This window comes from bacterium, assembly GCA_016786595.1.
GTDB lineage: Bacteria > Bdellovibrionota_C > UBA2361 > SZUA-149 > JAEUWB01 > JAEUWB01.
The window spans coordinates 1-86,850 of the sequence record JAEUWB010000059.1 but is presented as its reverse complement, the minus strand read 5'-3'; the positions used below and the strand labels follow the sequence as shown (position 1 = coordinate 86,850).

Here is an 86,850-nt window from a genome sequence, read left to right as displayed (position 1 = left end):
CCCACACAACCCTCCCCTCCATCCTCCCCCTTCCCCTATAATAAAACTCCGCAACCCCCTGCCGCACCTCACCTCCACTCGGAACCCTTTTCACCGCCTTTGGTAAAAATTCATGCGAATTCGTCGTATAAATTCCGCGCTTGATAATTTGCTCTCTCGTCAGCTCACCCCTGTCAATCCGGTCATACTTCACAACCACCCCATAGTCCCACTGCGAATAGAAAAGGAACCCACACAAGCACAACATCGACAAATCACCAAAACGCCCAAATCTTTTTACAAAAAAATCCGGGAAATTTGCACAACTAAGCCCAAGGAAAAAAGACGTGGGCATTAGAAATCTCCACGGAAACTGAACCATCGCCAATGGAGCAATGTGCTGCCAAATCAATCCAGACTCAGCTGTCATCAGAAAAGTCGTCGACACTGTCGTCAATACACCCGCAAAAATAACGACTTGAGATTCAGATAATTTTTGAGCAGCCTTAGCATCAGCTTTCGCAGCCTGTAACAACGAGAGTAACCCAGCCACGACAATCCACGCACTCAGCGAAAAACTCATTGTATCAAACGGACCATCGGAACTTGCCCCACGCTCCCAGTAGCTACTAATCAACTGAAACCAATACACAAAATGATGCTGATAACTGTAGTAATCCTCCAATAAACCCGCCGCTCCACGCACTTCATCAAGATATAAAAGCGCTGGCAATAGAAACGGACTTGCAAAAATTAGCCCGCCAACTATCGCAACTGCAAAGCGATAGAATACCCTACCCCCACTGGCTAAGCTAAATATAGTAAACGGCACTAAGACTAGAATAATTGATGGTAAATGCGTCAATGCTACAGCAGCAATCGCTAGCCCTGCCCAGATAATTGCGTAACTTCGTTTAATTTCATCCGTTGTCAGCCCATAAAAAAGGAGCGGCAAATACAAAAATACCTGGGTCTCGCTTAGATTTGTCCGCACAAAAACATCGGTAAAGTGATACGGAGCAAGTAAATATAAAATACTCACCAGCAAAGCTGACTTATTACCAAAAATTTTACGTGTCGAAAAAAAACACAGTGGAGCAACGCTAACAAAGATCAAAATCCACGTACAAGCAAGCGCACGATTAACATCAACTCCTAAATTGTATAGTAACGCTGGAAATAGATAGGCCCCCGGCGCGGTAAATGTAAATAACGGATAGCCATAACCAAAGCCGAAATCTGCTACCCAACCGCCCAAGCTCAAACTACGTAGCGATCTGGCCAGTGCAACCGTTCTCCAAATATTGTAGTCCCAAGAATGCCCCGCGTTGGTCAACGCTGGTTCTTGAATTGCCCCGTAGAGCAAATCGCGACAACAGAGTAATCCAATTACAATTGTCGCTAAATAATATAAGCACGTGCGTAGTTTCATTAAATCAAGTGCATCCTCCTGCAAGTGATTTACTTTAGTTATGGAGATTCATTTTTAGCAATAAATATTTATCTCGCCGCAGACGAGGGCAAGCTACGACTTTGACAAATCGTGAAACGCTCTAAACTAGACAATCTGCGATGATTGCTCTTTGCGCTTACGCGCCGCTCGCTGGATACCAGTCTGTTCCGACACGCTGCTTTGAGCAGGAGCTTCTGACTGCGCTGATAGATTTTCTGCAGTCGTGCGCAGATCAAATGAAGTCAAATCAAGCAATGAATCGACAAAGTCCTGCGCTTTAAATTGGCGCAAATCTGCAAGCTTTTCACCAATGCCAATAAAGGTAATTGGCAAATTTAATTCGTGACTGATTCCAACTACAGCACCACCCTTAGCTGAACCATCCAGCTTTGTTACAACAACTCCACTCACAGGCACGATTGCCGAAAATTCACGCGCCTGCACTAAAGCATTGTTTCCTGTCGTCCCATCAACTACTAACAAGGTTTCATGCGGAGCCCCCGGCAACTCACGTTTAATGATTTCAGCTAGCGACTTTAACTCATTCATCAAATTCAGCCGATTTTGCAGGCGACCTGCCGTATCAATTAAGACAACATCAAAATTTTCATCAAGTCCCTGATGAATTGCCTGATAGGCAATTGTTGCAGGCTTAGCATTCTCAGCACCGTAAATTATTTCCACCTTTGAGCGTTCTGCCCAAACCGATAACTGCTCAGTAGCAGCAGCACGAAACGTGTCCCCAGCAGCAACTAAAACCCTGAGCCCCCGGTTCTGAAATTGATTTGCAAGCTTTCCAAGCGTAGTCGTCTTCCCTGCACCATTTACACCAACCAATAAAATTACCTTTAGTCCTGAGCGCGGCATAAATTTTGCGAAAAAATCACCCACTTCAGCCTTTGTCAGAATTTCAATTAATACAGTACGGACTGCCTGAAAAAAACTACTGCGATCGAGCTTTGAGTTTTGCGCTACCGCAGCAAGCACTAAATCTGTGGTTTTAACACCTAAGTCACCGGCCAATAGAGCTTCTTCAATCTGTGTTTTTGCACTTTCAAAATTTACACTTTGCGACGTAAATAAGTTTCTCAGACGTCCAAAAACATTTGTGCGCGTCTTTGCCATGAAGTCTTGCTTAGTCTCCAAAAGGACAGAAGCATCAGCAACGATTGGCGCGCTCAAGGCGCTAGTCTGAGTAGTTTGTGGGACAGTCGCTTGCTCAATATTTACAGCAACCTTGCCGCTCGATTTTGCAGTCGCTTGCGCTTGAGTTTGTTCTAGAGTGGACTCAATAACTTGACGTTTACGCGCAATTCGCACGTACATTAAAACTGCCAATAAAGTGGCAAGTAGTAGTAGCACTGCCACTAAAGTTTGACGATCACTGATCAATATGTCTGAAAGAATAATTAAGTCCATTTCCATTAATTTAATGCTTAGAGTTAAAAATTGTTGTTGCCTCTTGCTGAACGGTTAGACAGATTGCTTAAACTAGATCAGAAAAGAGCATATTTAATCACTCAGTCAAACCCTGCAACCACTAGTGCAGGGTTATGTTACATCATTTGGGCCTGCTCAAGAGTCTCTACTGCTTGATCGAGCGTGACTGAGAGTGCCTTAGTTACACCTTTTTCCTGCATGGTAATGCCAATTAAGCGATCCATCGCTGACATACTGGCATGGTTGTGCGTGATAATTAAAAAATTCGTACGATCAGAAATCTCTCGGATTAAGCGTAAAAATCTTTCCAGGTTTGCATCATCAAGCGGTGCATCAACTTCATCAAGCACACAGATTGGCGTTGGCCGGTGTAAAAACATTGCCAGTAGTAGTGCTGTCGCAGAAAGCGCCTTTTCACCCCCCGACATTAGTTCTAAACTGCGTAGCTTCTTCCCTGGAGGACGCACAGAAATCTGCACACCTTTAGAAAATAAATCTCCTTCTCCCACAAGCTCAATCGTTCCCGAACCGCCACCAAAAAGGCGCGGCACTAAATCTTCGAAATGCCCACGCACACTCTCGAAAGTTTCAATAAATCGATTACTTGAAATTTCACGTAATTCAGCGATCGTTTTTTCTAAGCTAGTCTTAGCTTCTTTTAAATCCGTGTATTGTAATTCGAGTTTTTCAAAGCGATCTTTTTCGAGTAAATACTGATCTGCAACTTCTGGATCGACGCCGCCTTCGCGCTCAAGTCGTCGCCCAATGTTCTGAATCTCTTCTTCTAAGCTTGTTTCATAATTTTCATTTGGCTCGATACCATCAAGCAAGCTCAATGCAGTCTCTAAACTAGGCAATTGATAATTACCCTCGTATTTCTGGAGCATGTTTTCCACTAAATACCGCCCCTGCACATCGAAGCGTTCAAGCGCAACACCTTCTTGGTTATGCGCAAAGTAAATTTCATCACGCTCACGACGCTGCTGGTCGAGAGCTAAGCGCAATCCAACAACATTTTCGCGGAGTGTTTGTCGCTTAGTTTCGAACTGCTCAAGATCTTGATGTAATTTGTCACGTTGAGAGTTTAATTCTTCAAGACTACGTTCGTGATCTGTATGTTGCATTTGTGGCGCAAGCAAGGCACTTAAATTGCCAATCGTACTAGAAATTTGAGCTAGGTCATTTTGTAACGAAGAAATTTCTAACCCAAGTTCACCGTTACGCTTAGTTTCAAAATTAGCAAGTCCTTCAAGTGAACCGATTTCAGAACTGAGACGATTTAATTCCTCAGTGTATGCCTGGTCGAGACGCTCTTCTTCGCGAGTAATTTCTTCACGCAGTCGTAATACTAATTGTGTTGTTTCAGAACGCTCAGCTTCCTTGGCAATCACAAGTTCCCCGAGCTTTGATCTTAACTGTTGCTTTTCATCCTGCAATCGTCTTAATGAAAGCAAGGCCTCGCGCCTGTCCGGTAACGACCATTCTGTTTCGGTAATACGCACGCCATCAGGAGTAACGCAAAATATTTGATAAATATTCTCTGCCCTAAACGTGGCAATTAAATCAAAGGCCTGATTTGTATCTTTCACAACAAAAGCATGTTCAAGTAGTGGTTTAATCGCTTCGCTATAACCAGTTTCGATCTTTACTATTTTCGATAACTGCACGACCCCGTGATACGCTTCAAGAACTCGGTCGATGCTATCTTGATCGGTAAATGTATTTGAAGACTTACCGACAAAGCCCACTTTAAGGTCGAGCATCTTTAGATTCTCGCCATGAGCCTTAGCAGTACGCTGCACATCATGAGTCACAAAATAAGTGGTTTTCTCTGCGAGGCACGCCGCAAGCGCCCTTTCATACTCGGCAGGAACAGTAATCAGTGCATAGACAGATTGCAACCCTTCAGCCTCGAGCACATGGCTGAGTAATTCTTTAGCCTTAGGATCGTCTGCCGAACGTGAAAGACCTTCGCGTAAGTGATTTTCAAAGGCCTGAATCTCGCCTTCACATTGAGCGATTTCGATTTTTAATGCTTCTAGTTGTTCAGTGAGACTGCGTTCCGTTCCTGAAAGATCCTGCAACTCAATCCGCAGCTTATCACTAACTTCAAAATCACGTTCCGCACGACGACTAAGTACTCGTTCACGCTCCGCCACTAAATTGGCTAGTTTAAGACTAGCTTCGGCTTTAACCTTCTCACGTGCATCGCGTTCATTACTGAGGGTTTGGATTTTCGCACCAATGCCCGCACTGCGCTCATGCATTGACTTAAGTTCAGCTTCAGCCTGGGCCAACTCGATTCTTCTAGCATGCTCATTTTCACGGCGGTTCTCAAGTTCAGAAACGATTGACTCGTACTCAAAACGAAGCACTTTTAAGCGATCTTCGAGTGCTGTAAGCTCTGCTTCCTGCGCTGTTAAGGTTTGGTTTGACTGATTTAATTCGGAGGTCTTCTTGTCGAGTTGATCTGTTAAGTCAGTCACACGCTCGCGGGCGGTTTTAGACTTGGAAACTAATGTCGCAGAGCGATAATTAAATAAGTCGTTCTCTTTACCAACTAATTCTTCTTGTAAGCGTTTGCGATTTTCCAAGCGCTTTGCTTGGCGACGCAGTGTGGCAACTTGCTTTTCAACTTCACGCAAGATGTCTTCAAGCCGTAAAATATTTTGCGCAGTAGTTCGTAATTCACGCTCAGAAACCTCAATTTTTGCACGAAATCCTGCAATCCCAGCCGTTTCTTCGATTAACTCACGCAACTCCTGAGGCTTACGTGAAATCACATCTCCAACTTGCCCCTGTTCAACAATGCTCAACGCCCGCGGCCCCAAACCAAGCACACGATAAAATTCAATAAAGTCTCGTAGTCGGCAGGGAATTTTATTGATTAAATATTCACTCTCTCCAGAGCGATAAAGTCTTCGCGTAAGTTCAATTTCAGCAGCTGAAAGGAGTTCCGGAAATGCCTCTTTAAAGCTTGAACTCAATTCAACGGAATTTGCAGTGCTTGCGCCGAGCTCCGCTGTAGCTTCTTGAAACTCCGGCTGTGAGTATTCGGGACGTAGTGGAACAACATTTGATTGGGTCTGTTGTGTATACGCGTGAGAGCTTAGAGCCGGCTCACTGTTTTTCAAAGTCAGTGAGACTTCAACCATCCCAAGTGGACGCCGCGTCTGTGTGCCGTTAAAAATTAAATCCTCTAAGGTGCTGCCACGTAGTTGCCTGGCGTTAGTTTCGCCTAGCACCCAGCGTAACGAATCAACAACGTTTGACTTACCGCAGCCATTTGGGCCGATGATGCCGATCATTGGTTGATCAAAAGTTAAGCTAAATCGCTCTAAGAACGATTTAAATCCAAATATCTCAATACGTTTAATGCGCATGTTTATTATCGGTTATTTACTTTAAATTTCCTGTAGTAACTAGCCTATCTAATAAGAAAAGGCCAGTGCTGATGTGTGATTTTTAAGAGAAAATTTCAAGAGAAAAAACTTAATAATATCTACCTAAAAAGGCCAGGTACTAGGCTAGATTAAGTCAGTCGCTCAGGCTAATTGACCTGTATTTGCATCCGTTGGATTAGATTATTTGCACCCTGAGCCGAGTTATGAGCGACAAGCTCTGCCACCCGCTCACCGTCACGTTCACGGAATGCTCGAATAATCCGGTCATGCACCTCAATACTTTCAAGAATTGCATCTGTGTGACTCACGGCAATACGAAAACGAATAAATTGCTTCACCAGCGAAGTAATCAGCCCCGTAAGCCTATCGTTTCCACAGGCACGCACAAAAATTTCATGAAATTCGTTATGGATTGCAATCATCTCAGTATAGCGCTGCTCTTCATACAGGCGCTTGAGTTCACGATTCAAACGCGACATGCGGTCAATGTCAGCATCAGTTAAACGCGTTACAGCCTGCTTGGCGGCATAAGATTCTAGCACACTCTTCAGTTCGTAAAACTCTCTTACATCTTTAGGCGTAACTTGAGTCACAAAAGCTCCGCGACGAGAGCGGATCTGCAAGAAACCTTCAGTCTCGAGCTGGCGAAAAGCCTCGCGCACTGGCGTGCGACTAGTGTTGTAAGCCACAGCAATATCAACTTCCTGTAACCTCGACCCGGGCCTTAATTCCCCCTTAATTATGGACTCACGTAACGCTTCAGCGATTCTTTCACGTAATGTTGAAGACAAGATTAATACCTCTATTGAACTTCCAGGGTTTATTATTACATTATCGTGAGCTAGATTGTAAACAGCCCGCCAATTTCGGTAGGTCTACAAAACCTTACGTTCGAGGAAAGTTGGATTTTAGCACTACAAAAAATACCGTAAAACAGCTGCGCTATGTTCACGCTGCCAGCGACTTTGATACACCACTACGCAAACTATATTTTTCGCTGGCGATCATAGTAGCCCTAATTCTAATGGGCACGTGCGGCTATATCGTAATTGAAGGCTGGGGTCCGCTTGACGCACTCTACATGACGTTTATTACCTTATCCACCGTAGGGTTTAGAGAAGTTCACGATTTATCACCCTATGGTAGAATTTTTACGATAACACTCATCGCTTCCGGCGTCAGCATGGCAGCCTATTCATTATCAGTTCTGACACGAGCTGTGATTGAAGGTGAAATTGGACAAATCAGGGAGTTACGCAAAACTATGAAAGCAATTCAATCACTGAATAATCATATTATCGTCTGCGGCTATGGCGGATTAGGGCAAAGTGTGGTGCGTGAGCTACAGAAAGCAAAGCAAGATTTCGTAGTTGTTGAAAAAGACTTGTTTGAAGTTGAAAAACTAAAGCAAGATAGCATTTTACATATCCACGGAGATGCCTCAGAGGATGCTGTTTTATTTGCAGCTGGTATCAATCGGGCCAAATCACTATTAAGCCTACTTTCTACTGATGCAGATAATGTTTATACGATTTTATGTGCACGCGAGTTAAACACAAATTTGCTGATCGTTGCCAGAAGCGAAGATGAAACCGGCGAAACCCGCTTGAAACGTGCCGGGGCAAACCGTATTCTTGCACCTTACCGCGTCGCTGGATCGCGTATTGCACAAAGTCTCACTCGGCCACATGTGAGTGATTTTTTAGATATTACTGCAGGTCGTGAAACAACTGGTGGCGGACTTGTGATTGAAGAGATTCAAGTTCCTGACAATTGCCCACTGGTCGGTCAAACCTTACAACAATCCAATCTGCGCACTCGCACCGGAGCAATTATCGCAGCATATATTTCTGCATCTGGAGATATGCATTTTAACCCGGAAGCTAATACTGCAATCGAGGCTGGAGCAACGATGATTGTGCTGGGATCGAAAGAGGCGCTGCAAAAACTTTCAGAGATCTTGAGTTAGAGCAACGCTTATACGCTGGGACTAAGCCCAGGTTCAAAAGACTCCGGATGAATGCTCAATTCACGAATTTTGTTATGTAGTTCAGGGTCGGCCTTAACAACACGGTGAACGATTTCGTTCTTGAAATTAAATAATCCTGCAGCCAGGTCATCAATCATTAAGTCAAAATATCCTCGCGTTTTAGCCTTGGAATGTAAATGCTTGGTCTTTAAGTAGTGCGCCGCCTGTTCTGACCCGCCCAAGGCTCCGACTAAAACTCCTAGCGTATAAATATAAGGCCAAACAGCTCGACTGTGTGACTCTGAGGCGCGTCGTGGATCTCGTCTTGGCATATGCGTATCAGCTGCATAGCTGTGTCCGCATGCTTCTAGCACTTTTGCCACATGCTTACGCGCCTCTTCTCCATCTAATCCCTTTAGTCCGTCAACTGCAATTGAAGGGCCTTCATCGGCAGAGATATCTACAATATAAGAATTTTTCTGCATGCCCTCCAGGTCTCTAAGATTACAAATCGAGGGCTGTTCGGGATCTTTATAAGCCGCGATAATCAGTGCTTGAGCGCCTTCTAAATCACGCCGCATCAGCGTATTTGCCGCGCGCCCTGTGAAGGTCACTCCCGGCTTAGCTAATGCTTTAATTCTAGCTAAAGCCTCAGGTCGAGCATCGAGCATATGGATTGTTAAGTTTTCAGCTTGGTTAGAATAAATCAAAGCCTTAATCGCTGCTTCTCCTGCTACTCCGCAGCCACAGACAACGACTTTTTTTGGCGCGTTTTTAACTTGCGATAAATGCATTGCTACGTCTTCTCCGCCAAGTGTTCCAGCGAAAGCCGACATACTTTGCCGAAGTGGAATTGGCGCGCCGCCACGAATTGTATAGGCGTAGCCGCCCATTTCCGAGCCATCAATAATACAAGCAGTCGAGCGATATAGATGCACATAAGCACTATGCTTAGAAACATCGCGGACATGGAGTGCGCCGATGCGCATAAATTTGCCCGGGATTTTTAATTCGTATGCGCTTGGCTCTTTTAATGCATGTACAATATCTGGAGACCAGGTAGTCGACCCGGTTAAGTCCGCTTCAGAGATAATCTGCGCTCCCGCACGCACATACTCGTTATTAGCAAACCCAGATTGCTCCCCTGCGCCTTCTACGACTTTGACTTCCGGATTCATCCCCGCCGCGCGCCAAGCCTCGATTAATGAAGCAATATCGTTAGGCACAATTGCCACACGTGTTTCACGATAATCTTTTTCTGCAGTGCTCAACTCCTCGCCGATGTGACGGTCAGTGCCCAGCAGAAAACGAACTGGAGCTGGAGTATGGCTGAGTAACTGATGAAAAATTGGATGGCGCATAAGCAATACTCCTCGGAAACAACGCTGCCTGAGACTTGCAGCCAAACTGGTATAACATCTTTCTAGGTCAAATACACCCTACGTAGTCGGATCATGTAATCGATGCCACTATAGACTGATAAAATCAAAGCAAGCCAAAGAATCAGCATTCCAGCTCGATAAAAATCAACTAAATACCCTAAAATAAAGTAACGATCGTGGACAAGTAATAAAATCAAGGCGCACATCAGAAACGCAGTTTTATGCTTAGCTGACTCCGATGCCGGCACAACCGTATGATTCAATGCAGCCAACGAACGTAAGCCCGAAATGATAAATTCACGGGAGAGAATCAAGACCACAATCCAGGCGGGAATACTCCGAGGATCTGGCGTCGCAGCAAGCATAACTAGAGCTGCTGTCGTAAGAATTTTGTCAGCGAGTGGATCGAGCAATGCGCCGAGCGAGCTTTCTACATGGTAAAGTCGCGCTAAATAGCCATCTAGCCAGTCGGTTAACGAGGCGATGATAAAAATTACAGTTGCAATTAAGCGCTCAGCAGGTGTCGGGTCAACGAGCAAAATCACAAAAAATGGCACGCACAAAATACGTGCAAAAGTCAATAAATTCGGGAGCTTTTTTGCGGCAGACTCTGTCGTCATAGGTTTAACTGCTCATTCATATAGCATATTTATCTACTAATCGAAGAAAATTATCTCAATCGAAAGACTTGCCTGTAAGTTATTATAAATTATAGATTCCTCCAGTGCTTGAACGCTAGCTTCAAGCTGCGCGATTCGTCAGGATGAAAGTTTCCCTGAAACAATCCTCAGCCCATGCTAGCAAGAATAACTAGGCGTATCAGTTGATAGATTCAAATGCCCGTAACACAGCAGTTAGAGTTCGAAACAATTATTAATTTAATCACTGAATTTCAAAATGGCAGAACGCCACAGGTGATTGGAACATCTCAGCCCAGAATCCATGCACTAAAACCACTAGAATCGGCAACTGCCGAAGATTTATCCTTCGTGCGTAGTTCCAGTTCGACGCGCTTGGGGCAGTCTTACCTGGAAAAAGCTGGAGATTCGCTGGCCGCCGCACTCGTCGTAGCAGCCCCAATACCTGCCCTGAAGACTACACAAATTATCGTCAACGACGTCATGCGCACAGTCGCCATGCTCGCCCAACAGTTTGCGCCACAGCTGCTTACGCATCGAGAAATTGATGCAACTGCGAAAATTCACCCGACTGCAAAGCTCGGCAAGAAAATTCATATCGGGGCGTTTAGTGTAATTTCTGAAAATGTCACAATCGAGGATGATGTCACAATTTTCCCCCATGTCGTGATTTACCCTGGTGCGCACATTGGCCAAGGCTCAATCCTGCATTCGGGTGTAGTAATCCGCGAATTTGTAATTTTAAAGGGTGATTCGATCATCCAAAATGGCGCAATCATCGGTGGCGATGGGTTTGGGTTAGTGCCCGACAGCTCGGGCAAACTACTGCGCATCCCACATATTGGCACAGTCGTGCTCGAGTCTGGCGCAGATGTTGGGGCAAATTCCACTGTCGACCGCGCAATGCTCGGCGAGACGCGCATTGGCGCCTCAAGTAAGATTGATAATCTCGTCATGGTCGGACACAATTGTGAACTTGGTAAGTCTGTTATTCTCTGTGGCCAGGTCGGTGTCTCAGGCAGTGTTAAAATTGGAGATGGAAGCGTCTTAGGTGGCCAGGCTGGAGTGGCCGATCATATCAACATCGGTGCTGGAGCAAGAATTGCTGCCGGTACAGGCGTGCATGGCAATGTCGAAGCTCAGGCTGAAATCGCAGGATATCCGTATATGGAAAGTAATTTATGGCGCAAAGTTTATGCTACACTAAAGACCCTACCGGAGCTCCGTAAACGTTTACGCCGCATTGAAGACAAACTTTTTGGTCCCACAAAAATATTACTTTGTGGTTTTCTCTGCGCCAGCCTTGGCTTGACTTCAGCTTGCTCTACTAAAGACAAAAGCCAGCCTGCAGAGCTCTTAAAGGCTCCTAGCCGCAGCGAAGATTCACTACTTTCTGATGCAACTAACTACTATGATCGTGGGCTCTTTAAAGTCTCTCGTGAGAACTGGAGTGAATTACGTGATAATTACCCCAAAGGCTATTATGCAGAACTTGCTGAAATTAAAATGGCCGATGCCTACTTCCAGTCGAGCGATTATTTAACCGCGCTACAGGCTTATGAAGAATTTTTAAAGCTGCATCCACAACATGAAGCCGTAGCTTACGCGCGCTATCAAATCGCACGTTGTTACGAAGAGCAGCACCAAGGAATTAAGCGTGACCGTTCTCCACTAGAAAATGCGCTGACACGTTATCAAGGTCTAATTAAAGATTTTCCTGATACAGAATACGCCGCGATTGCACAAACACGCACCCGCGGGATTCGTGAAAAGCTAGCACGCGCAGAAGCGATTGTTGCCGATTTTTACTTGCGCCAAAATCAAAATCAGGCTGCACGGGCACGCTATCAATATCTCGCTGAAAATTATCCTGACACCCAGATCGCTCAACTTGCCCTTGCCGATGCTGAGCAGCGCCTCGCCGACTTTAAACCACAATACGGCCTAGTTGAAAGTGACGCGCCGGCGATCCGACAGGCTGCAGCAACTGCAGAAAATGACCAACTCGCAGAACGCTTACGCTTACTTGCCCGAGAGCTGCCAACTGTTTCTAAGCTTTCGCAAAATAAAACTGCAAATAAAGTTAGCACCAGTAAAACTACAGCAAGTAAAAAAATTGCTGCTGCCGAGCAAACACAACTTGCACAAAATACATCTTCATCAGCAACAAGTGCCGTGAGTAATTTATCTTGCGCGCTACCAAACTCTAATCTTCCTGGATTCGTTGTCGACCTGACTGGAGCTACTGGAGCTGTAGAAGTAATCGAAGAGAGTACGCAAAAAATAACTTTAAGCACTGACTCTTCACGTCAAGATCAACGAGATTGCAAGCTAAATTCAAACTCAGTTAAAGTAACTGATACTGGCAGGGGTCGCATTGTGATTGAATCAAACCAGGCATTTGAGTGGCTTTTACTAGAAAAACCTCGCAGATTGGTTGGAATCATCAATTTATAGGCAGTTTTACAGCACAAAAATAATTACCCCAAAACGGTCAATTATAAATGTCAAGCAAGCTTCAATAGTTTTTTATTTTCAGTAATTTCAGATAGTTAAACAATTCTTTTTAAGCCTATTTGCTTTTTTATTTCGATTAGGGTTAGAACTCTCACGCTAATTCAAACTGACTAGGTTCATGTATGAAACAACCCTACTTGAATCTACTGAAAACACGCAAAAATGCATGTTTTACTTTGATGCAGCAAAAATACTTAGTGAAGAATTATTAACTTTTTCAACATTTATCGGAAGAGCTAACTATATGGCAGTAAAGCTTTCAAGAGAAGAACAATACGGAATCATGGCCTTGGTAGACTTGGCCTACAATTTGAATGGCGGTCCTGCTCAGGTTCGTCAAATTGCAAAACGTCAACGCATTCCTCAGCGTTTCTTAGAGCAAATTTTTGCTAAGCTACGCCAAGCAAACGTTGTTGTTGGCAAGCGCGGTCCTCGCGGTGGCTACTCATTAGCTAAGGAGCCAAATGAGATTAAGCTTGAAGAAGTCATGCGCGCACTACGCCCACGTCTTCAAGAGGATACCCGCACAGACGCACCAGCCTTGGCAAATTTGATTGACGTGGTCTGGTCCGAAATCGAAGGCTCTTTCCATTCAACACTTCGCGGCGTATCGCTTGCGAATCTTTGTGACCGCGCAAAGAATCTCGGCATTGCCGATGTTGATGTCAGCGAAATGACTCGTTTTACTTCTGCTGCTTTAAATTAGACTGAGTGCTAAAATAAATATCGTTTAAGCTGCCATCTAGGCACTCAGCCTAATTGTCCGGTAAACTGATTACTGGACAAAAAAATTCATACCTGTTGACGAAAGTTTCGTTAACCCAAAAACTTTTGGCGACAGGTATTAGATTGCCAAAAAGCATTAGAGTTAAAGGCTCATCCCCACCGGGGTGAGCCTTTTTCGTTTCTGCGCGAATGCTTAATTTTTGTGCTAATAACAATTACCAATGCAATCTCAATTAGCAAAAAATCAAATCGTCATTGTCGGTGCAGGTGGACTTGGCCACGGCTTTTTACACAGAGCACTTGCCAAACCAGACTTACTCAATAACTACAGATTGCATTTTATCGATGCCGACAAAGTTGAATACTCTAATTTAAATCGACAAATTTTTTATACTCAGGCCAACGTTGGCAGTCCAAAAATTAAGGTTTTAGAAGAGCGGCTAAGCGCACTTGCGCCCGAAATCGCCAGCCAAAGTGCCTTTTCTGAAGCCTACCTTGACGAGACAAATGCAGTTCGGCTCTTGCGAGCTGCTGCAATCGTTATCGATGCAACTGATGGAGTAGCAACTAAATTTTTTCTCAACGACTTTTGCACTAGCAAGCAAATCCCCCTAATTTATGCCGGCGTGGCTGGACATCAGGCCTTGGTAAAGATCGTTGCCCCGACTGGCAGTTGCCTGCGCTGCGCGTTTACGGACTTATCTGACAGTGCTGAAGAAAACTGTTTTACCTGTCAGGAATTTGGCATTCTCGGGGCTTTTGCCGGACTAATTAGTGCCGTGCAACTTGATTTATGTGACAAATATCTAGCTGGAAGCTGTAACAGAGAGTTACTCAATTCACTATTTTCATTCTCTACTGCTAGCGGCGAAATTAAAAAATATCTGTTTCAGCCAAACCCTGGCTGTCAATGTCAGCAGGTCTGAAGATGAGTAAAATGCCGATCTCAACTACAAGCCTCGAGAAGACTGAACTACAGAGATTCAGCCGACAGCTCGTTTTAGCTGACTGGAGTATTGCATTTCAAAAGCAACTAAATGCTTCCGCAATCTACGTTGATGCACCATTTTTCTGCACGCTACCTTATCTGGCTGCACTTGGGATTGAGAAAATTACACTCTTAAGTTCAGACCGGCCCACGCCGACTGACCTGAAACTGGCCGAGGATTTGGGTGCAAAAGTTTTCAGTTTAAACCATACAAGGTCTGAGCAAACTAATCACACTAGTATGAGAATTGCCCTTTTGAGTGAAAAAACTCTCATCTCAGATAATCTTTATCAATTCGTCTTAATAGTTAGAGAAAGCCCGAGCCTCCAGCTTCAAATTTTTTCTCGAGAAGCCGATGCAAATCTCCACTCGCTTTGGGTTAGTTCAAGTCATGACATAGAAATTCTTGATCAAATAACAGATTCTTCTAAAAGTATTACCCTATACGGGCTTAGTATTTTACTAAGAACCATGAGCCTGAAACTAAAGGCCGGCTGAGAGGCATTCGTAGATACTTAATTTTTGTTGCCCTCTTTGCTAAGCAGTTATATTTTGAAGTTATTTCTTCGACTTATCAATTTATGATTTGATTAATGCAGATACAGAATTACATCTCAGCACTACCCGCCAACTTGCCGACAGGATCGATTTCTGCCCGAACTGTTGTCTCTGTTTTGTCTAAGATCTTTGTCCTCGCAGCAATTGCTCTCGCCTACTATACAGGCATTTATTTAGCAGCTGCCGAAAAGGAATATCAACTTGGCAACATGCAGATCGATCCCCAACTAGGTAATCTCGCCGAAAAGCCAAAGCAACCCTTTGAGAGCTATAAAATCATTATTGATAAGAATATTTTTGCTGAAAAAATCGTGCAAGAAGTTAAGGCTCCTACAACAAGTCTTTCACAATTAAAATTGCGCCTGGTCGGGACAAACATCAATCCCAAATCTCCGTCGACAGCAATCATCGAAGATCAAGGAAAGCAAGCTCAAGATATTTTCGAAATTAATGAACTGGTTTTTAATCAAGCAAAACTAATCGAAGTCGCCGCAGAAAGCGTTAAGCTTGAATATAACGGAAGGATCGAAACTCTACTCCTTACCGAAGGTTCAAAAAGTGGCCCCGACGTAGCAAGCACGCCATCGGCAAGTGGAGATGATTCGCAAACAGACTTTTCTGTCGATGAAGCCGAATTAAATCAGCAACTTAACAACCTACCACTACTCCTATCTCAGGCTCGCGCCGTGCCTTATTTTCGTAACGGCGCAAGTGTCGGCTTTAGGTTATTTGCCATTCGCCAAGGCAGTCTTTACGAAAAGCTCGGACTAAAAAACGGCGACATCATTGAGTCGGTCAATGACAACAAAGTACAAGACCCCTCTCAAGCAATTAAATTATTTGAAACCTTACGCAGCGAGCGTTCAATTTCGGTAAAAGTTGAGCGCAATGGCGAAGGTAAAACATTACAGTATCAAATTCGGTAAGTTCTAATGATCCAAACAATGCGAAACAATTCTAGTCTATTCAATCTTTGGTTAAGTCTTGGTGCTGCTATTGTATTAAGCCTTGCCTTGCCCACCCCGGGCAAGGCTGCACCTGATTACGGTGCAGAAACAATTGCTCCAGAAAGAGAAAGTAAAAAATTAGCTGTACCAGTTGACCAAGTTGAAGAACCAATTACAGGCGCAACTCAGCCTGTCCCAGGCACAGAAAAGCAAGCCGAGAAACAAATCTCCAAGCACGCTAAAGCTGAAATCCCAGGCGCACAAGGCGAGATAGGCGAAAATCCTCAGTCAGATGACTCTGGAGAAGCTGCAAGTGCTACAGAAGACCCAGTCAATCTTCAAGAAACAACAACCCTACTTAACGTTAAAGACGCTGAAATCGAGACCCTTTTAAAGCTCTTTAGCAAATTAACTAAGCGTAATTACATCATCGACAGTAACGTCAAGGGCAAAATTACAATTTATTTAACGAATCCCGTCACGGTTGAAGAAGGCTTGAGAATCCTTGACTCAGTGCTCTTACTTAAAGGCTTCACCACTGTTCCGGTTGGCAATAACGTCTGGAAAGTCGTCCCTGCCAAGGATGCAAAGCAAACCACAATTCCAACAATCGACGGCAAGGCACTTAATTCTTCCGATCAACTCGTGACACATTTAGTACGCCTAAAATTCGTTAAAGCTTCGGACTTGCAACAGCTGTTGTCGCAGTTCGTTTCTAAAGACGGAATCATTAACTCCTTCTCCGGTACAAACTCTTTAATCTTGATTGACTCCCAGGCCAATATCACGCGCTTGAGGACATTAATTGAGGACCTCGACGTTTCGCCGCGCGATCAAGAAATCACAATTATTCCAATTCAACACGCTGAAGCAAAAAATATCGCCGAAACAGTCAAGGAAATACTTAGCGAGAAAGAAGATGGAGCAAGTTCGCGAAATTCCAACATGCGCGCAGCAATTAAACCAGCTTCCGCCACTAAAACTAGCGGACAAAGTGTTGAAGCTGGGCGTGCGCTACCTTTAAAGATCATCCCCGACGAGCGCACTAATGCACTGATTGTCGTTGCTGATAGCGATATGACGACTAAAGTTAAAGCCTTAGTGGAGCAACTCGATAGCGCACTGGATCTCTCCGGTGGACGCTTCTATGTCTATAAGCTTAAACATGCTGACGCAGAAAAACTCGCTGACGTTTTAAATGGTGTGATCTCAGGAGACGGCTCAAGTAGTTCAGGTGATTCTTCAGCAACCAATAGTAAAATTGGAAGTTCGCTCTCACGCATTAACCGGGAAAATCGCCAACTCGCTCAGACTTCTGCTGCTGAAAGAATTTCTCAAGCCTTACGCGCAAGAAGCAACACTGGAAGTTCAGGCGATGGCGATAAAAAGGGTCGCGTTAATTTCGAAGGTGAAGTTTCTGTAACAGCAGACACAGCCACAAACACTTTAATCATCAATGCCTCACGCACCGACTACAATCGCTTAAAAACATTGATTGATGAGCTTGATGTCAAGCGTCGTCAAGTCTTGGTTGAAGCGACAATTGTTGAAGTCTCATTGGATAAGGCAAAAGGTGCAGGCATTGAACTACAAGGCACCACAGCGCTCGCTGAAGGTGGCGCGTTTGCCAATACTAACTGGGGCGGCTTTGCCAACTTACTCAGTTCCGATCCAACGGCACTTACAGATTTAACGATTGCTGCAGCCGGCACAGGATCCTTAACCTTACCTGGAGGGCTGACTCTGCCGTCTCAGGCTGTCTTGGTTAAAGCGCTTTCACAAAATTCAAATGCTAACGTGCTTTCTGCTCCGACAATTTTGACAACCGACAACGAAGAAGCGCAAATCATTGTTGGTCAAAATGTACCGTTTGTGACAAGCACCTCAACCGACACAACAAATCTTGGAAATACTTTTAACCAAGTTGAACGCCAAGACGTAGGTATCAAACTTGTGATCACTCCACAAATCAGTGCTGGCGATTACGTATCACTGCGGATGTTTGTTGAAATTTCTAACATTCAGCCGGGCACAGCTAACGATGAGAAAGGCCCAACGACGACAATTCGCACAGCTGAAACCTCCGTTGAAGTCAAAAGCGATCAAATGATTGTAACTGGCGGTTTAATTTCTGATTCAATCAACAGTGCCTCGCGTGGAGTGCCCTACCTTGAGGATATTCCGGTGCTCGGAGCAATTTTCCGTCGCGATGACGATTCGCAGCGTCAAACGAACTTGGTTATTTTCTTAACCCCACGAATTATTCGTGACCAATACGAGGCCCGCGATAATACAATTAGAATGCGTGATGACTTAGAAGGTGCAATTAGTAAGTTAGGCGATGGGCCAAATCGCTCCGAAGTGTTGCGTAGCCAGAATATTGACAACGTCGTAGAAAGCCTTGCTGCACCGAAAGCTCTCCCCAGCACGATTACACCACCAAATACTTCAACTGCAGCAAATCTTCCACAGGAAGCGCGTGTCGCCCTGGATCGCACTAACGAGCGACTCAAGGTACTTTCTGGCACGACAGCAACAGTAGACGAGCCGGCCTCACACAAGCTTACCCTCAAGAATACTAACAGTAAAAGTCCTGACGAGGAGGTTATCGAGTTAAAAGTAAAACCTAAACTTCCAAGCTTACCTGGACCAAAGTCCTATGTGGTGCTGCGCACCCTGGGGCAGTCTTCGCGCACCGTTGGGGTAAAATTTTCTAGCTCAAAAAATATTTTCCAAGTCGGTGCTAAATACCGCTTAACGCAGAGTGGCACTGAGGAAATCATGGTCTGTCTTGGAATTTTTGCTAACCAAGCTGAGGCTTCACAAATTGCCGCTGACCTACTCACGGAGGACGCCTATCGTGAACTTTCACCTCAGGAATTAATTAATTTCGGCTCTGGACCCTGGTATCAGTCCTAAACGCAAGGGTAATAAACTTTAATGGAATCATCGACAGCTAAGCCAGTTAATGAAAGATCCGCGCGGGAAATCGCTGAGCTTTTAGGCATTGAATACCGTGAAACCTTAGGACAAATTAGCCCGCCAAAGACACTGGTGCGTGGTGAATTTTCGCGACTAATTGGTTCATGGGGAAAACAATACCGGGCTATCCCCGTTGAAGAAACTGACTCGGAAATTATTGTCGCAGTTGCTGATCCATTAAACCTAGAAGCGCTTGACGCGATGAAGTTTTGTTACACCAAGCCACTTCGCGTGATCGTCGTTCCTGAAGAAGAAATCTTGAGAAGCATTAACACTGTACGTAGTGACTTAATGAGCGAGCGCGACGCTGACCTAGATTCGGCTCAAGATGAATACACCGAAGATACAATCGGCAGTCCTTTAAAAATTGACGTGACTGACGCCGAGGATGACGATGCGCCGATTATTCGCTACGTCAATACTTTGATCTTTCGTGCGGCAAGTCAGCGCGCCAGTGACATCCACATTGAGCCTTATGAAGATGCTCTTCGCGTGCGCTTTCGTGTTGACGGCGTGCTCCACGATGTTGACACCGAGGACAAGCGTTTTCAGGCGGCAATTATCTCACGCGTCAAGGTCATGGCAAACCTCAACATCGCCGAAAAGCGCCTGCCGCAAGACGGCCGCATCGGCATTCGCATTGCTGGTCAGGAAGTCGATATCCGTGTTTCGACAGTCCCCACACGTTACGGGGAGCGCATTGTGATGCGTCTTTTAGATAAATCCAAAATGGAATTTGACCTTGATTCTGTAGGCTTAAGCGAGAGAAATATCCAAATTATTAAAAAAATTATCAAGAAAAGTCACGGGATTTTTCTTGTGACTGGACCAACAGGTTCCGGTAAAACAACTACACTCTACTCCTGCCTTAGTCAGATCAATTCTCCAGATAAAAATATTCTCACGATTGAGGATCCAATCGAATATGAAATCGGCGGCATTGGGCAAATGCAAGTCAATCCTGTGATCGATTTTACTTTCGCCTCAGGCTTACGTTCAATCTTACGTCAAGACCCGGACGTAATCATGGTCGGCGAAATCCGCGATCTAGATACCGTGACGATTGCAATCCAAGCTTCACTCACAGGTCACTTGGTATTTTCAACCCTACATACCAATGACGCTCCTGGTGCAATTACGCGCTTACTCGATATGGGCGTTGAACCCTTTCTGATTTCCTCGAGCTTACTTGCCGTGATGGCGCAAAGACTACTGCGCGTGCTCTGTCATGAATGTAAAGAGCCTGCGACGCTCAGCCGTGCCGAACTGCGAGAGCTCGGATTAAATGAAACAGAATTAATCGGAAAGAAAGTTTTTACTGCAAACGCAAAGGGCTGCCAGCATTGCCAATTTACGGGTTACCGAGGTCGTACAGGCATCCACGAGATGCTTTGGATTGATGATGCAGTGCGTAATTTGATTATGCAACGTGCAAACTCCAAAGACATTCGCTTGAATGCACGTGACTTGAAGAGTTTGCGCTTTGACGGGGCACAGAAAATTCTAGCTGGAATCACTTCCTTGGATGAAGTCTTACGCGTCACTCAAGAAGATGTCGTCGATGAAGCAATTGAACCTTAGGAAATAGTCTAGCTAACTAAATAAAACGATCATGGCAGTTTTCGAATACGTCGCGCTGAACAATAAAGGTAAACGCATCACTGGCGTAGTCGATGCTGATAGCGTTCGCGCTGCGCGACAAAAGCTAAAACTGCAGAATGTATTTCCAACCGATGTTCGAGAAAAAGATGCCGATGCATTGTCGGTTAACTCCGACGTTACGCGGTTCTTACGTGAACGCAAAGTAAACACTCAGCAACTCTCCCTAATTACCCGTCAGCTGGCAACGCTGGTCCGGGCGGGTATGCCCCTGGTTGAGTCCTTAAAAGCTCTTGGTGAGCAGGTTGACCATTCACGACTGCGTTCAATTATTGCCGACATTACCGACCGAGTAAATGAAGGTTCAACACTTGCCAATGCCCTCAAAGCACATCCTAACGTTTTCCCGCGCGTTTATCCGAACATGGTGGCCTCGGGTGAAGCTAGTGGAACGCTGGATTTGGTTTTAGAACGTTTGGCAGAACTACTCGAGGCGCAAACAGCCTTGAAGCGAAAACTTGTGGCAGCTCTGGCTTATCCTGTTTTAATGCTGGTGCTTTGTTTCGGCGTGATTATCTTACTTCTAACTTATGTCGTGCCGCAGCTGATGCTCGTCTTTAAAGATCGCAGCAAGCTCCCTACTCCAACATTAATTATTATTACACTAAGTGATTTTTTTAAATATTACTGGTGGCTACTAGCGATTGTTTTAATTGGTGGGCTTTTACTCTTTACGCGTTACCGCAACACTCCTCACGGTCGGCGTAGAACTGATGAACTCTTGTTACGCATTCCAATTCTGGGGAATCTTGTCTCGAAGGTGTCGGCTGCGCAATTTTCACACACACTTGGTTCGATGCTGGGTAGTGGAGTTGATCTCTTAACTTCTTTGGCGATTGTTAAAAACATCATTGGCAACGTCCCAATGCAAGATGCAATTGAGAGAGCTGCGATTGGGGTTGAGGAAGGAAGGAATCTTTCACGTGAACTTGAAACATCAAAGCTTTTCCCGCGGATGTTGATTCACATGGTAGCAATTGGTGAGCGCACTGGGCAACTTCCGCAGATGCTGATGCGTGCGGCGCAGAATTACGAAAGCGAGCTTCAAGCGATTATTGGCGCATTAACCTCGATTTTAAACCCGCTTTTAATTTTATTTCTAGCTGGAATTGTTGGCACAATTCTTGTGGCAGTGTTACTGCCGATGCTGGAAATGAGTTCGTTAGTTGGGTAGTTTGTAGCTTTTTTTCTGTCTGATCAGACAGAAGCAGAACCTCCTTGATGCTCATGACAACATTAATGAAATGTGCTAGCATGCTCCGCCTTAGGACATTTTTAAACTGTCACATCTTGCAGTAGTTCTTTTATATTTTATCTCGAGTAGACAACAATCAGCTGTTTCCCGCTGGACTCATTCAGTGGAAAACAGCTTGGAGAAAGAGGTTTTATCTGTCAGTGGATGCGTGCTGATGTTGCTACATTTTCACACATCCACTGACATCTTTCAGTTGGAGGACACACTCATGAGTAATTCATTAACTAGATACGCGAGCTTGCTCGCTGCTTCCGTCAACGTCCAACCTGGACAACTTGTCGTCGTTCGGTGCGAAACTGAGTATTACGATCTTGCCCTACTGGCCGCTGAAGCAGCTTACCAGAGAGGAGCCTCGATGGTAAGAATTCTCACCTCCGACCCACGCCAGACCGAACAAACTGTCCGCCATGCAAGCGAAGATGAAATTCGAAGGATGTTTGATACAGACATTGATGTATTCAACAGACTAGCAGATTGCCATGGCGCCCTAATCGGTGTTCGCGGCGAGCAGGACTTCAATCTTGGATCACGCTTACAGGCTGAAGTTCCAGACCGCTACCAGCTCTACATGAACACCCTAACAGCGGCCCGAGAACCCTACTCGCGCTTGATTGTCAACCGTGCTCAAGGACAGTGGCTTGTCGCTGGAGCAGCAACAGAGAGTTGGGCCAAGCAAATTGGCATCACAAAGGATGAACTTTGGGAGCGCATTTTCCGTGTCACATTTGCTGATCAGGAAAATTGTCTTGAGCTTAATGCTCAAAGCGATGCGGCTCTTCTGCACAGGCGAAACATCTTGAACGAGCTCGGTTATCGTCGTTTCCGTGTGACTGGTGGAGGATCGGACTTTACTGTTGGAATTCATCCGCTTGCACGTTGGATGGGCGGTGGCAGGGTTTCGCAACGTGGAGTTCCCTTCACGCCGAATAAGCCTACGTATGAAAACTTCATCACACCCGATTGGCGTACCGCAAACGGCACACTCAAAATGCACCGGCCGTTTATGGTCGAAGGTGTTCCTGTTATTGGTCTAGTCGTCACGTACAAGGACGGCGAAATCGTTGAGTGGGATGCCGAGTCAGGCAAAGAGGCCTTTGCTCAGTTGATCGCCCGTGAAGGAGCGGGACGAGGTGGAGAGTTCGCTCTTGCCGACAGGAATACTCCGGTCTATCTAGAGAACATGATCTGGTGGCATATTCTCTTTGACGAGAATGCTGCATGTCACTGGGCGTTTGGCAATGGCTATAGCGCTGCTTTCGAAGACGGAGCTTCTCTCACTGCCGCTGAATTGGCTGAACGCGGATTAGCTCAAGCAAAAACACATGTCGATGGCATGTGGGGATGCGATCAGACTTGTGTCTTTGGATTTGATGCAAGTGGCACTGAACATCCAATCATGCTCGACGGTGCTTGGGCTCCAGAACTGGCAAATCCTGCCGGAGCCTAGACTGCAAGACACTTATTCTGGGCGCTTTGTAGAGCACAAGGCGCCCAGAAAATCTTTTTTCTGATATTTTTCGTTTTTTTTATCTCCAAGCTTTCCTTTATCTTTAGATCTGTAAGAAAATCCTGAATTTTATAGTTCTATCAGCCCGTATTTTTACGCACTGGGTGCAGTGTTAGATTATTAAGTTAAGGATTATAAGGCCGTCATCTCGACCGAAGTCCTGAGTTTACTCAGGGCGAAGTGGAGAGATCTCCAATTGTATTTCTTGAAGAATTTGGAGATTTCTCGACTACACTTCGTTTCGCTCGAAATGACGAGGACTTACCTGCTTCCCTTAACTTAATGGCCGTGGGTACGGGGTTACTTTTCCAGCAACAGCGGTCCTTGTAAAAGCATTAAATCTAGATGAGATCTTCACTCTCGACTCAGATTTCAAAAAACTTCGATTGCGAGTAGCTCCTCATCTCTAGGATTAGGACATTTTTAATTGCTCAGTGTTATTTATCCCCTATACCCGTTCCGTTGCCAAAAGTTTTTTCGGTTAACGAAACTTTCGGCAACGGGTATATGTTTATTTTGTCCAGTAAAATCAGTTTACTGGACAGTTAGACTGAGTGCCGAAACTACAAGCTCAAACGACATTTATTTTAACAATCAGTCTAACTACCCTAGCTTAATCTCTGATCAACAACTTTCAATAATTCACTGAGACTCTTCTCTGCCTGAGCTGTTAGATCTTGCAATTCAGCAAGTGACTTAGTCACGTAAGCTTGGTCACTGATTTCTTTGAGATTAATTTTTACATTATAGCCTGCACCAATCAGTGCCGCTTTGGCCATCAGTCCCGCCACAGCAACATCACTCAGCGCTTGTTCAAGGCCATACTTGGCGATATCTCGGCCAATTTCCAATGCCTCAGCTGCCAAGCGCACTACACTAAAAGGCACATCAATTGCGCGTTGATAAGCAAGTTCTACTTTTCCTCGACCCTGGAGGTATTCAACCGAATCTTTCGCTACCCCCTTAGGCACAGCGCGCATTGCTGCAATCACAGCATTAAAGGCGCTGGTGTCATCATCAATTGCCTTCAAGGAGCGATCCTTAATGTGTTGTGCAATTAACCCCAGATCTAAATAGCGGGCATGTTGATCTGCCAATTTTGGTTTAGAGTGGCTCAGCGCACAAACCATTGCCGCTAAGGCTCCAGCTAAAGCACCAGCCAGCGCCGCTACACTACCGCCCCCTGGAGCAACAGAATCCGAAGCTAATTCATCGACAAACTGAGTGATTGTCATATCCGCTAAAGGTGTAGGCATTTTCAGCTTCTCCTCTAAAACTCGCTCACTAATGTTAAACGGCGCAAGCTCAGCTAAGCCCAGTGAACGCACCGCAAGTTGTAAAAGCGCACTCTCGCTTTGTGCCGTAAAAGCGCCTTGCTTGTTCGCATAATGGAGACCGGCCTCAAGTAGCGCTTGCTTGGGCACAAGCCCTACAAGCTCACTTCCAGTCACACGTAAGCCTTTAGCTCTAGCAAGCTCATCGCATGCGTCAAAAACATGTTGCATGTTAGTCACTTGATAGTTTGTGAGATTAATTGAAACCTGGGCACAACCAAAAGTTTCAATATACCAACCAACGGCGCGGCACTCCTTAAAGCGTCCCGGCTGCATTACTTTCTCGCCCTTACTGTCTTTGACGATTTCACCGTTTGCATCCCGCACTGGTTTTCCGATCTCGCGGATTTCCTGAGCAAGCTCAGTCGCTAACTTCTTATTTTTAGTATTTAAATTGATGTTGTAGGCAATTAAAAAAGGTCGCGCTCCAATTACACTAGCTCCGGCCTGGGCGTTGAAAATTGCCGGACCAAAATCAGGTTTCCAGAAAACGTCCCTAAGTTTTTCCTCCAATGCCTCATATTCACCTTTACGGATTTCAGCTAAACTCTTGCGCTCAGGCCGACTAGCAGCAGCTTCATAGAGATAAACTGGAATTTTAAGTTCTGACCCAACCCGTTCGCCCAATTTACGGGCAAGCTCGGCGCACTCTTCCATCGTCACTCCCGAGACTGGCACAAATGGGCAGACGTCAGTTGCTCCCATCCGCGGGTGCTCACCTTTGTGCTGACGCATGTCGATTAGACTTGCTGCTGATTTGATCAGTTCAAAGGCGCCGTCCAAGACCGCTTGTGGGCTGCCTGCAAAAGTAATCACGGTTCTATTTGTATCAGCACCAGAATCAACGTCGAGCATTGTCACTCCAGGCACACGCGCTGCAGCATCGACAATTGCCTTAATTTTCTCCTGATCACGACCTTCACTAATATTTGGGACACATTCGATAATTTTTCTCATAAACGCTCAAAATATCTACTCGTAGGACTTGAAAACTTTATAAAAACTATTATTTTAACACTTTTTCAACCTACGGATTGCGCTTGCATGAACACTTCGCATACGAGGCATGTTTCTGCAAATGCAATCAAAGAAATTGTGCATTTTAAAAATGAGTCATTCGATTAAAGCTCCAACTGGCACAACTCTAACCTGCAATGGTTGGCATCAAGAAGCAGCACTGTGCATGCTCATGAATAATCTTGATAGCGCCGTTGCCGAAGATCCACAAAATCTAGTCGTTTACGGTGCCGCAGGCAAGGCTGTCCGCAATTGGGATGCTTATCAGGACACAGTCAAAGCTCTGCAAAATCTCGAGGACGACCAAACGCTCTTAATGCAAAGCGGCAAGCCAGTCGGTATTTTTCGCACGCACGAAGAAGCTCCCCGTGTTTTAGACGAATGGCTCTATCAGATCACGGCAAATAGCTGCTTAATGACAATTAAGTCCGGTGAAATTATTCACCAAGCACCCTAAGGATGCTCTACTCTAACCCTGGATTTATTCCCGGCTATCTGAAAAATGTTTAAAATTGCCCAGAACTGGCGAATTGGAGTATAAATCAAGTTCTTAATTAAGGTATAAAACTATGAATTTTTTACATAAAACTTCGCCACGTTCTCTGACCAGTATCTACTCCTCCCGCGGGATGACACTTGTCGAAATCATGGTGGTCATCGTCTTAATTAGCTTAGTTTTTGGAATTGTGGCCAAGGGTGTTTTTGGCAAGAGCGATGCTGCAAAAGTAAAGCTCAACGCAACAAAAATGGAAAAACTCAAAAGCGATATCGAACTCTTTCGCACAGAGTACGGACGCTACCCTGGAAGCCTACAAGAGTTAATCAAGGGTTCAAGTGAAATCCAAAAATCAGGGAAAATTTTCGTTGCCTTAACAGATGAAGATTCACTGTTTGATGTTTACGGCACACCTTATCAATACGAAACGCAAAATAATAACCGCACCTTTAGATTAAAATCTCTTGGCGCGGATGGAGCTGAAGGTGGCGAAGGAACAAATCAAGATGCCACGGTTCAGCCATAAAGAAACTATACTCTAATTGCGCTAGCGCTACCGAGCTGCCAATGAAAATCAAGCAAGATGCTGACGGTGGTTTTACTTTATTAGAACTTCTGGCAGTCGTCACTTTAATCTTGGTGATCAGTGGCTTGGCGCTCTCACGCTTCGGGGTGATTAATTCTTGGCAACAAAAGAGCGATGCGCGCCGACTCGTTGATACCTGGCAATTGCTACTTAGCGAATCTAGTGCCCGGCAGGAGTCTTATCGTATTGCTTTCGATCTTGATCGTCAGTCTTACCGAGTCCTGAGAGAAGTTCCGCTACCTCCCGAAGAAATTCAGCAAGTTGATTTATTGCAGAACTTGCGCTTGGACTCAGAAAAAAAGCGTCGCAACCAAAAGCGCATACTTGCGGACAAGCAGTCATTCTCTGAAGAACTTGTGGCAGAGGAGAAACGTCAAGCAGGAGATTTAGAGGCCTTGTTTTATGCCTTTCGCTTTCGCGACCAAGAAACCGGTGTGAGACTCACGCCCCCATTAGAGTTTCCAAGCTTAGCCGAGGAGCGAGTCTTACCTGTGGGAGTAAAGGTTAAAGCAGTAGTGACACCCCATGACGAGAAAATGCGTGGCGAAGCATATATCCGCATTAGCGATCAAGGCACAAACGAAGCGACTGTGATCTATTTGACACTAAATGACCAGCCCTACTCTATTTTTCTTAGTCCCGCCAAGAGTAAGGTCGAATTAATTTCAGGACTACGATCGCCGGATGGCAAGAAGGTGATATTTTGAAATTAAGCAAGCACACCAGCGCGCAAAGCAGTTCCGGTTTCACGCTAGTGGAAATTGCTGTCTCTGTAGCTATTCTCGGTTTAGCGCTGATTACCTTGCTGGTGATGAACACAAATTACCTGCAAGCCTACGATCGTGAAGCTAAGCGCTTCAAAGCTAGTCTCTACGCAAAAAAAATTATGTCGATGATAGAAATCGACAAAGCCGCACCAGACCCCGGTCGTAAGGCCGGCAACCTGGTAGATCGCCTGCGCGAGCTAAAAATTCTTAATGACGCTACTAAATCTCAGGAAAAAGAACAACTTCGCGGATGGCGCTACGAGCTTGAAGTCCAAAAAATTCCTGTGGCAAAAAATGAGGACGCGCTGCGGCGTGTCGATTTATCGATTAGCTGGGGCACGCGTCCAGATGAACGCACTACACTAGTTTATTTTACAAAACCATGAGCAACAACAATCGCGGCTTTACACTTGTGGAAATCACCGTAGTTGCAGCACTGCTGATGATCATGGCCACAATCCTTTTTGGCACTCTGGGTGGACTTGTGCGCTCGCGTAACGCCATTGAAACTACCCGCTTTGCTTCGCTTTCGGGGGGCAATATCCTTACGCGCATCAATCGCGAATTACTCAGCCGCGTCGCCGAGAACTTGCGCCGTACGAAGAACACTAATGAGACGCGCATCAGTAACGCCAGCGCTGGTGCTACAGGAGAATTCAACGCCTTCAGTCAAACTAATCCTGCACAGGCAACCTCAGGATATCTACGGGGCGTTGATGAAAAAAACGGCGAGAATGACGCTGACTCAATTACCTTTGTCACCGATAGCTCGTTACTAGCAGGTCAGGGCTTTTCAAGTCGCGTTGAAGTTACGTATAAAGTCAGAAAAGAAGTTGGTAAATTTGGATCTGAGAAAAATAAGCATTTAATTCTCGAGCGTTTTGAATATCCCGTTGCGGTAAAGAACAAAAAAATCACTAATGAACTCTCTGCGCGGGAAATTATCTCCGATACAATTAAAAGCTTTAATGTCCGCTATTATCGCAATGAAAACTGGCTTGATAGCTGGAACGAGAAAAATTTCGGCTTTCCTGAAGCAGTGGAAATTACTATCGAATTATACGATGAGATCAATTCGCCACATAGTTACTCTACAATTGTTCCACTAGTGCAAAAAACCAGGTCAAATTCTAACTTCGCCCCGCTGGAGGGTAGATCTTCGAGTACTAAGGCCGATGACACCTAAGCACTTATTTTAATTGTAATTCTAATTGCGCTCAGGATTCTTGAATGCTAGCTGTATACCAGCATGAGTTTAGTAGGCCTAATCGAACATAACGCCAGCATCAATGGCAACGACAAGTTTTTGCACGTCTTTACCAAGACGGCAGAGACAATTGAGCTAGTCAAGTCGATAAATCTTTCTGCAGCATTATCTGAAGACGGCTTAGGTTCGCTCAAGCTACAAGATCAAGAAATTCGTAATCAAATCACTGAACTCGATGCTGTTGTTGCTACATTTAGCCCACAGACACTGCGCTATATTAATCTTACCCTACCCTTCAATAATCCACGCGCACTAGAACAAATACTACCTGGGCAACTACAAGAACGATTGCCCTTTGACCCGGATGATTTCGTTATTAATTTTAGCGTCTCTCCAAGCTCAAGCGACAACCTCTACGATATTGTGGTTGCACTGGCAGATAAAAACTTAATTGCTAATGTGCTTAATGGGCTTGAAGTTTTTGGGATTGACCCAAAAGTTTTAACTACGCGCGGGGCTTGCGTAGCTACTCTCGGGCAATTCACTGAGGCTACTAGCGAAGAAACTTACTGCATTTTCCAGTCAACGTTCGATCATACTGCCCTGGTCTTAATTCAAGCCGGTAAAATCAAGGCGATCCGCGAGATTGCACACTCCGCTTCTGCCTCAGGACATAATGATGAGGCGCTACTACGTGAAACGATCAGCCAAATCATTAAATTCCAGAAAGATTTTGCAGTTCCGCAATTTAAAATTTATTCGACCGAGGCGAATAAACTTAACGAAGCAATCGCCAAGCTTACGCGCTTAGAAGTAATTAGCCTAGATTTGCGCAGTCACTTTCAGAGTAACCTCTCTGCTGAGGACTTTGAAAATTTAACTTGGGCCACTGGAATATTACATGATTTGCTTGAGCGTAAGAAAGAGTCCGACGTACTCAACTATCGCATCGGACCATTTCAATATCGCGCGACACTAGCAAACATCATCAGCTCGGCGAAGGAGGAGTGGTTTGGCTTTTCACTCTTTAGCTTAATTGGCCTACTTTGCATCGTCGCGGTGATTGCCGTTAAGCCGCTGGCCTTACTGGGTATTGAATCAAAAATTACGACCGCGCTTAACTCCGGTCTACCTAATGAACTTCTTCCAAAACGCCGTGAGGTAAATGAGCTTGAAACAAAGATTCAAAACCTTGAAACCGAATTACAAAATCTAGGGTCGCTTTCCTCGATTTCACCTCTCGAATCGCTTAAAGAGCTTGCTCAAAGTCTAACTCCCGAGCTTGAAGTCAGCATTGAGAAGCTCAGTATTGGTTCGGAAGGCATGAGTATCAGTGGCACAGCCGCCAGCCGACTTGCCGTGGGCAGATTAAGTACTATCCTTGAAGAGAAAACGGATTTATTTACTAGCGTTCGGATTGAGTCTGGCGATAAAGTTCAAGGTTCAAACCGCATGCACTTTTCAGCAGAATTGGTATTTAAAACTTAAGATGCTCAGGCGCATTAATCAATTTTACGGAAATTTAAAACCCAGCGAACGCAGGCTGATTGCACTCACTTCGCTTGCGGGCTTGATCTTCATTGGCGTTATTTTCAAACAGTGGTCAGATACCTATCTTGAGCAGTCTTCAAGATTGATTGTGACACGTAAAGCTGACGCCGAGAAACTCCCGCAATTAATTGCCCGTTATCTCGAACTCTCCAAACGCTTAGAACATGCAAAAAAAACATTTGAGGCCTCGCAATTAACTTTCGAACAAGTCACAACAGAACTCGATCGAATTGTTAAGGAAAGTATTGGTTCGGACAATTATGATTTACAGCGTGGGCGCACAACCGAGGATTTAGGAATTGACTATGAAAAGCAGGAGTTCATTTTGAACGTCAAATCAATCACCCTCGAGCAACTTGTTAAGTTGCTCCACAAAATTACCTACGGGGACCGGCCACTGTTCTTAGGAAAGATCGATCTACTCAAAGGTTTCGAAGGTAAGGCCATCTCCGCCACAATTGAAATTGGAAGTGTGCGCAAAAAATCGTCACCTACTAATACCGAAGTTACAATCTAAGCATGATGCTGATGTTAAAGCGCACTATTATTTTCTTTGCATTCTCGACTTTATGCGCACTGCTTTTCCCCTACCAAATTTTTTCCAAGCAACTCGAGGCGCGTCTTAAATCCGCACTCGAACAAACCAATGGTGTCGTGCAAATCTCAGGCCTGAGCTTTAATGCGCCGTGGAACGTTGAGTTTGAGCAAATATCTATCATGCTTCCGGCTAAGCCACTGAATATCCCAATCGTCTTGACTGAAGTCCAAATTCAAACTTCCCTACTTGCTCTGGTGCGAGGGCTACATCAGATGAATTTTAGTGCCCAGGCCTATCAAGGGACAATTCGTCTTAGCTGTTCTCGAGGGGTGATGGCTTTAGGCAAACTCGAGTGCAGTGGAAATGCAAATTCAGTGAGCCTACAAGCACACCCACTACTGAGTCTAATCGGCCTTAGCGGCAAGGTCGACGTAACTTCAAATCTTATCGGAAACCTACAACGCCCAGGCTCTTGGGAAGTTCAGACGAATCTAAATCTTAACGACGGTTCAGTATATCAACCTGCTTATCTCAAACCTACCTTAGGAGTAGATCGCATCAGTGAAATTAAATTAGAAAGTAACTTAGATTATCTCGACTCCAAGCTTGAACTTTCTCAGGCTAAACTTTGGTCTTCAATCGGAAAAGCTGTGGCCAAAGGGTCAATCGTACCTAGTTCAAATATTAAAGGCATTTTTGAACCAGCTAACGAATACAGGTATAAACTCGATAGTTATCTTCGATTAGCAGCAAACTTACCTGTCGAAGATAGTGCAAAACCCTATAATCAATGGATTTTTTCTCTAATTTCGGACACTTTGGGTCGCGCCACCCTTGCTTTTTCTCCAAAAGATGAGTAAAAGCCTTGGCATATTACTGACTTATAAAACTATGAATATCGAGAAAAACTTTTTTACAAGAGTTGAGTATATTCTTTTGAATTATCTCAACAACAATTCTGCTCGCTGGGACACTGATATCACTTGCGATATTGCTCAGGTAGCACAAGCACTAGATGTGAGCTTTGATGAAATTCAACGTGCACTCTATCATCTTGAAGGTAAGATGTTGGCTGAGCCTGTGCCACCTGGAAACTTAACAAGTCGGCTCTGGCGCATTTCGTCATTAGGTGCAGACGCACTGGGTAAGCTCACTTACGAGACAGCTCAAGCAGTGAATTCTTAGAAAGAATCTGCTCAGCACTTTTACTGACTGATGCATCACTAGAACCCTGCAAGCGCTTAAGCTCATCGACGAGTTTACGATCTTGAGTACTCACAACAATTAACTTAAGAATTTCTAATAACTCCTGCATACGCTCAGCGCTCTGCTGTGGCGTTTTTAATAAGCTCAGCAAAATGCCTTTAAGTTCTGCACTAAACTCTGGGCGGAGGCTCATCACCCGTAAGGCCTGCTTTTGAGTTTTTAAATTCGTGCTGCGTGCTAGCGCCAAGAGTTTACTGCGCTCGGACTTATTCAGACTCGTCAGGTTAAGGAGGATTTCAAGATATAGCTCGTCATTTTTAGGGGCAATGTTTAGCTGCAATTTTCGAATCGATAGATCGTTAGCTTGCTTACGCATAAAAACCGTAACGAGCTCACTCAAGTCCTGACCAGATAATGCTGCAGCAAGTCGCATGATTTCTTTACTGCAAGTCTCAGAAATCGCACTCGCCCCTTCCCCTAAAAGTCGCCTTAATGCTGTAAGTGCTTCAGTTTTGATTTGCTGGTTAAGATTTACGCCAAGCTGCGCCAGACGTATGCAGATTAATTCACTTTCAACAGCGCGTTCAGACAATAGTTTTAAGGCAATCTGAACCCTGAGAGGGTCCTCGGTAAAACTTAATTTGAGTGCAGCTGAATTAAAATCAGTATGCGCTAGGTCGAGCACCTTGAGCAGTGAAAACAAATTTTCCAAATCTTCAGTTGGAGCTTTTTCAATGCGAGCTGCGATCAAGGGCAAGGCTAAAGAAGTTACACTGCGCAGCATGCTAATTCTTGCTTCAACGGGACCTGACAATTGTTGACTAATGAGACTTTCTACGACCTCACGGGCGACTTCAGGCGAGGTAGTGGAACTATGTTCTAGTAATTCGCGGGCCACGCGAATTGCCGACTCTTGCAACTTAGCCGGTAGACTCTGATCAGCAATCAAGGCTGAAATTGTTGGCACCAAGCGTAAAGCATTATTACTTTCATGCAGCGACCGGGCAATCTGTAGTGCACAGTCCTTCACCTCTAATTCATGGTCCGGATTATAAATTCTCCATAGTTCACCGCCCCCAGCATCTACGCGTGGCGGCTGTACGTTGGGGCCAGGTAAAGCCAAAACTTCGGTTAAAAAATCAATCGCTTCAGTTGTTTCACTGGCAGCAAGCTTTTGAGAGATTTCTAACGCCTTTGGGCAATCTTCAAAAATCGCGCGCTTCAAGGCAACATCAGCATGCGCAGATCTTGCTAATGATAAACAAAACATCAGCTGTAAGTATTTTTTCATTTTACCACAGCCCTCATCTTACTGCGTCCACCTGAAGTTATTTCTAAAACATGAGAGTGATAGGACTCAAGGTTCTGACGGTAACCAATACTAATATAATTCTCAACGATTTGCTGTAACAGTTCATAAACTTTTTTCTCGCTTTGTGGGTCTACTGCCGTTGTAGTTTCATCAAGGCAAGCAAAGCGGGGCTTAAATAATAAAAGCCGCCCGAAGCTAAGTTTTTGCCTTTCTCCAAGTGAAAGAAACGAATTCCAGTCGACTTCAGCATCAAGACCACCAACCCGGTCAAGCATCTCTTCTAGTCCAAGCAAGGAGATTACTTCCATGATTTCCCAGTCAGCGATCGCACGCCTGCGCGTCGTGTAGGTAAATTGGCTACGCAAATCACCAATTACGCAATAAGGACGCTGCGGCAAGAAAAAGACTGAAGGCCGGTGAATATGCCCCTCACCTGCAGACCAAATGCCAGAAAGGGCGCGGATGATCGAGCTTTTCCCGGCGCCACTTGGACCGGTAATTAATAGGCCCCCAGGATTAAGCTCTAAGTTTAAATTGCTAATTAATGCGCGCTTACGATCGGGAGTTAAAATTGTCACGTTTTCAAAGCGAATATTTTCTGCCGGACTAAGCTGAATCTGCGAACTCTTTGCATCTTTCACTGCGTTTTTCATCTCATCAACAAAAGATCCTAAACGTTCGACTACAGCAGCCAGTGAACTTAGGTTTCCAAAATTTGAAACAATAATTGAAAGCGCGCCAAGTACATGCCCAAAGGCAATCGTTGCCTGAGTGACGTCACCAAAAGTAATTTTCTTCTGTAGATAAAGGGGCGAAACAATGATCAGCGGAAGAATCGTAACTATATAGTTATAGCCGTGCGTGAAAAAATTGAGATTGCGATTCCAATTGATAATTCGGCGTAAATTTTCAACTGCACGCTTGACACGTTGGCGTGCCTTGAGTTTCTCCCGCACTTCCCCTTCGAGTAAAGCAATTGATTCAGAATTATCGCGCACATTAATGAGTTTATAGCGGATATCGGCTTCTTTCTTAAGTTGCTCATAGTTCAAGTCAATTAAGGGGCGCCCCAAATAGAACGAACAAACTGAACCAAAAACAGCATAAGCAAAAACAGCGAAAACTAAATTAATATCAATCGACCACAGCACATCAATAAATAAGAGTATGGCAATCAGGGAATTAAACATGATCAAGATGATCGAAAGCGTAATTGTCGTAAATGAACGCACATCCTCAACGATACGTTGGTCAGGGTTGTCAATCTCACGATTTCCAGTGAGGCGATAAAACGCTAAATGTGAGAAGTAATTCTCTAACATGTAATGCGTTAACCACTTACGCCACATCAACGCGAAACGCTCTTCCGTGTAGGTCTTAAAAACAGCAAGTAAAGTTGCCAAGGCAAAGCAACCAAGATATTTCAGCAGTTCATTGAGGAAACTTTCGCTATCACGCACAGTAAAAGCGTTCATAAAGTCGCGATTGACGAAACTCATGATCACTTGCACGCGATTAATCGCGTAGGAAAAACAAACCAATAAACACAACAGTAGTAACGCAACTTTGCGTTTTTCAGATTTAAAGAACGGCATGACCATCGTTCCAAATCGAGTAAATGTATGTGTGTTAAAGTGCTTCACCGTCTGACTAATGTCTCTCAACTAAATTTCTACCGCAAGAATTACATTACTTTACATCCCTGGCGAATTCACCTAATCTTACTAGGCTTTTTGTTCGAGTTTCTGTCCTCATGAAAGAATCATTTCTCGCCCTCATTCGTGGTGCCTGGCACGCTATTTCTAGTGAACGCCCCAGATTTTTTATCTTCGTAGTGCTATTTATTTTTGCCTATTCTCTGGACCTACTTGCCCCCTGGGCGATTGGTTACACGCTTGGAGTATTTGTCAAAGGCGGCTTCAATCAAGAGACTTACCTTGCTGGGGCCTACGGTATTCTTGCCTACACCGGGATCAAGCTCGCCCATGTCCTACTCCATCATACAGCACGCTACGTCCAAAATACCGTCACCTACAATGCGCGGATGAATACGCTTTCACGAATTTTCGGCCTACTCATGCGCTATCCACTGCGCTGGCATATTGAGACGCATTCTGGTGAGAATTTGAGCAAACTGCACCGCTCAGCTGGCGCGATTGATAGCGTGGTGGGCACTTACGTTTGGCAGGTGATTGAAGGTGGGGTCAAGGTATTTTTTGCCTCAGTCGCAATTTTTGCGCTCGATGCCTGGGTGGCTCTCTTAGTTTTAGCACTCTCGATTGTTACCATTCTGGCGATGATTTTCTTTAACCAGAAACTCACCAATCAATACCGTGAAAATAATGCCTTCGGTAATAAACTTAACCGTATTTGCGTGGATTATCTAGTTAATATCGTGACTGTCAAAACGCTCGGACTTGAAAAATCCGCGGAACGTCATCTGCAAACTCAGAAAAACGAAGGTCTGGGAATCAGCCAACGTATCTCGCTTTTTCAAGAACTCAAATGGGGATCAACTGGAATCGGCTATGCTTTTGTAATTGGAGCTTCACTAGCAATTTATTTTTACCGCCATCAAAGCGTAACCCAAGCTTTCGATGTCGCAGAAGTCTACGTATTACTTAATTATCTAGATCGAATTTTTCAAGCGATTGGCTCATTTACTGCATACTATGGCGGACTACTCGAAGCCTCAACTGCATATGAAGACGCAAGTAAAATCGAAAAAAGTCTATCAGATTATCAGGACATGAAATTGACTGATGTAAATAAGATTCATCCGCTCAATCCTGCTTGGACAAGAATCAGCATTAAAAATCTTAATTTTTCATACACGCATGCCGAGCGGCGCGGACTGAAAGATGTTGAACTAGCAATTAATCGCAAGGATAAAATCGCGCTGGTAGGGCCAAGTGGCGGCGGCAAATCAACACTTTTAAAAGTCATGGCAGGACTACTCTACCCCTCCTCATATTCAATTGCCACCGATGCTCAAGGCTCTGTGGCGATCGAAGATCTATCTGAAAGTTCTCTGCTCATTCCACAAGAACCAGAGATTTTCTCAGAAACAGTGCTCTATAACATGACCATGGGAGAAGATTTTGATTCTAAAGAATTACAATTCTTCGCTCAGCTTTGTCGCTTTGATTCAGTGATTAATAAATTGCCTTTACGTTGGGATAATAATCTAGCCGAAAAGGGATTAAACATTTCTGTCGGGGAAAAACAGCGGGGTGCTTTAGCTCGAGGGTTACTACGCGCTAGTCGCAAGGATATCTTACTACTGGATGAACCGACTTCAAGCCTCGATCCTAAAACTGAGAAGGAAATTTTTATCGGATTATTGTATCACTTTGCTGACCGCACGATTCTCACCGCTTGCCATCGTTTGAATCTAGTCGCACTATTCGACAAAATCATTTTCCTTGACGGCGGATCGGTTATAGAGATTGGCAGTTTTGACGAACTACTTAAAAGGCAGGGAGCCTTCTACAAAGCCTGGGAAGATTATCAAAATAAGTCCCGCACTGAACCGACAATCCAGCCACTTCCAGCTTAAAAGTCGCGAGCAGATTGAGCTTTACATTCCTCTACAGGCACGCAGCAGCGTAGCACTGAATAGCCTGAATAGGTAAATCGTGTAGTAAATTTTTCTCCTGCACACCCACTAAAGACCTTGTCAGTAGTTTGTGCGGATTGAAATGTTGCAGTGCCATTGGCTGGCGGCTGCGGGCCGAAGCAAAGACGACGCATTGCCTCTGGATCACCCTTTAATTGATCGCGAAATATTTTCCAGAATTTAGCTTCCGCATTTTTTTGCGTTGAATCGAAATCCGCAGCTTCTGCAAACTTGCAGTCATCCATGCTTTGATGATCGTGACCATCGGTAGCCGCACCTTCCGTATAAACCACCTTCATTATACAGCTCTCTTCAGCACGCGCACTAAAGACTGGCATAATTAAAGCTGAAAGTATTACAATTTTTCGATAAACCTGCTGCATATAACCTACTCCACACCGATCTCATTGACTTCACAAATTTCTGGCTTAACGTTTTCACAGCAAATCAAGGCTGTGATTCGACCATTTGCTTTTGTGACATATGTCGTTTGATATTCGCCATTAACCAAACTATTCATTTCCGCACAGACCCCAAAGGTTGAGAAATTATTTGTTTCTACTGTGCCTTTTCGATAATAAGCCCGTGGACAAGCTTCATTCACTAAGTCATTAGCAAGTCCTTCTAACTTAAGTTTGATGTAATTAATTATTTCTTGTTTACTGCCAGATTTTGCTTCGCAAACATTTTTTTGCTGAAAACTATAGTCAACTTTGATTGTGGCAGTTGGAACTTCCATATACGAGTATCCAGCGCGACAAGGATTAGAGCCTCCGCCTCCTGAGCCTCCTCCGCTGCCGATTCCGCCAGTGCCAGTTCCAATTGGGCCTGCCATACTACTGATTGGACAGGCTGAAATTAAGACCAAAGCTAAAACAAACCGATTCATACAGATAACCTTATTAAGAGGAGCAATTTCACTCATTAAACAATCAGTGTTTGTGGTAAATATGCTTCAGGTCTGCCGCAATTAAGTATGAGGAAAATTCTAAGTACTCGAAAGAGCTTCAAAAAACGAAATCACAGAGTATGGAATTCCTCTTAAAAGCTTCAGTGGTTTATTTCCTGCAAGCTGCGTCGGAATGACGATGGATGAACAATTTTAAGCTTGCAGAATTCTGTATATTAATATATACTATATTATATAAATCTTATACATGAGTATATATGAAAATATTAATTGATATCCCCGACCTGCAGATCAAACAGCTCAAACGTTACTGCAAGGAAAAAAACTTATCTCGCTCCGAAGTCATTCGCACAGCAATCCAAGAGTTTTTACCGAAAGTTTATAGCACGCTTAGAAACCACCCAGCTGTAGGCCTCTGGACTGATCACAAGGAAGATAGCGTAAAATATCAAAGACGCCTTAGAAATGAGTGGCGCTCGTAAAGAATACGGGTAACAACAATGCAGGCTGTATTAGACTCAAATATTATTATTGATGCTCTGAAAGGTATTTCTCAAGCACACGCGGAAATGGAGCAATATGATGTTTGTATCATCAGCATTATTAGCTGGATTGAAGTTATGGCAGGTGCAAACACCCCACAACAAAAGAAACTATTCAAAGACTTTCTGCGCTCATTTACTCTTTGCTCATTAGATCAAGAAATCGCCAGCCGAACAGTAGAAATAAGATCTACAAGGAAACATCGACTACCTGATGCAATTATTCTGGCCACTGCAGAAGTCAATAACTGTAAGTTAGTTACTAGAAACACCAAAGACTTTCCGAAGACTGATTCGCGAATACGAGTGCCGTATACTCTCTAGCGCTATATTTTCTTAAATTATGCCGAGACGATAGTTAGTTGTAAAACAGGCATCGCAAAACTTGGATTGCTCACCCTTAACGGCTCGATACATACCTTCAATGCTTAAATATTGAACTGTATCAGCCCCAATGAATTTACAAATATCCTCAAGCTTATGCGTTGCTGCAATTAGCTCATTCTTGGAAGGAGTATCAATGCCATAATGGCAGGGGCTCACCGTCTGCGGTGAACTGATCCGCATATGGACTTCTTTGGCGCCTGCAGCGCGAAGCATGGTAACAATCTTTTTACTGGTTGTTCCGCGCACAATTGAATCATCAACAACAATTACGCGCTTACCCCTTAGTAAATCCGCATTCGGATTAAGCTTTACCTTAACTCCAAAATCCCTGATTGATTGCTGCGGCTCAATAAAGGTCCGTCCCACATAGTGATTACGAATCAAACCAAATTCCATAGGGAGCTTGGTTGCTTGGCTGTAACCAATCGAAGCGGGAACGCCCGAATCTGGCACTGGAATTACGATATCGGCATCGGTATGACTTTCGCGAGCAAGTTCTGCGCCTAGTTTTTTACGCACATCATAAACATGCCTACCATCGATCACTGAATCTGGTCGCGCAAAGTAAATATACTCAAATACACAAAAGGCCTGTTCTTTCTGAACTAAGGTCTCGCTGGCGTGCAACCCACCATCAAGCGCACACTCAACTATTTCTCCAGGCTTGATGTCACGTTCAAATTTCGCGCCAAGTAAATCAAAAGCGCAGGTCTCTGAAGCAAGCACATATCCTTTGCCAAGCCGTGCAAGCGATAACGGACGGACTCCGTACGGATCACGCAGCCCATAAAGCTTATCTTGTGAACAGAGCACCAGCGAATAAGCTCCCTTAACTTGCTTGCAAGCGTGTTCAATACGTTTTAAAAGTGACCATTTAGCATCACTATGAGCAATCAGGTGCAAGAAAACCTCAGTATCAGAGGTTGTAGCAAAAATCGCACCATCTGCTTCGAGACTTTTTCTAAGCTCATCGGCATTGACGAGATTTCCGTTATGGGCGATCGAAATTGGACCAGTTCCAAGGTTTGCGACAAAAGGTTGAAGATTCGCCCGGTCCTTACTGCCAAAAGTTGCATAGCGATTATGCCCAATCGCAATTTGACCAGGGAGAGTTTTTAGAGTTTCTTCGTCGAAGATATCTGCAACGACTCCGGTATCTTTTACCGCGATTAAATCAGTACCGTTACTGGCAACGATTCCCGATCCTTCATGCCCGCGATGCTGCATGGCATAAAGCCCAAGGTAGCAATAGTTGGCCGCTTCAGGCGTGCCAATTACTCCAACAATCGCACATTCTTCTTTGAATTTATCGTCTACTGGAAACACTTAACTCTTTATTATTTTAGATGTCCTTCACTAGCATATCTAGGAAAAAGCCGCCAGCTGATACAGAAGAGCTCTAAATACTCCATGATTCACTCAAGCATGCTTTGTTTTCTTACAGCCACGACGCTAAGGCATGCGCTTAGGCTTGAACTTATACTTCCCCTTATCCTTTCTTGGCCACCCCTTGTCATGACGAAGCGTGAAGGTTAAGTATAAGTTCAAGCCTAAGCCTAACTAAGAAGGGATAAAGGTATCTCTCGAACTAATCGCTAACACCGATTCAGCGATCAGCCGCGCTGCGTTTTCCAAGTCGCGTAAATCTACAACCTCAACTTGGGTGTGCATATAACGATTCGGCAGTCCAATTAAGGCCGCAGCTACACCACAGCGCGAAATCTGAATTACGTTTGCATCAGTCCCCGTAGCGCTTGGCGCACCTAGTGGTTGATAAGGGATTTTTTTCTTTTTTGCAGTATTAACAAAAAGTTTTTCTAAAACCGGATTAATATTGGGGCCACGGGCAATTGTTGGCCCAGCCCCTAACTTCACAGTTCCAAACTCTTTAGGGTCTGCTCCAGGATTATCTGAGGCATGAGTTACATCAACTGCAATTCCAACTAGCGGATCAACGCTATACGTAGCAGTAGTTGCTCCGCGTAGCCCAATTTCTTCCTGAACGGTGCTCACGGCAAATAAGCTAAATGGTAGCTTCTTTTTAGTCCCGCCGCTTTTTCGAGCAAGCTGCGCGACAAGCCTTAGCGCTTCCATGACCACAAATACTCCGACCCGGTCATCGCACCCGGGAGCAGTAATTTGGTTACTGCCAAGCCGCTTAACTCCAGGTAGGTAAGTAACGACGTCACCAATCGCAACTTTTTTCTTTACTTCCTCGCCATTAGTCGCTCCGATATCAATCCAAAGCTTTTTGATTTCCATTTCCTTGCCGCGCTCAGCTTGAGTTAATAAATGCACTGGGCGCTTACCAATAATCCCATCAATTGGGCCTTGAGCTGCATGCACTACGACATTTGACCCGGGAAGGACTCCCGCATCAATTCCGCCAACTTGATTAAAATATATAAAGCCCTTGTCATCGATGTGCGTAACCATCATGCCAATCTGGTCACAGTGACCGGCAAGCATCACTCTGGTTTTTCCTTGTGGATTATAGGAGGCAATTAGATTGCCGTGAACGTCAACTTTCACTTCATCCGCGTAGTGAGCGACATAGCGCTTCACCACACGCTGAATTGCCTGTTCATGTCCAGAAACTGACGGTGTAGACAATAATTTTTCTAAAAATTCGTAGGATTCTTTTCTCATAAACTTATAATTACAATAAAATTCCAGGCCTCGCCACGCTTTTTCCTGCAAATTTTATCGCTCGAGAATGACAATCTATGGAGACTTTGCTATGTTTTTGAGCTTCGGGAAGACGCATGATTAATTAAGGTTCTAGCTGTTTTATTTTTTCTACTGCATTTTTTTATGTCAGTGACTGAAATATTGATAATTTCAGCAGTATTTCCGCCACTGGCATCCCGCCATGTAGAGAAAAGATCATGATCACAAGAGAAGAAATACTTGCACGCATCATCAAAGTCTCGGAATTCGAGCTAGGACTAAAGCCAATTGCAGAAATCGCAGCAACGGAGCAAAAGTCTGTCGAGGACCTGCACGTGAGCGATGATCTGGGAGCAGATTCGCTGGACAAAGTTGAGCTTTTACTAGCTCTCGACAAGGAGTTCGAAGTTGATACCCAGCCGCACGAGCACGAGCTCAAGGATATCAATACTATCGGAGGACTAGCTGATTTCTACCTAAAAAAAATCGCCCCCTGAGTCCGATCCTGAACCCGAACAAAATCTCGCTGAAGCGCATTCTGTTCCGAAACATAAATAGTTTTACTGCATGCGTCTTTACCGAGATTTCAAATCATCGCCCAATGCGCGATTGAACAATTTCATCTGGGTAGTAGAGGCCTTTAACAGAGGTTTTTGTAATTCTTTGTCCACGAAAATGAACTACCTAATTTAAAAGTGGAGTGTAAAAAATGAGCTTGTGTTTTCTGCCACCTACGGCAAACTTTTATCTTCGAAACGACTTAAACGGACAACGACCCGTCCTTGCGGTGGTCGCCCACCAAGACGACGTTGAAATCATGGGCGTCCCGCATACTTGCGATGGACGACCAATCGTAGCAGTGGTCCTAACTTCTGGCGCAAACTCTCCGAGAACCGGAGAATATGCAAATGTAACTCCTGAAGAAATGGCTCAAATCCGACTCGAAGAACAAAAGCGAGCTGCCGATCTGGGCAACTACGCTTGCGTCATTCAACTTGGATACGATAGTGCCGCTATCAAAGGACTTGCCCCAGAAGCTACTCACGTGGTTGAGCAAATCCTCAATTACTTCAACCCTGAAGTTCTGTGGACTCACCATCCGTTCGACAAACATCCAACTCACGTCGCCAGTTTTACGATGGTCCACCGCGCGATCCAATCTCTCACAAGTGCAAATCGTCCGCTGCCAACAAAATGGCTCGGCGGCGAAGTTTGGGGTGAAATTGGCAGCATTCATCCCGACTATTTGCAATTCAGAGAAATCTTGGACGGTGAACAGGCGCAACGTCGTCTGATCGAAGTCTTCGCTTCTCAAATTCAAGGTGGGAAAAACTACGTCGATGGAACTCTAGGTCGACGACGATCGGCAGCAACTTTTCGGGATTCTCATGGCGTTGACACGTGTAAGTTCGCCTTACTAGCTGTTATTCTTGACGAACTCCTAGTTGACCCCACGCTTGACCCTGCCCAATGGCTGTGCGGAGTCATGACTCACAGCGCCAACTTGATGGCCGCTCGAGTCCCTGTCTAAACCATAAGGAGTGTCAGAGGTTATGATTCGCATCAGGTTCCCATGGCCTCTCACCCTCCTTATAGATAGAATACGTCAAAAATCTCTATTTTATCCTGCAGTTTATCGATTAATCTACAGAGTTATTTAGGATTACTTTCCAGAGTTGACAGCAAACCCAAAAAAGTGTCCTTTTACTCGCTCCCATTAAATGGGAACTGACTCAATTACCCCTGAGCGGGCGTAGTTCAGTGGCTAGAATGCCTGCTTGCCAAGCAGGAGGTCGTGGGTTCGACCCCCATCGCCCGCTCCATTTTCGTTTTTTAAACGAAAATAAACGACGTAATTGTTTCCTACATCTCTGCCACTCCCTCCATGCTCGCAGGAGGTCGTGGGTTCACCCTATCCCCTCTCGGTTATCGCCCGCTCCATTTACCTTTTCTGACGATCTATTTGCGCCTCAACATCAGTGCAAGCTTGCGTAAGCAAGTTTGGCAATCTGTCTGCACACCACGTCATTGCGAAGGAGAACAAACGTGTTTGTTCGACTGCGGCAATCTGTTTAGGTTTTCGTGCATTGCGAGTCTGCGCAAGCAGTCGCATGTCCAGAGCCCGTTAGACTCGCTCCCCTCGGCGCGAGCATTTGGGTCGAAGGCAGAAGAACTCAGTCGAAGGATGGCAATCTGCTTGCCTCTCGCGTCATTGCGAACGAAGTGAAGCAATCTGTTCACCGGTAAACAACATTTTATCGTGCTAAGTGAACAGATTGCTTCGTCGCTTTCAGCTCCTCGCAATGACAGCTGAATAACTAAGTGAACGGATTGCTTCACTTCCTTCGCAATGAGGGTTAAATAACTAAGTGAATAGGCGCTTCGCAACCCTGCAATGACTGCTAATGAACTTCACTTCCTTCGCACTAACTACTAGCGCAGTCCAACAACAAAATTAAATACTTCCACCAAGATCTTTCCATCCTGGATTTTGCTTAACTATCAACTCGATTTTACGTGCCCGATTTCCAGCCTTAATTTTTTTCTCCGCAGCGATCGCAGCATATGCGCTGTCATAGACTTCAAAATATACCAATTCATGTAAACCATATTTCTTCACAAACTTAGAGCCAACTCCATTTTTATGCTCATAAAGTCTGCGATGAATATCATTCGTAACGCCTGCGTATAGAGTAGTTCTATTCTTATTTGTTAATATATAAACGTAGTACTGGCCATTCATGAGAGTTAAATTACCTCCCATAAATTATCGGCCGAATTTACCTAAATGTTACCATACTTAGTAAATATTATTCCGTTACCACCCACTACCCACCAAACCTCTGCTTCAAGGCCTCGGCGACGTGCGCTGGAACCATACTCGATACATCTCCCCGCAATTCCGCCACCTGCCGTACCATACTCGAACTGATATAAGAACAGTGATTCGAGGTCATTAAAAATACAGTTTCCAAATTTTCAGCAAGGCGCCGATTAATTAAAGCCATCTGCCATTCATATTCGTAATCAGAAACAGCCCGTAGCCCTCGCACAATTGCCGAAGCCTTTTTTTCACGCGCAAAATCAACCAATAGCCCTGAAAACTTCTCTACCGCAACATTCTTCGCACCCCGCGGCAAAGCCTCGGTAATTAACTTGACCCGCTCCTCCGCCGTAAATAAGGCCTGCTTCGGCGAACTCTCGGCAACCGCTATCACCAAGCGATCAAAAACCTTAAGTCCACGCTCAATCAAATCCAAATGCCCATTAGTCAAAGGATCAAAAGTGCCTGCATATATCCCAACACGTTCCATGACTTGCTCCAAATTATCCTAGAGATAGATCAATAAAATATCCGTATCTCCATAGTTTTTTACGTAATATTCACTGCACTGTCTAGCTTGCAAACTTGTAACGACGCGCTCTGAAATCCTATGCGGAAAACCCAGAACAATCACAGTCCCTTCAACCCAAAATCCTCCAGCCTCAAGCACGGAAAAAATCTCCCCTTCCGGATGCGCCGTATAAGGAGGATCGATCAAAAACAAACATTTCAACCCCCGCTCCAACCGCAAACGCCCAAGTGTCTCAGCGCTTACCTTGGCATTTAAAACTTGAACCTGATGACTAACAGCAAGACTTGTCACATTTTCCCGAATCACCGCCACATGCGTTCGCTCAAGTTCAATAAAGGCCGCGGCTAAACAACCCCGCGACAAAGCCTCAAAACCCATCGCCCCGCTACCCGCGTAACAATCAATTGCCAAATATTCCGCAAAATCTAGTTTTGATTGCAATGATGAAAAAATCCCGCCCCGCACCTTTTCCGTCGTTGGACGAATTAACTTAGTATCTGGCGTCTTGATCTTACGTCCCCCAAATTGTCCAGCAATAATTCGCATCTTGTATTTTTATACCTGATTAGCTAGCTACTACTCTTACTATGACTATGGATTTAGCTAAAGAAATCGTTCAACGCGAAAAGCGCCTGCAATACCTGGCCACTGAACTCTCAACTAAAAACTTAAGCGCCGATAAGCTTGAAGAGGCCCAAACCCATTTACAAACCTATGCCCTACTCTTATCAAGGCTCTCTAAATCCAGCTCGCCAGCAGACACTGAAGAGACTTTTGGCCGAATTCGTGACCTAGATCGTCAGTTAACTAGCATTGAAAATATGGCCCGCCTAGCCACGGCAAAAGCCTCTACTGAAGGCGTCTTGACAACTATCTCCTAAGACACGATATTGCTGCCCTCCCAGGGGCTGTGCCCTCTTTAGGTAATAATTTTCTGGGGCGTTAGCTCAGGGGTAGAGCAGTTGCCTTTTAAGCAACGGGTCAGTGGTTCAAATCCACTACGCCTCACTTACTTTTTCTTTACGAAAAGAAAAAGTAAGAAAAAAGAAACGGATTCCTTACTCAGTAGTGGATTTGAACACGTGACGCCGAAGGCGGCACTTCAAACACTGCATTCCACTACGCCTCACTTACGTCATTGCGAACGAAGTGAAGCAATCTGTTCACCGGTAAACAACATTTTACGTGCTAAGTGAACAGATTGCTTCGTCGCTTCCAGCTCCTCGCAATGACAGTTGAATAACTCAGTGAACAAGTAATTCACTATCCTCGCAATGACTGCTGATTAACTAACTGATCAGCAGACCATCAACCCAGCACTTAAGGGCTTTAATCCCAGAGGCGCTGACTTTATGTTTCACGGCGTCGGTGTGGTATTCGACTGCGCAGCCTAGGCCGATTAAAAAGTCGCGAGCTTGTTCAGCGCGCTTGATTGGCACCATCTGATCTTCTGTGCCGTGAAAGATAAAGTAATTGGGGCGTGGGGTTGTTGTCGTAGAGACGAAGGCATTACGTTGAACAACGACACGTGGGACGAAGCCGGCAAGGAGTGCAACGCCGGAGAATAGTTCTGGGCGCTTTAGTGACAGTGTCGAAATAATTCCTGCTCCTTGGCTAAAGCCCATAGCGATGATGTTCTTTGTTTTAATGCCGTAGAGTGCTGGCAGAGTGGAGATAAAGTGCTCGAGTTTTTCTAGGGCTGTATTGAGTTGTGCATGATTTTTAGTCATACGTTCTTCAGGGTCTTGAATAGATTCGTCTATGGGCCACCAGCTGAAGCCACCGATTGGGTCGGACAGCGGGGCTTGTGGGGCAATGACAATAGGATTTAAACCTTTAACAGTGGAAGAAAATGTCCACATTACGCGGTCGTTACCGGCTCGACCGTGAACGAGTAGGACTAGTGGGGTGTTGGTTGAAGTACCTTCGTGTGGGAGGTGCACGCTGTGGATTAGGCCGGAGAGTGAGATTGCTGAGTTGGAGGCTGGTCTTGGAGTAAGCATAAAGTGTAGTGAATAGCGCAAATTCGTGTGTTTAACGAGATGTCTTGACCGAAATGCTGTAATTCATTAGAAAGCGTAGGCTTTTTTGAGTGTAATTTATTACAGCTGAAAACTTTGGTCCCCATCGTCTAGGGGTCTAGGACACCGCCCTTTCACGGCGGGAACAGGGGTTCAAATCCCCTTGGGGACGCCAACGTTTTCATGAAGACATTTGTTAAGGGGATTTGAACATGTGACGCCGAAGGGCGGCACTTCAAATTCAGTAATCCCCTTGGGGACCTCTTGAGGGCCCCTTGGGGACGCCAACGTTTTCATGAAGACATTTGTTAAGGGGATTTGATTTTTTCTAGCCTGTGCGGCTGGGATAAGGCAAATCTTTACGCTTACGAGTCATTGCGATCGCAGCGAAGCAATCTGTTCACTTATTACGAAAACGCTGAGTAGCTGTTAGTTTTTAAGCGATGAGTCATTCCGAGGAACCAGAACTAAATCTAAGATTTTTTCGATGATGACAGCTTTGCAGACGACATCTTCGCAATCAATCATGAATGAAATTGCAACGCTATTGAACGCAGACATGCGCGAGGTTGAATCCCGCATCTCTTCCTGTTTATCCAGCGACGCCAAGCAAATCTCTGAAATTTCCACTTATTTACTTGCCCAGGGCGGCAAGCGCATTCGCCCACTTTTAGCGTTATTGAGTTCCAAGTTATCCGGGCTGAGTCAGCCCAATGCGGCGTTAATTGATATTGCGGCTGGAATTGAATTGATTCACATGGCAACGCTTTTGCATGATGACATCATCGATCAGAGCCCAGTGCGGCGGCATAAAAAGTCTGCCTATGCCGAATATGGCATGATGCCGAGTTTATTGACGGGCGATTTTTTATTAGTTCGAGCATTTGGGCTATGTGCAAAGCTTGACCCAGAAATTGTGCGGGCCACGGAACGAGCCTGTGTTGAGCTTACGGAGGGAGAGATTTTAGAGGGATTTTTAAATCCTGGCCGTGAAGTTAGCCTGGCTGAATATGTAGATATTGTTGCCAAAAAAACAGCATCGCTTTTTGCGCTGGCCTGTTTCTCAGGCTGTCACACTGCTGGCGGCTCCAAGGCAGACCAAGAGAATTTTAAAAAATTTGGGCATTATTCGGGAATTGCTTTTCAGATGGTGGACGATATTCTTGACGTAACCTCATCTGCAGATTTGCTGGGCAAACCTTCGGGAACAGATCTCAAGCAAAAGACTCCCTCGCTGGTGAATGTGCTTTGGCTTAAAAGTGGCGAAACAAAGGCGCGGGATTTTTTTGCTCAAGACGAAATCACAGAAGAACAGCGAATTGCAGTTGTAACCTATTTACGCGATTCAGAAATTATCGAGAAAGCAAAATCAATTGCCCAAGAGTATGCAGGCAAGGCGCTTGAGGCGCTGTCGGATATCAACTCGGGCAATCAGAAAGTTCGTTTATTATTGGAAAATTTACTTAACTTTACCTTGAATCGCGTGGCTTAATGCGTGGGCGTTAAAGATGCAAACTCCTCTTCGTATTCAGCGTCTGGCTCAAAATAATACCGGAACAGGTTTAGCAATAACGTGGAATGATGGATTAACGGCTGAATTTAGTAGTGGCGAGCTCAGAAGTGCTTGTCCCTGCGCGACTTGCCAGGAGCAACGCGGTGATACGAGTCACAGTCAACCTTTAGGCGGGGCGGCAGCGCGTCCAAGTTTTAAACTAAAAGTCTTGAAATCCAACTTGAGCGAAGAAACAGACTTGCAAGCGATATGGGCAATCGGCCAATATGCCTTAGGGATGCGTTGGGGTGACCAGCACGATTCCGGAATATATTCGTTTGCCTTACTGCGTGAGTTAAGTGAAACAAAAAATAAAAACAGGGATTGATGTTTTACGCGATGAAGCGTTTGCGCGCCTAGAGGGTGCGTCTCTGGCGGTTGTCACGAATCATGCTGCAGTGGATTCGAATTATCGACATTTGATTGACCTCCTGAGTGAGTCTGCATTTGTAAAATCAGGTTCAATTAAGATCAAGGCGCTCTTTGGCCCCGAGCACGGGCTTTTTGGTGGTCATCAAGACATGCAGGCAGTCGGCAATGCAAGTCATGCAAAATTAAAAATTCCGATTTACAGTCTCTATGGCAGTAGTTTTGAAAGTTTAATGCCAACTAAAGAGCAACTTGCAGGCATTGATACATTGGTGTTTGATCTCGTTGATATTGGCACGCGCTATTACACGTTTGCTCAGACACTATATTTTTGCATGCAACGCGCGGCGGAGTTAAAAATCCGTGTTGTTGTTTTAGATCGTCCAAACCCAATTGGCGGAAGTCAAATTGAAGGTTCTCCACTGACGACTGCTTGTCGTTCTTTTTGTGGAATTCATCCGATTGCAAACCGACACGGACTGACACTCGGTGAGCTAGCGAAACTGTTTCAGGCTGGTTTTTCCCTTGCAGGAGCAAGCTGTGAGCCTGTTGCTGTAGATTTAGAGATTGTGAATGTGCTGGGCTGGAAGCGTGAACAGTATCTCGATCAAACCACAGCGCCGTGGGTTTTTCCTTCACCAAACATGCCGACAGTTGATACTGCGGTTGTTTATCCGGGGGCCTGCTTATTTGAGGCGACCAATATTTCCGAAGGTCGTGGAACGACAAAGCCATTTGAATTAATTGGCGCTCCTTTTATTGACAGCGGCAAATGGATTGATGCAATTGCCCAGACTGGTTCAATTCAAGGTTGCATCTTACGCCCTGCTATCTTTATTCCGAAGTTTCATAAATTTTCTGGCCTGAACTGTTATGGGGTTGAAATTCACGTTACAGATCGAAGTACTTTTAAGCCCTATCGACTTGGATTAGCGATGATTCATGCAGCGAAGAAATGTTTTGCAAGTGACTTTTCGTGGCGTACTGATGCCTATGAATTCGTTAAAGAGGTGCCAGCGATTGATCTGCTTTTTGGCAGTAGTGCTTTTCGCGAGATTGTAGATTCTGGCAAAGCATCAGCGCAATGGCTTGAAATTATTAATAATTTTGAGGCAACCTACATCAAAGCAACAAATCAGCTAAAAACATATTAATTCCATAATTAAAAATCCGCGCCGTAGCGTTTTTTGTGAATAAGTAGTAATATAACGGCTCGAAATTAGTGTTCAGTTGCGGTGTTTGCGTGTGTAACCCGATTCAACTGACATTCAGGAGTTACTGCAGATGAATACGGGAATGGCAACTCAGAAAAATACATCTTTGTTTAACCTCAGATATGAAGAATTTCAGAAGGTTAGCAAGTCTTCACTAGCAGCATCACCAGTATCTCCATATGACGACCGTAGTATTTTCGAGGTCTTATTTGGCCGAGCCCCGTCAGATTACCTTGAGGCAACGACAACAGATACCCTCGAACGTATTGCTCAGGAAATGGCTGAACAATACAATCAATTTAAAACCACTGACAAAAGAGTACTGCTCAGCGTAGAAACAGCTAAGCCTGGAGACCCGCGTGCTCAGCATATTTTAATCAGGCTAACTTTAGCTGACCGTCCGTTTATCGTCGACTCACTGCTTGAACTTTTCCGTGCGCTTAAACTTGAGGTGCATTGTTTTCATCATCCGATGATTTTGGAAAAGTCGGATCAGTATGTGTCGATCAACTACGCCGAAGTCAGTCGTATTGACTTATCAATCGATCAGCTTGAAGCTCAATTGCAGGAATTACTCCCAGAACTTGTGCAAGTTACCGATGATTTTCCTGTAATGCTGCGCGAAACGAATGAAGCAGTACGCATGCTTGAAGGCGTAAGTTCTCCAGACTGGCCTGAGCTGTCTGAATTTCTTTTATGGCTCACAACTTCTGGAATGGTCTTGATGGGGGTACTCAGAGCATCTGGAGGCAGGCTCACTCGACTTGGATTATTCAGTGAAAACGTCAAGCGCGTTGCTTTTACTAAGCACTGCGTCGCTGTGGCTGAACGCGCGCGCGAACTCAAACAAAGCTGTATCGTATTACAAAGCCCCTCCTATAGTATCGTTCATAAACGTCAACCTATCGATGTAATTATCATTCCAATGCAAGATGGTAGCGTCTTTGCAGTAGCTGGCACTTTAACCTCACACGCAATCTCACTTGAAGTCTCGGGCATTCCATCATTCAAGAAAAAGCTGCAAGATTTATTAAAAACCGAGGGCGCGATTCCTAACGCGCATGACTACAAAGCAATTATTGCAATCGTAAATACGATCCCCAAAATTCAACTATTCCAAATGACTTTTAATGAGCTCAAAGATCACGTAGAGCTCCTACTTGCGCGTGAGCATCGTGAAGCAGTAACTGTGCAACTACGCACCGATGCAAGTGATACTTACACGACAATTATGATTGCGATGCCGCGTGTGCGTTTCACTGATCGCGCCCCGCATGTAGTAAAAAACTACATAGAACAAATTACTAATATCCCCCGAGAATCTTCGCATGTAGTATTAGCAATTACCGAAGAACAATTTGCGCGCATGTATGTTTCATTCCCCTATGCTCAGGCTCAGGCTCAAGCACTTGATATCCAGAAAATTGAAGCCGAACTTGGCCAACTTACTCAAACTTGGGAAGAGTCCGTGCTTGATGCTGCGAGTAAAGCCAAGATCACAGACGTTCCACGGCTTACGATCCGCCGCATTGCACAGCTCCTACCAGAGCAATACCGCTCTGCCGTTACGCCAATCGAGGCGGCCTTAGATGCTCGTGTAATTTCTACCCTGTCTCATAGTAATGCAATTCGTTGCGAAGTCAGACCAACAGCTCAAAGTGAACAGCTGATTCTTACTGTATACAAACTTGGTAAGCCTCTCAGCCTAAGCTCTGTAATTCCAGTGCTTGAGCATGTAAATTTGGAAGTACAAAGTGAGCTTGCAACTTCAAGCACTAAACCTGAGCAATTTGAATTTTCGATGTCGCGCTTTGTAGTAAATTTACGCTCAACTGAACAAACTGAAATCGAAGCATTACGCAGTATCTTTATTCCAGGACTCGAAGGAATCCTTAACGGCAAGGCCATCGATGATTCTCTTAATTCTCTCTTGATTAATCCTGGTCTGCACCTCAGCGACATTGCGCTGGTGCGAGCGATGCTTGGATATTTATGGCAGATTAAAATCGGTACGACCCGCGAGCAATTAATTGCTGCGGTAAATCGTTATCCACAGATCGTCAAAATGATTGTTGCGATGTTTTACCAACGTTTCAATCCCGCGCTTGATGCAACGGAACGAGCAACGCGCTTTGCGGAAATACTACGCAGCGCCAGCGAATTAGCAAGGTCTATCAAACTTGCTGCCGATGACAAAATCATCAAGGCAATGTTGAATCTGATTCAGTCAATCGTGCGAACAAATTTTTTCCGTAATGACACTTGTGAGAGAATTGCCTTCAAAATCGATTGTTCGAAAATTACAACAATGCCAACTCCACGCCCGCTATATGAAACATATGTAAACAGTCCAGCCGTTGAAGCCGTGCACCTGCGCTGTAGTAGAGTCTCTCGCGGGGGAATTCGCTGGAGTGACCGACCTGAGGATTTTCGGACTGAAGTACTTGGGCTCGTAAAAACACAAATGATCAAAAACACCATCATTGTCCCCTCTGGAGCCAAAGGTGGGTTTATCGCTAAACATCCGGCTGGAAAAGCAATTACTTCTGAGCATGTGGTTGAAGCCTATAAGCAATTTATCCGCAGCCTTTTAGAATTAGCTGACAACCGCTGTGATGGGAAAGTCGTTCATCCTGAGAAGACTGTGATTTATGATGAGGTTGATCCATATCTTGTTGTTGCCGCAGACAAGGGCACGGCAACTTTTAGCGATACCGCGAATGAACTGGCAGTAAAAGAATTTAACTTTTGGTTAGGTGATGCTTTTGCCTCTGGTGGTTCAAATGGCTATGACCACAAAAAAGTTGGAATCACAGCGCGTGGCACATGGGAGTCAGTTAAGCGCCACTTTACTGACCTCGGCCGAAATGTCGAGAAGGAAACTTATACAATGGCCGGAATTGGCGACATGTCGGGCGATGTCTTTGGTAACGGTTTGATTTTAGCTAAAAATGCAAAATTAATTGCAGCGTTTGATCATCGCCATATCTTTATCGATCCTTCACCAGATCCTGCAGTTTCCTACTCCGAACGTAAACGCTTATTTGAATTACCTAAATCATCTTGGAACGATTACAATAAATCTCTGATTAGCACTGGTGGTGGGGTTTGGAGCAGAGCTGATAAAGAAATTCAATTAAGTTCACAAGCGATGCAAGTACTTGCAACAGAGCAGAGTTCTTTCACGCCGATGGAACTAATGCATGTAATTCTCAAAGCACCTGTCGACCTCATCTGGAACGGCGGGATTGGAACTTATGTCAAAGCTTCAATTGAATCACATGAAGCAGCAGGCGATCGCGCCAACGATGATTGCCGTGTTAATGGCAAACAGCTTCGTGCCAAAATCTTTGCCGAGGGCGGAAATCTTGGTGCAACTCAAATTGGACGCGTTGAATTCGCACGTGACGTCCACGGAAGAATTAACACTGATGCCGTCGATAACTCCGGTGGAGTAGATCTCTCCGATCACGAAGTCAACATTAAAATCCTACTTGATACGCTTGTTCGACAAGGCACAATGCAAGTCCCTGCACGCAACGCACTATTGGCAAAGTTGACCAATGAAGTTGCAGAGTTAGTATTAGAGCGGAATCGCTTGCAAAACATCGTCATTTCGCTTGGAGAAAGAAGAAGCCAACGCAATCTGGATATCTATGCTGCAATGATCGATCGCCTCGCTAAAGTAGGAGTAGTTGACCGCGTTCGTGATGGATTTCCTGACGAGGAGATTATTACGCGCTACATCAAAGAAAAACGCGGCCTAACACGGCCTACTTTAGCTCTATTAATTGGCTATGCTAAATTAATACTCAGCGACCAAATCGTTAAAACCAAACTACCCGATGACATTTTTTTAGAAAAACTCTTGCTTGACTACTTCCCTGCAGAACTCGTGCAAACATATCCTGACGCAGTAAAAAATCATCCGCTCAGGCGCGAAATCATCACTAAGCAAGTTGTGAATATTACTGTTGAATTAATGGGATCAGCTTTCGTCAACCGCGTTGCTCAAGAAACAAGCTTAAATGACGTAGATGTAGTCAGTGCATTTCTGATTGGCACCGCAGTTGCAGATGCAAGGGAAATTTGGATGCAGCTAAGGATTCTCGATACCGCTGCAAGCGTTCATGAATTCTCACATGCAGCACTAAGCTTAAGTAACAGCCTTGACCGCATGACTCGCTGGTTTTTAGAACAGCGTTCTGACCGTGGCTCACTTGAACCAGAAATTGAGCACTATCGTGGCCGCTTCCGCGTCCTATCCTCGCAAATTAATAAAATTTTAGCCCCTAAGGAGCTCAAGCTCTTCCAGGCCTTCGTCGCTGAGCTTGAAAATGCAGGCCTAGCACGTAGCGTCGCTGAAAAAGTGCGTTCCCTTTCCTACGGCGCTATGTTCTTAGACATCATCGATGTCGCTGACAAGACCGGTCATGATTTAATTGAAGTGGCAAAAGTTGCTTTTATTTTATCAGAGCGCTTTACGATCCCAGAAATTCTGTCACAGGCAACACAACTGCCGGTCACAAATCGCTGGGACATGATTTCATTGCGTTCCCTTACTTCCGAGTTACGACAGGGCATAACCACCATCACCAAATCGATTATTTCTGAAACGGGACGAACCGATGCGGAAGCAATTGAAAAATATCTGCAAAAACGCAAAGAGACTGTCAATACTTTTACAGCAAATACTACGCATATGCTTAACGGCAGCCTACAGATTTCAAGCCTACATGTGATTTGCAGCCACTTACGCGCAATTGCTCGTAAGCGTCAAAATTAAGCATGCCGGAACGCATTATTCAGGCTGAAGAACTGGCAAGCTATGTGGTTTGCCCAGAATCTTGGCGCTTAAAAAACATCTCAGGTAAAAAGAGCTATCAAACTCAGCAGGACTCGCGCGAGAATGAGGTCCGCAATATTCGTTCTGAGTGGTTTAAAACTCAATCTCTCTCTGCAGAGTTAAGACGCTATGCAAAGGTAATTTACTATTTACTAGTAGCAGTAGTTGCTGTTTTAATGCTTTGGGACTCAATCCAATCGAACGCAAGCACGACTCAAAGCAGACAATTGCGTGATATTTTTTCAACTTTATTGCATTCTCGCCACTCCTTGATCTCAACTGAAATTTTATTAATTTTACTGATCGTTGGAGTGCTGATTTTCATTTGGGACCTAATCGATCGACGCAGATCTGTCCTACAAAAGAGTACAGGCCTAGACAAGCACCAGAATGTGCTCGAAATGAAAAATCATGAGGCTGTCTCAGGTATGCGCGAAGCAAAAACATATACCGACCTAGAGCGCGGCCTAAGTGGCAAACCTGATGCTTTAATTGAAGAACATGGCTATATTATTCCTGCAATTATTCGTCCGGTCAGCACGAAAGTGCGCGACCGCCATGCAATCTTACTCACCGCCTTGATGGCTTTAATTGAGTCTAGCGATAAAAAAACACCGCCCTATGGACTAATGCTTTTAGGTCGTGAGTTAAGGCCCGTAAAAATCAAAAATTCAGCCGAGAAAGTTCGTTGGCTCGATACGATTCTAGATGAGATGCGTAGCATTGAAGCAGGTGTGCCTGCGATGGCTACACCGCAATATCAGAAATGTAAGCACTGCGACGTAAATCAAGATTGTAAATTTAGCGCTTATAAAAAGACAGCTTGAGGTTTGTCACGAACAAACTTTGCGACTGCGACAATCTGCCGGCCGCTTGAGTCATCTTGCGAGCTTACTACTGCAAGCGTGGTAACCTGCTTGCATCTCAGGTCATTGCGAACGAAGTGAAGCAATCTGTTCACTGATCACGAGAGAAATATAATCTACCGGCTAACAGATTGCCGCGCTTGCTGTCGCAAGCTCGCAATCACAGCTAAATAATTACGTCAGCAGATTGCGGGGCTGGCACTGCCTTAGCGTCAAATTTAATCCGAGCTTCTCTAGACTACTTTACACCTATTCTTAAAATGTCAAATTAGCTTCGGCTAATCTTTCCGGCGTGCCGACGTCGCGCCAGTAACCCCCATAGGGATAGGCTTGGAGTTTTTGTCCAGAAGCAAGTGCCCGAACATAGGTGTCTTGGGTAATGCTAAATGCATTCTCTGCGGTAGGCATAGTTTTTAATAATTCACGATTCAAGACCTGCACACCAAGGTAAATATATTTCTCCGGGCCAGTCAGCGAGTCATACTCGACATTCAGAAAACGCCCGATCAAGCGCTCGCTAGTTAAACCTAAATCTGAATAATTGTCTTCGGCACCTGCAACGCGCACAGCTAGGGTTGCCACCGGCCGATGCTTGGACGTTTCATGCGCATCAATCAGTGCCTGCAGAGAAAAGTCCCGTCCGAGTAAGGCATCGCTATTGATAGTCAAAATTAGAGCTTGCGTAAATTTGTGCTCTAAATTCTTAATCGCACCTCCAGTATTAAGAATTTTAGGTTCGAACGAGTAATTGACTCTTAACCCCCACTTGCTGCCATCGCCAACATGCTGGCGAATTTTATCCGGAAGATAGTGTAAATTAATGTAAACCTGCTTAATACCAGCTGCCGCAATCAGATCTAAATTCCAGTCAATCAATGCCCGGCCTTTTACTTGCAATAAGGGCTTAGGTAATTCCCGCGTTAGCTCTTTTAAACGGCTGCCGAATCCAGCAGCAAGCAGCAAACAATCGACCTGCGGTGATGCTGCCAGCTTCATAGCTTGATTTGCTCCAGATGGTTACTAAAACTTTTAAGCTCTGTGAGCTTGAACTCTTCAGTGAGTAACTTTAAGGCTTGACGAATACGGCGGAAAGTCCCGGGCACCCAGCGCTGGTAAGTAGTGAGCCCCCGCTCCTCTGCAAATTTCTCAAAACGCCCAGCAACTTTCAAATCGCGCTGTAAGGCCGTAAGTGCGAACTCAAACTCGAATTGCTCTTTAGGGATCTGTAATGTCTCTCGCGCATAGGTCTTAAGCATCTGGTAGCGCTCAGTACCTAAGAGTGCATCAGTATCACGGTCATGTAAAAGACTAATTAAATCATACAAGCGCACTCCCATTAGGGCGTCTTGAAAGTCAATAATCCGCAACTGATCTTCTTGATCAATGATTAAATTCCAAGAATGATAATCCCGGTGCACTACGACCTTTGGCAACTCAGCCAGGCGAGTTGCAATCGCAACGAATGCTTCAGAGACTTGTTCTGTAGGAATAATCCCAGCTGGAACATGCGCTTTTAAAAAATAGACTTGAAATTCATCCATCTCCTTTAAGTAAAGGTCCTTGGAAAAGGATCGTGAGAATGGAATTTTATGGGGAATGCATTGTAGCGACTGTAGCCGTGGCAAAACTGAAATTGCCGATTTGTAATGTTCAATAATCGTAGGACAATGCTCAAATAAACTACCCAAAATATTATCGCCCAAATCCTCAAGCAAAAATATTCTTTGCCCAGGCTGGCCGGTCAGGAGCTCTGCCACGGGAATATTTGCGCGATAAAAAAGTTCGGCTAATTCGCAATAAGCTTGGTCCGCCAAATAAGTCTGCCCGCCCTCGGCTTCTGCAGCTTTAACTGAATCAAAAACCATGGCTACAATTGTTTTAGTCGGACCGGCACCGCTAAGCTCTAAGCGATAGTAACGACGTAATGATGCGTCAGGCGTAATTGTTTGAATCGACTGAAGCTCTGCTGCCTTATTCCAATTTTTGACCTGCTCGAGCAGTTCAACCTTGAGTGCTTGTTCTATTTCCATATTCGTTTGAAACTATAGCCAAACTGGGATAAGCATAACAAGATTAATAGATCTCCATGACTAACAGCTTGATAAATTCCACACCAGCAGGACTATATATTGTCGCCACCCCGATTGGCAATCTTGCCGATATCAGTGAGCGCGCGATCAATATTTTAAAAAGTGTCGACCTAATTCTTGCCGAAGATACTCGCCACTTCAAAACACTAGCTACAAGATATGCAATCAGCACCCCCGTGGAAAGCTATCATGATGCCGCTGAGCGCGGAAAATCTCCACGCTATATCGAAAAATTAAAAGCAGGCGCTACAATTGCCCTAGTCTCAGATGCAGGGACGCCCTTAATCAGCGACCCCGGTTTTATTTTGGTTCGCGCAGCACGTGCCAATCGAATTCCAGTTTTTCCTGTCCCTGGCGCCTCAGCTGCAATTGCCGCACTATCAGTCTCGGGCATGGAAAGTGATTCTTTTTTCTTTCAGGGATTTCTGCCGGAACGACCTGGCAAAAAAAAGTCCCGCTTAAAAGAAATTCTTGAATTCGGTACAACCGTCATTATCTACGAATCGCCTTATCGCATCATCAAGACTCTCGAACAAATTATCATACTGGCACCAACTGCTGAAGTATTTATCGCCAGAGAAATAACAAAGTTACATGAAGAGTATTTAAAAGGCGACGTTGCCACAATCTTGACTGAGCTCTCCTCACGTCAAGCGATCAAGGGGGAGATTGTCTTGATTGTCAACGCTAAAACAACTGTCAATTGATTAATTGACGAGGTAAAACAACAAATCAATTATTCACTACTTGATAATGAATATCTCTGCGCCAGGGCATAAACCCGGCCTCCTTGATATGTGCCTCAATCAAATCAGAAGTCATACAGAATGTCGTCCCTGCAGCAGAGACAACATTTTCTTCAAACATCACAGAACCAAAATCGTCAGCACCAAAGAAGAGCGCAATCTGCCCAATTGAGGGTCCTTGCGTGACCCAAGAACTCTGCAGGTGTGGAATATTGTCTAAAAACAACCGCGCTACTGCCTGAGTTTTTAAGTATTCTAAGGCCGTAGTATCACCACGTTTGAGTTTTGTATTTTCATCTTGGAAAGTCCAACAAATAAAAGCTGAAAATCCGTTGGTCTCATCTTGCAAATCACGTAGGCGCTGCAGATGGAGTATGCGATCTTCCCAAGTCTCTTGAACACCAAACATCATGGTGCATGTCGAGACTAAGCCGTGACGATGCGCAGCGCGATGAGCTTCAATCCATTCATGACTTGTCGTCTTTAAGCGTGCAATGCGCCGGCGCACGCGATCGACAAGAATTTCGGCACCTCCACCCGGGAAAGACCCTAAGCCGGCTTGGATCAAGCGCTGCATCACCTGATCTAAGTCCAAATTAGAAACTTTCGCGATATGCCAGACTTCGTCAGCAGATAATGCATGTAAATTGACTTGCGGAAACTCTCGTTTAATTACCTTAAAAAGTTGTTCATAATACTCAATGCCTAGCTCAGGGTGCAAACCTCCTTGGAGTAAAATTTGATTTCCCCCGTGCGGAAGAATTTCAGCAATTTTACTTAAAATTTCCTGATGCGTGAGTACATACCCGCCAGCCTTACCAGGTGCTCGGTAAAAAGCACAAAAACGACAATAAACATTGCAGACGTTGGTGTAATTAATATTACGGTCGACGATATAAGATATTGCACCAGTGGTGCTACGATCTTCCGTAAAACGATTGCGCAGATCGGCAGCGATACCAAGGTCACTTAACGCAGCATGCTCGACAAGGTGCAAGGCTTCATGCATTGCAATACGCTTTCCGGATGCGGCGCGATCCAAAATTTCAGCAGTGTTCAATTGAGAAATTCCATTTACCTGCATTCCCTGAGAGACAAGATTCTGAGCTTGGGCAGCTTGAAGGAAATGCTCAAGCCCTTGCATCTCGTCTGATCCAATGCGGTATCGAATTACTTCAGTTACATAGGAAAGTGCTTCCTGACGTGTCAGTGGCGCTTGCTTACCTGCACGTTCGACCCACTCAGTGGCATAAATATGGGCATGATCAAGACTGGTATTCAGCGCAGCAAGTAACTGCTCTTCACGCTCAACCCCAGGTTGACAGCTCGGCGCAAACGCCCAGACGGCAAAGACAAATGGCAAGCCAGTTGCTTCAAACCAGAGCTCTCCCAGGTCAAGCTTATAGCTGTAGTGATTTGCCAGCTTAAGTGCCTCATCGCCAATCACCAAGATCCCATCGCGCGAATCCTTTTCGAGAAAAATTGTCTGCGGATCTGCATAACTTAACTCGAGATGATCTCGACCAATGCGCTGTAACAAAGCTTTAAATAACAAAACCGAAGTGCGCGAACGAGAGTCAAGAATTACCCGGTCTAAGTTTTCAAATGGTTGCTCTGAAAGTAATAAAACGCTTTCGACTTTTCCACGGCAGGCAATCCCAAAGGGCAAGATCTTGAGTCTGCCATCTTTAAGAAATTCTGCTGTGGGGATTAAGGCCAGATCCGCTTCACCCTCAAAGAGCTTACGCGCGCACTCTGCCGGCAGTGCTTCACTGTAAACTACCTCGGGCACTTGCGCTAAACCACGAAAGGGAGCCCCGTTTAGGAAATTCACATTCACAATGCGTAAATGTTGGGCTTGATTGTTTGCTGTGATACTGCTCATTTTACACTTCAAAGCTAATACATTTCGGGTTGATTGATTTGCAACGTAGGCACTACGGTTTCATAAAGAGTTGTTCTTTCGACCGGGTGCTTGCCCACTGCACGAATTAAGTTTTCTAATTCTTCGACCGTCATCGCATCAGGCGTCTGTGCACCAGCCATGTGATAAATTTTCTCTTCAACTACTGTACCATCGAGATCATTTGCCCCAAAACATTGAGCAAGCTGCGCTGTTTTAATGCCCAACATAATCCAATACGCTTTAAGATGTGGGATATTATCCAGCATCAAACGACTGACTGCGATCATTCTTAAATCATCAGCACCAGTTGGTGCGCCAATCTTCCCGAGTCGGTTGTTTTCTGGATGATAAGCCAGCGGAATGAAGGCTTGAAATCCCCCAGTGCGGTCTTGCAATTCACGTAAGCGTATTAAGTGATCAATTCTCTCAGCATAAGTTTCAATCGTGCCGTAGAGCATGGTGCAATTACTCTTCAGGCCCAACTGATGCGCAGTTTCGTGAACCTTTAGCCACCCCGCAGCATCGACCTTGTCGCGGCAAAGCTTTTTTCGCGCACGCTCAGCAAAAATCTCAGCACCTCCTCCAGGCAGCGACCCTAGTCCAGCTTGGCGCAGTGCCTCGATTACGGCCTGGTAAGTCATTTGATATTTTTCAGCAAAATAGTGAATTTCCACAGCAGTAAAAGCCTTAATGTGTAAAGTTGGAAATTCGCTGCGAATGGCTTGGAGTAATTCCAAATAATAATTAAAATCTAAATTTGGATTAAGTCCATTGACGATATGAATCTCTGTCATCCCAGGTTGATAGCGCTGACGGATCCAATTTAAGGCCTGCAGCGGGCTCATCGTATAAGCCTCAGGCATGCCTTCCTCAAGTCTGGCAAATGAGCAGAAAATGCAATCTGCTTCGCAGACGTTGGTAGAATTTAAATGCAAGTTGCGATTGTAATAAGTGGCTTCTCCGTGCAAACGCGAGCGCGGAATATTAGCCAGTTGCCCAAGTGCAAGTAAATCGGGGTGTTCAAATAAGGCTAAGCCTTCTTCTGCAGTCAGGCGTTTTCCAGCCGCAACGCGTTCAGCTATTTTTACAAAACTAATGTCCATTGATTAACTTTAACGCTGCCCTTTTAACACTGCCATTGATAATTAAATTGTAAATTTTTTCCTTCAGCTACTTCCTTAGTCAATTGATCGCTAGGCTGAAAATCTGCAGCGATGCTTTCAATCACAAAATCAGTTGGCAAAAGTGAAAAACCCGAATAACTAAAAGCTGAAAGCACTTCACTTAAAGGTAAAAGTCCAAAGCGTTCAACACTTTCTCGATCATAGCCGACGTAACCTAAATCTTCAGCGCCATGGGCTAATGCAACATTTGCAGCTTTAATGCCAAAGTGTGAAATCGGCGCTCGCACAGTGGTCGGAGCTGGAAAAAGAAGACGTAAAAGCGCCACCGCCCGTAAAGTCATACAACCAAATGGACCGTCGTGGTCCAGCGTATCGAGCGGCCGCTCCGTGAATGGATAAACCGCAGCAAGCTGATATTTTCCTTGGCGCGTCGCAGCCAAAACATCAACAAGCACTTGGGTAAAATCACTCGGGTTTGTAAGGGGCAAACCGAGGCGAATCTTAAAATTACGATCACTTGCAATTTGTAGTAAATTTGCGTCGTAAGACATGTCAAGCTCAGACAAGCCTGCCTGCTTTAAGCAACTGAGCAGATCTGAAATTGTGATTTGATTATAATCAGCGATTTGCTTCATTTCATTACTTGAGGGGGCAATGATGTTTAACTGAGGGAATGCGACTTGAATTTGCCGTAAAGTTTCAATGATCAGTTCTAGCTTGATCTCTAACCCCCAGTAATCCAGTGCTCCGTAAAGCTCAGGCCGATTTGGGGATTGACCAAATCCCGCCACACGCTCACGGACTTCAGCTAAAATTTGAGCTAATGCTACTTGAGAATCAAGAGCACGACTTACCGGCAAAAGAATTACTGGGCGCAGCTTGAATTGAATCTTGTCACAATTCAATCCATAGCCATTGAACTCAAGGAGCTTCAGCAGTAACGGTAGCGGCGCTGTTGTCAGGAGTTTCGGAACTAAATTACTTAAATCCTCAAGCGCTGGTTGCTTAGTGGCTAGCGATTTCCACTCCCTTAAGCTTTCAAAACCCGTGCACTTTAAATAACGCTCAAACAAATCCATTGAAATTAAAATCCATTCTTAGCGGTCTGCGCACTAGCTTGTCCCCAGCGCGGTTTGAAATCGAAGTTATAGCCGAGCTGGTCGGTAATGCGCATTGCAAAATACTCCGCCAGGTCATCAATTGAAGTTGGTTGCTGATAAAAGCCAGGCATCGCCGGCATAATTACAGCGCCTGCTTGTCTGAGTTTTAACATATTTTCCAGGTTAATTGAGGTCAGTGGAGTCTCCCGTGGGACAACAATTAATTTACGATTTTCTTTGAGCGTAACTTCAGCGGCACGATGCACGAGGTGCATCACGACACCATTGGCAATGCAACCCAAAGTCGACATACTGCAAGGCACAATTACCATGCCACTTGAAGGATAAGATCCTGAAGCTATCGCTGCTCCCGTGTCGCGTGGGTTATGGAAAACAATCCGCGCACTGGTTAGACCGAAAAGCTCCTCACTGACCTTTTCAGCGCTACTGCCCAGACCGTGGCTTGTAGAAATATTGTCCTCTTCACGCAGCACCCGTAGCGCCCCATCTGAAATAACCAGATCGAGCATCGTCGCAGGGTCATGCTCAATCAAGATTTTCACGAGCTTGCGTGCATAGATTGTGCCTGAGGCCCCAGTCAGAGCAATGGTCCAACGCTTTTCCTTCATTAGCTTTGCCCCGCTTCAAATTTACTGTCCAAGTGTGCTGACTTCTGCCCGCAGTAAGCGTAGGCAACGCCTGTCATAAAGCTTTTCACGCGTATCGAGTGGAACCCGGCTTGGCGCATTAATTCAACAAATTTTTCTCCGTCAGGGAATGCCTTAGCAGTTTGCGGTAAATACTCGTAAGCGGCACGATTACCACTGAGCATTCCACCAATGCGCGGCATCAGGTGTTTTCCGTATAAATCATAAACTTGCGAAAAAACGGGGAGTTGCGGCTTACCGAATTCTAGAATCAGCACCTGCCCTGAATCTTTGAGCACGCGATGAAATTCACGTAAGCACTGTAACGGATCATCAACATTACGGATACCAAATGCACAGGTCACTGCTGCAAAAGATTCTGCTTGAACCGGCAAGCACATTGCATCTGCACAGCTGAAATGCACCGCACGAGCAGTCTGCTGCTTTTTTTGCTGCTGTTTAACTGCCGCGAGCTTGACCATTTTCCTTACAAAATCAAAGCCGTAAATTGTTGCTGAATTTTTAAAGTAAGTATTTAACTCGAAAGCGACGTCGCCTGTTCCCGTACAAATGTCGGCTATGCTGGCATTGTTGGGCAATTTAAGCATGGCGATAGCATTACGGCGCCACGAATTATGCACTCCAAGACTTAAGATCTGATTTGCTAAATCATAGCGCTCGGCAATGCTATGAAACATGTCATGAACAGCTTGACTCATTGATAATATTCGAAAATGAAGTTTCTTTTGCCCGATTTCGTCAAACTGGCTATATAACTAACTTTAAGCAAGAAGTGCCAGCAGTGCGATATCTTAAACGTATAAATTTGCTGTTTTTTACATCATTTACCCTATTTGGGCCAGCGCTAGCTTATTGTCAAGGCAATCGTCAAGAAAGTGCTCAAGAATTAAATGAAGCTGGAGTGGCGCTTGTGCTTGAAGGCAAGAAAGCCCAAGGCCTGGAGAAAATTGTTAAGGCCTGTGAGGCTGATCCCCAAAATACTACTGCACTCTATAACCAAGCTGGTATTTTAATGACCGAAGGCAAATTCAGTGAGGCCATACAAATCCTGAACCGCACAATTGAGATCGAACCTAAAGACCTTGCCTTTAAGAATCGGCTCGCTGAGGCCCATATCGGTATGGGCGATTTACCACAAGGCATCAAAGTTTATGAGCAAATCTTAGCACTGAACTCAAACTCAACAAAAGTCCTACAACGCCTCGGCACGCTGCATGCCTCGCAAGGCAATATGGAACGCGCCGAATATTTACTACGCTCAGCCTATGCTCAGGACCCAAGTGACTTAAGTACGATAAAAAATTTAGGCACTGTTTTATTCGCACGTAAAGATTATCAAGAGATGCTCAATTTTCTGACTACTGCAAAACAGCAAAGTTCTTCAGCAGATATTGAGATGCTGATTTCTGTTGCACACGATGCGCTGGGCAATCCAGATTCCGCAGTTGCCTCCTACCAGCAGGCAAAGAAGCTCGGTTTTACCCCGCCGCAAATAGAGATCACCCCGATCAATCAGTAAGTATCAAGTGAAAATTTTTAACTTAAAATTATTACTCGTTTTGCTACTACTGCCATTAGTTTATTACTTTTTCTTTTATAAACTAGATGCGATGTCGTTTAAGCATCATGATGAGACTAAGCATGCACTCGTCACTTGGACGATGTATCAAACTGGTGATTATTTTGTTCCCAAAGCCGGCAAGTCGCTCTATTTCAATAAGCCGCCTTTCAAATTTTGGTTAACGATCCCATTAATTCAAATTTTTGGTCCTGAAAATTGGGTTTTTCGTGTTGTCTCTGCTTGTGCAGCGACAGGCACGATCGTTATTTGCTTTGCCCTCGGGGTGCAGTTATTTCAGTCACTCACCGTCGGTTTTCTCGCTGCGCTTTTAATGTTCACAGCGAAAACTTTTATTTTTATCAAAGGCGCACGGGATGGCGCTGCTGATGGACTTTTGATTTTTCTTTGCAGCTTGAGTCTATATTTATTCTGGCAGCTCCGTGAAGAAATGCACCGGGACAGTCGAAACCCAAAGAAATGCTATTACCTGAGCGCTGCAATTGGCCTGATTATCGGCCTAGGCGTCCTGACCAAGCACATTGGCGGATTAATGCCTTACAGCGTGATCTTACCTTTCATGCTCTTTGAATTGTTTTTCAGCAAAACCGGCAAGGCTTGGCTGCTCACTGGCAAGAAATATTTTCTAACAATCGTGCTGCTTAGCATTACAGTCCCCGCACTTTATCTTGTGCCAATTTTTCTTGAATATACAAAAGCCATTCAAACAATGGTCAAGCACGAAATTTACAAACGTGCGGTGCAGGGGTTTCACCACAAAAACCAAGTCTGGTTCTATTTCCAGGATCTTTTCCTGAACAATTCAAGCATTCCGCCAATTTTGCTAGCTGCCGCTATATTGACTGCGCTCTATTTCGCGCTACGAAGACACGCTCCAAATTGGGCATTTTGTCTACTTTGGGCCACGCTACCTGTAATCGGCTATTCGCTCGGAAAATCTAAACTAGAATGGTATATCTCTCCGGCTTTCCCGGGGATGGCATTAATCGGAGCTGCAACGCTTAACGTTGCCTTGCGCAGCTTCAAAGAGGCAAAACATAAAAAGCATTTTTTCAAGCTAAGCTTCACCACTTGCTTTTTACTGGTGGCAACCTGGCAAACTTACAATCAACTTATTTATAACTACAGAAAGCTTACACCCACATTTAAGCAATCAATTGTCGAATATTATGCACGAAAAATTGTGGATTTACAGAAAAGTGGTGCTGGAACTCTTGCAACCTATGCATTCCCTAAGAAAAGTTTAACTGATCGTTTTTATTTCGCCTTACCAAAAAGAGTTGATTTGTCCGGCCTTAGACGCACAGAACTAATCCAGCGCCTCGCGGACGACAAATCAATTGACTTCTTAATTTTGCATTCTAAGATTTACAAGACATTAAAGCCTTATCTGCAAACAGCAAAAGTAATTGAGTTTCCGCCTAGTCCGCCACGTAGAATTAAGATGTACTTAATCGATCTACGCAGCGCCAACCGTCTTTAAACTATGCGTTAACTAATAGAAAAGCGTGCTTCACGGATTGTTGTTGTCTTGGCAGTCGATTCTTCCTCTGCATCAACATCAACATTTACGACTTTCTTGGTCGCAGCTTTCTTCGTCGCTTTTGTTGACGCCAAAGCAAGGTGGCCATTTGCAGTCGCAGCAGAATTATAAATTGGTGAAGCCGACATGACTAGCACTGCATTGCAAGCCAGCTCAATACTTAACAAATCTCTAGGTCCAAGCTTAATACGGCGGCGTTCCTCTTCGCTACGTCCTGAGACAATACGTAACCAACAGGTCTCTTCTCCAGAAAGCGCACCTTGCGCGCCCTTAGGCTTGTCGCGATAGAGTTTGACTAAAACTTCTGAGTCGCTCTCTTCCGCAGGACGAATGATAATGTTTAGATCAAGTGATTCAACACCATAAAGAAATGCACGAGTTGTCGCCCAGAGATTGCCGACATCTTCGATGTCGATTGCAATATCGCAAGCACCAATCGAATTCTCATTTAATTCCCCGTCTTCCATTGGCACATAACGCAGGCGCAATGACGATGAACTTGGATCAAGATAAAGCCGACCAAAGGACTTGGCAATTTCAAAACTCATGGAACGCATAGAATAAACCTCCGAATTAAACCCTTACTTAACTTATAATCCACTCAAACTTAGATAGACAAGTCGAGAAGTAAAACCAGCAGCAAGTAACGAATTTCATTTACTTCTTCCTCTCTGAGATTAGCTTTTTCGAAGCGTTTCCAGCTTGAGGAGTGGCACTCGTTACCGACTCACTACTAGTGTTATTACTTTCCGTTTCAGACTGTGCCTTTCGATCACGCACTATTGTAACCGCACGATGACGATTTCTAAACCCGCCCACCATATTCAGGCGAAACGGTCCTTTTTCCTCTTTATCTTCTACGGGTTGCGTGGCAGGCGTAGGGCTACTGTTGTTGGCTCCAAAGGGATGTTGGCTGCCGACAAAGCTCACTGAGCTACCTTGAATTTCAACATGTGATTCAAGTGCTTGCTCAGACTCTTCACGCTCAATCGAAAGAATATGCTCGTCAACCCATTCAGCCAAGCCAATTTCGTCGGCTTCAATGCTCTCATAACGTTGCAAATACTCACGCCCTTCCCAAGAGCGCGGTGCATCTGCATTAAACCACAAGGCACGCCCCTTGCGTAAGATTCCATCCCCAAGATCAAACCACGCTAGGCCTTTTTCCGCCGACATTTCGTGTTTTAATTCTTCTGGACTAACCAGGTCGTCCTCATCCAGAGACACGGCCACGCCATCGCGCATACCCTCAGCTGCACGTTTGTTTAATTCAACATGCTTAGTCCATTCACGCGAATTTAAGGCCGAAGATAAACCGGTAGTGTAAGTGCGTTTTTCACTGTGAATTTTACCAATCCACTCCGACATTTCAGTTGCAGTTTCATTATCCCCCAAACGCATAATTACTTTTAAATTCACGTTAGCAATTACACGTTGATAAAACTGCTCGCTCAAGCCCATCTGCTCATCCATTAAACCACTGACTGACTGCGCGCCGAAGAGCAAGGCAAAACGTCCCTTACGAGCAAGTTCAAACAGGTTTGCCCAAGTCGGACCAAAGGTTGAAGCGCCCTCATCGATAATCACCATGTGTGGGTCTTCGAGCCGATAGTTCCGATTTGAAGTGATTTCACCAATGGAAACTTCCAGGTCTTCACGAAAAACCTTAACCATTCTGGCTGCAGCCTCTGCTTCTTCAAGCCGTGGCAACATGTAGTAAATTAATTTACCGCGTAAAATCGCATCGGTGAGTGATAAGTCAGCTTTCGGTGCGCAAAACATTTCTCCAGCTTCAGAATTGGAAATCGAATGCAATTCCGAAGAAATACCGCGTAGGTTATCAGTTAAAGTTAAAGCATCGAGCTTGCCTTTTCCCGTGCGATAGCTACCAGCAAGGTGGCCAAGTTCGATCATCGCTTGCTTGGCGCCCTGCTCATGTAAAAGCGCGCGTAAACGCGGATAAGCAAAGTTAAATGCCGATAAGGCAACAGCGACATCGCGCACAGACCAGGCCAGCCCAAGGCTTTCCATCGCGCGCACGACGCGATACACGGCATCCGCAGCAAGGCGGTCATAGTGCTTAGTGGTGCTTTGATCAGAAGTTGGTGGTAACCCACAACGCAAAACCTTACGCGCTTTAACGTCAGCGCGTTGCGTCGTGAAAACAAAATTATAGGCACAAACCGGATCAAATGGATCAACCACAATTAAATCTTCGATACGCCCAGTAATAATGGCCATTAAAATAATATCGGCAAGCGTTCCCATGTCGCGCTTGGCATCGATAAAAGTAAATCCACTGGCACGCCCACGTGCCATTTGTTGAAACATCAGCGATTCTAACCAGAGCGTCTTACCTACTCCTGTTTTGGCAAAAACAGCCGCATGGGTGCAGATTTCATCGTCACTCACCCAAAGTGGTTTTCCTGAATCTAACTCAAAGCCTACAAGATAGCGGCCAATCATCGACTGCTTCTTCTTGCGTGTTTCCTCAAGTTCAGCTTCAATTGCGTTTCGCTGTGGTGGCAGGCCCAAGACAGGCTTTCCACCGCGACGCTCAGATTCTTGGACACGTTCTAACTCGATAATTTTACGCTGCGTGCGCACCGCAAAAATCGCAATCAATGACGCAAATGGCAAAACTCCGGCAATTAAAAACTCAGTAACTGCGCTGGGAGCCATAAAGATCTGCGAAAAGAGCACGACGAGAATCGCTGCAGTAGTCAAAGCTTTGGCAACGATAATTAAATTATCGCGGCGAACCTCAAGCTCCTCAAATGCATCGGTGCGTTTATATGCGCGTGCCATGGATTAGACATTCCCTCCAGCAGACACTAAGGCCAAGCGTGAGGCTTTTAATGAAATTAGGTTTCCACGTTTAGCTTGCTCAGCACGCTCAGTTAAGGTTTTCTTGAAATCTTCAATCACAGAAAAGACTTCGATATCATCTGGATGCGGCGAACCTAAGAAGAATCTGTTTTCCCAATCATCACCACATAGTTCTTTGTAGCGGCGCTGCCGTAATGGGACGAGTGCGTCAAAGCCTACGACATGCTGTTCTTCGTCACGTAAGAGGACGATGCCTTGCATTAAGCCGTCAGTCGGCACGGCATCATCTCCGACTCGAGTCGAAAGCCAATTATAACGTGTGAGCATGCGACGCACGACCAACCAACGATTGAGTAAATCTTGTTCCTGGGGTTCGACAGCGAGCAAGCTTGTTCTTCCGCCGCTTTCTGCGGCACTACGCTCGGCTTCCATCGCTTGGCGCTTAAAGCCAGGTAATCGTGCGGAGATACTTAGTGAGGAGATATCGTCACGAGTGCAAGCAATTAGTGTTTGGATGCGTTCTAAGCGTTGACTTGAAATATTTTGCAGGCTGATTTCAATCACGCCAGCAAGTGGTTGGAGAATGACGGATTTATAGACGACACCTTTCCACATTGGGTAGAGGCTTGATTTTTCTTTGGCTGCATCGATTTTTAAGCGTTCGACAATATTGCGCTTCCACATTTCATGAATTTCTTCAATATGCGTGTCGAGCTCCATTAACTCTCCCGCATCTTTGCGCTTCTCATCGACTGCATACAAAATTTCAAGCCAGCCACGCAAGGCACGGGTCGGAATTGACATGTCGATTGGCAATTGCGCACGTCCGAAGTCTCCGTGGCGCCTAGAGCAGATCACAGCTTGGCGAATAATTCTGCGTTCTTCGCCATTATACTCGGTGTGGAAGCTTAAAATTGACTGAATCACGGCGCGTGCTTGGAGGTGTGGATAGCGTGAAACTTGATGAAATAAATCCTTGGTGCGTTCGTAAGTAAAGCCTTTTCCTGCCTCAGTTGCTAAAAAAGCTGCCGCAACCAAATGGGTTGGTAATTTTGCCAGTGCCTGAGAGCGCCGTGGTGTTAGGCTTTGGATTAGTGTTTGCACTAGTTGACTTGTCTGCTTTGATTTTGACCCAACTGCTGACAAGTAGTCACCGAAAAGTGCCTCGAAGCGGTCTTCTGCTAAGGCATCGCCGACCTTGGCCCAAAGATCTTTAAGAATTTGATGTGCTTCAAGTAGTGCTTCTAAGCTGAGACAAGTGTCATGCTCGAGAGTATTATTTCCAGGGGCGACGAAACCTAGTTTTGCTGGGGCTGTATCGACTGACTGACTGTCTTCGGTTGCATCTGTATATTCTTCAGCCGCGCGTTCTTCTTCAACGAATCCAGGGTAATCACGATAGGCTAAAATAATTTGCACTAATTCTTGGGTCGTTCCATTCAGTGCTTGGGCACCGCGTAACATCATTGCAAGTTTATGTTTACTTGCTTCGGCCAGGGAAATTTTCTGTGGAGTGGCAAGTCCTGGAGCAGAAAAATCACTTGCACTAGCTCCACCATTAGGCACAAACGGGGCATAGATTCCCGAATAAAAGGGGCTCACGCCAGGGTCACACACCCCGAGGAAGTCTTTAGTTGGAGTTGGCTTCATGCGATATTTGGTCCAATAAATGCCCAGTGCAATTGCTAACAACCAAAACGGCAAAAAGCTAAATAAAATAAAACCCAAATCGAGGAAAAATATTGTGAGGAAGCGTTCGACGATTCCCGCGGGGCGGCGAATTGTTAAGCGATCTGTTGCGCCGCCGGTGCCGAGCACTGACTGGCAAAAGCGATAGTAGCGATTGGCGAATGATTGTCCGAATGGCAGATAAGTTAGGGTGGAGAATCTGCCTTCTAATTTTAGTTTTAAATTTTCTTCCCAATGCGAGTTAAGCGCGGTGATGTTGGTAGTTTCTTTACTGCTACCAGCGCCGAAAAAGCTTTTCACGCTATTAGTAATATCTTCGATACTGCGCTTGTGCTGACTTGAGGTTTCGGTCCCGATATTTACTGTTTGACGTTTGGGGAGGATGGCAACGCAGATCAGGAGGGCGATGATTGATAAAACTAAAGCCTTGCGTGGAGAGATTTCTCCTTCGCGCTTTTCAACCTCCTTTTGAATCGTGGAGAGACGTTTTGAATAATCAAAAGCCACGTTAATTCTTAACCTTCAGTTTCTACCTTGGTAGAAATCCTTAAACCTATCTTCTCGAACAAATATATTTCACAATTCCAATTAAGGAAATAATCACGCGCTTGCTCGCTGCGGCGAAATTCCTATCAATTGTTATTACGAAATCTTGATAATGTTGCTCTAGAATATTAATTCGTGCCTTAAAAAATTTCAAATTAATACTAAAAGAACTTTGAAAGCCACAAAATATATAATATTATCAATATGTTAAAGAACTATCGAGATATCTCCTAGGCCCCTCTTCAAAAGCCCCCCAAAAGAAGGGGGGCTACTTTCAAACCTTCAAGGCTCTCGCCTGTTTTTGCGAGGTGCAACGCGACGAAGCAATCTCCCGCAATGCAGGATCATGGCCATACCACTGACTTTTTTAGATAAAATATATATTTACTAATTCTCCCAGGGATGCATTTATTTACCGGTAATTTAATGATATTATCCCGACTTTCCTAGCGCTTTGCCTCTAACTAAGTCAAAGCTCTCACCACTAAGTATACGAGTAGAAGCTAACTGTTTTCCCTGAATTGATTTCATAACTCCAAATCGGCCCAGGGAAAGTCTGTAAGATTTTAAGGTTTTCTTGTTTCATTCAACCCAATTCTCTTGGGTACACTCTAGCCGATCATTTCGTCAGCTAAAGTGTACCTAAGGAGAGGTTAATCATGGAACAAAATCGAAAATACTACGAGATTCGCTTATTATTGAGCAATCGCAATATTTCTAAAGCCCTCGAAGCTGCCAAAGTTGAAGGTAGAGAAGCTCTCATCATCGTCATTACCGCCTGCCTTGAAAGTGGTGATATTGGCACAGCTCTAGCCGCTGCCAGAGCTGCAGGTGTCACTCTTGTTGAAGCTGCCGGCAAAGACACTCTCATCAATCACATCAAAGCCTACCTTGAAAATGGATGGCTTGACAAAGCTAAAGTAGCCGCCGAAGCCGCTAACCTCACTCTTGTTGAAGCTGTAGGCAAAATGGCTCTTATCGCTTGCATGAGAAACCACATTGAAAAGGGCCAGACTGGATTTGCCTTGAACGCCGCTAAAGCCGCAGGCAATGAAGCTCTTATCGCTTGCATGAACGCCCTCCTTAAAATGGGCGCGGTTGATGTAGCCTTGGAGGCCGCTAAAGCCGTAGGCAATGAAGCTCTCAGCACTTGCATGAAGGCCTGCCTTAAACAAGGCGCGGTTAATCAAGCCCTCGAGGCTGCTGAGGCCTCAGGTGTCACTCTTCTTGAGGCCGTCGGTGAAAACGCTCTCATTGCTCACGTCAACGTTTACCTTAGTAAGTGCTTGATTGATGAAGCCTTGAAAGCTGCTGAAGCCGTAGGCGTCACACTTCTTGAAGCCGCAGGCAATGAAGCTCTCATTACTTGCATGAAGGTCTGCCTTAAAAAAGGTGCGGTTAATCAAGCCCTAGAAGCTGCTGAAGCCGCAGGTGTCACCCTTCTTGAGGCCGTCGGTGAAGAGGATCTGATCGCTTACATGAACGCCTTCCTTAAAAAGGGCTGGATGAGTAAAGCTGTCAAAGTTGCTAAAGCAGCAGGCAAAGAGGCTCTTATCGCTTGTATCAACTTCTGCGTTAAAAAGGGCTGGATGAATGAAGCCTTGGAAGCTGCTGAGGCCGCAGGTGTCACTCTTCTTGAGGCCGTCGGTAAAGAGGATCTGATCGCTTACATGAACGCCCACCTTAAAAAGGACGCCGCTTATCAAGCTCTCAGCATTGCAACGGCCGCAGGCAAAGACGCTCTGATCATAGTCATGGAATACTGCCAACGCAGGGATCGTCCTGATTACGCCCTCAAAGCTGCAAAGTTACTCGACCAGATCGAAAGGCAAGAAGCTCTCGAAGCAGCTTAAGCCAACTGACCCATCTACGAAGAGGCTGCAAGCTAAAGGTTTTCAACCCAAATCTTGCAGCCTCTTCCCTGACTTTTTCCCCTTAACTTTTTCAATAGAATTTTGGGCCATAATTCTCCCAAAAAGTAGCCCCCCTACTTTTCGAAACTGGCTCATCAAAAAGTAACTCTGCACCCAAAACCTCCTCCTTCCATTCGCTATAAAGCCTCAATTAGAACATAACGCCCTGCAATCATTGGGTAAAATATAAATATTCAATAATTACAGTATGTTACCAGCTAGTTAGTGCAACTGAAGCAACTATTCATAAACTTCAGATAAGCGTTGGAGCACAATTTTATAAGTTGTTGCCATAACTTCTCTAGTAATGCGGTGAGGGTAGACAGAGTAAAGACTCACAAAAGGTTTAATATGAAGTCACGCAAGTTAAATGTTTTATCAAGTATCATTGGTTCATCAGCACTAGTCTTGTTCACACAAGCAGCTTTCGCTGAAACCAACTACGCAACACCAGAACGCAGAGAAGCCGCAGTTGGCCACTACGCCCGCGCCCGCACACTTCTTGTCGAAGCACTTCAAGAATTCGACCGCGGCCGCCGCGTCGCTCGTCCCGACCTTTTAGTTGATGTCGAAGAATGGCGCACATCTGTCATCACTCGCGCAGAAGAATTAAATCGCGTCCTCGACCCAAAACCACGCGTTTCACGATCCGGAGTTCGCTTCAAAGCTAATCCACTGCTAATTCGCGACGAACAAAAACAAAATACTTACGTTTCGCCAGACGGACCACAAGATTCAAATACCTACGGAGAAGAGCAGTTTGAGCGCGAATCTAAAGCAGCTCAGACAAGTCCCACTGTAGTTGCACCATTAAGCTCCGTAACTACTGATACGACAAGCACTAAAGCAGTTACTTCTACTGATTCAACCAGTCCAGCAGTAACCAGCGCAGAACCGGCCCCTGCTGAAACTGTAACAACACCTGAAATTCAGAAAGCACCAACAAGCACTGAAACAACAACAGCTTCAACACCCGATATCAAAGCTGAACTACCAGCTGCGGCACAAGCCCCTACAACCACAGAAGTAGCTGCGCCTACCACAACAACTGATAGTGATGTGGAAAAGGCAATTGCTGAAGCAGTTAAAGCAAGATTAGATAAATATAGCGAAGTTCAAGCGCCCGCAGCAGCGACCACAGAGTCACCAGCCGCAGGCTCAACCACAGCTACAAACTAGGAAACGACAAGCATGTTTGATGACGGTGAAGTAATACAAGGATTAGACGACCGCTGGTCATTTGGCGGAGCCAATGCAGTTGAATGGGCTGTTGGCGTTGTGGTTTTTGTGATCATCGGATCACTTGCACGCACGCCAGCAAGTGCTATGCCTTTAATGCTTTTCGGTTGGATTGGAACTACAGCTACACTAGCTTCAATTCGCAAAATGTTTCCCGATGAAGAACGCGGAGTAAGAAATGCAGCGCTCACAGCAATCGGCATTAGACCACAAGGTATCCCTGCTCCGGCTCGAATTCAGCCAGTCTGGAGCCCCTGTCCACTGCGCCGCGTGCATCCCTCATCAAAATTTTCACGCTTAGGTTTAGAATCAATTTTTCCAACGCTACAAGCTCAGCTTACAGAAGAAGAACAAAACGAAAAGGTTTATAACGGTTAATTTAGAGCATTATGGGAACTGTACAGAAAATAAAGCGAGAAGTACAAGACATTGAACGCATCGCAGGACGTGCAGGGGCTGACACAATTCGCCTCTGGGAGAGCTATCGCGACCAAGCTTACATGTGGCGCGCCCTGGCAATGATTCAAATCCCCACAACGTTTGTAGCCATTGCCGCTGCCTTAATCATGTATTTTTTTGCCGATACCGTAATCGAAGTCCCAGAGCGTCCACAGCCTGGTAACTACTCCGTGAAACAGCTCCCCGATAGTGAATTTACTAGTGTAGCAACAGAAGTTGTTAACTTAATTGGTTCGTATCAGCCAGCAACAGCGCGCCGACAGTTTTCTACTGCGCGCAAGTATCTTTGGGAACCAGCTTTAACTTTATTTGAAGAAAAAATGATGAAAGATGAACTCCGTACAGTTGAAGAAACTGGCCGCTCGCAAATCTTTTATGTCGACCCGAATCAAACAAAAATCACACGCTTCCCTGAGCAAGATAAAGTCGAAGTGCGCGTTCAAGGTAATCGCTTAAAATTAATTGGCGATAAACCACTACCTGCTGACTACCTAGCTTACTACATCACGATGACAACGATCCCGCGCAATGAACACAATGAATACGGGATTGTCGTAATCGATGTTAAGTTAAGAAAGCTTGAGCAAACTAACGAGCTCCAACTTGAAGATCGCAAACAAGCAGTTCAAGAGGTGAAAGCAGCTAAACAAGCTGATGAAGCTCGCCGGAAAGGTCAATAATGGATTTGAGGATGTTGTCTATGAAAAGAAGTAACCGTTTATCTTATGCTACTCTCAGCTGCCTGGCAGCGACAATCTTAGTAAGCTCATCAGCGCTAGCTCGCGATTTATATTACACTGGCAACGAGCAAACGATTTACGTAAAGCCAGGTGAGCCTACCCAAGTTAACTTCCCTGACGATATCGAAGGCGGCTTTAAGCGTAAGAATTCTTCACTCGCGCTAGAGCGCCAAAACAATTTTCTTGTGCTTTTTGCTCAACCAACTCTGCCGCCTGAAGGTGAAGGATTGATTGTCCATACCGAAGATCAGCGCAGTTATGCACTGCGCATTATTCCATCTTCGGACGAGCACCCACGTGATGATTTTGTAAAAATCACTGATGACAGACCAGCCGAACGTGAAGAAGTTTCTGAAGACGCATCACCAGAAACAACAAACCAACCAACTGGTTTTGCGCCACCGACTATTGTCAGCGGCCTTGTGCGCGAAATGATTCTGGTCTCAGAATTTGGCAAGAAAAAAGGCATTACCGGCTATCGCCGCTCTAACCGCTATACTGGAGAGACCGTGCTCCATGATGGTGCGATTAAAGCAACGATTGACGAGATTTTTATGGGTTCAGACCTATGGGGTTATGTCTTAAGCGTAGAAAATCTACTGGAAACCAACCAGAAGATTAACCCTGCAACATTTAGACTCGATGGCACGCGTGCAGTCTCTGCGCAAAACTGGGAATTAAGCCCGCGACCTGAAAATGCAGAGCAAGACTTAGCAGCGAAGCACAAGGGTAAAGTTTATATTGTAACTCGCGCAAAGCGTTAGAGGTTAGTTTATGAAGCAAAAAATTGAAGATTTAAAACTACTGTTACAAAATGACAAGCGACTTTGGGTTGCGTTTGGCATCATTGCTTTGATGATTATTTTTACACTGTTTTCCAACAACAGTTCGCTACGCATGCCTCGGCCCTCAACGGTGGCAAACAATACAGGTGGCAATCAGGGAGCAGATTCAAATGAAGCATACCGCGACCTGACAATGGCTTTTCGCCAAGATATTGAAACTTTGTCCAAGCAAAGTCAGCAAAATACTGAGGTCATGAATAAGCTCTCCAATGACCTTGCCGATCATAAAGCGCGCGCGACTGGAGTTTTTGAAAGCTTAACAAATAAGCTCGAAGAAGTTTCACGCGAAATGACCAAAGTTCAAGAGCGTTCAGCTTCAATTCCTGATACTTCTGGAAGTGGGAATGGCGGGTCGGGCGAAGCCGCACTTGGTGGCGAAGCCGATTCACTAGAAGCAATCGGATTTCAAAAGGCAACTGTGCCTCCTCCACCAGCGCCAGATAAGCCGCTAAGAATGTCTGTGATCTCTCCTGGCGACGTTGTTCCAGTAAAATTACTAACTGGCGTGAATGCACCAGTTGATGGAACTCCATACCCAGTGGTTTTTAAGCTCGACGGCCCGATTACTGGACCTGATGGCTCAAGCCTCGACATTGGTGAGGCGCGCTTAATTGCTGCGGCTCAAGGTTCAGAAGCCGATAGTCGTGCGCTCTTTCGTTTTACAAATCTGTCACTACGTCACAAAGACGGACGCCGTTCAAATGTTAAAGTTGACGGCTGGGTTGTAGGCGAAGATGGAGTGCGTGGAATGTCTGGCGAATTAATTGACAAGCTTGGACGTTTGATTGCTGCAACTGCCGGTGTAAGCTTTGCCGCTGCGCTCGGTGAGCGTGTCGAAAACGCTGGCAAAAAAACCATCATTCAACCCTTTGGCTATGGTTATGCCTACGAACAAACATATAGTGGAAAAGCACTCGACTTTGCCGGCGCATCAGCTGTCACTGACGCGGCAAATCGCCTTGGTCAAATTTTACTCGATCGCTATGAAAAACTCATTCCAGTAGTAGAAATTTTACCTGGACGTCAAGTCGTTGCGGTGTTTTCTTCTTCGACTGAAATTGAAATGATCGATGATGATAGTGAAGGTGAAGGAATTTACGCAGCCTCTTCGCGCATGGACTAGCGGCTGGTCACAATCAACTGAGTTAAAAGGATTTGCAGGATAGATTAAAATTTAAGTAAAGATGATGAAGGATGTATCGGTTATGAAAAAGTATCTTACAATCTTAGCAGCGCTTTTGTTTATCGCTGCAAGCACTGGATGCTCAAGCAAAAAATTTGAGGTGCTAAATCCTTACAACGATTCTTCAAGTTCTGAATACGGCGAACGCTCTACCAAAGCACTGATTGAAGAAACCGGCGGTGGTGGTGGCGCTGACAATGCTCGTCATGCTTTAAACGTGATGGGTCAATATCGTTCAGCACAAGCTCCAGAGCCTTATTACCCAGTGGTGCAACCTGCTGAAGTGCGCTTAATGTGGGTCCCTGACCATCTTACGAAGTCTGGCGACTTAGTGCCTGCACACTACTACTATTTACGTGTATTAAACGATCGCTGGGCGGTACAAGACGCATACGACCTCGAGCAACAACTGAATCAAGGCAGCTCTGCTTCAGGCGCTACACCGTGGATCTATAAAGATGGCAAGGGCGGCAAACGCTAAACAAGAGAATTTTTATTATGGACGTTAGATATTTGCTAGTTTGTCTGATTATCTTGACGAGTTGTACTTCCAGTACTTCGCGACCAATTGAAATCAAAGAACAATCTTATCCGTACGCATTCAGACAACTACCACCAGAACCAGTCTATAACCGCTTGCGCTGGAGCCAAACCCCGCAGCCAACTGAAGGCTATGCCGAGCACAAAGATTCTCCATATCTTCGGCCAGTTATCGCTGCTGACCTAAAAAAATCTAGTCTTTCTGAAGCAGTAGAGGCTATAGCTCAGACTTTAGGATATCGGGCCTTTTATCCGAACGACATTGCGAAACGTCGTGTCTCGATTAGGCAAGATGGCTCGATCGAAATGATTACCAGTGAAATCGAAAAACAAGCAAATGTGTCGATTGAACTGAGTCATAATGATAAAATAGTTCGGGTAGTTGACCGTGAGATCACCCCTCAGTTGCCGCCAGCCGCAAAATAAGAGCAGCAGGCAGCGAGGGCTAAACAAGAGGTTTTAATAAGACAGTAATAACTGTCTTATAGGATGATGTGCTATGAGCATCACAAGATTGACGAGAAAACGTTTATACGAAGATGAAGCGCTCTTTAATGAGCTCTTACCGTATGTAAAGTGGGACAGCGAGCAGCAGGTCTTTTTGCATTCTGACGCTTCGTTGTGGTCAATTTGGCAACTTCAACCTCTACTACTCACCTCAACTTCTCCAGAAACTGCTTATCAAACTTGCCAAACAATTCAAGAATTAATTGATTCACTCGATCATAAAATTTCAGTCCAGTTTTGCTGGGTCACTTCATTTGATGTACAAGACACGCTCGATCGTTGCATCAACGATTATCCAACCACTGGAGTCCCTGGTTGGATGGCACGACGCTGGATTCGCATGCTTAAATCTTCGGCTAACTCCGAGTACATTGAGCGTCGTGTCAGAAAAATCAAACTACTTGTTTGTTTTCGCAACGACCCACCGTGGATCATGCATTCATTTATCGATCAACTTAAGTCAACCGCCCGGTTACTTGTCCATGGCGTGCGTGACCCGCGCGAAGAAACTGATCGTCAAACCGAGTATCGACGCTTCTGCGAACAATTTCGTGGCGAAGTCGATGGCAAAATTGCACGCATGGTTGACCTTGGACTTTACGCTCAACGCCTCGATGGCCAAGCGCTAATTAATACACTCTATCCCTTACTTAATCGACGCAGCACTAAGGGTGGAAAATTTAAACGCGGGCGTTATAACGCAGTCCCGGTTCCGACGTATGATCACGACGATATTCTAGCCAATCAAATTTCAGACACGCCAGCTTATCACCCCGAAGATGGTTACTTGGTTAAGGATGGCCGCGTCTATCATACAGTCAGTATGGCTAAAGCTCCAAAGCAGTGCTTACCTCTCATGACTGTGCCGCTACAAAGTATTCCTGGAGAGTCGGTTTTCGCTGTGACTTTTTCACGCGATCCAAAAGAGACTCAACTTAAACGACTTGACCGTTTAGATTTCTTTCTAGGACTACGTGCCAGCTCTCCGATGGGCCGTAGCAATCAAAAAATCATCCACGATATTCGTAATATCCGCACCGCACGGGAAGAATTATATTCAAACCGTTCGCAAATTGTGCGAGTAGGCATGCACCACGTGCAAATCTCGGGCAACCTGGACGAGGCACGCCGATCTGCAAGCGAAGTTCAAGCCATGTTTCCGGCACTAAACGGTGCTCGTGGTATGTCGCATATGATTAGCGACTTGGGCGTGCTCTTAAATGCTTTACCCGGCGCCTATGACCCAACGACTGATGGACCAGGTTGGACCTGCTCGATGCAGTCTTCACGCGCAGCACGATTGATTCCGCTTTGGGGTAACTGGCGCGGTAGTAAAAACTCGCTTTTCGTCCTGCCTTCACTGTGGAATCGCGAATTAGTTAATTTTGATTTATTCGACTCGAATATCGCTCCAAACGTAATTATTAGTGGTGTTTCTGGTGCTGGTAAGAGTTATCTACTTTGTTTTTTAATTATCACCCTTGCCCGTGGACACTATTCGCAGCGCCCTGACGGCGCACGCGTGGAACGCCCACCAATTATTTTCGTCTTCGATAAGGGCATGCCGAATCAACCTTGTGGCTTTGAGCGCTTAGCTAGACTTTTTGGCGGACGTATTTATCAGGCAACACCATCACGCGCTCCAGCAATGAACTTCCTTGCGCGACTTGGAGAGCTAGATCCTGATCGCACTAACGAAGATTTTAAAGACCTCTTAGATGTCTGCGTGGATATTATCTGCGACATGGCCAGCGAGAAAAATACGACAGTATCTCGGGTGCAACGTAATGAAATCATTGAATCACTCACTGAAGCTCATTATCGCTACCGTCACGGCGCGCGCGATCGTGAGTTTCTCCTACGCGATATCCTAAAAGTGCTGAAAGAACCTCCGCGGCCAAATGAGACCGAAGACAATTTTAGAATGCGCCAGGAGCTTGCTGTCTTGATGCGCGAATACTATGGCGACGGAACATATGCACGATTCTTTGACCGTGCGGGAAGTCTCGAGCTCAAAGAGCGCTTTATCGTGTTTGACTTGAAAGGTTTAAGTCGCAATCCGGACTTACAACGCGTCTTCTTAAAAGTCGCCATGCTCTGGGCTGACACCGTAATGAACGACCCAACTGAGCTAGATACCCGTAAATTGCTGGTATTCGATGAAGCACATGACCTAGTCGGTAAGACCGCTGCGGGAGTTGTTGAGGCGGCATTCAGACTATATCGTAAGCGTAAGGGTATCGTCATTGCAGCTTCGCAGTCGGGAGAAGATTTCTACGTGGGTGAAGGCGGACAAGCAATCGTGCAGAATAGCTCGCACAAAATCTTCCTCAAGCAGGACCCTTCAAAATTTCATATGACAGCTAAAGCCTTTAACCTCAATAAAGAGCAGGCTGAAACTATTATGCGTCTCAATACTGTCAAAGGCATTGAATCGCAGTTTTTCTTACTCTCAGATATTGGCGAAGCTGCCTTAGTGCTCCCGCTTGAACCAGCATTTTATTGGGTTTCAACCAATAACGGTGACGACAACCAGCTCTTCTCGGCATTAATCGATGAACAAGAAGGTGATTTTGTGCGTGCCTTGCAACGCGCCGTAATGATCGCCCCGCATGGCGCAGAAGAATTTGCGCGCCGGCGCCGACATTATGAAGCAATGCGCCGCGAACAAGCCGCAACGCAAGGTCGACAACTACAATTAAAGGAAGGGAATGCGTCATGAAAAACACATTCAAATTAAATTCAGTAGCAATTCTACTGCTCAGTTTATCTACTACAACTATGCTCAGTGGCTGTGCACTTTTCAAAAAACGACCAATTGAGCCAGTGATTAAAGAGGTAGAAGGCCCAGCAGTGCCTGGAACAGTTCATGAGGTTTGGACTGAACCAATGCATGACACGGTTCGTGTTCCAGCAGGACTTGACCCCACGGGCACATATTATCGCCCCTCACATAATACAGTTGTAGAGATTCGCCCTGGACGAACACAAAAAGTTGAATATCCAGAAACTGATCAGGTAAAGGAGTAAATGTCCTTATGCAAAAAATAGTTTATCAAATCTCTACAATCCTAAGTCTTTGTGCCTTAGTAACTTTGTCTGGATGTAGTCGTACAGCATCCTGCCCTCCGGGCACACCTGGAGGACCAACTGTGATTACGGTCGTGAATGATGCTCCAATTCCTCCTGGCACCACCCAGTACTGCTGGGAAGAGCCAATCGTCGAGACAGAAGAAAACGGACCGGGACTCGATCAAGATGGATTTTATTATAAACCACGCCACACGGCAGTGCGCGAAGTGCGTCAAGGTAAATGGCGGCCCTGCGCACCGGGTGAAAAGCCCCAGAATGTTACTGTTAACTAATAACAGAGGATCTTATGGATAAGAAAAAAGTTGTTGATATCGTTTTAATGAAACCCGCATTTAGCATGCGTAACCTGACGTCGCTCTTGTTAGTTGCCTTCTTTTTTGGTGTCTATGCAATGGCGGGAGGGAAAGTCACTTCGATTCCGCGCGTTAAAACCGGTGGCGAATTTGGCACTGTGCGCTCAACTCCCAACCTTGATAGCGGCACTCAGGCAGTGGTGACTGATAATAAAAAGCCAGCTGATCGCGCACTTGTAATCGAAACATCTGCTCCAGGCAGTGCTGCAACTACTCAGCCCACAAGCACTCAAGACCCTGCCGGCATTCGCAAACCCGAGCCCGGTGATGCACTATCAGACATCGAAGCTAGATTAAATCGCATTCAACCTTCAGGTACTAATAGGTAGTCTATGAGTTCTAAAAAAGAACAAATTCGCAACCAGAATGTCTTTCTCGAAGAAGAACGAGATACTAGTGCAGCCGAGGACTTCGATGCGACTGCAATTGAGGTCGCTAGTCCAGGAAATCGCTACTATTTCTTTCCTGCCTGGCGCGCACAAATTTTCGAGTTGATTAGTTTTTTTGCGCTTTCTTATGTTTGTATTCAACTTACGAAGTATTTTGAAGGTAGTTCAATTTACTCTCTAGTCGTTGTGCCCGGTGAGTTATTCAGTTTTGGAGACAAAACTTACATGATGCACTTACCGCTCTTGACACTTATTCCAGGGTTTGTGCTCACCAAAATTTTGTATTTCATGTACAATGCAAAATATATTATCGACGAACGCGGAGTTGAAGCACAGATTGGCCTAGTTTCACTTAAACTCAGACAGCCGCGACTACGCTACGAAGACATTCGCGGTGTCGAACCAGTGCAGACAATCCTACAAAGAATTTTAGGAATCGGCGATGTACATATCGGTAGCGCCGCTCAACAAGAAGTTGAAATTATCATGGAGGGCATACCCGACCCGCGCAAGGTACAATTACTTGTACAAGGTGCACGCGACCGCCGCATTAGAAATTTACAAAAGAAGTCATTTGAATCCGAAGAACTAGTTTCCAGTGACTAAACGACGCAGAGGCGTCTGCAACTAAAAGGTTTTTTACGAGGTTGTTGTGGAAAAAAATATTTTTGAAACTGAAGCGGAAAGCGCTCATACTGAGGTGGCAAAACTGTCACCTCGAGTTCAACTCAGTCAAGCTAAATTGAAAGTCCTCGCGCTAGGACTAGTCACAGGCGCATTAATTTTTTTTACCCTGTTTTCAAAGTCAACAAACTCAGGCTCAGCAAGCAGTCAAAATGATCCCAATCTCGTTGTAGGTTTTACTGATTCTAGTCCGACAAATCCTGCTCCAACTACTGAGCCAGTAATTAAAGAGCTCGAAGCGCCAGTTGTAAATAATCTAAACTCGACAGATTCAGCTCCTAGCCCAACAAAGGCTCATCCCGAAAACTTAACGCCTCCGGACAATAGCAGCGAATTTATTCCAATTTACCAAGTATCTCTACTCCGTAAGGAACTTGAAAATGAAATTGCAAGCCTTAAGCAAGCCTTAAGTGCAAAGGATCAACAGCTTAACGCACTTAAAGCCACAACAATTGTTCCTGGTGACCCAGCAAGTGAAATTCGTCGACGTGAAGATGCATTACTCAACTTGAATACAAAATTTCAAGAATTAAAGAATAAGTACGACCTTGAAATGCAAAGCTCAAAGGCAATTAAACAAGCTCTGGCTGATATGCAAAGTGGTTCCGCGAATTATACTAAAGAAATCGCCCAATTGAAGACTGAGTTACGTAACTCTCGCGACGAAATTTCTCGGCTGCTTTTAGAAATTCGAGAAAAAGGCACTAGCGAAAAGGAACTCTCGCTCCATAAACAACAACTACTTGATGCGCATAAAGACATTCGCGACCTCAAAGCAAGCCTAGAAGCCAGCAAAACCTTAACTACAAATAATTCTTACTTACGCGCTGAGATTGCCAAGGCAGAAAAAGAACTTTCCGACTTACGCATCAAAAGCAGCGAATATGATAAATATAAACCAGTCCTCGAAACAGCTTTAGAACGCATCAAAACACTGTCAAAAGAAAACGCTGAATTTAATCTTAAAATCACCGAACTCTCAAAAAATTCTACAGAAAAATCGCATGCCTTAGAAACCACGACAAAAGAACTAGCTGACTTGAAAATTAAGGCGACTACCAGCGAAAAGAATCTGCAAGAGTTAATTGCCAAGAGTGATACAAGCAACACTGAACTTGAAAAGCTTAGAGCTGAATTAGCAACGCTTCGTCCACGCGCCGAACAAGCAGATAAACTCGAAAGCGACCTCGTCAACACTCGTAACGAATTACTACTCAAACAAACCGAACTAAGCGCATTAACAGAAACAGCCTCACCAAACCGCAAGTCAGACACAAGGGTCAATGCCCGCGCGCAAACAGCTGATGTTCAACCGCAAATTGTTGCCGCAGATGTGGCTCTCGTTGAAATCATCGCAGAAAAAGCAAACCTAAGAAGTGGCCCCGGCGAAGAACATTCACCTGTAATGCAACTACAAAAAGGAGCACGACTTACTGTCGAAGCAATTCAAGGCGAATGGATTCGAGTACTAACTCCTACCGGCGGCCGTGCATATGTTCGTAAAGATGTCACTCGCAACGTTGGCGCAAACTCTCCTACTCCAGCCGCACGCGGAATGCGCGGCGATGATAACTTCAACATCCTTGCAAACGAAGCCAAATCAGACTCTAACAACGACGACCCAGAAGTAGAAGATGCTTTCAAAACACTTAAAAATAGCTTCCAAAAAGATAATTAGTTTATACCTAATTATCGCTTACTGCGCTGCACCGCTGGCAATCGCAAGCCCGCTACGCACAGAGCTTGGAATGTTTGTTTTCCCGCTAATGGCAGCAAAGCTTTCTAGCAAGTATGGCACACGCAAGCATCCGGTCTACCGCTACGTCAGGCACCATAATGGCGTTGACCTCCAAGCACCCGAAGGCAGCCACGTCCGCGCTGTTAAAAACGGCCAAATCGTCTTTGCTGATAACTACGCAGGTTACGGTAAACTCGTCACAATCGACCACGGCAACGGCTACGCCTCACTTTACGGTCACCTTGATGAAATCTTAGTCAACCCCGGCACAATCGTTAAAGCAGGCACTCTGATCGGGCGAGTCGGTAGCACCGGCATCTCAAGCGGCCCTCACCTCCACTTCGAATGGCGCCAAAACGGTAAATCCATCGACCCACTAAAAGTTTTCCCTAACCTCACCAGCTCTGCCGCCGGCTAGCTTGCTTATCTGTAAAAGGTGAAATTAATGTTATTTATCGTCCCTAAAATTAAGTAATGACTATTGCAACTTTTACTAATTTTTCTTTCTGTTAATTCACTACCAAGCGCGTGCTACGCAGCTGCCATCTCCATTCTCTTCGCAGTTGCCCATCGCTCCGCCAGGACCATAATTACTATAATAAGTTGTAGTTTCGCCTTCTTCATTCGAAGAGACGTAGCATTTTGAACCACGCAGGTGGCCGAATGTCCCCTTCCAACTCCAGCGCGACAATACACCATGTCCATTATCAAATGGGTCAAGAGAATTATCATCTGGGTTCATGAGATTAATTCTGACCTGATCATTATTCCACGTAAAACCGTGATTGCGTAAATTTTCACATAAATAAGTATATTCGTGCTGCTCGGAATAATAACTTTCCTCAGCTAATCTTATTTTGTGAATGTGGCTTATTGCCATAGCATCATATGCCTTCTTTTTGTATTCAGCATACTGGGGAATTACAATTGAAGCTAAAATACCAAGGCAGACTAGGCACATTAAAAGTTCCACCAAAGTCATTCCCGCGTTGTTAATCCCAGCGCTATTAACTTTCACCACTACTCCTTCGCTATATTAGCTATGTTGTTAGCTATGTTATGTATCGACATCAATTGCCTCAGTCTAAATAAGAGAAACTCGCGTCTAGTACTAAGTAGTACTCGCATTTGATACCAATGGCCAAAAGTTTTTTCGGTTAATAAAACTTTCGTCAACGGGTATGTACTTTTTGTCCAGTAAAATCAGTTGCTGGACAGTTAGACTGATTGCCTAAACACAATTATCGGATTGCAGCTTAGACTGCCCGCCAAGGAAATACTCCCGCCTCACAAAAACAGAAAAACCCTGGTCGCGGTCTTCGTCATGATAAACACGACACCACTCTTGCCCAGCAAAAAGTATCGACGTTAAAGGATAACGTGTGGGCCAGATAATTGTCTGCGGATTAATTAAGTTGATGTATTCCCGCCAGCGATAATTCCCAGCCCAGGCCGATTGAAATGCCTTTAATACGCTCTGGTCACCCACATTCGTGCGACCATCAATTGACACTAAGCGGCGCGGTCTGGCCTGGGCATCCATATAACGATACATCAAATAGCCACCTTCATTAAAG

The 86,850-nt window shown here is 45.1% G+C and carries 77 protein-coding genes and 3 tRNA genes; 51 read left to right on the top strand and 29 right to left on the bottom strand.

Translation table 11 applies throughout. From position 1 onward, the window contains the following. From JNK13_10715 to JNK13_10700, 4 genes are all read right to left on the bottom strand, one after another. A partial coding sequence (locus tag JNK13_10715) for a hypothetical protein (GenBank protein ID MBL7663208.1) occupies positions 1–1,411 on the bottom strand: 1,411 nt, incomplete at its 3' end. Between the two features lie 126 nt (positions 1,412–1,537). Further along, positions 1,538–2,857 (bottom strand): signal recognition particle-docking protein FtsY, encoded by a 1,320-nt coding sequence (gene ftsY / locus JNK13_10710; protein ID MBL7663207.1) that lies wholly within the window; start codon positions 2,855–2,857, stop codon positions 1,538–1,540. Between the two features lie 131 nt (positions 2,858–2,988). Further along, positions 2,989–6,255 carry an AAA family ATPase gene (locus JNK13_10705; protein MBL7663206.1) on the bottom strand — a complete coding sequence of 1,089 codons (3,267 nt, stop codon included), beginning with the start codon at positions 6,253–6,255 and terminating at the stop codon, positions 2,989–2,991. A 167-nt stretch (positions 6,256–6,422) separates the two neighbouring features. Then, positions 6,423–7,067, bottom strand: a complete 645-nt coding sequence (locus tag JNK13_10700) for a GntR family transcriptional regulator (protein ID MBL7663205.1) — start codon at positions 7,065–7,067, stop codon at positions 6,423–6,425. Positions 7,068–7,177: 110 nt separating this feature from the next. Here JNK13_10700 and JNK13_10695 point away from each other — a divergent pair, with 110 nt between their 5' ends. Next, positions 7,178–8,245, top strand: a complete 1,068-nt coding sequence (locus tag JNK13_10695) for a potassium channel protein (protein MBL7663204.1) — start codon at positions 7,178–7,180, stop codon at positions 8,243–8,245. Between the two features lie 8 nt (positions 8,246–8,253). On the opposite strand, the gene JNK13_10690 is transcribed toward JNK13_10695, so the two are convergent. Both JNK13_10690 and pgsA read right to left on the bottom strand, forming a co-directional pair. Further along, positions 8,254–9,606, bottom strand: coding sequence for a hypothetical protein (locus tag JNK13_10690; GenBank protein ID MBL7663203.1), 1,353 nt, complete (start codon positions 9,604–9,606; stop codon positions 8,254–8,256). Between the two features lie 62 nt (positions 9,607–9,668). Further along, positions 9,669–10,247, bottom strand: coding sequence for a CDP-diacylglycerol--glycerol-3-phosphate 3-phosphatidyltransferase (pgsA, locus tag JNK13_10685; GenBank protein MBL7663202.1), 579 nt, complete (start codon positions 10,245–10,247; stop codon positions 9,669–9,671). Between the two features lie 216 nt (positions 10,248–10,463). On the opposite strand from pgsA, the gene lpxD reads away from it, so the two are divergent. From lpxD to JNK13_10640, 9 genes are all read left to right on the top strand, one after another. Further along, the gene (lpxD, locus tag JNK13_10680) at positions 10,464–12,722 is read left to right on the top strand and encodes a UDP-3-O-(3-hydroxymyristoyl)glucosamine N-acyltransferase (GenBank protein ID MBL7663201.1); all 2,259 of its coding nucleotides are present in this window, start codon (positions 10,464–10,466) and stop codon (positions 12,720–12,722) included. 178 nt (positions 12,723–12,900) lie between these two features. Further along, positions 12,901–13,488 (top strand): Rrf2 family transcriptional regulator, encoded by a 588-nt coding sequence (locus tag JNK13_10675; protein MBL7663200.1) that lies wholly within the window; start codon positions 12,901–12,903, stop codon positions 13,486–13,488. Positions 13,489–13,729: 241 nt separating this feature from the next. Next, positions 13,730–14,434 carry a ThiF family adenylyltransferase gene (locus tag JNK13_10670; protein MBL7663199.1) on the top strand — a complete coding sequence of 235 codons (705 nt, stop codon included), beginning with the start codon at positions 13,730–13,732 and terminating at the stop codon, positions 14,432–14,434. Between the two features lie 2 nt (positions 14,435–14,436). After that, the gene (locus JNK13_10665; protein MBL7663198.1) at positions 14,437–14,994 is read left to right on the top strand and encodes a hypothetical protein; all 558 of its coding nucleotides are present in this window, start codon (positions 14,437–14,439) and stop codon (positions 14,992–14,994) included. A 95-nt stretch (positions 14,995–15,089) separates the two neighbouring features. Further along, complete coding sequence (locus JNK13_10660) at positions 15,090–15,980, top strand: PDZ domain-containing protein (GenBank protein MBL7663197.1); 891 nt, start codon at positions 15,090–15,092, stop codon at positions 15,978–15,980. A gap of 6 nt (positions 15,981–15,986) precedes the next feature. After that, positions 15,987–18,920 (top strand): type II secretion system secretin GspD, encoded by a 2,934-nt coding sequence (gene gspD, locus JNK13_10655; GenBank protein MBL7663196.1) that lies wholly within the window; start codon positions 15,987–15,989, stop codon positions 18,918–18,920. Positions 18,921–18,941: 21 nt separating this feature from the next. Next, on the top strand, positions 18,942–20,564 hold the full coding sequence (gspE, locus tag JNK13_10650; GenBank protein MBL7663195.1) for a type II secretion system ATPase GspE: 1,623 nt from the start codon (positions 18,942–18,944) through the stop codon (positions 20,562–20,564). A 31-nt stretch (positions 20,565–20,595) separates the two neighbouring features. After that, positions 20,596–21,816, top strand: a complete 1,221-nt coding sequence (gspF, locus tag JNK13_10645; GenBank protein ID MBL7663194.1) for a type II secretion system inner membrane protein GspF — start codon at positions 20,596–20,598, stop codon at positions 21,814–21,816. A 289-nt stretch (positions 21,817–22,105) separates the two neighbouring features. Then, positions 22,106–23,344: an aminopeptidase gene (locus JNK13_10640; GenBank protein ID MBL7663193.1), complete on the top strand. Its 1,239-nt coding sequence runs from the start codon at positions 22,106–22,108 to the stop codon at positions 23,342–23,344. 668 nt (positions 23,345–24,012) lie between these two features. On the opposite strand, the gene ftcD is transcribed toward JNK13_10640, so the two are convergent. Next, positions 24,013–25,695 (bottom strand): glutamate formimidoyltransferase, encoded by a 1,683-nt coding sequence (ftcD, locus tag JNK13_10635; protein MBL7663192.1) that lies wholly within the window; start codon positions 25,693–25,695, stop codon positions 24,013–24,015. 151 nt (positions 25,696–25,846) lie between these two features. Between ftcD and JNK13_10630 the strand changes: the two genes are divergently transcribed. From JNK13_10630 to JNK13_10590, 9 genes are all read left to right on the top strand, one after another. Next, complete coding sequence (locus JNK13_10630; protein MBL7663191.1) at positions 25,847–26,212, top strand: hypothetical protein; 366 nt, start codon at positions 25,847–25,849, stop codon at positions 26,210–26,212. Between the two features lie 112 nt (positions 26,213–26,324). Further along, positions 26,325–26,777 (top strand): type II secretion system protein GspG, encoded by a 453-nt coding sequence (locus tag JNK13_10625; GenBank protein ID MBL7663190.1) that lies wholly within the window; start codon positions 26,325–26,327, stop codon positions 26,775–26,777. Positions 26,778–26,818: 41 nt separating this feature from the next. Then, complete coding sequence (locus JNK13_10620; GenBank protein ID MBL7663189.1) at positions 26,819–27,544, top strand: type II secretion system protein; 726 nt, start codon at positions 26,819–26,821, stop codon at positions 27,542–27,544. Then, on the top strand, positions 27,541–27,990 hold the full coding sequence (locus JNK13_10615) for a prepilin-type N-terminal cleavage/methylation domain-containing protein (protein MBL7663188.1): 450 nt from the start codon (positions 27,541–27,543) through the stop codon (positions 27,988–27,990). The genes JNK13_10620 and JNK13_10615 overlap by 4 nt, the downstream gene beginning before the upstream one ends. Then, positions 27,987–28,790 (top strand): prepilin-type N-terminal cleavage/methylation domain-containing protein, encoded by an 804-nt coding sequence (locus JNK13_10610; GenBank protein ID MBL7663187.1) that lies wholly within the window; start codon positions 27,987–27,989, stop codon positions 28,788–28,790. Before JNK13_10615 ends, JNK13_10610 begins: the two co-directional genes overlap by 4 nt. Positions 28,791–28,853: 63 nt before the next feature. Continuing rightward, positions 28,854–30,299, top strand: coding sequence for a hypothetical protein (locus JNK13_10605; protein ID MBL7663186.1), 1,446 nt, complete (start codon positions 28,854–28,856; stop codon positions 30,297–30,299). Between the two features lies 1 nt (position 30,300). Further along, positions 30,301–30,879, top strand: coding sequence for a hypothetical protein (locus tag JNK13_10600; GenBank protein MBL7663185.1), 579 nt, complete (start codon positions 30,301–30,303; stop codon positions 30,877–30,879). An 11-nt stretch (positions 30,880–30,890) separates the two neighbouring features. Next, positions 30,891–31,760, top strand: a complete 870-nt coding sequence (locus tag JNK13_10595; protein MBL7663184.1) for a hypothetical protein — start codon at positions 30,891–30,893, stop codon at positions 31,758–31,760. A 76-nt stretch (positions 31,761–31,836) separates the two neighbouring features. Continuing rightward, on the top strand, positions 31,837–32,085 hold the full coding sequence (locus tag JNK13_10590) for a hypothetical protein (protein ID MBL7663183.1): 249 nt from the start codon (positions 31,837–31,839) through the stop codon (positions 32,083–32,085). Here the strand turns inward: JNK13_10590 and JNK13_10585 are convergent. Together JNK13_10585 and JNK13_10580 are read right to left on the bottom strand one after the other, a co-directional pair. Next, on the bottom strand, positions 32,051–33,397 hold the full coding sequence (locus tag JNK13_10585) for a hypothetical protein (GenBank protein MBL7663182.1): 1,347 nt from the start codon (positions 33,395–33,397) through the stop codon (positions 32,051–32,053). The genes JNK13_10590 and JNK13_10585 overlap by 35 nt on opposite strands. Then, positions 33,394–35,061 carry an ABC transporter ATP-binding protein/permease gene (locus JNK13_10580; protein MBL7663181.1) on the bottom strand — a complete coding sequence of 556 codons (1,668 nt, stop codon included), beginning with the start codon at positions 35,059–35,061 and terminating at the stop codon, positions 33,394–33,396. Before JNK13_10580 ends, JNK13_10585 begins: the two co-directional genes overlap by 4 nt. A gap of 110 nt (positions 35,062–35,171) precedes the next feature. Between JNK13_10580 and JNK13_10575 the strand changes: the two genes are divergently transcribed. Next, positions 35,172–36,977 (top strand): ABC transporter ATP-binding protein, encoded by a 1,806-nt coding sequence (locus JNK13_10575; protein ID MBL7663180.1) that lies wholly within the window; start codon positions 35,172–35,174, stop codon positions 36,975–36,977. On the opposite strand, the gene JNK13_10570 is transcribed toward JNK13_10575, so the two are convergent. Then, positions 36,974–37,420 carry a hypothetical protein gene (locus JNK13_10570; GenBank protein MBL7663179.1) on the bottom strand — a complete coding sequence of 149 codons (447 nt, stop codon included), beginning with the start codon at positions 37,418–37,420 and terminating at the stop codon, positions 36,974–36,976. The genes JNK13_10575 and JNK13_10570 overlap by 4 nt on opposite strands. 5 nt (positions 37,421–37,425) lie before the next feature. Next, positions 37,426–37,926 carry a hypothetical protein gene (locus JNK13_10565; GenBank protein MBL7663178.1) on the bottom strand — a complete coding sequence of 167 codons (501 nt, stop codon included), beginning with the start codon at positions 37,924–37,926 and terminating at the stop codon, positions 37,426–37,428. Positions 37,927–38,204: 278 nt separating this feature from the next. Here JNK13_10565 and JNK13_10560 point away from each other — a divergent pair, with 278 nt between their 5' ends. Further along, the gene (locus tag JNK13_10560) at positions 38,205–38,429 is read left to right on the top strand and encodes a CopG family transcriptional regulator (GenBank protein ID MBL7663177.1); all 225 of its coding nucleotides are present in this window, start codon (positions 38,205–38,207) and stop codon (positions 38,427–38,429) included. 18 nt (positions 38,430–38,447) lie between these two features. Then, positions 38,448–38,813 carry a type II toxin-antitoxin system VapC family toxin gene (locus tag JNK13_10555; GenBank protein MBL7663176.1) on the top strand — a complete coding sequence of 122 codons (366 nt, stop codon included), beginning with the start codon at positions 38,448–38,450 and terminating at the stop codon, positions 38,811–38,813. Between the two features lie 12 nt (positions 38,814–38,825). Here the strand turns inward: JNK13_10555 and JNK13_10550 are convergent, their stop codons facing one another. Both JNK13_10550 and JNK13_10545 read right to left on the bottom strand, forming a co-directional pair. After that, positions 38,826–40,202 carry an amidophosphoribosyltransferase gene (locus tag JNK13_10550; protein ID MBL7663175.1) on the bottom strand — a complete coding sequence of 459 codons (1,377 nt, stop codon included), beginning with the start codon at positions 40,200–40,202 and terminating at the stop codon, positions 38,826–38,828. A 234-nt stretch (positions 40,203–40,436) separates the two neighbouring features. Beyond that, positions 40,437–41,525 (bottom strand): M42 family metallopeptidase, encoded by a 1,089-nt coding sequence (locus JNK13_10545; GenBank protein MBL7663174.1) that lies wholly within the window; start codon positions 41,523–41,525, stop codon positions 40,437–40,439. A 239-nt stretch (positions 41,526–41,764) separates the two neighbouring features. On the opposite strand from JNK13_10545, the gene JNK13_10540 reads away from it, so the two are divergent. The 3 genes from JNK13_10540 (at position 41,765) to JNK13_10530 (ending at position 43,369) form a co-directional block, all read left to right on the top strand. After that, positions 41,765–42,043, top strand: a complete 279-nt coding sequence (locus JNK13_10540) for an acyl carrier protein (protein MBL7663173.1) — start codon at positions 41,765–41,767, stop codon at positions 42,041–42,043. Positions 42,044–42,255: 212 nt separating this feature from the next. After that, a complete protein-coding gene (locus tag JNK13_10535) occupies positions 42,256–43,077 on the top strand; it encodes a PIG-L family deacetylase (protein MBL7663172.1) in 822 nt (273 codons plus the stop codon). 216 nt (positions 43,078–43,293) lie between these two features. Beyond that, positions 43,294–43,369 (top strand) — tRNA-Gly (locus tag JNK13_10530). 632 nt (positions 43,370–44,001) lie between these two features. Here JNK13_10530 and JNK13_10525 read toward each other — a convergent pair. The 3 genes from JNK13_10525 to JNK13_10515 all read right to left on the bottom strand — a co-directional run bounded on the left by JNK13_10525 (position 44,002) and on the right by JNK13_10515 (position 45,448). Further along, positions 44,002–44,289, bottom strand: a complete 288-nt coding sequence (locus JNK13_10525; protein ID MBL7663171.1) for a GIY-YIG nuclease family protein — start codon at positions 44,287–44,289, stop codon at positions 44,002–44,004. Between the two features lie 85 nt (positions 44,290–44,374). Beyond that, positions 44,375–44,860: a pantetheine-phosphate adenylyltransferase gene (coaD, locus tag JNK13_10520; GenBank protein ID MBL7663170.1), complete on the bottom strand. Its 486-nt coding sequence runs from the start codon at positions 44,858–44,860 to the stop codon at positions 44,375–44,377. Positions 44,861–44,878: 18 nt separating this feature from the next. Beyond that, positions 44,879–45,448 carry an RsmD family RNA methyltransferase gene (locus JNK13_10515; protein MBL7663169.1) on the bottom strand — a complete coding sequence of 190 codons (570 nt, stop codon included), beginning with the start codon at positions 45,446–45,448 and terminating at the stop codon, positions 44,879–44,881. Positions 45,449–45,489: 41 nt separating this feature from the next. Here JNK13_10515 and JNK13_10510 point away from each other — a divergent pair, with 41 nt between their 5' ends. Both JNK13_10510 and JNK13_10505 read left to right on the top strand, forming a co-directional pair. Beyond that, the gene (locus tag JNK13_10510) at positions 45,490–45,783 is read left to right on the top strand and encodes a hypothetical protein (protein MBL7663168.1); all 294 of its coding nucleotides are present in this window, start codon (positions 45,490–45,492) and stop codon (positions 45,781–45,783) included. A gap of 55 nt (positions 45,784–45,838) precedes the next feature. After that, positions 45,839–45,910 (top strand) — tRNA-Lys (locus JNK13_10505). 281 nt (positions 45,911–46,191) lie between these two features. On the opposite strand, the gene JNK13_10500 is transcribed toward JNK13_10505, so the two are convergent. After that, positions 46,192–46,905 (bottom strand): hypothetical protein, encoded by a 714-nt coding sequence (locus tag JNK13_10500; GenBank protein ID MBL7663167.1) that lies wholly within the window; start codon positions 46,903–46,905, stop codon positions 46,192–46,194. Positions 46,906–47,022: 117 nt separating this feature from the next. On the opposite strand from JNK13_10500, the gene JNK13_10495 reads away from it, so the two are divergent. From JNK13_10495 to JNK13_10470, 6 genes are all read left to right on the top strand, one after another. Next, a tRNA-Glu gene (locus JNK13_10495) sits at positions 47,023–47,098 on the top strand. Between the two features lie 312 nt (positions 47,099–47,410). Then, the gene (locus JNK13_10490; GenBank protein ID MBL7663166.1) at positions 47,411–48,415 is read left to right on the top strand and encodes a polyprenyl synthetase family protein; all 1,005 of its coding nucleotides are present in this window, start codon (positions 47,411–47,413) and stop codon (positions 48,413–48,415) included. 16 nt (positions 48,416–48,431) lie between these two features. Continuing rightward, a complete protein-coding gene (locus JNK13_10485; protein ID MBL7663165.1) occupies positions 48,432–48,803 on the top strand; it encodes a DUF971 domain-containing protein in 372 nt (123 codons plus the stop codon). Next, the gene (locus JNK13_10480; protein MBL7663164.1) at positions 48,775–49,998 is read left to right on the top strand and encodes a DUF1343 domain-containing protein; all 1,224 of its coding nucleotides are present in this window, start codon (positions 48,775–48,777) and stop codon (positions 49,996–49,998) included. Before JNK13_10485 ends, JNK13_10480 begins: the two co-directional genes overlap by 29 nt. A 130-nt stretch (positions 49,999–50,128) precedes the next feature. Next, positions 50,129–54,844 carry an NAD-glutamate dehydrogenase gene (locus JNK13_10475; GenBank protein MBL7663163.1) on the top strand — a complete coding sequence of 1,572 codons (4,716 nt, stop codon included), beginning with the start codon at positions 50,129–50,131 and terminating at the stop codon, positions 54,842–54,844. A gap of 2 nt (positions 54,845–54,846) precedes the next feature. Further along, positions 54,847–55,731, top strand: a complete 885-nt coding sequence (locus JNK13_10470; protein ID MBL7663162.1) for a hypothetical protein — start codon at positions 54,847–54,849, stop codon at positions 55,729–55,731. 294 nt (positions 55,732–56,025) lie between these two features. On the opposite strand, the gene JNK13_10465 is transcribed toward JNK13_10470, so the two are convergent. Both JNK13_10465 and JNK13_10460 read right to left on the bottom strand, forming a co-directional pair. Then, positions 56,026–56,766, bottom strand: a complete 741-nt coding sequence (locus tag JNK13_10465) for a nucleotidyltransferase family protein (protein MBL7663161.1) — start codon at positions 56,764–56,766, stop codon at positions 56,026–56,028. Beyond that, positions 56,763–57,800 (bottom strand): phosphotransferase, encoded by a 1,038-nt coding sequence (locus tag JNK13_10460; protein ID MBL7663160.1) that lies wholly within the window; start codon positions 57,798–57,800, stop codon positions 56,763–56,765. Before JNK13_10460 ends, JNK13_10465 begins: the two co-directional genes overlap by 4 nt. A gap of 56 nt (positions 57,801–57,856) precedes the next feature. Here JNK13_10460 and rsmI point away from each other — a divergent pair, with 56 nt between their 5' ends. Beyond that, on the top strand, positions 57,857–58,567 hold the full coding sequence (rsmI, locus tag JNK13_10455; protein MBL7663159.1) for a 16S rRNA (cytidine(1402)-2'-O)-methyltransferase: 711 nt from the start codon (positions 57,857–57,859) through the stop codon (positions 58,565–58,567). A gap of 25 nt (positions 58,568–58,592) precedes the next feature. On the opposite strand, the gene mqnC is transcribed toward rsmI, so the two are convergent. Genes mqnC through ubiE form a run of 5 tightly spaced genes read right to left on the bottom strand, consistent with a single transcriptional unit; the run spans position 58,593 to position 64,102 of the window. Continuing rightward, a complete protein-coding gene (gene mqnC, locus JNK13_10450; GenBank protein ID MBL7663158.1) occupies positions 58,593–60,491 on the bottom strand; it encodes a dehypoxanthine futalosine cyclase in 1,899 nt (632 codons plus the stop codon). A 14-nt stretch (positions 60,492–60,505) separates the two neighbouring features. Further along, positions 60,506–61,615 carry an aminofutalosine synthase MqnE gene (gene mqnE / locus JNK13_10445; GenBank protein MBL7663157.1) on the bottom strand — a complete coding sequence of 370 codons (1,110 nt, stop codon included), beginning with the start codon at positions 61,613–61,615 and terminating at the stop codon, positions 60,506–60,508. 23 nt (positions 61,616–61,638) lie between these two features. Beyond that, positions 61,639–62,715 carry a hypothetical protein gene (locus JNK13_10440; protein ID MBL7663156.1) on the bottom strand — a complete coding sequence of 359 codons (1,077 nt, stop codon included), beginning with the start codon at positions 62,713–62,715 and terminating at the stop codon, positions 61,639–61,641. A 5-nt stretch (positions 62,716–62,720) separates the two neighbouring features. Further along, entirely contained in the window at positions 62,721–63,365 is a 645-nt protein-coding gene (locus JNK13_10435) for a UbiX family flavin prenyltransferase (GenBank protein ID MBL7663155.1), read from the bottom strand. Continuing rightward, positions 63,365–64,102, bottom strand: a complete 738-nt coding sequence (gene ubiE, locus JNK13_10430) for a bifunctional demethylmenaquinone methyltransferase/2-methoxy-6-polyprenyl-1,4-benzoquinol methylase UbiE (protein MBL7663154.1) — start codon at positions 64,100–64,102, stop codon at positions 63,365–63,367. Before ubiE ends, JNK13_10435 begins: the two co-directional genes overlap by 1 nt. 83 nt (positions 64,103–64,185) lie before the next feature. On the opposite strand from ubiE, the gene JNK13_10425 reads away from it, so the two are divergent. Then, the gene (locus JNK13_10425) at positions 64,186–64,923 is read left to right on the top strand and encodes a tetratricopeptide repeat protein (protein ID MBL7663153.1); all 738 of its coding nucleotides are present in this window, start codon (positions 64,186–64,188) and stop codon (positions 64,921–64,923) included. Positions 64,924–64,930: 7 nt separating this feature from the next. Further along, on the top strand, positions 64,931–66,466 hold the full coding sequence (locus JNK13_10420) for a glycosyltransferase family 39 protein (protein MBL7663152.1): 1,536 nt from the start codon (positions 64,931–64,933) through the stop codon (positions 66,464–66,466). A gap of 8 nt (positions 66,467–66,474) precedes the next feature. Here the strand turns inward: JNK13_10420 and JNK13_10415 are convergent, their stop codons facing one another. From JNK13_10415 to JNK13_10405, 3 genes are all read right to left on the bottom strand, one after another. Further along, positions 66,475–67,083 carry a hypothetical protein gene (locus JNK13_10415; GenBank protein ID MBL7663151.1) on the bottom strand — a complete coding sequence of 203 codons (609 nt, stop codon included), beginning with the start codon at positions 67,081–67,083 and terminating at the stop codon, positions 66,475–66,477. 100 nt (positions 67,084–67,183) lie between these two features. Beyond that, the gene (locus tag JNK13_10410; protein MBL7663150.1) at positions 67,184–69,334 is read right to left on the bottom strand and encodes a TraM recognition domain-containing protein; all 2,151 of its coding nucleotides are present in this window, start codon (positions 69,332–69,334) and stop codon (positions 67,184–67,186) included. A gap of 3 nt (positions 69,335–69,337) precedes the next feature. Then, the gene (locus tag JNK13_10405; protein ID MBL7663149.1) at positions 69,338–71,551 is read right to left on the bottom strand and encodes a hypothetical protein; all 2,214 of its coding nucleotides are present in this window, start codon (positions 71,549–71,551) and stop codon (positions 69,338–69,340) included. A gap of 698 nt (positions 71,552–72,249) precedes the next feature. On the opposite strand from JNK13_10405, the gene JNK13_10400 reads away from it, so the two are divergent. From JNK13_10400 to JNK13_10330, 15 genes are all read left to right on the top strand, one after another. Beyond that, the gene (locus JNK13_10400; GenBank protein ID MBL7663148.1) at positions 72,250–73,443 is read left to right on the top strand and encodes a hypothetical protein; all 1,194 of its coding nucleotides are present in this window, start codon (positions 72,250–72,252) and stop codon (positions 73,441–73,443) included. Positions 73,444–73,854: 411 nt separating this feature from the next. Then, on the top strand, positions 73,855–74,682 hold the full coding sequence (locus JNK13_10395) for a hypothetical protein (GenBank protein ID MBL7663147.1): 828 nt from the start codon (positions 73,855–73,857) through the stop codon (positions 74,680–74,682). Positions 74,683–74,694: 12 nt separating this feature from the next. After that, positions 74,695–75,120: a hypothetical protein gene (locus JNK13_10390; protein MBL7663146.1), complete on the top strand. Its 426-nt coding sequence runs from the start codon at positions 74,695–74,697 to the stop codon at positions 75,118–75,120. Between the two features lie 11 nt (positions 75,121–75,131). Continuing rightward, positions 75,132–75,881: a hypothetical protein gene (locus JNK13_10385; protein MBL7663145.1), complete on the top strand. Its 750-nt coding sequence runs from the start codon at positions 75,132–75,134 to the stop codon at positions 75,879–75,881. A 20-nt stretch (positions 75,882–75,901) separates the two neighbouring features. Beyond that, complete coding sequence (locus tag JNK13_10380) at positions 75,902–76,705, top strand: hypothetical protein (GenBank protein MBL7663144.1); 804 nt, start codon at positions 75,902–75,904, stop codon at positions 76,703–76,705. Positions 76,706–76,715: 10 nt separating this feature from the next. Further along, positions 76,716–77,909 carry a TraB/VirB10 family protein gene (locus tag JNK13_10375; GenBank protein MBL7663143.1) on the top strand — a complete coding sequence of 398 codons (1,194 nt, stop codon included), beginning with the start codon at positions 76,716–76,718 and terminating at the stop codon, positions 77,907–77,909. Positions 77,910–77,991: 82 nt separating this feature from the next. Then, the gene (locus tag JNK13_10370) at positions 77,992–78,450 is read left to right on the top strand and encodes a hypothetical protein (GenBank protein ID MBL7663142.1); all 459 of its coding nucleotides are present in this window, start codon (positions 77,992–77,994) and stop codon (positions 78,448–78,450) included. Positions 78,451–78,467: 17 nt separating this feature from the next. Further along, positions 78,468–78,935, top strand: coding sequence for a hypothetical protein (locus tag JNK13_10365; GenBank protein ID MBL7663141.1), 468 nt, complete (start codon positions 78,468–78,470; stop codon positions 78,933–78,935). A 73-nt stretch (positions 78,936–79,008) separates the two neighbouring features. Next, on the top strand, positions 79,009–81,738 hold the full coding sequence (locus JNK13_10360; protein MBL7663140.1) for a TraC family protein: 2,730 nt from the start codon (positions 79,009–79,011) through the stop codon (positions 81,736–81,738). Beyond that, on the top strand, positions 81,735–82,046 hold the full coding sequence (locus tag JNK13_10355; GenBank protein MBL7663139.1) for a hypothetical protein: 312 nt from the start codon (positions 81,735–81,737) through the stop codon (positions 82,044–82,046). The genes JNK13_10360 and JNK13_10355 overlap by 4 nt, the downstream gene beginning before the upstream one ends. Before the next feature lie 8 nt (positions 82,047–82,054). Beyond that, positions 82,055–82,381, top strand: coding sequence for a hypothetical protein (locus tag JNK13_10350; GenBank protein ID MBL7663138.1), 327 nt, complete (start codon positions 82,055–82,057; stop codon positions 82,379–82,381). A 14-nt stretch (positions 82,382–82,395) separates the two neighbouring features. Continuing rightward, complete coding sequence (locus tag JNK13_10345; GenBank protein ID MBL7663137.1) at positions 82,396–82,791, top strand: hypothetical protein; 396 nt, start codon at positions 82,396–82,398, stop codon at positions 82,789–82,791. Between the two features lie 3 nt (positions 82,792–82,794). Further along, positions 82,795–83,457 (top strand): PH domain-containing protein, encoded by a 663-nt coding sequence (locus JNK13_10340; GenBank protein ID MBL7663136.1) that lies wholly within the window; start codon positions 82,795–82,797, stop codon positions 83,455–83,457. A 46-nt stretch (positions 83,458–83,503) separates the two neighbouring features. Further along, the gene (locus tag JNK13_10335; GenBank protein MBL7663135.1) at positions 83,504–85,213 is read left to right on the top strand and encodes an SH3 domain-containing protein; all 1,710 of its coding nucleotides are present in this window, start codon (positions 83,504–83,506) and stop codon (positions 85,211–85,213) included. After that, entirely contained in the window at positions 85,170–85,691 is a 522-nt protein-coding gene (locus JNK13_10330; protein ID MBL7663134.1) for a M23 family metallopeptidase, read from the top strand. Before JNK13_10335 ends, JNK13_10330 begins: the two co-directional genes overlap by 44 nt. Before the next feature lie 99 nt (positions 85,692–85,790). On the opposite strand, the gene JNK13_10325 is transcribed toward JNK13_10330, so the two are convergent. Both JNK13_10325 and JNK13_10320 read right to left on the bottom strand, forming a co-directional pair. Then, positions 85,791–86,291, bottom strand: a complete 501-nt coding sequence (locus JNK13_10325; GenBank protein ID MBL7663133.1) for a prepilin-type N-terminal cleavage/methylation domain-containing protein — start codon at positions 86,289–86,291, stop codon at positions 85,791–85,793. A 213-nt stretch (positions 86,292–86,504) separates the two neighbouring features. After that, on the bottom strand, positions 86,505–86,850 hold a 346-nt coding region (locus tag JNK13_10320), incomplete at its 5' end, for a hypothetical protein (protein MBL7663132.1).

Coding starts and splice junctions, on each gene's coding strand:
- ftsY (MBL7663207.1), bottom strand. CDS start 2,857: ATGGAAATGGACTTAATTATTCTTTCAGACATATTGATCAGTGATCGT.
- JNK13_10705 (MBL7663206.1), bottom strand. CDS start 6,255: ATGCGCATTAAACGTATTGAGATATTTGGATTTAAATCGTTCTTAGAG.
- JNK13_10690 (MBL7663203.1), bottom strand. CDS start 9,606: ATGCGCCATCCAATTTTTCATCAGTTACTCAGCCATACTCCAGCTCCA.
- pgsA (MBL7663202.1), bottom strand. CDS start 10,247: ATGACGACAGAGTCTGCCGCAAAAAAGCTCCCGAATTTATTGACTTTT.
- lpxD (MBL7663201.1), top strand. CDS start 10,464: ATGCCCGTAACACAGCAGTTAGAGTTCGAAACAATTATTAATTTAATC.
- JNK13_10675 (MBL7663200.1), top strand. CDS start 12,901: ATGTATGAAACAACCCTACTTGAATCTACTGAAAACACGCAAAAATGC.
- JNK13_10670 (MBL7663199.1), top strand. CDS start 13,730: ATGCAATCTCAATTAGCAAAAAATCAAATCGTCATTGTCGGTGCAGGT.
- JNK13_10665 (MBL7663198.1), top strand. CDS start 14,437: ATGAGTAAAATGCCGATCTCAACTACAAGCCTCGAGAAGACTGAACTA.
- JNK13_10660 (MBL7663197.1), top strand. CDS start 15,090: ATGCAGATACAGAATTACATCTCAGCACTACCCGCCAACTTGCCGACA.
- gspD (MBL7663196.1), top strand. CDS start 15,987: ATGATCCAAACAATGCGAAACAATTCTAGTCTATTCAATCTTTGGTTA.
- gspE (MBL7663195.1), top strand. CDS start 18,942: ATGGAATCATCGACAGCTAAGCCAGTTAATGAAAGATCCGCGCGGGAA.
- gspF (MBL7663194.1), top strand. CDS start 20,596: ATGGCAGTTTTCGAATACGTCGCGCTGAACAATAAAGGTAAACGCATC.
- JNK13_10640 (MBL7663193.1), top strand. CDS start 22,106: ATGAGTAATTCATTAACTAGATACGCGAGCTTGCTCGCTGCTTCCGTC.
- ftcD (MBL7663192.1), bottom strand. CDS start 25,695: ATGAGAAAAATTATCGAATGTGTCCCAAATATTAGTGAAGGTCGTGAT.
- JNK13_10630 (MBL7663191.1), top strand. CDS start 25,847: ATGAGTCATTCGATTAAAGCTCCAACTGGCACAACTCTAACCTGCAAT.
- JNK13_10625 (MBL7663190.1), top strand. CDS start 26,325: ATGAATTTTTTACATAAAACTTCGCCACGTTCTCTGACCAGTATCTAC.
- JNK13_10620 (MBL7663189.1), top strand. CDS start 26,819: ATGAAAATCAAGCAAGATGCTGACGGTGGTTTTACTTTATTAGAACTT.
- JNK13_10610 (MBL7663187.1), top strand. CDS start 27,987: ATGAGCAACAACAATCGCGGCTTTACACTTGTGGAAATCACCGTAGTT.
- JNK13_10605 (MBL7663186.1), top strand. CDS start 28,854: ATGAGTTTAGTAGGCCTAATCGAACATAACGCCAGCATCAATGGCAAC.
- JNK13_10600 (MBL7663185.1), top strand. CDS start 30,301: ATGCTCAGGCGCATTAATCAATTTTACGGAAATTTAAAACCCAGCGAA.
- JNK13_10595 (MBL7663184.1), top strand. CDS start 30,891: ATGTTAAAGCGCACTATTATTTTCTTTGCATTCTCGACTTTATGCGCA.
- JNK13_10585 (MBL7663182.1), bottom strand. CDS start 33,397: ATGAAAAAATACTTACAGCTGATGTTTTGTTTATCATTAGCAAGATCT.
- JNK13_10575 (MBL7663180.1), top strand. CDS start 35,172: ATGAAAGAATCATTTCTCGCCCTCATTCGTGGTGCCTGGCACGCTATT.
- JNK13_10570 (MBL7663179.1), bottom strand. CDS start 37,420: ATGCAGCAGGTTTATCGAAAAATTGTAATACTTTCAGCTTTAATTATG.
- JNK13_10565 (MBL7663178.1), bottom strand. CDS start 37,926: ATGAATCGGTTTGTTTTAGCTTTGGTCTTAATTTCAGCCTGTCCAATC.
- JNK13_10560 (MBL7663177.1), top strand. CDS start 38,205: ATGAAAATATTAATTGATATCCCCGACCTGCAGATCAAACAGCTCAAA.
- JNK13_10555 (MBL7663176.1), top strand. CDS start 38,448: ATGCAGGCTGTATTAGACTCAAATATTATTATTGATGCTCTGAAAGGT.
- JNK13_10545 (MBL7663174.1), bottom strand. CDS start 41,525: ATGAGAAAAGAATCCTACGAATTTTTAGAAAAATTATTGTCTACACCG.
- JNK13_10540 (MBL7663173.1), top strand. CDS start 41,765: ATGATCACAAGAGAAGAAATACTTGCACGCATCATCAAAGTCTCGGAA.
- JNK13_10535 (MBL7663172.1), top strand. CDS start 42,256: ATGAGCTTGTGTTTTCTGCCACCTACGGCAAACTTTTATCTTCGAAAC.
- JNK13_10525 (MBL7663171.1), bottom strand. CDS start 44,289: ATGAATGGCCAGTACTACGTTTATATATTAACAAATAAGAATAGAACT.
- coaD (MBL7663170.1), bottom strand. CDS start 44,860: ATGGAACGTGTTGGGATATATGCAGGCACTTTTGATCCTTTGACTAAT.
- JNK13_10515 (MBL7663169.1), bottom strand. CDS start 45,448: ATGCGAATTATTGCTGGACAATTTGGGGGACGTAAGATCAAGACGCCA.
- JNK13_10510 (MBL7663168.1), top strand. CDS start 45,490: ATGACTATGGATTTAGCTAAAGAAATCGTTCAACGCGAAAAGCGCCTG.
- JNK13_10500 (MBL7663167.1), bottom strand. CDS start 46,905: ATGCTTACTCCAAGACCAGCCTCCAACTCAGCAATCTCACTCTCCGGC.
- JNK13_10490 (MBL7663166.1), top strand. CDS start 47,411: ATGATGACAGCTTTGCAGACGACATCTTCGCAATCAATCATGAATGAA.
- JNK13_10485 (MBL7663165.1), top strand. CDS start 48,432: ATGCAAACTCCTCTTCGTATTCAGCGTCTGGCTCAAAATAATACCGGA.
- JNK13_10475 (MBL7663163.1), top strand. CDS start 50,129: ATGAATACGGGAATGGCAACTCAGAAAAATACATCTTTGTTTAACCTC.
- JNK13_10470 (MBL7663162.1), top strand. CDS start 54,847: ATGCCGGAACGCATTATTCAGGCTGAAGAACTGGCAAGCTATGTGGTT.
- JNK13_10465 (MBL7663161.1), bottom strand. CDS start 56,766: ATGAAGCTGGCAGCATCACCGCAGGTCGATTGTTTGCTGCTTGCTGCT.
- JNK13_10460 (MBL7663160.1), bottom strand. CDS start 57,800: ATGGAAATAGAACAAGCACTCAAGGTTGAACTGCTCGAGCAGGTCAAA.
- rsmI (MBL7663159.1), top strand. CDS start 57,857: ATGACTAACAGCTTGATAAATTCCACACCAGCAGGACTATATATTGTC.
- mqnC (MBL7663158.1), bottom strand. CDS start 60,491: ATGAGCAGTATCACAGCAAACAATCAAGCCCAACATTTACGCATTGTG.
- mqnE (MBL7663157.1), bottom strand. CDS start 61,615: ATGGACATTAGTTTTGTAAAAATAGCTGAACGCGTTGCGGCTGGAAAA.
- JNK13_10440 (MBL7663156.1), bottom strand. CDS start 62,715: ATGGATTTGTTTGAGCGTTATTTAAAGTGCACGGGTTTTGAAAGCTTA.
- JNK13_10435 (MBL7663155.1), bottom strand. CDS start 63,365: ATGAAGGAAAAGCGTTGGACCATTGCTCTGACTGGGGCCTCAGGCACA.
- ubiE (MBL7663154.1), bottom strand. CDS start 64,102: ATGAGTCAAGCTGTTCATGACATGTTTCATAGCATTGCCGAGCGCTAT.
- JNK13_10415 (MBL7663151.1), bottom strand. CDS start 67,083: ATGCGTTCCATGAGTTTTGAAATTGCCAAGTCCTTTGGTCGGCTTTAT.
- JNK13_10410 (MBL7663150.1), bottom strand. CDS start 69,334: ATGGCACGCGCATATAAACGCACCGATGCATTTGAGGAGCTTGAGGTT.
- JNK13_10400 (MBL7663148.1), top strand. CDS start 72,250: ATGGAACAAAATCGAAAATACTACGAGATTCGCTTATTATTGAGCAAT.
- JNK13_10395 (MBL7663147.1), top strand. CDS start 73,855: ATGAAGTCACGCAAGTTAAATGTTTTATCAAGTATCATTGGTTCATCA.
- JNK13_10390 (MBL7663146.1), top strand. CDS start 74,695: ATGTTTGATGACGGTGAAGTAATACAAGGATTAGACGACCGCTGGTCA.
- JNK13_10385 (MBL7663145.1), top strand. CDS start 75,132: ATGGGAACTGTACAGAAAATAAAGCGAGAAGTACAAGACATTGAACGC.
- JNK13_10380 (MBL7663144.1), top strand. CDS start 75,902: ATGAAAAGAAGTAACCGTTTATCTTATGCTACTCTCAGCTGCCTGGCA.
- JNK13_10375 (MBL7663143.1), top strand. CDS start 76,716: ATGAAGCAAAAAATTGAAGATTTAAAACTACTGTTACAAAATGACAAG.
- JNK13_10370 (MBL7663142.1), top strand. CDS start 77,992: ATGAAAAAGTATCTTACAATCTTAGCAGCGCTTTTGTTTATCGCTGCA.
- JNK13_10365 (MBL7663141.1), top strand. CDS start 78,468: ATGGACGTTAGATATTTGCTAGTTTGTCTGATTATCTTGACGAGTTGT.
- JNK13_10360 (MBL7663140.1), top strand. CDS start 79,009: ATGAGCATCACAAGATTGACGAGAAAACGTTTATACGAAGATGAAGCG.
- JNK13_10355 (MBL7663139.1), top strand. CDS start 81,735: ATGAAAAACACATTCAAATTAAATTCAGTAGCAATTCTACTGCTCAGT.
- JNK13_10350 (MBL7663138.1), top strand. CDS start 82,055: ATGCAAAAAATAGTTTATCAAATCTCTACAATCCTAAGTCTTTGTGCC.
- JNK13_10345 (MBL7663137.1), top strand. CDS start 82,396: ATGGATAAGAAAAAAGTTGTTGATATCGTTTTAATGAAACCCGCATTT.
- JNK13_10340 (MBL7663136.1), top strand. CDS start 82,795: ATGAGTTCTAAAAAAGAACAAATTCGCAACCAGAATGTCTTTCTCGAA.
- JNK13_10330 (MBL7663134.1), top strand. CDS start 85,170: ATGCTTTCAAAACACTTAAAAATAGCTTCCAAAAAGATAATTAGTTTA.